Origin of the sequence: Candidatus Amarolinea aalborgensis, from assembly GCF_900491745.1 — a bacterium.
GTDB lineage: Bacteria > Chloroflexota > Anaerolineae > SSC4 > Amarolineaceae > Amarolinea > Amarolinea aalborgensis.
The window spans coordinates 56,904-172,246 of sequence record NZ_UETR01000002.1 but is presented as its reverse complement, the minus strand read 5'-3'; the positions used below and the strand labels follow the sequence as shown (position 1 = coordinate 172,246).

The following is a 115,343-nucleotide window of genomic DNA, read 5'->3' as shown; positions in this document are numbered from 1 at the left end:
ACTATGGTCACGGTGCGCAGCGGGGACGAAACCCTGGAGGCGCGCGTGGTTGACCTGCCGTTCACACGCCCATGACCAACCGCTGGCGCTTGCTGATCACCGCGCCGCTGGACGGCGCTGCGAATATGGCGATAGATGAGGCGCTGGCCGAATCGGCTGGCGCAGGCGAGGGTCTGCCCACGCTGCGTTTCTACCAATGGGCGCCGCCCTGCCTGTCGTTGGGGCGCAATCAGCCCCTGGCCGAAGTGGATAGCGCGGCCTGCCAACGCCTGGGATACGACATCGTGCGCCGGCCCACTGGCGGCCGCAGCATCCTGCACACGGACGAACTGACCTACAGCGTGGCCGGGCCTGCGTCTGAACCGCGCTTGAGTGGCGGCGTGTTAGACGCGTACCTGCGCCTGGCCCAGGCCCTGGAGCTAGGCCTGGAGCGCATGGGATTGGCCGTCAAGAAGGCGCCTGGCGACACACGCGCCGCGCCTGACGTGAGCGCGGCTTGTTTCGAAGTCCCATCCGCCTATGAGATCACCGTCAACGGTCGCAAATTGATCGGCAGCGCGCAGAGCCGGCGCCAGGGCTGGGTTCTGCAGCATGGCTCTTTGCCGCTGACCGGGGACATCACCCGCGTCGTAGACGGCCTGGCCTTTGCCTCGGAAAGTGAACGAGAATCCCTGCGCGTGGCGCTGGCGCAGCGCGCCACTACCGTGGCCGCGGAGCTAAGCCGGTCGGTTGACATCAACGACGCCATCGCCGCGCTCACCAGCGCGTTTGCCGAGCACCTGGATCTGACCTTCGAGCCGGGCGAACTCAGCGCACGCGAACAGCAGCGCTGCGACCGTTTGCTCGACGAGCGCTACCGCCATCCCGCGTGGACGGGCAAGCATTAAGCCGACAAAACCACCGCGGTGGATGGCGCGGCTCATCATCCCCACAAAACATACGTTCAACAACTTGCATTTTGCATTCTGCACCACCCATGCCACCATCAGTTGCTTATCTCAATCTTGAGCTGCGTCTGCCAGGTAACAATTCCCTCAAAGGCAAGCGCGGCATTCTGAAATCCCTTCTCGCGCGCGTACGTCACGAGTTCAACGTCTCGGTGGCCGAAGTGGAGGCGCACGACAACTGGCAGCGTGCGGTGCTCGGCGTAGCCTGCGTCTCCGCCAGCAGCGACTATGCACATGGGCTGCTGCAGGCTGTCGCGAACGCCGTCGAGCACTGGCGCCTTGATTGCGAAGTGGTGGATTACGACATTGAATTACTGACATGAGATCTCTGCCGGCGTCTCGCCCACGCCCGCGCACCGTGACGCTCTCCTCATCCACATTGCGAAACAGCACAAAAACTGCTATAATAGGCCGCTCGAGGAATAACAAACCGCCTCGGTCATGTTACCGGGTGCGGTTTTTGCGTGTAAGATGGGAGCAATACCTTGACGGACGAACTGGGGGGGCTTCAACCCGGCGCCAACGGGATTGATCAACAAGCCGGCATAAACGGGGCTGATCTGCAAGCCAGCGCGAACGGGGTTGATCTGCCAACTGGCGCCAACGGGGTTGATTTGCGAATCGGAAAAATCCAACCCATTGACATAGACGTCGAGATGCGCAGCGCGTATCTGGACTATGCGATGAGTGTGATTGTCGCGCGCGCCCTGCCCGACGCACGCGACGGCCTCAAGCCGGTGCACCGACGCATTCTGTACGCAATGCACGATATGGGCATTCGTCCCGGCACCCCGTACAAGAAGAGCGCCCGCATCGTCGGTGAAGTGCTGGGCAAATATCATCCGCATGGCGACGCGGCGGTCTATGATTCGATGGTGCGCCTGGCGCAGGATTTCTCCATGCGCTATCTGTTGATTGACGGCCAGGGTAACTTCGGATCCATTGACGGCGACAGCCCGGCCGCCATGCGTTACACCGAAGCCCGCCTGGCGCGCATCTCCGACCTCATGCTGGGTGACATTGACAAGGACACCGTAGATTGGGGGCCAAACTTCGACGACTCGCTGGAGGAGCCGATTGTACTGCCCGCGCAGCTGCCCAATCTGCTGCTCAACGGCTCGTCTGGTATTGCCGTGGGCATGGCAACCAACATCCCGCCGCACAACCTGCGTGAATTGGCTGATGGCATCGCTTATCTGATTGACCACTGGGACCACCTGGACGAGGTGACGGTGGAAGATTTGATGGAGCTTATCAGCGGGCCAGACTTCCCGACCGGCGGTCTGATTATGGGGGCAGAGGGCATCCGCAGCGCCTATGCCACCGGCAAAGGCCGCATCATCATGCGCGGCGTGGCTTCGATCGAAGACACGAAGGGCGGGCGTTTCCGCATCATCGTCACTGAGATTCCCTTCCAGTTGAACAAGACCACCCTGCTCGAGCGGATTGCCCAACTGGTGCGCGATGAGCGGCTGGATCAAATCAGCGACCTGCGTGATGAGTCCGACCGCGAGGGCATGCGGATCGTCATCGAGTTGAAACGCAGCGCCTCGCCGCGCAAAGTGCTCAACCAACTCTACAAGCTCACGCCTCTACAAAGCACGTTTGGGGTCAACCTGCTGGCCCTGGTGGAAGGCGAGCCGCGCCTGCTCTCGCTGCGCCGCGCACTCCAGATTTATGTTGAGCACCGCCAGGAGGTGCTGACCCGGCGCACGCGCTTCGAGCTGCGCAAGGCGGAAGAGCGTGCTCACATCCTGGAAGGGCTGCGCATTGCCCTGGAATTCCTGGATGAGGTGATTGCACTCATTCGGGCCTCGAAAAGCGTGGACGAAGCGCGCACGGGGTTGATGACGCGCTTCAACCTGAGCGAGGTGCAGGCGCAGGCCATTCTCGATATGCAGCTGCGCCGCCTGGCGGCCCTCGAACGCGCCAAGATCGAGGCCGAATACCAGGAGCTGGCCGCACGCATCAGTTTCTTGCGTGATCTGCTCGATCATCCCGAAAAAATCTTGCAGATCATCAAGACTGACCTCTTGGAGTTGAAAGAAAAATTCGGCGATGGGCGCCGAACGCAAATCCTGCCGGACGGCAGCGGTATAGAAGACGAAGATGTCATTCCGCAGGAGCACGTGCTGGTGACGCTGACGCAGGACAATTTCGTCAAGCGCACGCTGGCTCGTGTCTACCGCGCCCAGGGACGCGGCGGCCGCGGCGTCGTCGGCATGAATACACGCGACGAAGACCAGGTGGTGCAGGCGCTCAGCGCGCGCACGCTCGATTACGTGCTCTTTTTTACCAACAAAGGCCGGATTTATTCCGAGCGCGCCTTCAATTTGCCTGACGCCAGCCGCACCGGCAAGGGCCTGCCCATCGTCAACTTCATCAGCCTGCCGCCGGATGAACGGGTCACGGCCATGGTGGCTGTGCCAGATTTCGAACACGCCACTTATGTCACCATGGCGACGGTCGGCGGTCGCATCAAACGCGTGCAGTTGAGCGAATTCAATGCGGTGCGGCCGATTGGCATCATCGCCATGCCGTTGGAGGAAGGCGACGAACTAGGCTGGGCCAGGGTGACCAGCGGTGAGCAAGAGCTGATCCTGGTGACGGAAAGAGGCCAGGCGCTGCGCTTCGATGAAAACGAGGTGCGCGCGATGGGACGCACGGCCAGCGGCGTGTGGGGCATCCGTTTGGCTGCGGGCGACCGCGTAACGTCGCTTGATGTGGTGGAACCGGGCGCTGACCTGCTCGTGGTGACGCCGCGCGGCTTTGGCAAACGTTCTTCGCTGGATGAATACGCCGCGAAGGGGCGCTACACCGGCGGTGTTGTCACCCTCGCACAGTCACGGCTCGATAAGGATGGCCGCATCGTATCGTCACGCGTGGTGCAGGAAGATGAAGAAGTGGCCTTCTTCTCCGCCGGCGGCATTGCTCTGCGCCTGCGCGTGAAAGATATTCCGCGCCACGGTCGCGCTTCCAGTGGTGTACGCCTGGTGCAGTTGAAGAAGGACGACACCGTGGCGGTGATGGTGCGCTTGGGACCAGCGCCGGCGGTGGAGCCGGCTATACCAACCGTTGAACCCTCGCCGCTCGCATCGCCGTTGGAAGAGACGGCGTCAGCCCCGGCATAAGACGTTAGGAACATCATTATGTCTGTGACCAATCTCATCGGTCGGCGGTCCGGCCCTCAGCTTGAGTGTATGCCCACCGTGGATACAGAGCGGCTGACCGAAACACTGGTCGCGTTCGCCAATACCGATGGCGGTCACATCCTGCTTGGCGTCACGCCGGCCGGTCATGTCCTGGGCAATCTGCAGGAAGAAGAAGTCGAAGGCGCGTTACGCCATGCGCTGGTCAACTGCCGGCCTCCGGTCAGAACCGAATGGCAGTTGGTGCCCACGGTACAAGGCAATGTCATCAGCATTTTTGTGCCGCGCAGCACCGAACTGCACAGCCTGGGCGACGGTCGGGTGATCGTGCGCAGCGGCGCGCAGAACGGTCCGCTGGGCGGCGAGCAGATTCGCCAGTTGGCGGCCACCAAGTCGAGCAGCGATTTCGAAGCCGAACCGATGGCCGGCGCCACCCTGAGCGACCTGGACGACGCCATTATCAGCGAGTACATCGAAAAACGCGAGGAGCGCCAGCGACGCAAGCTCACCCTGTCACGCTCCGAGCTGTTGACACAAATCGGCGCGCTGACGCCTGACCTGATCCCTACGACCGTCGGCATCCTCCTGTTCGGACGCGAGCCGCAGGTCTTTCTGCCGCACAGCGGGGCCGTATTCGTGCGCTTCACCGGCACCGAAGCCCGCGGTCCCCAGGGCTTGCCGGGCTATGGCCGGCGTGAAGAGATCAACGGTCCCCTGGCGCGTCTGATCGAGCGCCTGTGGCAGGTCATCTGGAGCGAAATGCGCGTGCAGGCTGTCGTGCGCGGTCTGCAGCGCGAGGAGAAGCCAGAGTATCCGCCGTTTGCTGTGCGTGAGGCGCTGGTCAATGCCGTCTGCCACCGGGACTACCGGCTGCGCGGGCGTCGTATCGAAGCGCGCATGTTCGATGACCGCCTGGAGATGAGCAGCCCAGGCGGCCTGCCCGGCTACATCACGCTGGATAATATCGTAGAGGAGCATTTCAGCCGCAATCCACGCCTGGTGAACGGCCTGTTCCAATGGGGCTACATCGAGGAGCTGGGGCTGGGCATTGACCGTATGATCGAGGACATGGTCAAGAACGGCCACCCCCAGCCGGAGTTCAAGCCGACGCCCTACGCGTTTTCTGTCGTGCTCAGGAACGTTCAGACTTCACGACCGATCCCGGCTTGGCAGCAGAACATGAACGAGCGCCAACTGCGCGCCATTCAGTTCATCCAAACCAGCGGCCGCATCACCAACCGTGACTACCGCGACCTGTGCCCGGACGTGTCTGCCGAAACCCTACGCCTCGATTTCGCCGACATGGTGGACAAGGGCGTCCTGCTGAAGGTGGGCGACAAGAAGGGCACATACTACGTCCTCAAATAATGGGGAAATCATGACGCCAGAAGAACTACTGCAATACTGTAAAGACCACGGTGAACTGTACGAAATCAGGATCAGCCTACCCAACCAGCGCTATCACAGTCCAGTGCGCCGGCGGCTGTTCGGACACCTCGGTGGGCCTACAGGCTTTGTCGTTGCCCACGACAATGGACATGCGGTCGTCACCTTCAACCGCGACGACGTGATGATGGCGCTCCCGCGCGTTTTAGCCCCCTCTGCCCCCGGTCTCATGCCCCCTGGTGACACTCAGGGACAGGCTAACTTGGTGCACAGCGATGCGGGCGAGGTGAGTCGTGAAGCCGCGTAAGGTGCTGGAGCGCATCCTGGCCGGGTCGAGGAATATCCGCTTCGACGATTTTGCCGGCCTGGTCGTGGCCTTTGGCTTCCAGCTTGCGCGCGTCAGCGGCAGCCACCACATCTACACGCATCCCGATGTGCGCGAGTTGGTCAACGTGCAGGAGGTCAACGGCCAGGCTAAACCCTACCAGGTACGCCAGTTCCTGCAGTTGGTCGAACAGTACAACTTGAAACTGGAAGGCGACGAATGAAGGACTATCACATCAATATCTTCTACAGCGACGAGGATGAAGGTTACATCGCCGACATCCCTGATCTGCGCATGTGCTCTGCCTTCGGCTTGACTCCCGCCGATGCCCTGGCCCAGGCCGAGATCGCCAAGCGCGCCTGGCTCGACGCCGCCCGCGCCGAGGGCAAGCCCATCCCTCCACCCCGCTACCGGCCCGTCATCTACCAACTTGCGGCATAGGGCTTTTTGCACCTGCCTAAGCACGAATAGACTGGTAACTTGGTCTTACACTATTCCTCACGAACTATGTCATTACCTGGTCGCACGCGTGCCAGGTATGCCCGCCCGCCTGCATTTGATGCACGTCCACCTGATTCCAGATTCTGATACCGACTGGCGTTTGCTCCCTGTGATCCTGGCTCCAGCCATGGCTGGCATCGTGGTGTGGACCGTGCTGGTCTGGCGTGGCGTCACCCTGGAGAAGCCGGGCGCCTCTGTCCTTCTGGGCCTCTTGCTCAATGTGGTCTGGCAACTGACCTGCCTGGCCGACTGGGAGCGCTTCAGGTTTTTCGTTTGGCACGGCCGATGGCCGAGTGACCGGGAAGTGTCCCAAGAGCAGGATGCATAAGCGCAGAGCCTGTTGAATTGACTTATGCTATACCGATTGCATTCTCACGCATGTTATGCTATATTGTTCTCAATTACCGCCTGAGGTAGAGATAAGCTGCCAACTACGGCCGGATCGAGCCGCAAGGCTTAAGGCCATGTGGGGGAGGGCAGTCCCACCAGGCGGCGATTCTTTACCCCAATTCGATGTTCTCTATTCTGCGCCGCTTTCTCAACGTAGGCCAACCGATATGACGCCATAGAGCATTGCCTTTCTCCTGCCCCAGCCTACATGACAATAGCCGGTCAACCTCTAACTCACGCTGCTGGCAATATCCCAAATTCATTTGGGATAAAATTTGGGATAAAAGTGGGGAGATCATCCTTATTCACGCAAGACTCACCGCGTGCACATCTGCCTCGCCAGCAACTTCTTTGCCCAGCAACTGCCGGAGCTGCTGGCGCAGCCGAACCATGTCGCCGGTTGTAAAAAAGCGCGGCGATTGCCTTATGCCCAGCGTTGTCCTGTCGAGCCGTTCCCACAGTCGCCGCACCTGGCGGGCCACGGCCGGCGCCGGGTCAATGACCTGGACGTCGGGGCCAACCACGGCTTCGATGGCCGGACGCAAAAACGGGTAGTGGGTGCAGCCCAGCACCAGTTCGTCCACCCCCTGTGCGGGCAAGCCATCCAGGTAACGATGCAGCAGGCCGAGCGTGGCGGGGCCGTCCAGATCGCCCTGCTCCACCTGCTCAACCAGGCCCGGGCAAGGCTGCACAAACACCTGCACGCCAGATGCAAAGCGCGCCATCAAGCGCCCAAATGGTTCGCCCTGGAAGGTGGCCGGCGTAGCCATCACCGCAACCTTGCCGCTGTTCGTCTTCTCCACGGCCGGCTTCAGCGCCGGCTCCATGCCCACGATCGGGAGACTAAACAACCCACGCAGGTGCGCCAGCGCCGCGGCCGAGGCCGTGTTGCACGCCACCACGAGCATGTCAATTTCCTGGGCCAGTAAGAAGCGGGTCACTTTTTCGACGCGTTGGCGGATGTCAGCCAGGGTGCGCGGACCATAGGGGCAGTAGTCTTGGTCCGCGAAGTAAAGCAGATCAATCTCAGGAAGCAAAAGGGCGACCTCTCGCCAAACCGAGAGACCGCCCACGCCAGAATCGAAGATGCCGATCATGGTCACTGTTGGCTCAATGTCCGTTACTGCGCAACCCAGCGGCTGTTTGCACAAACGTCTGGAAAAGGCGCAGCATGGCCGCATCGTTGCGCGGGGCCAGTTCCTCTGGATGCCATTGCAGGCCGATGGCAAACGGATGGTTGACTGCCTCAACTGCCTCGATCACGCCATCGGGCGCCCACGCCGCGGCGCGCAGATTGCGGCCAACGGTCTTGACCGACTGATGGTGCATGCTGTTGACGGAGTGCTCGCCGCCAATAATCTCGTGCAAACGACTGCCTGTGTCCACCTCGATCTCATGGCTGATGCGAAAACGCTCGAATTGGGGCGGAAAATAGTCGTGCTTCTCTGAGTTGGGTCGCAGCGCCGTGATGTCCTGAAAGAGCGTACCGCCAGCCACGACATTGAGCATTTGTGCGCCACGACAGATCGCCATGATGGGCTTGCTCTCTTCCAGCGCCCAGCGCGCAAGCAGCGATTCCGTGCGGTCACGCTCTTTGTCCACCGCGCCCAGCAGTTCATGCGGTTCTTCCTCATACAGCGTGGGATCAATGTCCTCTCCGCCGGGCAGAAAAACGCCATCCAGGCTGTCATAAATCGTGCGCAGCGTCATCTCGTCCAATTCCAGCGGAATCGTAATGGGCGCTCCGCCCACTAACGTGACCCCTTGGACGTACATGCGATTCTGAATATAGATGGACAGTCCGAAGTAGCGCTGCGAGCGGTCACGCGCGCTCGGTATTCCGATCAATGGCTGTCGCGGCCGCAAGCCGTTTCCGTTCACTCCCATAACGCTCTACCTTTTTTCTATCCTGCTGCCAGCGGCGCCGCCCACGTGCGCCTTATTCAACCTAAGCCCGACACGAAGCGCGCGTCTCAACGCGGCTCGCGACGCGCCGATACTCAATTCTGTCCGTTCGTGCCGCTCCTGGCCGCCAGGAGTGCGCGCAACCGAGCGACCTCTGCTTCCGCCGTCTCAGCTCGTTGGATGGCCTCCTGGGCGCGCTGCGCTTCGGTTGCGGCGCGCTGCGCTTCGGTTGCGGCGCGCTGCGCTTCGGTCGCGGCGCGCTGCGCTTCCGCTTCGGCGTAAGTAGGGATCAATGCCCCATCAGGCCCGTAGAAACGCAGCCATGTTTGCCTCACGCGCAGAACCTCGCCCTGCCAGGCGCCTACCCAAGCGCCAATTTCATGGCTCCACAGCCAGCCCTGTGCATTGGGTTCAAGCGCACGGTATTTGCCGGCCTCCAGGCGCCATCCAAGCAATTCTAGTCCGTCCGGATTGTAGCAAAAATACTCTGTGGTGCGAAACACCTGCTCATACAAGTCTTTCTTGAAGCCCAGGTCCGTGTCTACCGTGGACGGTGACGCCAGTTCAATGATGACATTGGGATAGCGACCGTTCTCCTCCCAGACGATCCAAGCATCGCGTTCACGGCTGCCATCCACGTCGGTGACCACGAAAACATCGGGTCCGCGATAGTCTCGATTACGCACTTGTTCCGCGCTGAAGTAGATGAACATGTTGCCGCCAGCAAAATAGTCGCTGCGCTGGCGCCAATGATAGTGAATCGAGTCAATCAGCAGGTTCATCTCAATGCGGTGCCAATTCGATTCCAAGGGGATACCATCCTCTGTCGGTAACTCAAGCATCATCAAGTCAAAGCCGGCCGGCGGCGCTTTTGTCTGCAAGTCGAACATCGCCCATTCCTCCGCGGCGCCATCACACGAGGCGCGCCCATCCAAGTATATCATAGACCGGCGCATTGTGGTAATGTACTGTACACTGCAAGCAGGCGCGAATTGCGCTTGTTTCCTTGAGCGGAAAAACGAAATCTATTGCCGCTCGCTGTATGACAGGCAACACCGTAACCCAAATCACCGTGGCGTCTACAATGTAACGTCGGCTGATTGACAAAGCCTGTGAGCAATGCTACAGTCCTATGCATGACATGGCGGACTCGTTTCTCCTTCTTAAATCCAAGCTCACGTCTGGCGGCTCGCATTGGCTTGATTGTGCTGCTGATCAGTGTGTGGCGTTTCCTCTACCTGCCCACGCTCGACAATGGACTGCGGCCTGGCGAATTGTCCGGTGGGGATTTGATTACGCACCAGTATGCCCAGGTCGAGGCGCGACCAAGCAATGCGCCAGGCTATCCACTCTACACCCTGGGCGGCTGGTTGTGGTTTCATGCCGGGCGCCTGGTCGCGCCGGAGTCCAATCCGATCAGTCTGCTGGCTGGCTATTCGACCTGGTGGGCGCTGCTGGCGTTGGCCGTTTTGTACCAACTGCTCCTGCGCCTGACGCAGCGCAACTGGCCGCTGGCCTGGCTGGTGACCGCGATCTACGCCGCGACCTACTTCTTCTGGTTCTATGCCGTGACAACCGAGCAGTACACTTCCGCAGTCCTGCTCACGCTGCTCTTCGTCTGGGCAGCCTGCCGCTGGGAAGAAGCTGCGGCGAAACAACAAGATAGAGCCAGCAGGGAGCAGGCTGATCGCTGGTTGGCGGCGCTGGCTCTGTTCACGGGCGTGGCGCTGGCGCACATGGTGACGGTCTTAGCCATTACGCCGCCGATCGCGACCCTGGTGCTCAGCCGCCAACCAGGCGTGCTGCGTCGCCCCCGCCTGCTTGCGGGACTGCTCGTTGCCATGCTGATTCCGCTCTTGAGCTACGGATTCATCTACCTCCGCGGCGGGCAGCACCCAGAATGGCGCGGATCAGGCGATGCGCAAACGGCGTGGGCCTGGTTCTGGAGCTTCGTCAGCACCAGCCAGGGTCGCAGTGAACTGACCTGGTCTCTCCGCCCCCTGTGGACGGTGGAATGGCCCGCCCTCTTTTGGCGCGAACTCACGCCGTTCGGCGCCCTGGCCGGCATCGCCGGTTGGATCCTGCTGGGACGTCGCCTGGGCGGTATCTTGGCGGGCGCCGCCCTGATCTATGCCGCCTTCAGTTTCATTGATCGGTTGGGCAACTGGTACCAGGTGGTGATGCCGGTCTATGCGCTGCTGGCCGTGGGCATGGGCGTGGCCGGGGATCGGTTGGCGCGCTGGGTAGCGCGGCGGCTGCCGCACGCCGGTCGCTGGCAGCGCGGGGCGTCGGCTATGCTTCTCATAGGACTGGCGCTCTTCCTGACCAATCGCGTAGCCCTGAACTGGGCGCGCGTCGATCAGTCTGACCGCGCTGACGATACCGGGCTGGCGCCGGGCTGGGCTATCCTGGGGGATGCGCCGGCTGGCGCGGCCGTCCTGGGCACGGCCGCCGAAGCTGACGCCCTGCGCTATCTGACCATCATCGGCGACGTGCGGCCGGATGTCCATGCGGTGACAAGCGCGGAGGCGGGCAATCGGCTGGCCGCGGGCGACCGGCTTTTTACCTCAGCCGCCGCTGCGCCCCTGATCGTGCAAGAAGTGACCGCGCGGCCGCATTGGCGGGCAGTCAGTCCCACGCTGCTAGAGGTAATGATTGCGCCTGTGATCGGCGCCCCTGCGCCGGATGGACGCCTCATCGGCGATGGCCTGGTCATCATCGGCGCGGCTGCGCGCCTGGTGGAGCCGCAGCGGCCGCCAGGCTGGCCGGCCTGGGCGCCGACCATCCCCCTCACACCGAGCCTGGCGGTCAGCCTGACCTGGCTGGCGCAGGCGCAGCCCACCGTGGATTGGGCGGTATCGGTGCGCGCCCTGCGCCAGGGGCAACCGCTGGCCGCAGGAGATCGGATTGTTCAGTTCGATGTCCGCTCTCCGGTGGCCGGTCTCTATCCCACTACCGCGTGGATGGTCGGCGAAAGCGTGGACGATCGCTATCGGCTGCCCCTACCGACCGACCTGCGGCCAGACGCGGCGCAGATGATCCTCTACCGTCAACTCGATAACGACCGCTTCGAGAACCTGGGCAGTGTGACGATCCCGGTCATGCCTTGAGGCAGCCCATGCGTTTGAGCGGGGCCGCGAAAAGAGCCTTCGAAACGGACTTTCGAAGGCTCTTTGACTCTATCTGGTGTTTCCGGGAGGCGAACAGCGGCTTACTGCTCTTCGTGGTTGACGACAACCTTTACATCCGGGCGAATGTCGCCCGTGAGCTTGACCGCAACCGTGTGTACACCAACCTCGCGGATCGGGTGTTCCAGCACGATGGTGCGCTTGTCCACCGGCTGGCCCAACGATTGCTCCAGCGCCGTGGCAATGTCCGCGCTGGTGATTGAACCATAGAGGCGGCCAGACTCGCCAGCCTTCGCCGTAAACGTCAGTGTAATGGCGCTGATCCGATCAGCCAGGGACTGCGCCTGCTGGCGTTCGCGCGCCTGGCGCCGAGTCGTCGCATCCTTGATATCCTTGACCTGCTGGCGCACACCGCCGGTGGCAGGCGTGGCCAATCCACGCGGGATCAGATAGTTGGCCGCGTAGCCGCCCATCACCTTCTTGATATCACCGGCATGACCCAGGGCCGGCACATCTTTCAATAACAGCACTTCCATAACCAGATTTTTAGCTCCTCTGCGTTGGTTTTGTCATGGCGTAGTCCCATCTTACTCGAAATTGGCGCAGCATCCAAATTTACCTGCATTTGCCTGCGGCGGCATAATGACGGCGGCGTCTTGGCCCACGTTTCCGCCACTCACACACGCTGGAGGTCTCCGGATGGCTGACACTCTACCCAACACCGCAGACGACCGCCGCCAGATCCATGAGGCGGCGGATACAGCCGCCGGTCTTACAGGCGGTGATTGCCTTCGTGCAAGCCGAAAGTGATGACGCCGCTGAGACGCTTTTTGCCCAGGAGAGGCTTCTGCTTCAGCCCTACGAGGCGCAGCGCTTGCTGGATGAAGCAGTGACCAGCGACGACCTGGCCACCTTGCAGCGCATCACGGAGTGTCGTGCGCTGCTACGCCGCCTGCGCGGGGCCGAGCCGAGAGTTCCGCAGCCCATGGGAACGTCGGACGAGGACGGGACGGCGCCGACCTTCGCCAGTCGGGACGCGCAAGTGACCGGCGACCTCTACCTGGAAGGCGCGACCCTGGTCGTCAGCGAGTTTGGTCTGGTGGTCAATCCGCTGCCGGTTGCGCTGTTTGCTAACCGCCCAACTTTCAATAACAGCCAGTGGTCTGCCTTGACCGCAGGCCTCGAAGAGTTGGGCAGGATTGCCAATGACAGCGGTCTGCGCCTGTGCTATCATCCCCACGCGGGCACTGGCGTCATGATCCAGTCCGACTCTGAAGGATATCCGCTTCGATGTCGTCAGGCGCGCCCGTGAGGAAAACCTCTTCTTCAAGGAGTCAGTCGAGGCCGGCGTCTTCACCGTTCCCGGCGACGGCGCCCTTGACTTCGCGCCAATCTTCGACGCTCTGGCCGACGCGCGCTTCGAAGGCTGGATGGTGGTCGAAGCAGACCAAAACCCGGCCTCTACCAATCCGCTCAAATACGCCAAAACGGCGCGACAATTTCTGCGTGATGGATTGGGTTGGTAGCAGGGCACGCGCCCTTCGGGCCGAGCGCTGGTTCAGATGGTCATCTGAACGCCCATCTCCTGACAAATTTGGAAGTGCAGCCCTTCCTGTGCTATACTTGGCTTCACAACAAATGCGTTGAAATTTCTCGCCCCAGGCCCCGTTGTAACGCTCTTGAGATACGGACAACACAAATTAGTTAACCAGGTTCCCAACCCATCCGATGGTCATGACCCGTTGGCGGCATCCGTGCGTACGGTCGCGCCCTGGAGCCTGGTCATTGTCGTTGTGGCGCTGGCGTTGAGCAGCCTCGGCTGCTCGATGGGCGGCGCGCTGTCGCTGCTGCCTCGCAGCGCGGTCACCCCAACCTCAACCCCCACGGCCCCGTCAGGGCCGACGCGCGTACTGGTTGCCACCTTCACACCAACGCCGTACATACCCCCTACCCCAACGCTCACCGCCACCATGCCGACGCCGACCGTCACCCCTACGGCAACGGAGACGCCAACGGAGACGCCGCTGCCGCCAACGCTGACCCCAACGCCGGTCGCGCTGGCGCAACCGTTAGCAAGAGACACCAACGCCCGTGAAGGCCCCAGCATTGATTACCCCATCATTGGCAAGATCCAGCCCGGCAGCACCTTTGAGATCGTCGCGCGCAGCGACAATCCTGATCCAAGCCAGGGCTGGTGGTACATCTGCTGCATCAAGGGACGCCGCGCCTGGGTCAAGGCAGACGCCGTCAAGGTAACAGGAGAGGCCAGCGGCGCGCCCATCAGGCAGGAAGGTCCCGCGCCCACGCCCACGTGGACCTGGACGCCGACGCTGACGCCAACGACAACGCCAACGCCCTCGCCACTGTTCTACCGCGCGATCGGGCCGCAGTTCTATCTGACCAACAACGCCTTCCTCAAAATTTGGGTCAAGGTCTATTTCAACAACGGCGACCCTATGCCCGGCTATCAGCTCAAAGTCTTCCGGCGCGAAGGCATGGACGTACCCGTCGGAACGCCCACGCCAGTTTGGACATCAACCTGGACGCCCACCCCCACCGGCGTTTGGACGCCAGCGCCGACGCCAACGCCGACCGGCACCCCCGATGTGACGAAAGCGCCGTGGAAAGACATCAGTTCCGGCGAACTTTCCACCGATGTCTTCCTCTGGTCACAGCCGCCAGGTTTTGGCGATCGCCAGGCGTTCAACCTGGAGTTTACGCTCTTTTCGCCCGGCACAGGCACGTATGTAGCCTACCTGGCTGACGCGGCCGGCCACGCGGTCTCCGAACCGATTCCGTTCACGACGGAGCCAACGAACCCTTATCGGGAGGTGTATATTGGCTTCCGCCACATCCGTTAACCGCGACGCCCCGGCGCCAACGCAGGCGCCGCTCGGCCATCCCCCCTCATGCGCGGCCATCAAACCGCGCACGGCCGGCTTGGCGGCCAAACCCCGGCGCATCGCCGGCGTCCTGGCCCTGGCGCTCGTGGCGCTCTTGGGTACGATGGGCTGCTCATTGACCAGCTTCATCCGACTTTTCCCACCGCTGACGCCTTCGCCAACGCCGATCGTCTTTTTGACCCCTGTTCTGCAGCCAACTTTCACGCCGACCGTGCTGCCGCCGACCGATACGCCGTTCCCGCCAACGCCCACGATAACGCCGACCGCCACGGATACACCCACGCCCGGCCCAACGCCAACCGCAACTTCGACTGGAGAACCAACGGCCACAGCTACCCCAGGGCCAATGATCCTGGTGCCGGTGGCAGAATTGAATGTGCGCAAAGGGCCAGGCATCGAGTACCCACTGGCCGGTACGATTCGCCAGGGTGAGACGTACGACATTGTGGGCCGCACAGCCGACTACGCCTGGTGGCGCATCTGTTGTCTGCCTGATGCCAGCCTGGCATGGGTCACGGCCAGCCTCGTACAGGTGAGCGGCGATGCGACGGACATTCAAGTCGTGACAGAAGAGCCGCCGCCCACGCCGACTTTCACCCCGGCGCCGCCAACCCCCACGCCCACCATTACCCCCACAGCCACAGAGGCCGTTGCCTTCGATGTCGAGGGCATCGAAGAATTCCCCAACTGGGGCAATAACTGGCTGAAGGTCGGCGCCCAGATCAAAGCCAGCAATGGCGCGCCGCTCTGGGGCTATCGCCTGATGTTTGTCCTCGAAGGCAAGGCGCGGTCTTGGGTCAGCCCGCTGGTTTCTGACAGCAGTTGGGGCTACTCCGCGCCGAATCAGTTGACGCCGCTGCCGGATGCGCGGCTGGTCAATCTGCAGTTTGACACCAACGGCTTTGCTGAGCTGGGCGACAATGTCTGGCAGGTCTATGTGGTGGACGGCAGCGGAAACCAACGTGAATCGAGCATCGTGCGCCTGTACACCAGCGCCAGCCAACCAAAATGGTACCACATCCGCTTCAAGCGCCGATTTTGATGCTCTGGCGCCCGGCCAACATGTGGGCTAATCTGATTTTGATGAAGAGGAGTTAACCAGTCATGCACCTGCCGCGAACACGCGTTCTGATCCCCATCGCCCTTGCGCTTCTATTGATGGTTGGCTGTGCGGCGCCCGGCAACCAGGCGCCGCAAACGCCCGCGCCGCAGCGCACCCTGGTGCCAACCTTTACACCCAAACCGGCGGCCACACCCCTTCCCCCCACGCCAACGGCGGTGCCGCCCACGGCCACGCCCGCGGAACCGCCCACAGCGACGCCGCCGCCAGCGACGCCCACGCCGCCGCCCAAGCCGATGGCGATCGTCACCCTCAACAATCTCAACATCCGCAGCGGACCATCTACCAGCTATGCCAGCATTGCCCGCGGGGCCGTGGGCCAGCGCCTTGAGATCACCGGGCGTAATACGGACAGCAGTTGGTGGCAGGTGTGCTGCGTCAACAGCAAGAACGGCTGGGTCGCTGCGCAGTACGTACGTGTGGAAGGCAAGGTGGATGGGGTTGAAGTAGTCAAGGACGTGGCTCCGCCGCCAACACAGCCACCCCAGCCCACCGCGCGCCCGCGGCCCACCACGCCCCCAGCGCAGCCAACCGCGCCGCCGGCCGCGGCCGCCATTTTTGGACAGGCCGGCACGGAGATCCGCAACGCGGACGACGCCAACTTCGGTATCGTGACGTTCTGGGGCCGCCTGGGCAAAACGGGCGATGCGCTGCCCATCAGCGGCGGCTACAAACTGCGGGTCAGCGCGCCGACAGGCACGCTTGATGTGGTCTTTGGCGAGCGCTGGCAAAATGCCTATCCTGGGCAGCCTAGCGAGTTCCGCTACAACGCCAAGCTCGAGCTGCCCCGCACCGCCGGCGCGTTCCGGGCCGTCGTCGTGGATGGCAGCGGCAAAGAAGTCTCTGATGCCATCACCGGCGAACTGCGGGATAAGACGCACGACGTTCTGCTCACGTGGTTCAGACGCTAGATCGTAATGAAACGCCGCGTGCGGACGGCGGCCGTTCACGATCCATGCTGAATGGAGGTGAGCGCCGTCCGTTCGTGCGCGGCCTGCCAGGTCAGCGCACGCGGTTGACCGCATGGGCGCTGATTGGCCTACTGCTGTTGGGCCTCGCACTGCGCGTGCAACGCCTTGATTTCCAGCCCCTGTGGTGGGATGAAGGGTACAGCGTTTGGTTTGCCACGCACCCCATTGGCGACATGATCGCGCTCACTGCGCAGGATATTCATCCGCCGCTCTACTATGCCCTGCTGCATGCGTGGATCGCGCTGCTCGGCCCAACGCCCATCGCCTTGCGCCTCTGTTCCGTTGTCGTCAGCCTGCCTGGCATTGCCCTGGCTTACGTTGCGGCGCGCCGGCTCCTGCCCCGCGGCCGGCCGATCACCGTCGCGCCGGCGCTCGTCGCTGCGCTGCTGGTGGCCTTCAACCCATTTCATCTCTACTACAGCCAGGAAATTCGCATGTACGGGCTGGTCGGTACACTGGCGCTGGCCTACCTGGTCAGCGCCGCGCCATGGCTGCGGGCGCCAACCGCCGCTTCGGCCGCGGTTTCCCGAACAGGCGTCGGCATGGGGCGACTGTTGACCCTGGTTCTAACGACCCTTGCCCTGGCTTACACTCAATACTACGCGCTGCTGCTGCCGCTGGGCGCGACGCTCCTTGTGCTGGCGCGGCGCGTTATGCATCGCGGCGCAGCCAGCCGCAGCGCGACGCCAGGCTCTGCGCCGTTCATCGCCGCGCACCTGGCCGCGGCACTGCTCTACGCGCCTTGGGTGATCTACGCCGCGCCCAAACTGGCAACGTACGTGGCCTACAAAGTAACCAAAGATGCCGACACCCCGCTCACGCTGCTTGATTACGCGGCGCGGCACCTGTCCGCGTTCATCATTGGCCATGCCGCGCCAACCCAACTCGATGCACTCTCTCTCGGCGCGCTGGCGGTCTTGGCCGGATTGTTCGTCCAGCATAGATGGCAGATTCGCGCGGCTGCCATGCCCTCCGCGAACCACAAGACCTCACCCGCCGTGCCGCAGCCAAACCTTGCCCTGGCGGGCCTGCTCGCATTTGCCCTCGCGGTTGGATTTATCATCAACCTGCGCTTTCCGTTCACGCCCGTGCGCGGCGAGCGCTTGCTGGCGTCAGTGGCGCCGATCCTTTGGCTGAGCATGGCCGCGCTCGTTACGCCGATTGGTCGCAATTTCTCACGGCGCGCCCGTTTGATCCAGGCTGCATTGGTTCTCGGCCTCGTCATGGTGACTGGCGTGGCCTTCTTGCGCTTTTTCACTACCCCTCGCTATACGAATGACGACTATCGCCCGCTCATCGCCGAGATGGCTACGCGCGGCACGGCGGATGATGTAGCCTTCTGCGTTTATCCGTGGCAGGTTGGCTACTTGCGCAGCTATCTGCCCAACGGGCCGCAGCCGCTGCTCAGCATTTCAGAAACCTGGACAGACCAGATAGCTTATTCGCTATACGAAATAACGCAGCAGGGGCGACGCATCTGGTTTCCCGCGCACCTGAGCCTGGGCGGTATTCTGGAGACGCAGATTGAGGCCAACCTTATGCAGCAGGGTTTCCCTGTGCTCAACCAATGGATCAACCCAAGCACCCGCCTGACCTTCTTTGCCCCTCCGCCCAACGCCTGGCGGCTGGCGCCCGGTGCTCGCTTCGGCGCGTGGCTGGCCCTGGATGATGTTCAAGTGGCCTCAGGCGCCGTACCCGCGGGCGATGGCGCCGCGCCGGTGCGCTTGACATGGCGTTTGACTGCGCTGCCCACGGCTGGCGCATGGCAGGTCCGCCTACGGTTGACAGACAGTCAGGGCGAAACCTGGGCGCAGCGCGACAGCGCGCCAGCCAATGGGCAGCGTCCCTTCGATCAATGGCCGGTCAACCAGGCAGAGGAAGATCGCCACGCGCTGTGGATTCCGGCCGGGACGCCGCCCGGTCATTATGATTTGCGCATCCAGGTTTACCAGCAGTCTGCGGACGTGGTCGAACGCCCGCTCGACGTACACGACGGCGCGGGGCAGACGGCTGGCGTCGAATGGCGCGTGGGGCCAATTGAGGTCGTCCGACCCAACCCTCCGCTCAGCCCAACACGTTTGGTCCTGGGGCAGCCGCGAGCGAGGCGTTTGGGGTCGGAGCTGCGCTGGTTAGGCTTTGACCTGGCCGCGGGGCCCTGGGCGCCTGGCGACGATCTACGCGTGAGCCTGGGCTGGCAGGTGATCCAAGCGCCAGCTCGCGACTGGCGCGCCTTTGTCCAACTCCTCGATGCCGACGGCGCCGTTGACGCCGGTTGGGAAGGCCCACCGCTGGTTGATCTCCCCAGCCGGCAATGGCGGCCAGGCGACCTGCTGCGCACGCCGTGGAGCCTGCGCTTGCCGGCCGCCCTACCCGACGGCTCCTACCGACTGATCGCGGGCTTTTTCGACCCGATCAGCGGTCAACGCCTGGCGCCAGCCGGTCAACGCGCCGATTTCCTATCTCTGGCGACGGTGCAGGTCAAGGGCCGCCCCCACCAGTGGGAAGCGCCCGCGCCGACCACGACCCAGGTTGCGCAGTTTGGCAGCCAGGCGCGCCTGTTGGGTTATGATCTCAGCCCATCGTCGGTGCGCAGCGGGGACGCCGTGACGCTGACGCTTCATTGGCAGGCGGCCGAGCCGTGGACGCAGCGCGCCAGCGTGTTTGTGCACCTGCTAGGGCCGGCTGGGCAGACCGTGGCGCAAGCTGACGGTGAGCCAGGCGCAGGGCGGCTGCCCACCTCCAGTTGGCTGACCGGCGAATACCTGGCCGACAGCCATGTGCTGCAGCTGCCGGCGTCGCTGCCACGCGGCGTGTATCAGATCGAGATCGGTTTCTATTTCAGTGATGGCGCTCGGCTGCCCGTGATCGGCGGCGAAGGGCAGGTGGTGGATGATCGGCTTGTGCTGACAACACCTCTTGTGGTAAACTGATAGCAGCGGCGCAACCTAGCACCGGGTTATACGTACTGTAAACGACTGCGCAACCGGGTGCAGTTCACGTGCGATCACAAAACCGACGATGGCGATGGGTCTTCAAGACGAAGCCACATGTGCGCAAGAACAAAGGAGTATCAAGATGACTGAGGAAAGCAAGGCAACCGACCAGACGCCCCAGGGCAGCGTGCCGCCCAAAGGCGACCTTTTTGCCGAATTGAACCAGATGGGACAAAAGCTGGGCGCGGCCATGCAGGCCGCATGGGAAAGTCCAAAACGCAAAGAGCTCTCCGACGAGGTGCAGGAAGGACTGCTCGAATTCGGCAAGCAGGTTGATGCCGCGATCAAGTCCGCGCGCGAGAGCAAGTTAGGCGAAGAAGTGCGTGAGACCGCAGAGAAGGTGGTGGAAGAAGTCCGTCAGAGCAAAGTGCTCGACGAGATTCGGGACGGCATGCTGGCCGGGCTGAAGCAGATCAACGCGCAGTTGGACAAGCTGATGACCCGCGTCACGACCAAGCCAGCCGAAACCCCAGCCGCAGCGGCCGAAGAGACAGCCAAGGCCGAGGCGGCGGAAGTTGTGGAAACGCCAGCCGCATGGCCCCATGAGGGGCTGGACGCAGAAGCGGCTGGAGAACCGACGACAGACGCCTAGCCGTTCTCGCGGCCGACAGTGATGAGCGGCAAGCGGGGATAGAGTCCTCTTTTCACCGAAGGATAAGAGTCGCCATGGACGCCCGCTTGCAGGTTCGATGCCTGGACGCCGTACAGATATGAACGCCAATAGACGCTGGGTTGCTACGACCCAGCGTTTGTTGTTGTGTTTTCAGCCAGTTGTGAGACAATTTGCCAAAATACCCGTCAGTGTTAGACTTGCAAGCACCTCCGTCCAGGATGTGAACAGAATCGAATCGAAAGGATATTCCATGACTTTGCATGCACCACGTTTTATGCTGATCGGCCTTATCCTGCTGATCAGCCTGCTGACCGGCGCCGCGGCCGCCCAGCCCAGCGTCTCCTCTGCGCGCGTGGCTTCGGTGTCAACAAGCCGCAACGACCCTGCTCCACAGCTGCCGTTGACCATTGACGTGATGGGACAGATTGGCGGCCCAGGTTACGCCGTGGATGTGGTTGGCAGCTACGCTTATCTCGGTGTTGGCCCACGGCTGGTCATTCTCAATATCAGCAACCCGTCTAACCCGATCTTAGTGGGACAAAGCGGGCTGCTGCCAGATTTGGTGCGCGACGTGCAGGTGGTCAACGGCGTGGCTTATGTGGCGGCTGATGACCAGGGCGGACTGCAGATCATTAATGTGAGCAACCCGGCCGCCCCCGTGGTCATTAGCTCGTACAACACGCCGGGCGCAGCCAACAGCCTTGCCGTGGTTGGCGCCAACGTGTACGTGGCGGATGGATTCCCGGCCAAGGCGCTGCGCATTTTTGAGGTCAGCAATCCAGCGCATCCCATCCTGCGCGGCAGTTTCGATCTCACTGGCGATCCCCACCATATCGTGGTGGCAGGCGACATGGCCTACGTAGCGGCGGGTTACAGCGGCGGCTTGCAGATCATTGATGTCTCGAACCCCCTCGCGCCTGTTCTGCGCGGCCTGTTGGATACGCCTGGCGCGGCGCTGCAGGTGCGCCTGGTAGGAGATCGCGCGTATGTCGCAGACGGAGAACGCGGGATACAGATCGTGAACGTGGCCAATCCGGCTGCGCCTGTTATCCTGGGCAGCTATGATACCTACGGCGCAGCTGCATCCGTGAGCGTGGTTGGCACGCTTGCCTACATCGCTACGGGGCTGCCCAATAACGGATTGGAGATTGCCAATGTTAGCAATCCCGCGGCTGCGGGCCGGGTTAGCGTCTTGAACGGCGCCAGTGCAGGCAATGATATGGCCCTCGTTGGCTCGGTCGCGTTCCTGGCCCTGCAAGATGGCGGCGTCGCCACCATCAATGTCGCCAGCGCAGCGAACCCTACCGCGCTCGGTGCGTTTCAGACACCGGGCGCCATCGCGCGTGTGGCTGTTGCCGGCAATCGAGCCTATGTGGCCGCCAATTTTGGCGGTCTGCATATCATTGATGTCAGTAATCCGGCGGCGCCGCAGCGGTTGGGAAGCCTGGACACGCCTGGCACGGCGCTGGGTGTGGCGGTCAGCGGCAGCCTGGTTTATGTAGCCGACGGCTACGCCGGGCTGCAGATCATCAACGCGGCTAACCCCGCAAGCCCCGTGCTGGTTGGCGCGTATGACTCCCCCGGCTATGCCAACAGTGTCCAGGTCGTCGGCAGTCTGGCTTACCTGGCCGATGGCTACAACGACGGCCTCCTCATCATTGATGTCAGCAACCCGGCTCATCCGGTGCTGCGCGGTAGTTACAACACGCCTGGCTACGCGCTCGATGTCGCCGTCGCTGGGCAGCTGGCCTACGTCGCAGACGGCAGCACGGGAACGCTGCAAATCATTGACGTGTCCAATCCGGCGGCGCCAATCTTGCGCAGCCAGGTGTTGGGGTTCTTCTTCGCCTACGCCGTGGCCGTGGAAGGCGACATGGCCTACGTGGCGGAAGGCGGTAATTTACGTATCGTAGATGCCCACAACCCAGGCAATCCGGTCCTGCGCGGGGCATACAATACTGCGGTGTGGGCCGTAGGCGTGACCGTGAGTGACAACCTGGTCTATGTGGCAGACGGACGGCGGGGCGGCGTCCAGGTCATTGCGGCGACCAATCCCGACGAGCCGCAGCTCCACGATGGCCTGGCCATCCTGACAGGCTATGCCACGGGCGTTGCAGTCGCCGGCAACCAGGTCTACTTAGCTGACCAGGAGGGCGGTCTTTTCGTGCTGCGGCGCACAGAACCGCCCACGCCCACCCCCACCAACACACCCACGCTGACGCCGACAGCCAGCCGCACGCCCACGCCGACGCACACGTCAACGCCGACCAGCACGCCGAGGCCGACGCACACGTCAACGCCGACCAGCACAGCGACGCCAACGAGCACAGCCACGCCAACCCATACGGCAACCGCAACCAGCTCGCCCACGGCGACGCTGACGCCGACCGCAACTGTCACCCCCACAAGCACGCCAGTGGTGCGTACGCGCTACTTCCCCTATATCCCGCGACGGGGCCGTTGACCCACAAACCGCAGCGCGGCAGAGATTGTGACGTATGGGCTGGCGCCAACGTCAAAAAACGATAGAAATCGAAAAATGGCGCTCGCTGACCGTTTCGTTGTGCAGTGAAATCGTTCGCTTGACACAGCCAGTGGCGGCCAGCGCCCCACCCTGAAGCAACAAAAGGAGAGTCAATCGTATGGCAGTTCGAAGCGCAGAAGCAACTTGGAATGGCACCTTGCGTGCTGGCAACGGCACGATGCGGGTGAGCAGCGGTTTTTTTGAAGGGCCTTACACCTTCGCGTCCCGTTTTGAGGAAGAGAAGGGCACCAATCCAGAGGAACTGATTGGCGCGGCGCATGCCGGCTGCTACTCGATGTTCCTCTCGGCCCTGTTGAGCAACGCGGGCTTTACGCCCACCAGAATTCACACCACGGCGAAGGTGCACCTGGGCGCGGGGCCGACGATCACCAAGATCGAGTTGAACACTGAGGCCGAAGTCCCAGGCCTGGACGAAGCCACGTTTGCGGAAAAGGCCGCCGCCGCCAAAGCTGGCTGCCCGGTCTCGAAGGCCCTGGCCAGCGTGGACATCGAATTGACGGCCCGTTTGCTGGCGTAGCAGATCGCCACAAGCACACGTCTGAACAGAAATTAGCTGGATTGACAGGATAGATTCTTGTCAACCCAGCTTTTTTGTTTAGGGGAAACCGGTATCGCGACTGTACACGGCCACCCGCGATCATTGGCTGCGCCGAGCGCGGCGAGCCATCGGCAAACGGCGGAAGGGCATGAGGGACAGATGGGTCGGGCGCGCGCCGGACCAGGGTGACGGCGGCGCCATGGTCAGCCAGGTCAAAGCGCACAGCACCCGGTCGTAGTTCACACGCCAACCGGCAAAATCGCTCCACGCCTGATCGCGATCGGCCTTCAGCGGCACGCCCGCAGTCTCCAGGGTGACACACGCGGCATCAAATTCAGCGCGGGTGACGCTAATGGCGTCAACAGGAAAATGCGGATCCGGATTGTACTGAATATCGAAGAGGTCTGCGATGCGACGGAGCGCCAGGTAGCCAGCCCGCACACAGAGCGGGCCTTCGGCGGCGGTCGGAATGTCCAGTGTGGACAGGGTCAACGCGGCCGCATCGAGCACAGCGCCGGCCGCCGTCACCCAGGACTTGTCTGACCGGGGTGAGCGGAAGAACACCAGGGGGGCCAAAGACGTATGACTTTCTTCGATGTCGGCGAACCAGGCTTCCCAGGTCGCCCACTGTTCACGCAGCCGCTGCAAGCCGTGAATGCGATGGAAGCGCAGCAGCATATCAACGGCCGAGGGCGGACTGCCGGCCCGCACTTCAAGCATGGATACGTTTGTCTCTCGTCGGGAAAACGCAGAGTACATGGTGGGCAAGTAAGCAATCAAGAGAGCCACCAGGATCAAACCGGTGGCGGCCTCGGCGAAAGTCAAGATCATTTGGAGGGCGCCATCGCTCGTGGCAAATCCGAGGGTGAGGAGGGAAGACCCACTAATCTTGAAGGCTTGATACCAGGTAGGTACGCCGACCGCCCAGAACATGGCGGCAAAGCCGAACAGGAGAAAGGTGTACCAGACGGGTATGAGGGTCAAGACGGCAACCGGCGCAAAGAAAGCCAGCGCGCGGTCGCGTTCTTGGTACGCCAAAGTTCCACGCAAACGCAGTGCGAAAAGGCTGTAAACGCCGCGAAAAACAGCGGTGGTAAGTCGGTCTGGTGCACCGCGCGGCAAGACAAACGTCTGCACGGCAGAATAGACCGCGCTGACGGCCAGGGCAAATCCAAGCACGAAGGAGAATAGTCTGATCACCATGATGAGCTGACGCTGACCGAATGCAGCTTCACTACGTCATTGCGTCACTTCGACGACCGCAGCGACCATCTGGGTAGATTCCCAACGGCGTAGGGCAGGGCGCAGGCTGAGCAAAAGCAGGACGGCCGCCACCATGGCCACACCGTTGATGCGAATCGCCAATGCGGGGCCCAGGTGTTGGGCGCTGAATCCCAACACCAATGAAGCCAGGGGCTGAATGCCAAAGCTGACCATGGTGAAGACGCTGAGCAGCCGCGCGCGCATCGTAGGCGGGGCCATGGTCTGCAGGAGACCGCTGGCGGTGGTAATGACCGCGGGGACAGTCAAGGAAACGATGAAGAGGCAGAGCATAGACAGCGGCAGCCAGGTTGAAAACGAGAAGAAAACAAACCACGTGCCGGCCCAGGCGCAGCACAGCCCAAGGACGATGCCTGTACGCGTAAATCCCTGCACAATGGGCACCACCACGATGGCGCCCACCAGCGCGCCCGCGCCGGAGGCTGCCATAAGCAGCCCCAACGTGTCTGCCTGACCATGAAGGACGCGATCTGCCACAGCCGCCAGGATATTCATCACCGACAGGCCAAAGAAGGTCACAAAGACGGTGTACAGGATCACATCCTGCAGACGGGGCTGCGTGCGGATAAAGCGCAGCCCTTCTGTAAACTCTGTCCAGGAATTGCCTGTGGACGGGCGCCGGACCTGTTGTGAACGCACCACGATGAGGCTGATGATCACCGCGACGAAGCTCAGGCCGTTGATCCCAAACGCCACGGCAGCCCCCAATGAACCCACCACAAAGCCCGCCAAGGCTGGGCCGACCATGCGACTCACCTGCATGATCATAGCATTGACGACCACCGCCTTGCGCACCTCACCCATGCCGGTCAGATCGCCAATGAAGGCCTGCTGAGCGGGGAAATCAACCGCCGAAACGATGCCCAACAGGAAACTGAGCACGTAGATGTGCCACAACTGCACCAACCCGGTTTGCACCAGGAATGCCAGGGAAAATGCGAGCAGCATGGCGACCGTTTGCGAGCCGATCAGGAGCTTGCGGCGATCAAGGCGGTCCGCCCACACGCCTGTCATTGGACCGAAGAGTAGAATGGGCAGCGTGGACAGCATCGCCACTGCGCCGAGCGCAGCGGGAGAGTGGGTTAATTCCCATACGACCCATCCCTGCGCCGTGGCCTGCATCCAGGTGCCAATCAACGAGACAGACTGTCCAGCAAGATAGTGGCGGAAGTTCGCGAAGCGCAGTGGGGTGAAGCTGCTGCGCACGGAGTTCAGAAATTGCATGGTTGTCATCCTCGCTTGCGATCAACAGAACAGCGCAAGCGCAGGAGTCTGCGCTTGCGCATGAGCGGGCTGTTAGTTTATTCGCGCAGGGGCGAAAAGGCAAATGGGACTATGCCTGCTTGACGATTTCGGCCTCGATGTTGATGTTGATGTTATCGCTCACGAGGAAACCGCCTGTCTCCAGGGCCACATTCCAGTTCAGGCCCCAATCTTTGCGGCTGATCTTGGTGCTGGCGCTGAATCCGGCGCTGGTGGCGCCCCATGGGCTTTTCGCCATGCCGTTGAATTCCACATCCATCGTGACCGGGCGCGTGACGTTTCGGATCGTCAAGTCGCCGGTAATGCGGCCGCGCTCTGCGCTCAGCACTTCCATCTTGGTGCCCTTGAACGTCAAGTGCGGGAAGTTTGCCACGTCCAAGAAATCAGGCGATTTGAGATGGTCGTCTCGCCTGGAATCACGCGTGTTGATGCTGGCGGCATCAATTTGCACGTCGAGGGCCGACTGCGCCGGGTTCTGCTCATCAAACTCAACAACGCCGCCAACGTTCTCGAAAGATCCGTGCACGTTCGAGATCATCATATGCCGCGCTGAAAAAACGACACGCGTATGTGAGGGGTCAATTGTCCAAGCCATGGTGTAAATCTCCTTCAAGTTGAAATACTTTGATGTTTTTTAATTCATCACTTAATGGTTTGATATTAAACTATTTTCACTCATTCTGCTGTAGGTTCAATTACAATCTGGTGTTGATGCAGAGATGTGGTTCGGGGCGCGATCGAGTTCTTAGGCGTCGGCCGGCGCAGGCATATCCGCGGTGGACGCCCCGCGGCCCAGCTTGCGGCACAGCGCGCCCAGCGTGCGCTGCTCATCGGCCGTGAGCGCGCTCATCTCTTCAACGACGGCCGCGACGTGCACCGGGAAAATGCGCCGAATGGCTTCTTCGCCGGCCGGGGTCAATGACACGACGACCATCCGGCGGTCTTCGGCGTCGCGCTCGCGACGCACCAGTCCGTGCTTTTCCAGGTTGTCAATCACCATCGTGATGTTGCCCGAACTCTTGAGGATCTTGCTGGCAATGACATTCTGGCACATCGGGCCGAGATGCAGCAGGCTCTCCATGACGGCAAACTGCGTGGGCGTCAACTCCGCGTGCGTTCCATGCGCATGCAGCCGCGCCATGAATGAATCGGACGCGCGCTGCAGCTTGACAAAGGTATCGAGGGCCAAAACCTGCTCTGGCTCACCTTGAAAATGGGTTGGCATGACTATTTCACCTTGAATCGTTCAATGTCGAAATAGTAGCACGGGATAATTAAGTTGTCAAGTGGAGTATGCTTCGCTTCGCGCATACCGGCCGGCGAAGTGAGCGCAGCCAAACCGGAGTTGCCGTCACTCCTTTCAGCACCTCCACCTGAGGCCCTGAACCTGGTAGCCAGGTGCAAGGCCCTGGAGGCCTCTGGTTCAACCTCGAAGAGGCTTCCTTGTGTAGGCAGACGGCTTTAGCCTTTGGCGAGGCCGGCGAACGAGGCGAACCGGCTGGGGGAGTTGCTCTAAGGTGGCGCAACTGGCATCGGAAACCTCATCTAAAAAAGGCACCCCAAAACCATGTTTTTTGCGCAAATCCGTTACTTGGATTACAATACATACAACACATCCATTGCAGCCGCAATCCGCTGGGTGTTCATTCAGCCACCTTCACGACAACGGATCTTTCAGACTGAGCTGTCCGGAACAGCCGGCGCAGCCTTCTGCTTGATCCTGCGCAAATCATCGGTGAATCGACTCAAGTAAAATCGCAAGGAAGAGACGCAATGAAGCCAAGCTCAAGCGCGGATGTACAGACTCACCCTTATACGGAGCAAGCACATGGCGTCCCCCCGCAGAAACCGACTGCCGACCTCAAGCCGGGAATGTATGTCCGGATCCCCGTGGATACTGACGACACTCCCATCGCAGGTGAACACCGCGACTTCAGGTTAGCACAGGTGCTCTCTGTTGCCGCCAACGGCGGCAGTGCCCAAGTTGTCATTATTGAACCGTACGATGAGCACAGACTGCGTCGATTGCCGCCCCTTGATGTGCCTCTGGCGTTCGTCCATCGGTGTGCTATCGCCGAATACAGCAGGTTCATCCATCGTGATACCCGGAAGTGGGGACGCATTCTGGCTCCCTGCCAGTCTGATTTCACTCCAGGCGAGTACCACACCTACTATGTCGAGCTCGGAGAAGTCGTCTGCACGGTATCGGAAGCTGAGCTTTACGTTCCTTTCACCGAGGGATCGCCCGATCCTGTTCAGCAGATGCGCCAGTACGAACTTCACCCCCCACGATGGCGAGCCAGGCGGGATAGTCTTGTCGAGAGCTACGCCATGTTGCAGGCCGCTACCTTCGGCATGGAGGAGTTGGTGGGCACGCGTATCTCCCTTCTAGCCCATCAGGCGGAGGTAGTGGCACGGGTACTGGGCGATCGCACTTGTAGGTATATGCTCGCCGATGAAGTGGGTTTGGGCAAGACGATCGAGGCATGTGTCATCTTGAAGGGATTGCGGAGGCGACTTCCTCGGCTTAAAGCTCTGATAGTGGTTCCTGCCGCACTATTGCGCCAGTGGCACAACGAACTGAATGACAAATTCTGGCTTGATTTCCACGTCGACACATCCCAACCAGAGAAGGCGCTATCGGAGTCCGTGCCTGGATTACTTGTGAGTCATGAGACACTGGCGGCAGACGCTGGTCTCTGGGATTGGCTGGCACAACAACAATGGGGTCTTTTGATCGTTGACGAGGTTCACAATCTCCACCGCCAACGGCGCCTGTACAACCGGGTTGTGACATTGAGCAAGGACGCTGAACGTGCGTTAATGCTGTCGGCAACACCGGTTGAACGTCGGGCAAAAGAGTACCTAGTCCTGTTGAAACTAATGCATCCCGACCACTATGGAAAAATCAGTGCGGCGGACTTCGATCGCATGCTTGCGGCTCAGAGCCAGATTAGAAGCACAGTTGCCTATCTCACGCGCGCACTGAATCCGACCGACTTCAATGCAGAAGAATTCTATCAGGAGATGCAACCGATACAGAGCGCTCTCGATCACGATCGGACCTTGCACGGCCTCCTTGAGAACATGAGCCCCACTGCCCATGAAAGGGGACCTAATGCTGCTCGTGAAGTATTACAGTACATCAGCGAGAACTACCGCATCGAGAGCCGCGTTATCCGCAACCGCCGCGTCAATCTTCAGATACAATTGCCCGTTCGACAGGTGACTACCGAGTATGCCTATCGACCGGACATTGTGGAGAGCGAAACTATACTGGCTCTGACCGAATACGCAGCCGCCTGCCTGTCGGCAAGTCGCAAGGGAGCAGCCGAAATTGCGTATTGTCAATTGCTCTTCCATGCCGCTTTCAGCAGCCCGGATGCGCTCGTGAATCTCCTCGCGTTGCGTCAAGCAACTCTATCGGGGTCAAAACGCCCTAGCAGGCAAGCTTCGGTCGCAGATGAGATTTCCGAAATCAAACCATTCACTGAGGAACCAACACTCCTGGCCAGGCTTCTCTGGCGCAGCGAACGATGGCAAGAACAGACAAAGGCAACCCTTACCAGTCTGCCGCACGGCGTTGTGCCACCAAATCTGCCGCACAGGTTGGTACAAGTCCTGCGAGCTATTCACCAGGCCATCGGCCGACCGGGGGTTAAAGTATTGGTGTTCTCGGCTTGGAAAGCCTCTCTTGACGCCCTATACATGAAGCTGACGCGTACCTATGGCCGCCAGGTAATCGCACGTTTTCTGACTGGACTGGATGGCCAAGAACTGCAAAGCGAGGTAGATCGGTTCCAGGCAGATGACACGTGCCGCATTATGCTGACCGATGAATCTGGTGGCGAGGGTCGTAACTTTCAGATCGCTGATCAGGTGGTGCATGTTGACCTACCATGGACCCCAGCCAGGGTCGAGCAGCGCATCGGTCGCGTTGACCGTTTGGGGCGTACAGGTACGGTACTGTCAATCGTACCCTTCGCTCGCGGTACGTTGGAGGAAGACCTCTTCAGGCTCTGGCACGATGCTTTCAAACTGTTTGAGCAATCGATGAGTGGCCTTGAGATCGTGCTTGAAGATATCCAGGACAAAATTGGCAATGCGTTTGCTCAAAGCCCGACAGAGGGACTCGCTGATCTGTTGGCCGAGATGAAACGTTCTGCCAAGCGCTTGCGCGAGCAGGTGGAGGAAGAGCGTTACTTCGAAGAGGGAAGCATCGACTATCGTCGCCGTAGCGAGTTTGAGCAGATCGCCGAACGTTATCGCGATGGCGAGTTGTTGCGCGAATCCTTGCTGGAGTGGGCCAACATGGCCGGGCTCTACCACCATTACAATCCACATACCAGAATTGCGGTCTTCGATCCGAAGGAATTCAATATCAGAAGTATTGAGAACGCTAAGTTTGCGCAGCCGCCCAACATGCAAGAGGCACTGCGCCGTTCCAGGCGTGAACACAATCTCGTCCTCAAAGGTACGTTTGATCGCGATCTCGCTGTTCGTCGCGAGGACATCATTTTCTTCGCTCCCGGCGAGTTATGGACCGATGCTGTTCTTGCCAATGCTTTGCGCGCTGATCGCGGTCGCTGTACAGCAATCTTGCGTGCGGCGCCAGAGCTATCGGAGACCTGGCACGGGTTTGAGTTTCTCTTCCGCATCACAATCGATGCGCGGGCACTCTACGCGGAAGGGCATCATCCAGTGCACTTGCTTCGTGCCCAGGGTTATCTCGGTGTGTCAACTTATCGTACATACGTCTCTACCGCTGGGGAGATCGTGAAGCCGAGCAGCCCCATTGGACGAATCTTGCGTCGACCCTTTGATAACCGCGAAGACTATCATCTGGGAAAACGATCGGGCAGTCCTTCTCCTCTATTGCAGTTGAAACAGCTCTACACACCGCAGGGATGGCAAGATGCGATCACGACAAGTTTGCGAGCGGCTGACACACAGTTGAGACACGAGTTGACCCATACTGTCGAACTTTCGCAGGGGGCCAACGCTGCCTATCAACAGAGCGCGGCGGGTCAGCGAGCTGCACATCGCTGGTTATTCGGTGATAGTGTTCCTCTGCCGCACGAGATAAGCGAATACGAGTCCATCTCTCAGGCTCTCGTGCAGGGGCTTGCTTGCCCGAGGTGGCAATTGGAGTCTATTTGCTTCTGGGTAGTGAGGCCTCCTGTGAGCAATGATTGAAGATCCACTACACCCACTCTGCGACCTGCTAAATGCCGAAAGACCGAATTTCGACATGTTCCGCGCAGCGACCGATCGCTTGCTTCAAGCGACGCAAGGACGCGAACTGATCTTGGTCCAGACTGCCGCACGCCTTGCCGCCGCAATCGAAGCTCTGAATATGATTGCAGGCACGGCAGTCTCTCCGGCGGGTGCTCCTGACGTTGTGGCACTGCTACGCCAGTTGATTCGGGCGACCCATCCTCTAGCAATCTCGACACGGCTATGGGCGCGTATTCGAGCGGCTGCAGAGCTCGCCTGGCTTTACGGCGTGTCTCACGGGGATCAGGTCGAGGTCATGGCATCTCCCTGGACAAGCGACTGGCTTCCCCATTCAGAGCAGATCGATACCCTGCAACGCCGGCGCTTCGACGACCCGAGCCCCGGAGATGGTATGCTCTATGCCATGAGCGAGGCTGCAGGCCTAGGATGGACCACATACCAGTCGGATGCACAAAAGGCGGCTGTAGACGCCTGGGTCTTCGCGCCACCTGGCAGCACGACATTGGTCACCCTCCCGACAGGAGGTGGCAAAAGTCTTTGTGGATTGCTACCGCCGTGGTTTCAAACCCGCGGCGGCCGGCGCAGCCAGGGTGCGACATTAGTCGTTGTTCCAACTGTGGCGCTGGCTCTGGATCAAGAGCGCCAGGCCAGAAGATTCTTCAGGCACGCGGTGGGTGACCTTTCAAAGCCAATCAGTCGAACCGGGGATACCTCGCAGGCAGAGCGGCAAGCAATCGAGGCCGCCTTGCGAGATGGACGTCTGCCCATTATCTATACCTCTCCCGAATCCCTCTTGGGTTCCCGGCTTTATGATGTCTGTCTTCAAGCCGCGCAGGCTGGTTTGCTATCTCGCTTTGTAATTGACGAGGCACATCTCATTGCATCATGGGGCGCCGGTTTCCGGCCAGAGTTCCAGTTGCTGGCCGCTTATCGGCGGCGACTGCTGGAAGCCACGGGCGGCCAGTTGCGCACACTCCTTCTCTCCGCGACAGTGGCCGAGGACGGTCGGGCCACAATCGAGCAGCTTTTTTCTGAGCCGGGCAAGCTAATTGTCATACAGGCGAACCGCCTGCGACCTGAGATTGGATACTGGTTTCACTTCTCGGGAAGCGCCGCCGCGCGACGCAGCCGTGTTCTCGATGTGCTGACTTTTCTACCTCGCCCCCTTATTCTCTACGTAACTCGGCCTGATCAAGCCGAACAATGGGAGAGCGAGTTGCGCAGCCTGGGATACACGCGGATCGCCTCCTTCACAGGAGATACGGATGCTGATTCCCGGCGTCGGTTGATTCGACAATGGGAAAACAATGAGATCGATGTAATGTTAGCAACGTCTGCGTTCGGGCTTGGCGTGGATAAAGGCGACGTGCGGGCGGTTCTGCACGCTACAATGCCTGAGAATGTCGATCGCTTCTACCAGGAGGTGGGCCGCGGTGGACGCGACGGCTACAGCGCCATTAGCCTGGTTTGTGCTGCCAATGATCTCAACAAGGACCGTAGTGATGTCACCCTTGCCTACAGTCTTCAGCCGAAGCTGATTACTCAAGAGAAAGCCTTGCCGCGCTGGCAGGGGATGATCGCGACGTCATCCGTGGACGGTGAAGTGCGGTGGGTGGATCGGGATGCCAGGCCGATTGGTCGCCCCGAGATACAGCGATCAGAGCGGAACCGTGAGTGGAACGAACACCTGCTACTCATGATGCAGCGAGCACGGCTCATCGAGATCGCAGATGCACCGCCGCCGCGAACCGATGGCGATGGCACCAATCTAAGTCGTATACCTATTCGAATCCTCAGCGAAGATGTGTTCAACTCACCCGATCAGGCGCTGACCCGCATTGAACCCTATAGGCTAGAAGAAAGGCAAACTGCAGATCAAGCTCTGAGAGGCATCATCGATTTGGTATCTGATTACGCTAGCGAGCATGCACGAGAGAAGGGATGCATCGCGCAGCGTTTCGCGGCAGTGTATGAGAATGTACAATATGCCTGTGGAGGCTGCCCGGCATGTCGTCACGACGGGCAGATTCCATACAGCGATCCACTGCGCTTCTCCATTGACTACCCTATTCCGTTGAGACGGATGGTGGCGGCAGCAGAGGAGATCGATCCGAAGCTGTCCAGACGGCTAGGAGCCTGGCGCAGCCTAAACGTGACCTGGCAGGGACCCCGCACAACGGCCGGAATGCATATCATGGTCGGGCTGATTCCGCAGTTGGTCCGCGCAGGCTTCCAACAGGTAGTCTATCCATTTGGTTTACTTGACGACCCGGTGCTACGAGACCAACTAATCAGGGCGCTCGCGCAACCCGACCCGCAACGGCCGCCGCTCTTTCACCGCCTGCTGCCACATACCTGGATTACGGAAGAGGATTGTCCGCTCTTTCCACTGACTACCGTGGTACTATATCCACCGGATGACCGACGGGGAGACCGGCTGTTTCGAGCCATTCGGAAAACAAACCAGAATGGCATTCACTTTCCCGCTATTGTAAATATCGTGCACGAAGCGCTTCACCTGACTAGTGAAGGGAAGCAGTTCACGGAGCATGTAGATGGCCTAAGCGAGCCATTGAGGCATTTTCAAGCGCTGCTAGACAGCACCGAGGAACTGCCTGCTTTCTTCTGAGGAGCCAACAATGGGTTCTGAGATGATTAAGGACAAGTTAGTCGTCACACCTCAGCGCATCCACGCCCTAGTGAAGTGTGTCCATGTGCTGGGAGAAGTACCGCGTGAGACGCTATTGGACCTGCTGCAGCCCAACGCAATCACCGACAATCGGGAGACAACCATACTCGTCTACCGATATGCGCGCCGCTACGATCTGGTGAAGGAAAACGAGACAACGGACCGTCGCGTCAGTCTGGCGATTCCCGCTACGGTCGTAACCGACTATGAGACTTTTCGCCAGCACATGCAGCAGGTGCTGCTTGGGGTCACAGATGAAGCGCAGGATAATTTCCTACTCAGCCAGTTCGCGGCGTGGTATGCCTGTCAAGATGAACGGGTCATGGGGTACTCGAAAGCGAGTTTTGAGGCGAAGTTCCATGAAGATCTCTACCCATCCTCAAAACAACGCGTACTCGCCGAGCAACCTGGCATCAGTGCTTGGCGCACCTGGGCGGAGTTCCTCGGTTGGGGATGGCCACTCAAATTCGCACAGGGTGAAGAGGCCAAGATTGTGCCAGACGCCACCTTGCGCATCCGGCCATTGCTATTGAAGCTCCTGCCTGACCTACGCATCGACGTGCCGTTGGGAGCCTTTGTCGCCAGACTGGGCGCCATCTGCCCCGAGCTTGACGGTGGAGTCCTGTACGCGCGTTGCTGGGATGCCAGTCATGGCGGTGAGCCGCGCGGCAACCGGGTCAGCTTGATGGTTTCGACTGCACTCCGAGTGCTAAACCAGCAAGGTGCCATCGCCCTGATCGATCGACGCGATGTAGCCGATAACTGGACTTTGTTCCCTGCGCAGAGTTACATCAATCGTGTTACCCATGTGCAGCGAAAGGAGGTCCGATGAGACAGGCATTCTCTGGATACCAGTGCTGGCGCGCCGAACGCATCGGCGCAGTCATCAACAAAGAGGCGCTCTCCGTCAGTCGGGCGAGTTTCCTGGCAACTCACGTCCCGCTGCGGCACATCACCTACGAGAAGTCGCCGCAGCAGATCAGACAGACGGATGAGAGCAGCTTTCTCTTCGAATTAGACCGCGCCACCGAAGAGGATCGTCATGTGTTTGCGGCGGTAAAGGGAATTCCAGGCACGGGCAAGTCGCATCTGATCCGTTGGTTGAAGGAGCAGTATGCTTTGCGACATCCCACCGATGTCGTTTTGCTTGTGGCGCGTTCAAATAGCAGTCTGCGTGCGACCATCCAACAGATCATTGATTCCCACCTGTTCGACACGGAAAGCCTGCCGGAGCAATTGAGACGTCTGCAGAGTGCCGTTGAGGTACTGACACGCGCGGGGCTAGAAGAACGCTTGCTCAACACATTGCAGGAGGCGACGCGCGCCCTCGATTGGGAGAGTGTTCAGCGACGATTGGGCCGTTTGCATCGCCATGTGACTCCGTCTCGCGTCGAGGGTCTGTTGCTCGACGTCAACGTGCGCGAGCGGCTCAAAGAAGAAGACGCCCCTATCGCTCGCGTCGCATCCTTTCTCACGACGGGAAGTGGTGACAACCAGGGAGTCGACCGCGTGCCAGGGTTCGAGGAAGCGGACTTGGAGTTCGACGTTGATTTTTTGCGCCGATTAAGAAACGAAGGGGCCTACCGCGAAGTGCTCAATTTCTGCAACGATCTCCACCAGAAGACTGAGATCCGTGAGAGTACAGCGCGCTATCTGAGTTTCGCCCTTCACAATTATGCTATTAGCGCGGCTACCGAGCTTGCTGCCGGCGACCTGCGTACCATGTTCGGCGATTTGCGGCGCCATTTACGCGGGCAAGGTAAGAACCTGGCGCTGTTCATCGAAGATATCACCGCTTTTACTGGCATTGACGAGGGCCTTGTCGAGGTCTTGATTACGCAACATACCGGCGAAGCGAATGCCGAGTTCTGCCGCCTCATTTCGATTATTGGTGTGACCGATGGTTACTATGCCGACCGCTTCCCGGACAATATCCGGGAACGGATCACCCATGTGCTGACTCTGAACGCAAGCGGACGAGCTGAATCGGACCTGATGCAGGATTCAGAGGTGCGCGCAGAATTCGCGGCGCGCTACCTGAATGCTATGCGGTTGAGTCAGACAGACCTGACGGCATGGGCTGAGCATGGGGCACGGCCGGATGCTCTACCCAACGCCTGTGCAGACTGTCCTTTTGTTAGCGATTGCCACGCCGGGTTCGAGAACGTTCGTTTGCAGGCGGCAGGCGCTCCGAGTTCCTCTGTGGGGCTCTATCCGTTCAACCGCACAGCTTTGGATACGCTGTATGGTTTCCTTCGAGAGGGCGTCGGTCGCACGCCGCGCACCTTCTTGAACAGCATCCTGGCGTACGTAATGCAAAGCCACGGTGATAAAATTGGCGCAGGAGAGTTTCCACCGCCGGCCGCCGAGCTGGCCACCGATGTTGATATCCCCAGCTTCAATCCGCCGGCTCACGAACGCGTTGTTATCGCACAGGGACGGGATGCGGCTCGACGCCTGTCGACTCTCTTCCTGGTTTGGGGAGACCGCAATGTCCATCAGACATTGCAGGATGGGGTCCAACTGGTCGGCGGTGTGCCTCAAGAGGTATTCCGTGCGTTCCGCCTGCCCCTGATCACTGGGGTTTCAGGAACAACCGTACCGCCCCAAAAGAGCACAAAAGGAGATGAGGTTGACAAGGATACAGATGGGCAAAGGCCCCAGGTCAGCAAACTGACGGAGAATATCGAAGCGTGGGCCAACGGTGGCATGCTCCACGGGTATGATCGGTTCACCGACTGGCTGGCCGATCTGGCTCGCTCATTTATCGATTGGCAGAATCACGGGATTTCACCGACCCAGGTACGTGAGTATGTAGCCGGCGGCCGCTTTGCCATCGAAGGCCAGACGCGCGCGATGCAAGCAGGTCGCTTATACCTCGAGTTCAAGAAGTCGAATGATCTGCGGCATGTTTTGCAGGCACTGGCCGACCTCAATGACGGCAGTGTGGCGCTGTCGCCCGATCAGTTTGGTGAACACCTGGCTACATTAAGCGTGTGGATTCGCCACGAAGAGGCACGCATCGTGTCTTTCGTCCGTGAGCCAACGCAACTGGAGCCGTCGCCGCTCTACCTAACTCGCGTTTTGCTCGTTGACTGCGTGCTCCTCGCCTGCCTGACTGGCGATCTGACACCTGACGCTCTCAGTAGCATCGATCTCTATCAGCAAGTCGTGGCAAGCTGCGCCCGATCCTCACAGGAGCGTTGGAGAGATTCGCTTGACCATCAATCCAGCCAGTACTCTGCAGAGTGGACTGGGTTAATGCGGAAACTCAACGTGCAGCATGCAGTTCATGTTTGCCGCTCAGAATTGCTCCAACTACTTAACCGGCCGCAGGGTGCCAGCACGAACGTGCGTTTCCTCGACGCAGCCACGGCCCTCGACATCCTCGCTGATTTCAATGACCAGAATTGGGCTTTGGAGCCGCTCTCCGTCCATCCTGCAACCACCGATCAAACCTGGAGCAGTGCTGTCCGTATCTATGAGGCGCTTGTGGATAGTTTCTGGCCAGTCATGCAGGCGACACAAAATCAGTTGAAGCTGTTCCATAGTCGCCTGCGCGATTTCCTGGCTGATGGCACACCAGCCGAAATCTTCGAAATGATCCGAAGTCTACTCATTTCTTTGCGTCAGGTCAAGGCTTATCCTCCGGAACTCGACGAACCTTTTGGGGGAGCGCAAGGCGGAAGCGCCATTGGTCCCGGCAGGCTCGTCGACTTGGTCGAGGAATTGGAGACCCAGTTCGAAGTGCCCTCGGGGCGCTCCCAGGCTCTCCATCTGTGTGTCGGGTATGCCCGCTGGAACATCTCGCTGCGCCGACACTTGGAGTACTTCGAACGCTTCGAGAAAGCAATGAAAAACCAGCAAACCCAGTTGCAGCAAGATCTACAACGATTGCGCTCGCGATCAAATGCGCCTCAGGAATATGCGCGTACGCTGAGCAAATTCGATGAGGTGATAGCCCTACTGGAGCCACTCACAGCAGAGGTGCAGAGATGATCCGGCAACTTGTCACCGATCTCAGTCGCCAAATCGAGGAATTCGGGCATCTGCAGCGCGCGGCGAGTCAAGTCACATCCATCCAGTCGGTAGGCGACCTACTCATTCCTATCCAACGCGACCTATCTGCCTGGTTCTCCGCCTTTCCACTGGTAGCACCCTATCTGAACGTCGGCGATGCAGAGAGCGTTCGTCAGCAAGCTGCAGTCCTCAAACGCCAGTTCATCCAGGCGCGCGACCGGTTTGCAGCCGACTACGGGGCACCGGCTGGACTAAACCGCATGCAGTCGGCCGCAAAGGCCATGCTTGACGATACGCGGAAGTATTGGCAAGCGTATGCCGAGGAGCAGATTCGCCCTTTGCGAAGCCAGATCAACCTGGCTCACCGACTGCCGAAGATGCACCGAAACATCGAGGAAATCGATCGGACACACAAAGTACTCAGCGACCTAGGCGAGAAGCTGCCGCAGCGTGCGGAGGAAGTGGCTCTTTTCAGCTTCTTGCTGGCTCAGTTGAGGGCCAGGCTTGGCACAATAGATGGCCTGTCTGCGGATCAGAGGGCGTTCCTGGAGAAGGTGCAGCGCGGGAGTGCCACCCTTGATGACGTCAGCGGGTCACTGCTGGTGTGGTGCAGGGAAGAGGATCTGGCTGGGCTGCTAAAGGTCGTCTTTTAGCAGTTGGGGTGACATATGGCGAACTTGACACCTGAGGAAATGAACCGACTGAGCAATGAGGTGCTGTCGGCGCTCGAGATTCGCGAGGCACGGTTGCTCAATTGGGGTTTCATCAATGGCAGCCAGACTCTGGACGACCTAGATGCGCAGTTGCCGGAGCTACTGAGGCCCTTATCTGCGAACTCACCAGAACTGGCGGTACTCTGGGAGCAAGCTCGAGCCAACGGCGTAAGCGCAGGCGATATCCTTACCAACCTTCTGGAACGGAAGCTCCTGTTTCAGATCCGCAATCGATATCGCTCCCGCTTCGCCGAGACAGTACGAACACTATTCCTGTTGCGGCAACGGTTCTCGAATGATGATTGGCGTACAGGCGACCGATTGGTGAGCGACCTCAGGATATTGCCCCAACGACGACGTTACCCGCGCCGCGACGTATCCTCTCAAGAACTTCTTACCCAACTCGACGCGCTGCATGTCCCCGCAGAATACTGTAACGCAGTGCGCCATTTGCTCGAAGAACCGAATGGAGACCAACTCACACTGTCGCGCTTTCAGGCCCAGGCAGTGTACCGTATAGCCCGCAATCTAGCTGGCACGGATGACACGGCGTTGGTTATTGGCGCTGGTACGGGTGCGGGCAAGACGAAGGCGTTTTACATCCCGGCTCTTGCCCATCTAGTAGCCGCGCCGGCCAATGTTCCCGGTGTGCAAGTGCTGGCGCTCTATCCGCGCAAAGAGTTGTTGAAAGATCAGTTGCGCGAGACCTATGCCGAGGCGCGCAAGCTTGATGACCTCTTGCGGCGGCTGAACAGGCCGCTGATTCGGGTAGGCGCGTACTATGGAGATGTACCCACGGACGCTGACGATTTGCTGCGGGGCCGGCGTGAAAGCTGGCACCGCACGCGGGATCGAACCGGCTGGATTTGTCCCTACGTCAACTGCCCACGTTGCGGTCACCAAAGCATGATCTGGCTTGACGAAGATGTCCGACGGGAGGCAGACGAGAACCAACGCGGCAACTTCGGTCGCCATGCGCGACTAAGGTGTCAGGACTGCAACGAACAGGTCAGCAGTGAGCATGTATCGCTTACTCGTCGTCAGATGCTTGCCTTGCCGCCAGATATCCTCTTCACGACGACGGAAATGCTCAATCGCCGACTGAGCAATGCGCCAGAGCTTCCGCTCTTTGGCATTGGCGCCGCATTTCCGCCTCGTCTCGTGTTGATGGACGAGATCCATCTCAACGAAGGAATCCATGGAGCGCAGGTCGGTTACTTGCTTCGCCGCTGGCGAAATGCCAGAGGTTATCATCCCGACCACAGCCTCTGCATAGTTGGCCTGTCCGCAACACTCACACAGGCAGAGACCTTCTTCTCACGCCTCACCGGTATTCCTCCGCAGCGCGTCACCTACGTCACACCCGCCGATCAGGACTTGGTCAAGGAAGGAATAGAGTACAACGTCGTGCTGAAAGGCGATCCTCTTTCTGGGACCACCTTGCTCTCAACGTCAGTGCGCGCCGCCATGCTCCTCTGTCGTATTCTAGACCCGCTTGGGGACGACAAATCGGCCGGAGCATATGGACAGCGCGCATTTGCGTTCTCGGACAAACTGGATGTCATCAACCGCTGGTATCACATTGAAAAAGAAGTAGAAAACCCGGTAGAACCCTACAGTCGGTTCTTGTTCGTCCCGCGCGGCACTCGCGATGAGCGGGAGCGCTATGAGCAGGGCCAGAATTGGTGGTTCATTCCGCATATCCACGACGATCAGACCGTGCTTGTCAGCGGCTTGCGTCTCGACATCACATCTTCACAGTACGCGGGCGTGGACGAACTCGCCAATCTCGTGATTGCCAGCAGCACGTTGGAAGTGGGCTATAATGATCCGACGGTTGGCGCCGTGCTACAGCACAAAGCGCCCCATAGCCGGGCCGCATTTGTTCAGCGCAAAGGCCGCGCCGGCCGACCTCGAAACATGCGCCCATGGATGGTACTGGTGACCTCGGCTTACGGGCGCGATCGTTGGGCCTTCCAGCATGCAGAGAGCCTGTTTGATCCCATCTTGCCTCCGCTAGATTTGCCGCTGGAGAATTATTATGTCCGAAAGATACAGGCAGCCTTCGCGCTTCTCGACTGGCTAGCTTTCACACTGAAGGGCGCGGGATACGTTGAGGATGTCTGGCAAGCGCTGTGCAGCCACGAGTCGGCCCGAGATCCAAGGCTAAACCCCGTGCGGCGGCGCATCCTGGATTTGCTCGGACGACTCCTGCTCGATCCAGCGGCCCACGCGGCCTTCCGACGTCACCTACAAGAGGCACTGGATATTCCAACAGATCGAGGCTACGCGGTTGATACGCTACTTTGGGGTGAGCCCCGCCCGCTGCTGCTTGAGGTAGTCCCAACCTTGATGCGCCAACTTGAGACACAGTGGCAGCGTCTGTCGAGGGTGCACGGCGAGGAATGGCGCGTCGAGCCTTGGGCTGACGCAGTAGCCAATCGCCCACTGCCCGAATTTGTCCCTGCAGCCCTGTTCAGTGATCTTCGATCCCCTGAGCTTCTGGTGCGTATTCCCGAAAGCAGAACACAGCTTGGCAAAGAGCCGGTGATTCGTGCTGAAGAAACGTTGACCATCGCTCTCGCTCTGTCTGAATATGTGCCAGGCAAGGTCAATAAGCGATTCGCGCGCAAGGACAAAATCCGCGAATCGCACTGGCTAGAAATTCCCGACGTCGAAGCTGAGACGACCCCTACCATCGATCTTGAGAAGCTCGCTGTTGAATACGAACCAGTATCAAACATGATCGACGTCGAAGGCGGTCCGTACCAGGTGCTCTGCCCTCGTGAATTCACTCTCAACTGTGTTCCCAACCATGTCCGTCCTACGAGCAGTGCACGCTTTAGCTGGCAAAGTCATTTTAAGGTACGTAGTCGACCAGCAAATCAATCGGATGGTGGTAGCGGTGTGCCACTGCGCTTGCGAGAGGGGTCACCTTGGCAACCGTTCATTACGGGCATCACCGCCTATACCCAAAGCAACGGCTCTTGGGTGGAGGTGACGCGGTTGGCAACACGTGTGCAAGTTTCGACACGTTACGACCAGGGTTACGAGCGGCGGGCGACCTATGGCTTTAGGGCAAGCGGTGTACCGGCTGCCATGGGCTTCGCGGTGGACGCCGATGCCCTCTGCGTGACCTTCGCGCCGCTGGACGCTTCCGCTTTGCGACAGTCTGCGACCTGGCCTGAGATGTACCGACGGTTCGGTAGCCGATATCTGCTACACTTGCTGCTGCACGACCCGCGCAGTGAAGAATTGCAGTTGGATGAACTCCAAGTCGAATGGCTGTGGCAAATTGCCGTGACGATGATCGTTCAGGCCGCGGTAGCAAGTGGCTGCTCGCTCTCGGCGGCTGCGGAACGTGTTAGTGTGGATTATTCTAGCCACGCGCGACGCGTAATAGAGGTGATATTCCGGGATCGGCCACTCGACTTTGATGGGCAAGGCGCAGACGAGGAAGACGAGCCGTCTGCGACATCGTCGACAGGGCGTGTTCCCCCTGTCGGTGAACTGGATACCGAGGAGGTCCAGGATGCCGGCTTCCTGGCTGCAAAGCTCTTGAACCTCATCGGTGATCCACAGGTGGAAGCCATGCTCACCGAGCACATCCCCGCTTTATGGAATGATAATCTGCCTGGCTTAGACTCCTGGCTCGTCGAGACATACGGGTTCTCGCTGGCGAACACCATATTCACAGCGTTGTTGGAGATAACACCCGAGGTCCAGCCCGAAGACCTGCACGTCGATGTAAGCGAGAACAGCATCTGGATCACTGAAGCAGCAGCAGGAGGCGTTGGTCTGGTGGCAAAACTGGCAGATACGATTGCACAGCGACCTCGTCGGCTCGATCTCCAATTGCTGCGGGTAGCTCGCTCGTGTCAACGTGAGCGGCTTGCTGCGCAACTGGAAGGGGTAGCCAGGCTCGTGAGATCTGGCGACGCAGACCTAACCCGAGATTTCGCGGCAGTACGCATCGCCACGGATCTACCTCGCATCGAGGACACTCGGCTGGCTCTGACCGCAACCCTGGACCGTCACTCGATTTCTACGACGCGCCAACTCAGTGTCGCCCTCAACACGAAGTTCTTGCGCCCAAACTCTGGCCCGGACACGGATGCCCTGATTGCGTCTCTGGTCTCATTCTGGAACACCGAGCAGGATCGGCTTGGATGCGAAATCGACCTGAGCGTCATTGCTGTTGCGGCGGCGGAAAACCCAGAAGTTCAGATGCAGGTGCGTCAAGTGCTCAATCGCATTGGCGAAGGGCACCAGATTGGCAACGCTAACCTAGTGTACAACCTCCTCCAGTCTCTTCTGTGGATGAACTGCCACGACGCCTGTCCAGATTGCATCGAACGGTCGGCACGCTACCAGGAGGGTCCACGGCTGTCTCGTGCGCTCATTCTGGCACTGGTGCGATCTGAGGGTTCGGTCGTGCACTTCGGCGAGAATGGTTGGGTGGAAGAAGTGCGCAAGCGCCTGGGACAAACCTTTCAGGCAACTCTGATGTTCGACAATAGTGACCTGGAAGTCTGCCAAGCGGAACTGGTCAGACTCTTTGCCGAGCCGATCGAATCAGGATTCCAGGTGTTGTATCCGGCTGCAGAGTTCGTAGAGCGGCGCGGTCGCACTTGGGAAATCAGTCTTGTGCTGCCGGAATTGGCTGGAGGGTAACGTTATGTCTCGCATGATCCACTCCCAGTCCCGCTTGGGCGCCTCCCAGGCTGCTGCCTGTGTCGGTTCACTATTTGCCCTGGAGCTGCTGCGCCCTGCGAAGACGATGTACCTCAACACGGCCATGCCGGGCAACGCACCCATTCTTTGGAATGATCTGGGCCAATTCACCGCTCTCTTTCCAGACCTGGAGATTTCTCGTCTCACCCTAGCAACAGCCCTGTCACTGCTAGCCGAACGCGGCACAACGGTTCACTTCATTTACACGGTCGAGCACGGAGTTCAGGATGGATTCCTCGCCCTGCTCTCGCCACGGGTCTTGTGCCGAAGGGCGAGCTTTGTTCGCCATCACGGGCTATTCACGGAGCATTTCTGCTTGTATGGCAGCCTGAGTTTTGCCGACTTCGGAGTGGACATCATGAGTGACCGCATACAACTCATTACCGACCCGGACGAGGTCAACCGAGCTTTATTCGCCGCGCGGCAGTACTGGGAGGACCTTGGATGAGGATCGCATTTGACAACGATGCTGAGTATCAAATTGCTGCGGCGGTCGTATCTCAGTCACTCCTGAGTGGCGTGCATGAGTTGAATCCCGTTGAGCGTGTTGTCACCGTGCAAGAGCCGGTGGTTGGCGCACTACTGGAACGCCTTACCCGTCATGCTCCGACCGTTCTACCTGTATTGGGCACCGAAGAGGACATATGGTTGTTGGTGGGCCTCGAGCACAGAGAATTGGCGCACTCCTTTCAGCATGTCGCAAGGTTCTTAATTCCAAGCTATGCATCATTGCCAGACGGCGCGCGCATTGCCACGTATTCTCCATTCAAGGAAGAAGTCTCACTGGTACACAATACAGCCAGAATATGCTTCGATGGTTACTACGCATGGCATTCTCCCGTGGGCTACCGATCAACCATGATGAGCAAAATTGGGCGATGGGCAGATCTGGAGGGTGCACGGCCCGCGATTCGGATCGACCGTCCCCCGACCTACTCAGAGTTGCTGACACGCTTCGAATCGGCCCTGGCAGCGATGGACTGGCCAGGAGCAAGAGCTACGTTGGCCGAACTCAGACAACTGCACCTGGTCACCGCTGAAAATCTGGCGTTCCTGCGTATTCAGTTATTGGCTGAGCAAAGGAACTGGCGGGAGATATGGGAGGACCCGGACTATATCTTACTGGCCGGCATGCGTGTGCCGCGCAGGGTACGCAGTGCACTGATTTCCGCATTTCACTTCAGCGTACTGATGCCGCTTGAGACAAAGGGGGACACGCGAGGCGCCATCGAGAGATTCAAACAAACACGGGGCAGCCTTGGCACACTGCTCAACGGCCGTTTTGATATGACTGACTCGCCTGTTGTGCGCGTCTTTGGATACCAGGCGGTCGTTGCAGAGGACCGACCAGCTTTGGAGACGCTGCTTGCGCTGAAACCATCAGATGAGGCAACTCGCGCGTGCCTTGCAGCCCTGCTGTCACTACTTCCGGTCGTGGCGGCGCCCCCACTTTCCTCTGAAGAGCGTCTCCGGTTAGCCTTACGCCGCGGCGACTACGATGCAGCAGCGCAAGCGGCCACTGAGCAGGAGACGAGGGTTGATCGGGCGTTAGCATGGCTCAGGATTGCCGTCAGACATGCCGATGCCGCCCCAATGGCGCTCGAAGCCTATGAAACCCTCTCGCGCCTTGAGCAAGCCGAGTTGGAGGCGGCCGACCCTGCAGCAGATTACTACCTCGAGCGAATCCTTAGCTTTTTCCGCCGTACTGTCCCTGAAATCCGAACCTGGCATGCTTGGTTCGAGCACCTCGTGGACAATCCGAATGATCCCACTCTCGAAATTGCGCGGGAGGAGCTCGGCAACAACCTCGATGACCGGGACTGGAATCCTGGTGTTGCGCGAACCTTGACCAGGGACATTGAGAGCCTGATGAGCCAGCACGAAGTGCTTCTAAGACGGACGCCGGCGTCCCGCGCACTCGATTCTCTGGTCAACCAGGCATTGGTCGACAAGGGATTCCCTCGTCCAGATGAAGACTACACTGCGCTGTATGATGCGCTGTATACCTATCTGATCTACGCTGTCAGCCCGACGGCACAAAACTGTGCAAAACTTCTACGTCTGGCGGATGCAGTTCTGCAGACAAAACCTTTGCGACTGGGTGCTATTGCCCAAGACCTCCAGGAGTGGCTAGCGTCCCCGAAGCCGACGCTCGAAGGTTTCGTGCTCGAGGCATTTGAGTTGCTGGTCGAGCACGGTCTGGCGGGCGGAGCCTTCAGTAGTTGGTATCGCACCTGGGTGACTCACCTTCTTGACCTTCCCCTTTCGGTCTCTTGGGATCGGACCAGCCAGGAAACCTGGCTTGCGTTCGGAGAATGGCTTCAACCTGGTGACGATCTGTTGCTACCATTGCGCCGGCGACTGGCCACCGTGGAAAGGCCGCGCGAGCGAGATGCCCTCCTGCGACTGCCGGTCGGCTATCGGATCGGCGTGTTCTCCTTACAGCGGAGCAGTGCCGAGCGCGCCAAAGAACTACTGCTGGGTCGCAACCCATCTCTTGACATCCGGCTATGCCATGAGACAGACATGAATCCCCAGGTGGTGGCCCTGGCAGACCATGTGGATATCGCGGTGGTCGTATCCACATGCATTACTCACGCAATCACATACGGTATCGGGCCGCACCTACGCCGCAACCCAATCTACCCTGTTTCGCGAGGCTCCAGTAGCATCGTGCGGGTGCTCGAGGAACATGCCTCTGAGCTGTAGGGATGAACTCTAACCGGCTTTGAATGACGGCTCTCAAATTTGCTAGCGCGTTGTGGCATGGTTCAGAAGCCGACGCGGTTAGATTTACATTAGCCGACATTGAGGCAGGCCGAGCAGAGTCAGGGGGTCTGACGGCAGCTCGATGCCGACGAGTTGAGCGGGGGAGTGCCCGGCACGCTTACCGCGTGCGAAGGTACGGGTATTGTGCAGAAAGCGTCGCAAATCCAAGGCGTTCTGGCTGGTAGACCTTTGTGCGTTGAAATGCGGTCGCAGCAGGCTATTGACGCATTCGGCGGCATTGCTACCACGCCAATTGAGGCCGAGAAGAGCCTGCACATCCTCCCATGCCTCAAACAGGTCATCGCCCAAGAGGCGTGCGGTGGCCTCAAAGGCAGTCTGCCAAATGGCATTGAGTTGTTGACGGTCGGCGCTGCAGAGTTGGCGGCGGCGACATTGTTCTTCGACCTGCCAGATGCGACAGAGGCCAGCGACGGCTTCTTGTCCCCAGTGCGCCTGGATGGGGGCCAAGGCGCTGCGCAAGCGGGGGAGGTAGGCGAACAAGTAAGGGGCCTGCGCCTCTAATGTCGTCCCCAAGGTGGAGCAAGCTCGGCCTCCCAGGTCGTGAATTTGCTTGCCCAACACCTTCATGCGTTCCAACACCGTGGGGCCATCGAGAAGCGCACCGGTTGCCAGATCGATCATGCCAAACAGGCCATCCACGACCCGCGCCAAGGTGTGATATCGGTCATGAGCTTCCATGGCCTCGTTGGCTTGCTGGCTCAGTTTTTCCCAGCCCATCAGGTGCTGCGTCAGGCGTTTGGTGGTGTGAGCCTGATGGAACGACGTTTCGCGGACAAACAGTTCTGTTTTTGGTAATATAAAGTAAGGCCACCTGGCTGAGAAATGGCAGTCGAAATCTGGGCCACCAGAGAAATTCCGCTATCATAAGGGGGAGGCGAAAAGCCGACGAGACCATGGTAGCGGAGGGAAGGATGAAGACGGTGGAAGATTATGCCCAGATTCGGGATGCCTATTTCAATCAACACAAGAGCATTCGTGAGATTGCTCGCGAACTGAAACACGGGCGCGACACGATTGCGAAAGCGCTGGACCTGGCCGAGCCGGAGCCGTACCAGCGGGCAGTTCAACGAGCGGATCCGGTGCTGGGGCCTTACAAGGCAAAGATTGACGAACTTCTGGCCGAGAATGAAGGACTGCCGCGTAAGCAGCGGTACACGGGGCAGAAGATTTATGAAATGGTCCACGAGCAAGGCTACCGGGGGAGCGATTCGGGCGTGCGTCACTACGTAGCGCAATGCCGTGAGGCACAGCGGAAGCCGGCGGTTTACCTGCCGCTGGCGTTCGATCCGGGTCGCGAAGCTCAAGTGGACTGGGGAGATGCGACGGTCATCATGGCTGGCGTACGGATGGTCGTACAGTTGTTCCTGATGTGGCTCAACTTTTCCCACCGGCTGTTCGTGTGCGCTTATCCGACGCAAAAGCAAGAGAGTTTCTTGGACGGTCATGTGCAGGCTTTCCGATTCTTTGGCGGCGTACCGCACCGAGTCAGCTACGACAATCTCAAAACGGCCGTGTTTGAGATTCTGCAAGGGCATCGTCGCATCGAGCAGCGTACGTTTGTGGCGTTTCGCAGCCATTATCTCTTCGAGAGTCACTTCTGCACCCCTGCGCAGGGCCACGAAAAGGGAGGTGTCGAACATAACGTCGGGTTTAGTCGGCGCAACTTTCTGGTTCCCATCCCCCACGTGGCCTCGTTCAGCGAACTGAACGCCTATTTGCTGGACAAGTGCCGCACCAACGACCTGCGCCAGGTGAAAGGCGAGCCAACCACGATCGGCGAGGCATGGGAGCAGGAGCGAACCCATCTGCGCCCACTGCCCGTGCGAGACTATGCGTGCTGTGTGACGGCGCCGGTGACACTGACCCCGTACAGCCAGGTGATCTTCGAAACCAATCGCTACTCGGTGCCCGTGGACCAGGCACAGCGCAAACTGGTGGTCAGAGCGTATCCATTTCGGATCGAGATCATGCATCACGACAAAGTGATCGCCAACCATGCCCGCTCTTACGCACGCGAGCAGGACATTTTCGACCCCCTGCACTATCTGCCCCTGCTGGTGCAACGTCCCGGCGCCTTCGAGCACGCCAAACCCTTACGCCAGTGGCGGGCGACATGGCCGGCGGCGTACGAGCAACTGTTGAACAAGATGCAACAGCAGTGGCCCGAGGGTCGCGGGATACGCGAATTTGTTCAGATCCTGCAACTGCATCGGGATCATCCGGCCGACCTGATCGAACAGGCGGTAAGCCAGGCCTTGCTCCACAACTGTGTCCATGTCGAGGGAGTGAAGTTATGCCTGCACCAGATACTGCATCCAGATACGCCACCCCCCACGCTCGAATTGACCGAGCAGTCCGGCTTACGGGAGATCGGCACCCAACCCGTGAACTTGCAACATTACAACCAGTTGCTGTCCGGAGGGAAGTGATGGAATCGCTCTTGCTTTTGGAAAGCTACCTCAAACAGTTGCATCTCCCCACCTTCGTGCGCAATTATCGCCCATTTGCTGAGGATGGCGCCCGTAACAACCTCAGTTACGATCGCTTCCTCCTCGCCCTGGCCGAACAGGAAGTGAACGAACGCGAACGTAAACGTGAAATCATGCGCATCAAGGAAGCACGCTTTCCTGTGCTGAAAGAACTGGCCGATTTCGATTTCAGTTGCGTCCCCCAACTGAACAAGCAGCAGGTGCTCGCCTTAGCTCAGGGACACTACATCCGCCAGGCCGAACCCATTCTGCTCGTGGGCAATCCGGGCTTAGGGAAGACACACGTTGCCTCGGCACTTGCGCTCACCGCATGTCGCCAGGGATACAAGGTTCGCTTCTACAACGCCGCCGGCCTGGTTAATGAACTGATTGAAGCTCAGGATCAGCATCGCTTGGCCAAGTTCCTAACCGCAGCCAAGAAATGCCACCTGATCGTCCTGGACGAGTTAGGCTTCATTCCCTTTTCTGACATCGGCGCCCAGTTGATTTTCCAATTCTGTTCCGCCTTGCATGAAAAAGTGGCGCTCATTGTCACCACCAACCTGCACTTTGCCGACTGGACACAGGTCTTCGGCAATGAACGACTGACCAGCGCACTCCTCGATCGGCTCACCCATCGGGCCCACATCCTGGAATTTCTTGGTGAGTCATATCGCTTTCGTCAGCGCATGCAGCATGTCACCAGCTCTGTATCACCGTCCCAACCATGATTCTCTCGCCATACAGATCCATCAGGAGGTTTGACACAACAACTTCATTCACTTTTCACCCCCTTGTCGCTCTGGCTCAGGACTCAGAAAGCAGGGCTGCCTCCTGCTCGCCGTCGCCATCTAGCCCCCAGTCTAGCACCGTCCGCCACCCCGTCAATGGTCGAGATGAACCGGTTTGGGAATCCGGCCAACAGCAGGCCGGATTCCCAAACCGGCCATTGACGGGGTAGCCAGGAACGGCGCTAATCCTGAAGCTGCGATGGCGACGGACGAAGGAAGCAGGGCCAGCCCTACGCCTGTTGTCATCCCACCCTCCCCGCTTTTTGGGTTTCCAAAATCACGGGTGGCCCTGTTTTACATTGCCAAATGGCCTTGATTTTCATTGCCAAACGGCCCTGATTTTGATTGCCAAGCTGAAAACGGGGTGACCTTGCTGGCCCTGTTTTTCATTGCCAAGTGGCCCAGGTTTCATTTGCCAAAAACATAAGCCTAAATTTCGCACTTTGACAAACGAATAGAGGGGTGTTTCAGCCTTCGGTGGCACGGAGACAACGGTGCGGAACGGTTCAACTGGGGTTTTGAGCAGCCTGCACAACGGTGCAGACTGGCGCAAGGGCAAGTCGCTGCCACCTGGGCAAGGTTGGCCTGTCCCAGGGCGGCGCCGGGCGGTGCGGTAAGCGTTCAAGCCATGGCGGCCTCCGGTGGTAATAGTAACAGTACGGCGGTTGGCTCAGGCAACGCCGGCAAGGTTGGCACGAGGTCGGTGAGCGAGATATGCGCCAGGAGTGCGGCCAGGATGGTAAAGAGCGCATCCTGTTGCGCAGTGAGCGGGGTCAGGCGGCGTAGGACGCTGCCGTCGTGGCAGTGCGTTTCGATGACCGTCGCTCCTTCCAACTGTTCGACGATGCGCCGCGTGGTGACGTGCAACCCCGCCTGTTGCACCTGGCGTTCCAACAGGCTGTAGGCCAGCAGGGCCAGCATGTTGACCAGCAGCAGCGCCCGGATGCGTTCGTCGCTATGCACGTAGAGCGGCCTGATGCGCAAGTCCTGTTTGGCGACCTCAAAGCGCTTTTGCAAGGCATCCTTGCTGCGATACAGTTCCAGCATCCGGCGCGGCGCCAGGTTCCAGTCGTTGGTCACCAGCAGGTAGCGGCCATCGTGCTGCATGGCCTTGAACAACGCCAAGCCATCCATGGCCCAGCGCAAGGTGACCTGGCCCGCCTCAGTCTGCTCGACGGTGACGCACATCAAATGGCCGACCGGTGAGCGGCGCAGACAGGTGGCCGCCCGCGCTTGGACGTCTTTGACTGAACGACAGCGCTTCTGGCCGATCTTGGCCTGCACCGCGCACAGAGCCTGGCGCAGGTCATGCAGTTGCCGGGCGCGGCCGACACGGACGGCCCGCCGCATAGGCCCCGACAACACCACCAGCGCACGGTGCTGCACGCAGCGGCCGGCGTGCTGGAAGGTGATCACGGTGGGCATGCCGAAGTAGCCTGGCTCCCGTCCCGCCGGCTCAAGCAACGGGTGGGCGTAGAACTGACATTCCGGCACGGCGAGTAGAAGTTCACAGTGCGCCTGCTTACGGGGTTGCAGGCCCGCCAGGTACTTGAGGCGCTTGTCGGTGTAAGCGACGGCCAACTCATCGTTCAGATTGGCCCGGTCGCCGATCAACAGCACCTCCGACAGTGACTGCCCCTGACGCTCCAGCAAACGGCACAGCCGCGCCATGTTGTCTTGCACGGTGGTCATGTCGGCGGTGCGACCGGACAGGGCGGCATACTCGGTCGGCACCGCACCATCGGCGGCGGCTGTGACACCCAACTTGACCTTTTGCTTGCCAGAAGGCGTGTTGTGGGCAAAGCCGTAGTCCACCAACTGGCTGTCTGAATAGGCGCCGTGGGCCACTAGGGCGGTCAGATCATAGAACAGGAACCGCAAGTCAATCTCAAAGCGCCGCAGCGCCTGGTGGACAATGTCCAGCCAGATGTCGCGCTGGTGGACGGCAATGGCATCCAGGGTGCGACCCAGCCGATCATCGTTGAACTTGGCGGCGGGGATGCCCAGCACCGTCACCAGCACAGTCTGCCCTAACCAGTCCGCCACCTTGTAGAGCGGCCGTGGCGCCATGAGCCGGTTGAGCACCAACACGACGATCACTGCGCCATGATCAACCTGGGCGACGCTGGGACAGTGGCGGTTGATCGTCTGACGCACGTCCAGAATTTCCAACAGCCGGTAGAGGACGGGGAGGGCGCCTAACTGGCAGCGTAGTTGAGATCGCGTCAGCCAGTCCACGACCGCCGCCATGCTCAGGGCGCCACTGAGCAGGAGCTTGGCGCCGCGCGCCGCCCAGACCGCCCGCCGGTAGGCTCGCCGTCCGGCATGGTAATGGGCCACGGCCCACTTGCGCCAGCGGCCGCAGGCCTGCCAGGGAAACCTGGCTTCGGGTGCTGGAGATGGCACGACCAGTAATGCCACGCTGCTCTGCGTGGATGCAGCCGCCGCAGGACCAGCGGCGCCCGCAGGCAGTCCGCCCGGCCAAGCCATGGTCAGCAAGACCACAAACCAGAAACACCAAACGAAAGCATGCAGCCAACGACCGTTTGTGGTAGAGTACATCAGGAGCGCTCCTGTTCAGAGTCGGTTGTCAACCATACTCTATCACAAAGAGCGCTCCGCCCTCTATTCGAATTTTAACGTGCGAAATTCAGGCTAAGCGCATTGCGCGCTTTGCACTGTAAACTGAAACCGATGTAACATCAATATGGCAAAGGCCTCTAGCTGAGCCATACGAGCGACTCCGGCAGACCCTTGTGGTCATCGGCCAAGCGTCGAAGTGCACCAATTGAATGAAACTGCTCACTACGCTGCTGTCGTCGTTACCGATCCGTATTATGCGAAGTGCAATAGAACGCCCTTTGTTTCACCAAAACAAGCCCAATGCACCAGCTTCGGTTCGGCTCTCAGTTGATGGTGATCTTGCCCAAAGGTACGGGCGCCGCGGAGGTTGCGTTGCGCAGGCCGACTATCATCCTTAAGGTGTACGACCCGCGCGCCAGGTCCGCCGGCAGAGCCAGGTCGAGCTGGCTGCGCACGATCTCGCCGACCTGCCACTGTGGGGCGGTGTAGGAGAGGCTGGCCAACGGCGCCTGCCCTTCCACGCGGCGCCCGGCCGGCAGGTCGCCCAGGCTGACCGTGACCCACCAGTCTTGTGTGGGCGCCTTGTCAGCCTGCCAGAAAAGATCAAGGTGCAGAAGATCGCCCGCATGCAAGGGAGTTTCCGGCGCGTGACTGAAACCGCGCGGATAGCGGTTGAAGCCGAGGAGGCTGACCTCGCCAAACGACTGATTGGCGACGATATTCATGGTGAAGGCTGCGCGGGGCAGGAGCTCAGCCGGGCGAGTCACCTCCAGCGCGCCCAGATCCACAAAGTCGGCCACTGGCGTACGCAAACGGGCGCCGCTGGCGGCATCGTACAAGCCGGCGATCAGGCGATAACGGCCGGGCGGCGTGCCGGGTGGAATCAGCAGGCCGTGGCGATCAGTGATCGTCTCGCCGACCTGCCAGGAGGAGGTCGGGCGGCTCTCGCCCACCGGCTCGGCGTCGCGCTGCGCCCAAACCTGGTTCTGGTCATCCAGGAGCTGCAGGAATACCTTGTAGCGCAGCGGCGTCGCCGTCGTGACCTGCCAGCGCAGCGTGATTTCCAGCACATCGCCAGAGGCCACTGCGCCTGCGCTTTGCGCCAGGCCGGTCAGATCAGCCAGCGGGACGAAGGAGACGGCCAGCGGCTGCAGAGGCGTCTGGGCCTGGGGCAGGCTGTAGGTGACGAAACGCACGTTTCCCTGCCAGGCGTCTTGCACCTTGTACGCGTTTTGATCGAGCCAGGTTTCAACGAGGCGCTGCGGGTCGCTTTCGTCGGTGGCCCAAAAGAGTGCATAAACGCGCCGCTTGCCGGCCAGGCCCTGGGCCAGCGCGGCGGTGGTCTCGGCGGCCGCGGGCGGACGCTGCGCCGGCAGCGCCAATACCGGCAGGCTGCCCTGGTAGTAGTAGGAAAAAACATCATGCTGTCCCGGCGCATCGAGCAAAATGGCGTCTTGCCGCGTCGCCACAGCGTTGATGGTGCGCACCATGCCGCGGTAATCATCACGTGCAAAACGAGGGTCTGTGTAATACGCATTCAGCGCCAGCGCTGATCCCACCGTAATGCCAACCAGGCCAATGGTGAGCCAGGTCAACGCCAGCCACACTGGCCGCCTCGGAGCGGCAGTTCCTGCCGGCGTCGCGCGCAGAGCCGCAAGCGGCAGCAGCAGGCCGCGGGCCAGCAAGAGGACCCAGGCCGGGCTGGCGATCAGCAAGAACTTGAGATAGGCATCCTTGAAGAGGCCGAACGCCAGCATCAGGATGAGAGGCGCAAGCAGCCAGGCAACAGGCAAGGCCCAGGCCGTCCACGCGCCAGGCGCGGCGGCTGGCGCAGGCGGCGGGGGACGCGTCGGTGCGGCGGCCGCCCGCCGCTGCGATGCGGCGCGGCCTTTCGATCCCGACCCAGGCGGCGCCTGCGCAGGCGCGGGCGTCGTGCGGGACTTGGGGTTCATCGCGACGGGCAGTATGCCGAGCAGCAGCGCGGCCAGTACCGGCCAAAACCAAAGGGGAGGTACGGCGGCGGCGCTGGGACCGAAGGCGAGCCAACGCAGGGCGTCGAGAATCGCGCCGATGCCCTGCTGCGCGGCGGCGGGCGCCGGCCAGGCGCGCACACGCTCGATGGCGATGCCCGCCCACGCCCAAAAGCCAAACACGATCACCAGGTGCAGGAAGAGCCAACGCACCACGCGCAACCGGCGAAACGGGCTTGCCCAGGTGGTGATCAGCCACGCGATGTAGACCAGATTGATCACAAGCAACACGATGGGAAAGAGGTAGTGCGTGTAAAGGCCCAGGATGGCGGTGACCGCGAACACAAAGCCGGGCGTCGTGCCGATCAAAGGCGGGTCGCGGCGACCTGGCGATACCTCAACCATTTCCTGCTGCAAGAAGATGACGAAGCTGGCCGCCAGCGCCGTGGCCCAGAAGGTCAGCAGCGCATACATGCGAGCTTCCTGTGCATAGGCGATGGACAGCGGTGCCACCGCAAGCAGGAACGCGGCTAGCAGTCCGGCCACGCGGCCGAACAGGCGCCGCCCCAGGTCGAACGTCAATCCGACGGTGGCTGCGGCGACGACCGCAGAGAGGCTGCGCAAACCAACTTCCGACAGGCCAAAGATCTTGACCCACAGGCTGAGCAGCCAGTAGTAGAGCGGCGGATGAATGTCAGCCGCGGCGGCCTGACTGATATCGGCCCAACTGCGCAAGGCCAGCGCCGCGCTGTTCCCCTCGTCCGCCCACAGGCTTTGTCCGTCCAGACGCCAGAAGCGCAAACCAACGGCCAGAGCCACAATAAGCCAGGGCAACCAGGGCGCAAGCCAGCGGTCGAAGCGACGCAAGGAAAAGGCGGCAGAGGAGAGCACGGTCATGAAGTGGAGTCCCGTCTATTCGATGATGAAGCCATCCACGGCAAAAGCGCCGCGCAGCAGCACCTGGTGGTTTCCAGGCGTCAAGCGGAAGGAAAGCCGCGTAGGGTTGGCGGCATCTGCGGCCAGGGCGAGCGGCTGACCGTCTACGCTGGCCTGCGGCTGGCTGGTCTGACCCGGCGGCATGACCAGCGTCACCGCGCCGCCATGCACGTCGAAGCGCAGGCTGGCGTCGGCATCTACGCTGCGACGATAGTGGCCCAGCACGGCTCGCTCATCGCTCATGCTCTGCCAGTTTCCCTCGTAGGTCAGCGCCCAATGATCCTCCTGGTGAAAGCCAATGCCAAGCAGCGGCGGTTGGGCGGTGTACGCGGCCAGCGCCTGATAGGCCGGCAGCGGCCGAAAATCGGGCGCCAGCAGGCGAAAGTAAGCCTCTGGTTTGCGCTCCTGTTCCCATTGGTCGCTCGCGCGCTTGAGATACCACACATTCGCAACGCCCAGCCAGGGCCATTCGGCCTGAATGCGCTGATAGGCCGCGACGAGGTTCTGCGCCTGTTCTGCCTCGCTGACCTGGCCAAAGCGCTTGTCTGAGATGTCGTCCGGCACCGCGTTCCAGTTCATCTCGCTGATCCAAATGGGCTTGGCCGCGTCACCGTTGCGCACCATCAGGTCACGCACAAAGCGCGGCCGGCCAAAGTTCATTACGCGCGGGTGCATGCGGCGATCGGTGGGGCCAGACCAAAGACCGTAGCCCTGCATCGCCAGGATGTCAAAGTAAGGCGCGGCGCCGGCGTCGTACAAGCGTTGGAGATACACCAGGTCGTTGAGGCCGTAGGGCGGGGTTGGAGTCAGTTCGATCGTGGAGGCCAGCGCGCCCAGGATGATGACGACGTTGGGGTCCGCGGCGCGGGCGGCTGTAGCGCCGACTTTGAGCAAACTGGCGTACTCTTCCGGGTTGACCGGCCGCTCGCCCCATTCGGGGTAGATATTCGGCTCGTTCCAGAGCTGGTAAAAGCGCACGCGCCCCTGGTAGCGACTGACCACGGTCGCCACAAAATCGCCATAATCTTCGTAATTATCTGGCGGGGCATAGGCGCCGGCCGCGTTGCCCTCGCCACGCGTCCACGCGGGCGGGTTGCTGAGGCGCACGATCAGCTCAAGATGGTATTTCTCAGCCAGCGTGACGATGGCATCGTATTTGTTCCAGGCTGATTGGTTGAATTTGTGATCCCAGAAATCGCCTTTGGCGCTGATCTCGATGTCTTCCCAGGGAAATTCCTGGCGCAGCCAATGAAAACCGGCTTCAGCCGCCATCTTGACCGCCAGCTCGCGCTTGGCCGGTTCCACTTCCTGTTCCAGGAAGACATTCACCCCAAACGGATTGACGCCGGCATACTGCACCGGCGTCAGATCGGCTGTCTGCACCCGCGGGCGCATCAAATCTGCGCTCAGATCGCTGAGCGCCTTGAGCTGGGGAAACAGGTCTCTCTCGCCGCTGAGGTTGAAAAGCCAGGCGCGCGCCGGCTGGCGCCACACAAAAAGCCCCGCCAGCAGCAGGGCCAGCAGGGCCAGAACTGCGCAGAGCGCCCACCAGCCGGACAAGAATCGGCTGGCCGGCGCTCTGCGATCGTTCGCAGGAATTGTCAGTTTTGGACGAAGTCCACGTTCGCCTGCTGGCATTTACCATCCCCGGCAACGCCATCGGTCTTGACCGTGGCAATGGCCGAACTGCGCCGGCCGCCATCTACCGTCCACACAGACCAGGTGCCTTCGCGCGGGCCATCGAACTGAATAATGTGCGTGTAGCCGCCTACCTTGCCTGGATCAGTCCCGGTCACATAGGACGCCACGGGAGGCCCATCGGGCGCGTAGGAGAAGACCACGGTCACGCCGTTCTTGCCCGCGCCGCTCCGATCCAACACCTTGCCCTCGATGTACGTAATGCCCGAGTTCGGGAAGCAGCGCGTGTTGCCCACCCGATAGGCATAGGCAGGCGGCGCCGTGGGCTGCGCCGGCGGCACTGGCGTGGCCGTGGGCTGGGGCGGGCGCGTGGGTGGAACCGGCGGCGGCGCAACACCAGTGACCACGGGCACGCTGCTCAGGTTGCCCTCGGCGCGCACCAGGTCATTGATGATCCAGCCTTGCTTGCCAGCCACACAGCAGACCTGCCACCAGGAGCCATTGGCATTTTTGCCGGTAATCTCAAGGCGATCCCCGCGATTGACGCGACCGACCAGGGGATAGGCGGTCGTTGGCCCTGTGCGCACATTCGCCGAAGGCGAAGTGACGACCGCAGCGGGTTTGGCCTCAGAGGTGTTGGTCGGCACGGCCGTGGGCGGCTCGGCTGGGGTTGGCGTCGCAGTCGGCTCCGGCGTGGGCGTTTTGGTTGGGGCCAGGGCCGGCGTGGGCGTCCAATCCGGTGTTGGGGTGAAGGTCGGTTGGGGGGTGCGTGTGGGGATCAGCGCAGGGGTGGGCGCGGCCCCGCAGCCGCTGAGCACGAGGATGGCGAGCAGGGACAGCCAGGCAATTCTCGAGAGACGGTTCATCCAGATTACCTCATTCATGATTTGCAGATGTGTCATGGGCAGATTCTACCATTGTGCTTGGAAATCCCCAAGCATAGACAATCTGTCCTAACGAGCCTCCGACGTATGGCGGGCTGCGCGCGTGGGGCGCGGATCGGTCTGCGCCGGAGATTAGCATTTACGAGCAGAGTAGAAACGCTCGCCTATGCGCCGTGGTTCCATTGGCGTGCACGCGGCCGCCGCCAGCCTCAGCGCCGCGTGCGCGACGACCGCGGCGCGGCCGCTGGTGTACGTAGGGCCGGGCGATACGCAGGCGCCGTGATCTTGATCTCACGGCTGCGTCCGGGGTCAAACACGCGTGCGTGAAAACGAGTTTCCAAAGGCAAATTATCAAGCGCGATCGTGAACACGGTGGGCAGTCGCGCCACGTAGCGATAATTGATCAGTTGGAACAGTTTTTCCGACGCCCAGGTCGTGGCGCTTTGCGCGCCCAAATCGTCGAGCACCAGCAGTTCCGCCTTCTTGACCTGCTCGAAGCGCTCATCGAGCGAGACAGTGCTGGCGGGATTGAAGGCTGCGCGCAAGAAATCGAGCAGATCGGGCACGAACACGAACATGGGCGCGCCGCCATAGTGACTGTGGCGCTCGCGCGCAATCGCCGCGGCCAGGTGAGTCTTGCCGCAATGGTAGCTGCCGCTGAAAATCAGCCAGCCATCCTGCTCCTGTGCAAACTGCTGCGCGGCGGTCAGCGCCTCACGCAGGCTGGCGCGCTCTTCGCCGTTCAACTCATGCCCGCGCAGGTCGAAGTTATCGAAACGCTGATCTTCATGCAGCGCCAGGCTGTTCAGTTCCAGCGAATCATAGGTCTTGCCCGGTTGGCGAAAATCGGGCGCGACGATGTGAAAGACAGCGCTAATCTCCGGGTCCACCAGGCGAGAGCGCACACGTTCGTCCAAATCTTCGAGGCGAAAATTGGTGGTGATGACCGTGGGCAGATGGGCATTGTAGCGATAGTTGACGATCTGGTAAAGTTTTTCCTGCGCCCAGGGGGTGGTGCTGTGCGCGCCCAGGTCATCCAGGATCAGCAAAGGTGTACTGCGCACCTGCTCGAAGCGCTGATCGAATGTCGTATCCGACTGCGGCGTAAACGCTGCGCGCAGATAGTCCAGGAGATCGGGCGCGACGACGAACATCACCGATTCACCGCGCGCCAGGCGGACGTTGGCAATGGCAGCAGCCAGGTGAGTCTTGCCTGTGCCGCAGCCGCCTTGCAGCACCAGCCAGCCAACCGGCGCATCAGCAAATTTGCGCGCAAAGTCGTAGGCGCTGCGCAAGGAGCGGCGTTTGTCATCGGGCAGGCCCAGCCCATCGGGCAAGAAACGTTCGAACGTCAGGCGCTCTAGTTGACCTAAGTTGCTGACCTGGCGCAGCTGGCTCGCGCGCTCCCACGCCAAGGTGCGCAGGGTGCACACGCAAGGCGCGGCCTTGCCAAAATCGGGATCGCCGATGGGTAGATCGCGCTGAATGAACCCGGTTCCGTGGCAGATGGGGCACACCTCGCCACGGGTGGAACTACCGTTGCCCGACTTGGCAGCCGTCGGGTGATCCTGCGCGACGCGCGCGAGAACCTCAGCCAGGCTTTTCACACGTCACCTCGTTGCACTGTCGTTGCGAAACTGAGCCGCTTGGCGGCTCCCCGTCGAAAAACCGCAGATTGATCAGCCAGGGTGTCATCAGTAATCGAACGGATCGGACCGTTTTTCCAGCTTCTTTGTTTTTCTGGGGGCCTTGGCCGCGGCGGTTTTGGCGCCCTTCGGCTTGCCGCCTGGCTTGCGCTCCGGCATGGGCGCCTCGCGACCTTCGAGCGCCCAGCGCTGCAGGATCGCCTGCACGTAGCGCCAGGTGCGCTTGTTGCGCACAACCGCCTCGCGGAATGCAGCCTCTAGCCACTCCAGGGGATAATCACGCTCCGCATGGCGCAGCTCGTCGGCCAGCAGGGGCTGCAGGAGGCCGATGTTCTGCTCGTACAATACGAAGATGTTTGGGCGTTCGGCGCGCAGGGCGCGATTTTCGAGCAACGGATCATCGAACTCAGGCATCACGCCGCTGCGCACGCGCTCCTGCAGCGTCCGCCCCATCTCGTCATTGATGAAGTACCAATCCTCACGCTCGCCAAAGCGTTCGACCACCAGGTGCAGCAGGCTGCCGCGGGCCACTGCGCGCTCCAGGCCTTCTTGCACCGCGGCGCGGTCAGGCAACCCACTGCGCAGGCGCGCATCGGTCAACAGCTCATCTTGGGTCACGAAACGAACCGAGCCTGGCTTTTCACTGATGCGCCAAAGGCAGAAGAGCGTGACCTTCATCTCGCCCAGGTGGTCAATCGTCGGCAGCAGGTCTGTGAAGGCAAACTGCGGCAGCGCCACCAGGGGCAGCTCGCCGGCTGGAAATCCAGGAAATCCTTTCATGGCTGACCGATCAAGCCTCGGGTTCGAGCGGCTCGCGCACCATTTCCAGGTCGCGGAACTGCGTCAATTCTTTGTGGAAGTACAGCGAGACGGTGCCTACCGGCCCATTGCGGTGTTTTGCCACCATGATGTCGGCGATGTTCTTGCGCTCCGTGTTCTCGTCGTACATATCTTCGCGGTGCACAAAAAGCACGATGTCGGCGTCCTGCTCGATGGAGCCGCTCTCGCGCAGATCGCTCAAGATCGGTCTCTTGTCCGCGCGCTGTTCCACCGCGCGTGACAGTTGGGAAAGGGCCAGCACCGGCACTTTCATCTCGCGCGCCAATTCCTTGAGCGAGCGCGTGATGTAGGAGATTTCTTGCACCCGGTTCTCGTTGCGCGTGGACTGCCCCCGCATGAGCTGTAGATAGTCCACAATGATCACGTCCAGGCCGTGCTCCGCGTGCAGGCGTCGAGCCTTGGTCCGCATTTCCAGCGCGCTGACCGCCGGGGTGTCGTCAATGAACAGATGGGTGTTGGCCAGCACGCCGGCCGCTTCCATCAGAATGGGCCATTCGTCGTCGTGCACATCGCCCAAGCGCAGGCGCTGCTGATCAATGCCGGTTTCGGACGACAGCAGACGCTGCACTAACTGCTCGGCCGACATTTCCAGGCTGAAAAAGGCCACGCGCTGACCATAGCGCTTGGCCGCGTTAGACGCCATGTTGAGAGCCAGACTGGTCTTGCCGGCGCTGGGGCGGGCCGCCAGGACGATGAGATCTGATTTCTGCATGCCGCCGAGGATCTTGTCGAGCAGCTTGAAGCCGGTGGGCACGCCCAGAACCTCACCGCGGTGACGGGCCAGGTAGTCAATCCGATCCACCACATCGCCCATGATTTGCTGCACTGGCACCAGGTCGCGGCGGATGCGGCGCTCGGAGACGTTGAAGACGATCTGCTCAGCCTCGTCCACCACCTCATCCACATCGCGCGACTCGTCGTAGGCCATCTGAGCAATCTGTCCGGCGGCCGTGATCAAGCGGCGCAGCACCGCTTTGCGCTCGACAATGTGCGCGTAGTGTTCGATGTGAATGGCCGTCGGCACGGCGTTGATCAGGTCGGTGACGTACGCGTCGCCGCCCACCTCTTGCAGCTGATTGCGGCTTGCCAGTTCCTCGCAGACGGTGACAAAATCGGCCGGCTGACGCCGTTCGTGCAGATCTAGAATCGTCTGGTAGATCCAGCCATTTTTCTCGCTGTAGAAATCATCCGCGCGCAGAAATGACGCTACTTTGATGACAGCGTCAGTGTCAATCAGCAGCGATCCGAGGACCGCTTCTTCCGCTTCGCGGCTGGATGGAATCAATTTGTCCGGTGTGGTCATGCCGTCATCAAAATCCGTTAAAAGCAGACTTATCTGCGAAGGGCCTTAGGACAGCAGCGGCGAGGCCATGGCCTCGCCGCTGCTGCGTTTGCTCACAATCTGACGTTGAGAGAAAGTTTCAATCGCCAAAGCCGTCTATGTCAAGGCCTTCCACGAACTCGCGGAAGATGTCCAGGCCGCCTTCTTCCTCTTTTTCGCCCTTACCCTTGGCATATCCCGCGTCTTCGGCCTGCGGCGTCTGCACATCGGTCTCCGCCAGGATCGCGGCCCGGTCCATCACCGTTTCCGCGATGAAAATGGGCACGCGGGCGCGTACAGCCAGGGCAATGGCGTCGCTGGGGCGCGCATCAATGTCCACCAACTCACCCGCCGCATCCACCACAATCGCGGCATAAAATGTCTCGCTTTGCAGATCATTGATGACCACGCGCAGCACCTGGGCTTCCAGTGTGGTAATGATGCGCATCAGCAGATCGTGGGTCATCGGCCGGGCCACTTCCACGCCCTGCAATTGGATCGTAATGGCATCCGCTTCAAAAGGGCCAATCCAAATCGGCAGGTAACGCTCGCCGTCAACTTCCTTCAACACCACGACGCGATGCTGTGACATCAGACTGACCCGGACACTATCAATGGTGACCTCGATCATGCGGCCCTCCTCGAAAGCGGTTGGACATGTGCAAGCTCCAGCATAGCCTGCGGAGCGCGCTGGCGTCTGCCGCGCCATAGCGATTATACCACAAGCCCTAAGTCGCACCAAAGTTGGGCAGTTGGAGATGTGGGGGCGCAATGGTATAATCGCGGCTGTGATTCTGGCAACCAGCCAGCACAAATCGAACCCGCAAGGACAGGGATGAACCGGCAGAAATTAGACCCATTGCTGCAAGCGCAGATCGAGCAGGCCGAACCCGACCAGACCATACCAGTGATTGTGCGCCTGGACACGAGTCGTGGCCTGCAGCCCTCGTTCAGCGCTGGCGGGACTGTCGCCGCAGTTCGCTATCAGTATCGGCTTCTACCGATGGCCGCGCTCTTGACCACACCAGGTCAAATCTACTCCCTTCTCGACGATCCAGCCATTGAACAGATCTGGTATGACCTGCCGGTTCAGGTCTGCCTCGATTTTTCTGCGCCGCTGATTCAGGCGCCGCGGTTGTGGAGTATGGGCGCAGCGGGACGCGGCGTGCGCGTGGCGCTGCTCGACACCGGGCTTGATGTATCGCATCCCGATCTGCGCGGGCGGGTGGTTGGCTCGGCCGTCTTTGTGGGCGATAATCTGCTTGACCGCCTGGGACACGGAACCCATGTGGCGGGCATTGTCGCCGGAAACGGTCAGGCCAGTGCAGGCCGTTTTGTCGGCGTTGCGCCCGGCGCGGCGCTCCTCGTGGCCAAAGTCATGGACGACCGCGGCGCCGGTTGGTCAAGCGATGTGATGGCTGGCCTAGATTGGGCGGTGATGCAGGGAGCACGCGTCGTCAACCTATCGCTCAGCAGCGAGCATTTCGGCGATGGCAGCGACGCGCTGTCGCTCTTCTGTGATGCAGCCGTACAGCAAGGGGTGGTTGTGTGCGTGGCGGCGGGCAATGCCGGCCCGACGCCGCACACCGTCGGCGCCCCCGGCTGTGCACGTCAGGTCATTACCGTGGGCGCCAGCACGGACGCGGATGGCGTAGCCGAGTTTTCCGCGCGCGGGCCAACGGCGGACGGACGCATCAAGCCTGACATCCTCTTCCCCGGCACGCTCATCACCTCGGCCCGCGCGCGGGGGACGACCATGGGCGCCAGTCAGGGCGAGTCATACACGGAGGCATCTGGCAGCAGTATGGCGACCGCGCATGCCAGCGGCGTCGCGGCCCTGCTCCTCGAAGCAGACCCCAATCTAACCCCCGCCGAGGTCAAAGCGCATCTGCTGGCCGGGGCCAAGGACCTGGGGCGCAATGCGCAGATGCAGGGCGCGGGTCGCGGCGACGCCTACGCGGCCTTCCGCGTGGGACATTCGGCAAGCGATCTGACGGGCGCCGCGCAGCCCCGGACCCCCTGGGCGGCGGCGGCTGATGCGCCGTTCGCCCTGTATGCGGCTGATCGGCCGCCGCGGCGCACCCTGTCGCGGGGATTGGTGGGCGCGGGCCTGGCCCTGGCCGGCCTTCTGGTCTGCCTGTGTTCACTGCTGATTCTGCTTGGCGGCGTTGACGCGGCGCTGCGCGGCCTGGAAACACGGGGGGTGACGCCAACGCCGGCCTTGAACATGCTGCTGAGCGAGGATTTTGGCCGCAGCGATCCCGCATGGCCTACCAGCGAAGACAGCCAGGCGCAGCGCGGTCTAGCTGAAGGGCGCTATTACCTGATCGCACGTCAGCCGCAAAGTCTGATCAGCCAGGTCATTCCAGGGCGTTACGACAATGTGGTGATTGAAGTGGAAGCAGGTCAGACGGACGGGCCAAGCGGCGGCGCGTATGGCCTGATCTTGCGCCAGCGCGATGACAGCAATTTTTACTACGTGGGGCTGACCTCGCAAGGATCGTACAGTTTTGCCCGCCTGGTCAGCGGTCAGTGGCAGCAGATCATTCCCTGGACGCCGTCAGACAGCATTCTCAAACTTGGCTATTTGAATCGGCTGCGGGTCGAGGCGCGTGGTAAGGAGTTCAAGGTCATCGTCAACGGCCGCGTGCTGGCAACCGTCGAAGACGCCACGTTCGATGCGGGCAGCGCGGCCCTCTTCGCGGCCAGCTTCGACCAGGGCCAGGTGCGCATGGATTTCGACAACCTCACGGTATGGGCGATCGCGCCCTGAGCACCCGAAAGCTGCCGCCGCCGAAAGAAAAATCCTGTTCACCCCATCCAAATGGGACAGGATTCACAGGATTTTCAGGATTCACAGGTTTGCGAGGGTCGGCCGACCCACCGGATTCACCGGATCAGCAGACTGACCGGATTCACCGAATCAGCAGCCAACAGGCCCATTCCGATCTCCGATCTCCGATCTCCAATCTCCGGTATCCTTCCTAGAACGGTTCCTCTGTGGCAGGCTCTTCCATCGGCGGGGGCGGCGGCTCATCCTGGCGTCGCGGTTCCAGGAATTGCAGTCCGTTCATGTGAATCTTCATGCGTGAACGTTTTTCGCCCTTGTCGTCCACCCACTGATCATTGCGAAGTTCGCCTTCCACATACGCCAGGTGCCCTTTTTTCAGGTATTGCTGGCTAATTTCGGCCAGGTGCCCCCAGGCCTCTATGTTGAACCACTCCGTGGCCTGTTTGCGCTCGCCCTCCTGGCCTTTCCAGATGCGATCAACGGCCAGCGAAAACGATACGACCTGCGTCCCGTTCGGGGTGTAACGCACCTCCGGATCGCGGCCCAGGCGGCCGATCAACTGCACACGATTCAAGTTCGCCATACCAATCCTCCCATTTCTACATTCCACCATGGCGGCCAGGCAGGATACAGCGATGCTGCTGTTCGTAGATGGCCGGTTGGGAGGGTCTAACGAAAGCGCCGCGGCAAAACTCGCGCTCAGGCGCCAAAAAGATCGTCCAAATCTTGCGTGAAGCTGCGCACGGGCGCGTGGTCAGCCTCGCGCGGAGAATCCATCGTGACGGCGCGGTAGAACGCCTCGTCATAGCGCCGGGTGCGCAGCACAATGGGCATCGGCACGGCATGACCGACCATGAGAATCTGCTGCTTGGTGTCCAGAGCTTCGAGCATCGCGCGCACCGCGGCGCGGTTGGCAACGCCGGTCAACACCGCTTCGATATCGCGCTCTTCGGTCAGTTTACCGGTGACGCGCGTGCCCAACTGTGAAAGAACTTCCGGATCAATGCCGCTCGGCCGCTGGTCTACGACCATCAGCGTGACGCGGTACTTGCGCAGTTCGCGCGCAATGGTCCCGAAGATGGTCTGGCGGGCCGCGCGGGGATTGAGGAACTTGTGCGCCTCTTCCAGAGTGATCATCAGGGGTTTCGGCGCATCCGATTCCTGCCGTGATTCCATATACTTCTCGATCTTCTGCACGTACAGCTCGCGCACGCGGCGGGTGACGATATTGGCGACAAGCATGTGGTCGAGGCTGCGCGCATCACTGCCGAAGTGCAGGATGACGTGCGTGCCGCGATCAAGGAGGGCCACGATTTCGTCAATGGCCTTGAATTCCGCCTGCGGCACAACGAATGGGCGACGCTCCACCAGGTGCAGCTTGCGCTGCAGCGCGCCCAGGGCCGCCGAACTGGCGTTGGCGTGCTCGGCCCACTCCTTCATCTCCCCAGGCTCCATGGCGAGCAGGCGCGTAAGCCAGTCGCCGTGAAATTCCCGTTCCAGCAGGGCAATCGTGGTCTCAGCCGTCTCGTTGAGGTCCAATTCCTCGCGCAGGAGCAGGATATCGTCGGCCTCGATCTGGTTGAGACCAATACGCAGGGTGGCGTCAACGCGACGGCCGGCGCGGCGCGAGGCCGCTTCACTCAATGACCAGACCTGTACGCGGGTGCCAAACAGTTCCTTGAGGCCTTTGACGATCACCTTATCTTCGGACTGCTTGCCAAACGCGTACTCATCGTGCATGTCGAAAATCAGATTGACGCCTACCTTGCGGTGCACGACGCCGCAGAGCAGCAGGCGGGTGAGGAAGGACTTGCCGGTGCCTGACTGGCCGAAGACGCCATTGGAGCGTTCGAGCAGGCGCTCTAGATCCAGGCTGATTGGCAAATCCGCGCCGACCAGCGGCGTGCCCATGGCAAAGAACTTGCCGCCCTCGCGGCCAAAGACCAGCTCGAAATCGCTCTCGTCCGCGTGGCGCAGAATCGCGAAGTGCATCGGAATCGTGCGCACGGGCTCCGGCCGGGCCAGCTGATCTACAAAGGCCAGCGGATCGGCTGAGGGCTTCTTGATCATCAGCATCGGCTTGACTTGCACCACGGCGTAGGTGCTGGTGCCGGTGAGCGCTTCACGCACGAAGGTGGAGGCCGCGCTGGGCGGCGCGCTGAGCAGGCCCGGATCGGTCACGCGCAGCTGTAGATCGCTGATTGTGCTGAAGTAGAGATGATCCTCGCCCTCCACGATCACAAAGCTGCCGATGCTCAAGCCCTCGGTGGAGACGCCAGCCTCCAGCCGCGCCGTCAGCGTCGCATTGAAAGCCCCGTCGGTGATAATTCCCAATCGTTGGCGTGGTGTCATGTCGCTCCAAGGGGAAAACTGCTAAGAGGGAAATTAAAAATTAAGGACCAGAGATCGGAGATCGGAGATTGGAGATCACGAATGTTCTCGCCTTCAGCCGGTCTCTGGTCTCGGGTCTCCGATCTTCGCTCTCAAGTCTACGTTCAGCCTTTCCTGAACAAATGCCAAGAGGCCGCGGCAGCCCGCCTCTACCAGCTTATAGGTGTAGTCGAAGTTATTGTCATAGTACGGATCGGGTACGTCACGGGGAAAGTTAGGGGGAGCAAACTCCAACAGGCGGTGCACCTTACCGGCGAGATCGCCGCGCGTATCCAGGCGCTGCAGGTCAAAGATATTGTCCTGATCCATGGCAATGACGTAATCGGCCACGCGCAGATCGGTGGTCGTGACCTGGCGGGCGCGGCCGTGGTGCTCAATGCCCGCACGGCGCAGGACAGCCAGCGTACCGCGGTGCGCTTCCTCGCCCACGTGCCACTGGCTCGTGCCCGCCGACAGGATGTCAATTTTGTTTTCCAGTCCGGCCTGCGTCACCAGGCGGCGGAAGACCGCTTCGGCCATGGGCGAGCGGCAGATATTGCCCAGGCAGATGAAGAGAACTTGGATCATTATCGAGGACTCAAGCTGGCTGGGCCACCCGGTTCAGGTTAACCGTGACGCTAGTCAAATCTTGTCCGGCCAGAACTCGTCCTGCAAACAGGATTTCCAGCCCCAGGGGCACACCGTCCTCGTCCACGTCAACGTAGATGTACTTTCCGACGGTCAACGTGTCATCAACTTCGCCCGCGCGCAGCCGGACATAGATCGCGTCTGCCTGCGGATCATAGTCAATTTGCATTTCTCACCTCTCACCCCTTGTCTTATGTATCCGAGGCTTCATCACAGTATAGATAACGAAACCTGCGGTCGTTTCTTGATAGACGACGCGCACTTTCCAGATTCCAAACCGCTTGATGGCAATTTCCTCACCGCTCTCGCCAAAGAGGAGTTCATCTGGCGACTCCAGTGTCTCAGCAACCTGTTCATCACTGACTTTACGCTGGAGCATCCGTTGTTTGGCGTGGTGGGTGTAGACAATGTGCACCGATCCTCCTCGCTATCACAGTCCGTCAATAGCCGTATTGTTTACGCCAGCACTACTTTACCGCAAATCCCACGCCCTGGCAAGGCCGCAACGGCTACTGTTCTGCGCCCACCACCACGTTGATCTCCTCCGCCGTCAGCCCATAGAGCTCACAAACCAGCGTATCAATCTGCCGATCCGTCGCCTCGATCTGGCGCTGCAGCACCGTCTTGACATGCTCGGCGCTTTGACTGCGGCCAAAGTCACCACGCGTCTGCTCAGCCGCCAGCTTCTTGTGCAGTTCCAACATGCGCTCCAACCAGGCTGACCATGCGGTCGTAGCAGCTGATTTTGGGAATGAAATTGCTACCAAATGGTCGCGACCGCGGCGGCTCGGATTCGCAAGTCGCGCGTTACCAGCGGCAATCCCAAGTAGAATGCCGTTGCTGCAATCACCCGATCGGGCATTTCTGGGACATCGCTGCGCGGAATGTTCTCGAGCGCCAGAGCGATAGATAGATCCAGTGGCACTACCATCAACCCGCTGTCCGGTCGAAGTAACTCGCCCACGAGGCGCTCAAAAACCTCACGTGGTAGCCGACCCTTCTCTGCCAGGTAGGCGACTTCTACCAACGAGATCGAGGCTACATAGATGGATTCGCCCGCGTCGATAGCGCCGCGCAGCGCAGCCAGAGCATCTGGTGACAGCCTTTGCGGGCTGAACAGAAGCCAGACAACTGCGTGGGTGTCAACAACCACAGCGCTCATAATTCAATGTCTCGAGGGAAATGCTTCCACAATTCCAACCGTGTGTCTTCGATGTCCTGGGTGCTGATGTCAACGCCAAGTCCGGCGAACAAGCCAATGGGGTTGCGTCGGGTCCTGCTGGCAGTTGACTTTCGACTGAGGAAGTCCGCGAAGTCAAGGACCTCGACCTGTCGAGCAACAGGCAAGGTGCGCATTCGTTGCATTAGAGTCTCCTCGATGTTCATGATCTCACGTCCGTTTTCTCGTATCTTCTCAATAATCCGGGGGGACCAGTTATGTCGGTTCCCAGGAAGCGCCGAGTGACAGTTCGATGGCGCGCTGCGTGATGAGGTCGGCGAGATCAGGCATCTGGCAGGCGCCAGACACGCGATCATGGATGTAGCGATAGATGCTGACGCCCAGCTTCTTGGCTGTGGCCGTCAGAGTCATAAAGGTATCCCAAGCGTTGGCGCCATCGTGCGTACGCGGGCCAAAGCTGACATCACGTTTGCGCACGCGCTGGCGGGCACCCAGTTCGGCCGGGTTGTTGTGCAGCGGGATTTCGGGATGGTCGAGGACCAGCAAGAGGTTGGTCTTCTTGAACTTGGTCTTTTCAATGCGCTCATCCAAGGCTCGGTAGCCAGTCACCGTGGCGAACAAGGTATCGAACTTGGTCTCGAGTCGCGCTTTCTCGTCTGTGCTGGGCTGCTGACGGTAGGTCAGCAGTTCGTCGTAGTATTTCCAGAACTGCTTGGTAAACTCGGTCAAGAGGTTGCGGAACGGCGGACTGCTCGGGTCAAGTTTCTTGTAGTGGCGGCCTTCGTGAATCCAACACAGCGCCAGTTGCTCAGTCACCCAGTTGAATTGGGGAGCGTCATCGCACAGCAGGAGTTTGACGACCGGGAACTCCAATTGGGCATGGTAGGAGGCAACGGTCGCCGCTTCCAAGATGTGCGACCGCTGCTGCGGCCCCAGGGCCGGCAGACGTTCGTCCAACAGAGCTTTGAACTCGGCTTCACTCAAGTCCTGGTCTTGCGGCAGACCTTGTACGATGCGTACGGTGCGCTGCGCCAAGCCGAACACGTACAGAAAACTGATGGCTTCGGCATTGACCCGGAAGGTACGGACGTGCAGATTACGCAGTACGTCCACAATGGTCAGCCGGTCTTTGTGGGCCGTCGTGAAGTACGCCGTATACAGCGGATTACATACCACATGACAATGCTCATTCTGGCCATTGACCCGCGTTGCCGTATCGTCCAGGTGTTGCCACGGGCTGCTGCGCAGTCCCGCTTCGTAGATGGCAGCCTTCTCGGCGTGCAGGTCCGGCCAGTCTTTGATCAGCCAGTTCGACAACTCACCCGCCGACAGTTGGATACCAACATTGGCGAAGAACTCCAGGATCTTCGGCTCGGCCACGTTGCAGGCGAAATACTGCACCAACGCCAGCGCTTTGATCCCCGGCCCAAACTGTCCTGTGTAGCCCGGCGGCAGTGCCGCCAGATACACCCGGCGCTCGCTCGGTGAGTAGTACTTCTCTTTGTGGTACAGCACGTTGTCGGTGTGGATGACCACATCCTGCACAACGCTGTCTTCGTAACCCTTGAACTCCGCATCGGCAGGCAGTTGCGTCTTATCAACCGTCAGCACTTCTTCGCGATCAATCGTGATCTTGGCCAGCTTGCTGCCCTTCTGCCATGCCTGTGGCTTGCGCCGCTCGGCCTCTGACGAGTGGTTCTTATCTGCCCCAGGCGTCTTGCCACGCCGATTGGGCTTGATATCCGGCTTGCCTTGTTCACCCTTCAGGTGGTTGTTCTCGTCGCGCAGTCGCTGCACCTCGGCTTGCAACTGGCGCACCGTCGCCTGCAGATCCTCAACCAAGTTCAGCAACCCAACGATGGCACGCTTGGCCTGCGCTATATCCTGGAGCTGATCTAGATCAAGCTGTTCGAACAACATAATCCCTCACCACCTGCACGGGTCAGACTATTCAGCTTCACGGCACCCAGCACAACGACTCGCAGTATAGCACGACTGACAGCCGCTTGTCTATGATCATTGTCCTTGACACCGGGCTCAGTTCACTCCCCCCGGTTTATTGAGAAGATACGTTTTCTCCTTGTCTGCAAATAAAGGCGGTATCCGGGAAATACTTGGGCTATGCGCTCATCTTGAGTTTAGAGTTCACGAGCCAAAGCGAAACCAGCGTTTCGCAGTGAAACGCACCTTAACAAGCTATTCAGTTAGTCCAGTATCTGCTCAAAGGCTTGAGTAAGCGGTTACTAAAGCCTTTTTTGGGTTGTTTGACCCTTGCGAACCACTTCATGGCGTTTTTTGAGGGCTGGACGATACCCTTTGATACGTCCAAGGCCTTTTCCTGCGGGTCTGGGTGCACAGGCCGGTGTGCCCAACTTCGCCAAAAATCGTCCGGCGCCCCGTTGCACCTGTCCTGGGGTCATCCAGACCTGCTGGTCTTGGCTCTTGCGAGGATACCAAGCCGAGCACAGGTCTTCGACTTGACGGCCCATCAGCAGGAGTTGCCAGTAAGCCAGAGCACATAGCCACATCCAGCGTTGGATTGCGTCGTTATCGGTCAGGCGATGGGCGTTCAGTCCCAGGTGTTGTTTCATGAACCGAAAGGCGTGCTCAATGGCAAAGCGCCAAAGATACATCCGGCACACGTCCTGCAAAGCCACGGTCTCTGGCCCTATCCAAAACAGCCACATCGGGCGTTTGTAGCGCAACGAGCCATCCGGTTTGAGAAATTCGACCCGCAATACCAGGCCAATCAACGTAGGCAGCTTGATAAGGTGAAGCTTATGCCACGCGTCCAAACGAATCTGCTGCGAGCCCAGAGAAAATGTCTCGCTGCGGTCTGGCTTACGTAAAGACTTGCCCATCCTGAATGCAGCGCCATGTTTCTGGGGTGCTCCCCGCTTCCCGGCCAGCCTTGGCTTGGGCTGCTCGTACAAGATGACATTCTGACGCAACCTCACCAACGCAACCACGGTTTGAAGCACCAAGAACACAGCCAAGAAGACCTGATTGGCGTAGAGGCTGTCGGCGACGACAACTTTTGGCCGTTTGCTTTGTCCGTCAAGCGCCTTGATCTGTGCCACAGCGGTTTGGTTGTCGTTGCTGTCCACCTTTACCCGGCGCACATCCCACGGTGCAATCCAGGAAGTCCTCTGTTTGACCAGACGTACCAGCCAGGAAAACTTCTGCCCCACCCGCACCGGTGCGTTCTTCTGCGCTTTCAGTAAGCCTCGTTCGGCAAGCGTTTCTGCTTCAGGACGCTCGTCCGGCGTGCAATCCAGCGCATACACCTCATACCCAGCTATTTGCTCGCAATCGGCTGGTTGCTGTCTTTCCAGAATGGGATGCACTTGTTCGGCTTCGATACGCCCCTCGCCGAGCGTATCGTAAATCGAACTGAACTTCCGCCGATAAGGTGCCTCCTCGCTCAACGCTACCGGCGAGTCTACGTGCCCGGCAACGGTCAGAGCGTCCACCAAATCCACCATCGCATCTGCCCGTTTGGGCAGAATCTGGTATACTGACTGACGAAACTGTTGGAGAACGGATGTTGTATTCATACCACCCTTATACCAGCAGTTTCTTACTTGTTAAAGTTCAGCAAGGTCAAACCGCAACATCCGCATCAGCACTTGACGCATCGCGGCTCTAAAGTCAAGCTCATCGGGACCTCAATAATGGCTGCTATCACCAATGCCATTTTCGCCTCGGTCTACGCCCAACTACGGCACAATCACGCTATCCATCATGCTTACTTTACCGCAAATCCCACGGCCTGGCAAGGTCATAGATGCTACTGTCCTGCACGCTCCACCACGTTGATCTCCTCCTCTGTCAACCCGTAGAGCTCATACACCAGCGCATCAATCTGCCGATCCGTGGCTTCGATCTGACGCTGCAGCACGGTCCTGACATGAGGCGTCTGCGCGGCCGCCAGCTTCTTGTGCAGGTCCAACATGCGCTCCACCAGGCTGACCATGCGGTCGTGTTGTCAGAATCGCCCAGGGCGGGTATAATTCCGAAGCAATCATGGTCTGGGGAGCAAATAACTATGGTGACGGTGCAACGCGTGACATTCGATGAGCTAAACGAGCACTTACGCGCCTACGAGCAACGTTATGGATACTCGACCCTAGAGTTTTTTCGGCGCTATCACAGCGGTGAATTGGGTGATGACGATGATTTCATGATGTGGGCCGGTTTGTACCATCTATATCTGACCTCATTGCCCGTTCGCCAGTTTATGCAGAGCGAGTTGATCGCAGCATGAGGATTGACGACTATTTTGCATCACTCGAACGGGGTCTGCGCCAGGATCCACTAGTAAGTCACCTACAAGAGCCGTTCACGTGCTTGGCCTCGGACGACTTCAATGGTCTCATCCGCACCCGCGTTTTCTTTTGGGATGGCTCTTTTCTTGATCTCTATGAGGTGGTCAGCACCGAACTGGGTTATCCGGTGCGCATCAGCTATGCCTATACATACCTGCGCGGAGGACAACGCGTGTTTCGTTATGACAACGCGCCGCATCACCCGAAAATCATCACCTATCCTCATCATAAACATATCGGCGCGCAAGACCGCGTGGCTCCATCTGACCAGCCCAGCCTGGGCCAGGTGCTCACTGAAATCGCGGCTTGGTTACAGAGACATTCCTCCTAACTCCGCTCCACCACGTTGATCTCCTCCTCTGTCAGCCCGTAGAGCTCATACACCAACTGGTCAATCTGCCGATCCATGGCTTCGATTTGGCGCTGCAGCACCGTCTTGACATGCTCGGCGCTTTGGCTGCGGCCAAAGTCGCCATGCGTCTGCTCAGCCGCCAGCTTCTTGTGCAGTTCCAACATGCGCTCCAACCAGGCTGACCATGCGGTCGTGGCAGCTGATTTTGGGAATGAAATTGCTACCAAATGGTCGCGACCGCGGCGGCTCGGATTCGCAAGTCGCGCGTTACCAGCGGCAATCCCAAGTAGAATGCCGTTGCTGCAATCACCCGATCGGGCATTTCTGGGACATCGCTGCGCGGAATGTTCTCGAGCGCCAGAGCGATAGATAGATCCAGTGGCACTACCATCAACCCGCTGTCCGGTCGAAGTAACTCGCCCACGAGGCGCTCAAAAACCTCACGTGATAGCCGACCCTTCTCTGCCAGATAGGCGACTTCTACCAGCGAGATCGAGGCCACATAGATGGATTCGCCCGCGTCGATCGCGCCGCGCAGCGCAGCCAGAGCATCTGGTGACAGCCTTTGCGGGCTGAACAGAAGCCAGACAACTGCGTGGGTGTCAGCAACCACAGCGCTCATAATTCAATGTCTCGAGGGAAATGCTTCCACAATTCCAACCGTGCGTCTTCGATGTCCTGGGTGCTGATGTCAACGCCAAGGCCGGCGAACAAGCCAATGGGATTGCGTCGGGTCCTGCTGGCAGTTGACTTTCGACTGAGGAAGTCCGCGAAGTCAAGGACCTCGACCTGTCGAGCAACAGGCAAGGTGCGCATTCGTTGCATTAGAGTCTCCTCGATGTTCATGATCTCACGTCCGTTTTCTCCTTGTCTGCAAATAAAGGCGGTATCCGGGAAATACTTGGGCTATGCGCTCATCGGGACCTCAATAATGGCTGCTATCACCAATGCCATTTTCGCCTCGGTCTACGCCCAACTACGGCACAATCACGCTATCCATCATGCTTACTTTACCGCAAATCCCACGGCCTGGCAAGGTCATAGATGCTACTGTCCTGCACGCTCCACCACGTTGATCTCCTCCTCTGTCAACCCGTAGAGCTCATACACCAGCGCATCAATCTGCCGGTCCGTCGCTTCGATTTGGCGCTGGAGCACGGTCTTGACATGCTCGGCGCTTTGGCTGCGGCCAAAGTCGCCATGCGTCTGCTCAGCCGCCAGCTTCTTGTGCAGTTCCAACATGCGCTCCAACCCGGCTGACGATGCGGTCGTGCCGCGCCACGTCAGCCGGGTGTTTATTTCATCCCCCAAGAACACGACAGCGCGAGAGAGCCAGCTTGAGTACCGCGCTTTTAGCTTGCCGAAATCGTTTCCCCACTCGCTTGGTCAACACGCTGCCGCAGCCACACGTTCACAAGGGTTTGCGTGCTGACATGGCGTTTTCTGGCAATGCGACGCAGATCCCGCATTAACTCAGGCTCGATGCCAACCAGCGAACGACGAGCCGATGGGGCGAAGGTCATCTCAACTTCGTATGTCTGGTCTTCGAAATCCGCCAGGCTGTGCGTGTCCCAAAACTCCGCCATCTCTTCCAGCGTGTGCGACTGGGAGATGCTGCTCACATTACCTTCTGCCATAGGTTTTTCGTTCCTTGCTATCCATGTCGCGAGCGCTTATCACCAGCGCTTGCCTTCCCTGCTTTAAGACGAAGAACACAATCACGTGTCGCCCTGATTTCGTTTGTCCGTAAGCGGCATACAGATTCTCGTCAGGACGATGGCCTTTCTCCACAAACCGGATATGAAGTTCGCCAAAGAGCAATTCCTCGGCCTCCGCTACCGTAAGGTGATGCTTCTCCCAGAGCTTGTCCTCAATCTCGGGCAACCAGATGACTTCTCTGACTCTCATGGCATTCCTCGCTTCACGGAGTCGGTGTTTGCTATTCCAGCGCCTTGTTGATGCGATTGTATCATCTTCCTTGGAATCCCGCTAGCGCCGCGAATTGTATCACTCTGCTGCGCTTCCCTCCACGACCGCAATCTCCTCCGCCGTCAACCCGTAGAGCTCATACACCAGCGCATCAATCTGCCGATCCGTGGCTTCGATCTGGCGCTGCAGCACGGTCTTGACATGGGGCGTCTGCTCAGCCGCCAGCTTCTTGTGCAGTTCCAACATACGCTCCACCAGGCTGACCATGCGGTCGTGCCGCGCCACGTCAGCCGAGGAGGTGACGTCAATCGTGCGGATGGGGAGTTGTTTGATGTCCTGGGGATTTAGTTTCGGAAAGATGTTTTTGCCAAAATTAGGGAGGACCAACCCACCGTACCAGCTGACCAAAGTCGAGTTGCATATGCCCAAGAAATACTTCGGAGAATAAGGCCCTCCGTCAGAAGCAAGGAATGGCGTGATACTATGCCCAAAGTACAGGAGTTCCTCGGAGAAGGTTGCCTGTATTCTCTTGCGGGGGCCCGGGATTTCTCGGAATAGCAAGCGTGGGCTTGAGAAGTAATGCGGCTCACGCGGTGCGGCGAGCCATGGACCATAGCTTATCCATTCTCCACTCCATGTCAGTCGGTAGCGACTCACATCCTTCCCTGCCAACCACATTCCGCAAGTGTCGTCCTGCTTGTGGTTGAAATGATACGCTCGATTCTTGATTAGGTCAGGGGCCTGTCCACGATACCGGTCGTAGGGAGTAATTCCCTGGGCAATCGTTCCAAAGTCAGCGAGAGGCCTTGAAAGCTTCCGGATTTTCTCAATCAGACTCGCATTTTTGACATCGAGGCGATACTCAAAACCATATGTTGGATCAGCATACCACTTTTCTGCTGGAATCTGCCACGATCTGTCGCGAAACTCAACATCCACAGGCCCATGTTGAACAGCCCTGCCAAACACAAACACGATGGTATTGACAACAGCTTGGCGAAACACGCCTTCTCCAAAAAACTGAACTGTCGCGATGTGCCCCCGCTGTGCCAAGATTTGGCGCAGGCGACCACAACCTTCCAAGCGAAGCCATAGTTCAGGCGTAATGAAGCTTACCCAGCCTCCTGGTCTGACAAGATCTGTTGCCTTCTCAATAAAGTACAAGTAACTGTCGTATTTGTACTGGTAGGACTTGAAAGAAGCCTTAACGTAAGCCTTCTCTTCGATACTCAAATAAGCTCCATACGGCGGGTTGCCGATGATGGCGTCGAAGCCGCCGTCGCTGTGGCTCTCGCCCTGCGCGGCAGGAAAAATGGACGGGAACTCGGCCGGCCAGCCGAAGGCGTTGACGCGCAAGGCTTCGTCGTCGCTCAGCAGCGCCATCTGCTGGCCGGCGTAGAAGTCCGGGCCAACGAGCGAGTTGCCGCACTTGATGTTGCGCCCCAGGTCGGGCAGGGCGCGTTCGGGGAAAAGCCGCAGCTGCTGACCGATGCTCTGCGCGTCCTCGCCTTCCAGCACCTTGAGCAGCAGCGACAGCTTGGTCACTTCCACGGCCTGCGGGTCAATGTCCACGCCGTAGAGGTGATCGAGCACGATGCGCTTGCGCTCCGCGATGGTCAAACGCCAGTCGCCGCGCTCAGCCTGGTACAGACGCGGCGCGCGGCCCGCGGCCCATTTCTGCGGCCCATCGGCCAGGTACGCAGCCAGGTGCCAATCCAGCAGAAACTGGTACGCGCCCAGCAAGAAAGAGCCAGAGCCGCACGCGATATCGGCGATGCGCAAGGGCGGCGCCTTGCGTTCGCCCGTCACCTGACGCACGCTCTTGCCTTCCAGCAGGCGGCCCACGGTCTGTTTGACGATGGCGTCCACGATGAAGGTGGGCGTGTAGAAGACGCCGCCGGCTTTGCGCACGGCCGGCTTTTCTTCGACCACCGCGCGGTGGCCGGACGTCAGGCGGATCACCTTGCCCAGGAACTGTTCGTAGACCTGGCCCAGGATGTCGGCTGGCAGCACAGAGAACTCGTAGGGACTGTCGGGGTAGTAAAGATTCTTGAGGATGTCGCGTAGGACCCGGTCGTCAATCGTCAGCCGCGGCGTCACCTGGTCGGCTGCGTCGCCGCGGCCCTTTTCGGTCTCGAAATAAAAGAGTCCAGAGTTGTAGCGCGCATCCGCGTGGCGAAAGCGCAGCAGCAGCCGCGCGTAGACCTCGCTGCCGTTGACCAGCCCCAGCAGCGTGCCGTACGGTTCGATGCCGCGGTCCTCGCAGATGCGCAGGAAGATGAGGCGGTCAATCGTCTGCTGCAGCGCGAAGTTTAGCTCGCGCGGGCCGAGATCGGGGTTGCGCAGCGCCAGGTTGTGCGCCAGCAGGTCGCGCCAGCGCTCGATCTCCGCCAGGAAAGCTGCGTCCACCTCGGCCGTGCCGCGCTTGCCGCCCGTGGCCGCGGCGTATTGGTCGAACGCGCCGCGCAGAATCGCGTCGCGCGCGAAGATGGCCTCGATCTCGTCCCATCGTTCGACATACTGATCGAAAGTCAGGTAAAGGATGCGGGCAGCAGACGGCTTGTCGCTCTTGTCCGGCTTGACCCGGCAGTCGTAGACCGCGAACTCCTCGAAGTCGGTGAGGATGCTGAGCGGCAGCTTGGCGCTCCATGCGTAACGCCGCAGCTGGTAGGCTGGATTCACATCGTTCTTGATGTCCACCGACGGCTTTTTGGCTTCGACGAAGAACTTGCGCGCGCCGCCGATGCGAAAGCCGTAGTCTGGCGCTTTGGTGCCGCCGCCCACCTTGATCGCGTCCTCATGCACCACGTCCTTATAGGCCTCGGCGTAGCCCCGCTCGTTCTCCACGTCCCAGCCCAGGGCTTTGAAAAACGGATTGATGAACTCGATGCGGGTCAAGGTCTCGTTATACGCGTCGCGCTTGTAGCTGTCCGCATGGGAGCGAAAGCGTGCGACGAGATCAACGATCGCGGCAGGTGCAGGCATGATTGGACCTTTCCACGGTAATGAGGACAAGCCGTCCCAGGCTGAGGCCGCGGCCTGGCGCGATTATAGCCTCGAACGGGCGCGAGAGCAAACCGGTGAACATTTCCTAAGGCGGCTTTGCACTTTGCACTCTGCCCTCTCAACTTCCGCTTGACGCCCATCGCAAAATCGTGTATCCTTGACCGTAGGTTATTCAACAACCGGGCCTGGTTGATATGTCACCCTTGCACAGCCGCCGTCACATGACACGTTGTCCTTGCCCACCGGAAGAGTTCAGCGCATGACGAATGTCAAACTCTCCTGGCGTCAGGAGATGCCCGCCTTTCTTCACTTCCTGGACGACGCCCTCGATTACCCGGTGCGCCTGCACGAGGAACTCCTCGGCTTTCACATCTACCTGGTTGACTTCTCCGCCTGGAAGCTGCGTTTCTCCGACCGCTCGCCGGTGATCTGGGTGCGCAGTCACGACCTCTCTGCCCTGCCTGAACGCGAACTGGCGCAAAGCCTGGCTGAGCTGATCCGCCTGCGCAACCTGGCTGAACGCAATCCCATTCTGCTGGTGGATGGCGCCGGCGCCGGCCTGCGCGCGGCGCTGCAGCGCACCCTGCTCCCGGCGTTGGTGCTCGATCAAGCCGACCAGGACGCGGTGCGCGAGTCACGGCGCCCCACTGGCGAGCTGCTCGACCGCCTCAGCCAGCAAATGGCGCTCAGCCTCTTGACGCCCTACGAAACAAGCAAACCGGTCAGCGGCTCGCGCTTCTTCGGTCGCGACCTGGAGCTGCGCCGCATCCTGCAGGGCAGCACGAGCAACTTTGCCATCATGGGCATCCGCCGCATCGGTAAGACCTCGCTCCTGCGCGAGATTGAGCGCCGGCTGCGCGCCGCAGCGCAGGAAAGCGGCGATGAACGGGCGCAGGACCGCATCATCGTCATGGATTGCAGCGCGATCGCATCGCCGAATGATTTTGTGCGCGAGATCGTGCGCAAACTGCACCCGCCGGAGCTGGCGCGCTTGGACAATCGGCAGTTTCCGATCTTCTTTCCCAATTTCCTGGAACGCATGGCGCGGCGTTTTGGCGGCCGGCTGATCTTCCTGCTCGACGAGTTCGATTCACTGCTGGCCTGGCACTACACCGATGGCGCCCTGCTCCACGGCTTGCGCGCCTCCAGCAACCTGGGGCACTGTCGCTACATCATCGCCGGTTTTCGTGATCTCATGCGCGCCGGCAACAACCTCGATTCGCCCCTCTACAACTTCGCCAAGGACATCCGGCTGAGAGAACTGAGCCGCGAGCAGGCGAGCGACATGATCATTGGCCCCCTGGAAAAACTGCGCGTCCACTTCGAACAGCGCAGCGAGATTGTCAACCGTATTTATGACGAGACCGCCGGGCAACCCAACCTGATTCAGTTCTACTGTCAGGCGCTGGTTGAGCGCCTGGATCAGGAGGACAGCCGGGTGTTGACGCCGGCCTATCTGACCGATGTGTATACAAACGAGGATTTTCGCACCTTCGTGCTTGGCACCTTCATGGACAACACCACGCACCTGGAAAAGGTGATCGTGTTTGCCGTGATGGCCGAGTATGGCGGTGAACGCGCCTTTGACCTGGAAGCCATCGACGCGGCGTTGGCGCGACGCGCCGTGAATACGCGCGTGCTCGACATTGAGCAAGCCTGCCGCAACCTGGAGATGGCCGGCACCTTTGCTGCCAGCGGTCGCGAGTACCGTTTTGCCACCCCCGTGTTCCCGCATGTGCTGACGGAGAAATATGATCCCGATTTCTTGCTACGCAAACTCCGGCGCGAGGGGCTGTAACGATGCCGGTTGACCCCGCTTTCTCGCTGGCGACCTATGACGGCCACACGACGTTCAAGCGGGTGCGCATCCGCCATAACCACCTGATCCAGGCCATCCTCGCGCGCATACGCCGACTGGATTATGTAGTCCTGCTTGGTCCGCCGCGGCACGAGAAGACTGCCTTGCTGCACGACGTCCTGCGTGAAATTCCCACGGGAGATCTGGCCGAGGGGATTTATGTGGACTTGTGGCAGGCGCGCTCGGACGATGAACGGACATTTTTCACCAGCCTGGCTGAGTTGATGAGCGAAGCGCCCGGCGTCTCTGTGCCTGCGCCGTCCGCGCCTGACCTTTCGAGCCGCGACTTCCAGAATTATCTGCTGGCCTGCCTGCAGCAGCGCACCCGGCACCTGGTGCTCTTGATTGATCATCTGCAATCTATCCCGCAGGACCTGGTCTACAGTCTGCTCGTCTCGCTGCGTTCAGCGTACAACGAACAGATGGTACAGTTCGGCCCGCGCCTGGTGGTGGTGGTCACAGGCGGCATGAACCTGGCGGGACTGTCGAGCGGCCCCACGTCTCCTTTCAACATCGCAAAACCGATCCTGGTGCCATCCCTGACCGACGCTGAGAGCCGAGAGCTGGCGTCTGCCACCCTGGCCGCGTACGGGGCGCATGCCTCTGATCACGCCCTGGACAACCTGCTGGAATGGGCGACTGGCGACTGCTACTTGCTGCCGCAGTTGTGCGCCTGGTGCGCCGAGGCGGTGCGCGGCTATCAGCGGCCGCAGGTCACGGCCTCCGTCGTGGCCCGCGCAGTCGAACGCCTGTGGCGCACGGACGAGGCCCAGGCGCCCATCCGTGAGGCGATTCAACTGATCGAAGAAGACCCCGACACCGTGTTGGACCTGCTCGACATCATCGAGCGCGGCGAGCTGCCGCAGCGACGCGCCCGCCAGCCGATCACGCGCACGGGGGCCGACCGTCTGCAGTTGTGCGGCGCGCTGAAGATTCACCAGGGAGCCTACCGATTCAAGAATGAGATCTATCGCAAGGGATTGAAGAGCCGCTTGCGGCCGGCGCAGGTGGGCCATGTGCTGCGCATGACCGGGCGTTGGCGCGAGGCGATCGAATACCTGGCGTGGCATCTGCGGGCTGATCCGCAGCCGCAGGCGCGCGCCGATCTGCTGGAAGCCATCATTCAATCCATCTATGCGGTGGACGATCTAAAGGAAGCGTACGCAGCGCTCGTCCAGGGCATGGAGTTGGGCTTCGGACTCTCCAGGGTGCATGCCTACCGCGCCGATCCAGGGCAAAACGAGCTGCGCCTGATGCACCACTCGTACGATGCATCGCTGGTCGCGGACACCATCAACCTGAACGATCCAGACGTCGCCTCGGTTGAGGCGCGCACATTTCACTTTGGCGACTACGCCCTACGCCGCAGCGCCGGCAATCAGGTTCGCCTGGTGGCGGCGTTGGTGCCAGAGATGCATCCGATCGGCGTGGTGAGCATCGAGGACTATCAGGCCGGCTCTCATCAGCACGGGCTGCCCGCTGATCTACCGGACCTCCTGCGCTTCTTGCGCCATGCCGCGGGGGCCATCGAAAGTGTGACGGTGCGCACGGCCTATCAAGAGATCGGCCAGGCCGTGCTGTCCACGGAGAGCCTGCGTCCCACGTACGAGCGGGTTTTGCGGGCGATTTGCAGCGCCCTGGGCTGTGATTTTGCCAACCTGTATCTGTTCGACAGCAGCAATACCCTGCTCGTCATGGAGGCGGGCGTGGGGCGACCCTGGTCGGTGGATTGGCAAGCTCTGGCGCGTTTTGACCGCTACGGTCAGCACCCGGCGGCCCGCTGCTTGCAGGAGACGCAGCCGATCATCGTTCACCCAAACGATCGTGGATTGAATCCAACCATTACCGAGCGCTTTGGCTTGCATGCCTACCTGCGCGCGTTTATGCGCTTGACCGCAGCCGGCAGCCAATTGGGCGCGCTGGAAGTGGGTTATCACAGCAAACAGAAGGAACTCATCAGTGAAGAAGATCGGCGCAATCTGGTAGGATTTGCCGACCAGGTTGCCATTGCAGTCTACAACGGTCAACTCCTGCAGCGCACCGACCAGGCGCTGGTTCGTCAGGTGGAAGAACTGCGCCAACTGCGCCATGTCAGCCTGGTGGTCAGCTCCACGCTGGATCTAGACCACGTGTTAAGCCAGGTCATCGCGCAGGTGCAGACGGTGTTCGGCGCGCAGGACGCCACGATCTGGAAGTACCTGCCGCACGAGCAGGCGTTAGTCATCCTGCAATCAACCATTACCGACGCAGCCTACCGCAGCCAACGCCTGGGCCTGAACAGCGTCACGGGTCGGGCGGTGATCTCTCGCCAGGTGCAACATGAACCCAACATTCAAACGGCCCCGCACGCGCGGCCGCACGGTCAAGTGATGCAGCGCGGGCTGCACGGTATGATGAGTATGCCCTTGGTGAGCCGTGACGTGGTGCTCGGCGCCATCAATCTGTACACGACCGCGGCTGCACGTTTCGAGCGCGAGGCCGAGAATCTATTGCAAGCCTTTGCGGCGCAGGCCGCGCTGGCGATTGACCATGCGCAGCAATACCAGGACTTGCAGGAAGCCAAACGGCAAATCCAGGCCGTGCGTGAGCGCGATTACTACGATCTGATCCATGCGGTGGCGCATCGGTTGGGCAACGCCATGGGGGATATTCCGCATCATCTCAAACAGATACGCCAGCGGGTTGCCGATTCGACGCCGGTGGTCGAATCGGTGAAAAACATCGAGTACCGGGTGCAAACCCTGCAAGGGCTCCTGGAACCACTGAACATGGTGGTGCAGATGGAACACGCGACGAGCGAGCTGCTAGACCTGTGCAAAATCGTCGAGGAAGTCTGCTGTCACGTCAAGGGCGCCAACATCGAGCTGGACTTGGATCTGCCGGGAACGCCTGTTTGGGTCAACGGCAGCGGGCCGCTGCTGTCGGACGCCATCCAGTCGGTGATTGACAACGCCTGCGATGCCATGGAAGGCCATGGCCGCCTGCACGTGCAACTGCAATGGACCGGCGAGGCCGCCGTGGAACTCCGCATTACGGACAACGGCCCCGGCATACCGACTGAAGTGCTTGGCCGCGCGTTCGAGCTGTTCTACAGCACCAAAGTCGAAACAGGCCAGATCCGGGGCCGCGGCCTGTTTACCTGTCGTCAGTTCATCCAACGGTGCGGAGGCGCCGTCGAGCTGGAATCACAGGAGGGAGTCGGCGCGACCTGTATCATCCGGCTGCCGGCGCTTCGATAAGGCAGGCTGCCTGCGTCACGACACGGACCAGCAGACGCAGCCTCCGCAGGGACGCTGCACAGAGTTGCAGATCAAAGATTCAATCGCTCCGCATGTTCGTTCTTGGAGGCATAGCATATGGCCGATGCGCATGTTTTAGTCCTGGAAGATGACCCTATGTGGCAACGGGATGTCAGCGAGGTTTTGCAGCCGATCGCCGCTTCGATTCATACCGCCGGCGCGTTGGTCGAGGCCGAGAGCCTGCTCCAAACCTGCTATTTCAATGTCGCGATTGTGGACTGGAGCCTGGTGCTGGGGAATGCCAGGGACGACCAGGGTGCGCAGTTCATGCAGATGCTGCGCACGTATGACCTCACCGACACCGTGCGGCTGATCGTGCTCAGCGCGTACCCAAGCAACGAACGCATGCGCGCCAGCTTCCGCGAGTTCAAGGTGGTGGATTTTCTGGAAAAACGCTCGTTCGACGCCGACGTGCTGCTGCAAACGGCGCTGGATGCCCTGGCGCAAAATCATTTGGACCACGATCTCGAAATTGAAATCGAAGGGGACAATGGCGACCTGCGCCGTTTGTGGGAAGACTTCACATGGGCGCGCCGCGAGCCGTCCGAGCCTCTGGCGGCCGAACTGTACGACTTGCTGCGCCGCGTGCTGCCAGACGCGACGCGGCTTTTCATTCAGAAAATGCAGGCAGGGCAAAGCGGCGCGGGCGTGCTGCGCGTGCAGCCCTATTTCGATGCGCAGGCTGGCGTCCCCGTGGTGGTCAAGTTCGGCAAAAAGGACAAGATTCGCCAGGAACATACGAATTTTCACCAGCATATTGAGAACTTTCTGGGGCCTTATGCCGGCGTTCAGCTCACGTGCGAGCTGGGTCGGGTGCTTGGGGTGATTCGCTATCAGTTCATCGGCGCCGAACTGCCAGACGTCAGCGATTTCGCCCGTTTCTACCGGCGTCATGCGGCTGAACCGATTCGGCATGCCTTGGACAACCTGTTCAGTGTGACTTGCGCGCGGTGGTATGGCAATCAAGAAATGCCGCGCCAGCGCCGCGATCTGGTGGAGATGTATACGGAAGGGCTGCGCATTGACTGGGCTGAAGTTTGGCGGGGCGTACAGCAGTTGGGCATTGACCCCGAAAGCGCGCAGTTGACCTTTGCCGGCGTCGCGGGAGCATTGCCCAACCCCAAGCGGTGGCTGGCGCAGCGTGATAACCGCCTCTATTTCACCGTGGTGCGCACCGTCACCCACGGCGACTTGAATGAGCACAACATTCTGGTCACGGAGGATGAGCGCACCTGGCTGATTGATTTCTACCGCACCGGCTGGAGTCACATCCTGCGCGACGCCGTCGTCCTGGAAACGGCCATCAAGTTCAATCTGGCCGAAAACAAGGACATCAATGTCTTTCACGACCTGGATGCAGTCTTGCTCAGGCAAACGCGGCTGGATCATCTGAGAATCCCGACGGGTCATGCACAGAGCAAAGTCCTGACCGTACTCGCTCATCTACGTCATCTGGCCGCCAACCTCAACGGCGTGAACCACAACATGGCCGAGTACAACGCCAGCCTGCTCCTGGCGACTCTCAACCTGCTGCGCTTCGATTTCATGCGCGAACATCACCCGCTGGCCCTGCTCTCCGCCGCGCACCTGTGCCAGTGGCTGGAGAACGGGACGCAGCCGTAGCAATCTCCAATTTTCCCGTCAAGCAGCTCTGCGCTGCGCAGGCGCGGCGCGCGGCACGCGCTTCAGCACCGTCAAGTCGCCAGGCGTCAGCTCATCTGCCTCTGGTGAAGGTGAAGACGCCGGCGCGGGTTGTGACGCCGGGGCGGTTGCACTGACCGGAGGCTGCGCCGAAGCGGCAGCCGCAGCGCCAGCGGCGGGCGTCTGCACACTGACGCGGGTCTGTCCGCCCTGCGCGTTGTCCGTCCGCTGTTCGATGCGCGTGCTCAGATTGCCCTCATTCTGGACAACGAAGCGCTGAAGGGTCGGCAAGTCGAGCTTCTCAATGGACGTGTACAGCTGCGCCAGCACATCATCGGGCAGATTGGGGAACTGTGGGCGCAAGAACGACATGACCCGTTCGCGATCGAAGCCCTTGCTAACCGATTCTGGCGGCTGGATACTGGTAATGAGGATTGGCTGCGTCAGGTTGAGAATAAAACCAATCGTGCGCATGTCATCGCGTAGACGCTCTCGAACACGCGCCAACATGCCGTTGCAAATAGGCAAACCTGGAATGATGGGCAAAATCTTGTCGCCCATTGTGGCCTGCGCCGGTAGAGGATGCGCTTGTTCCATGGCGCCAAGTTCCTGAACGAGGATATGGCGCAGCGCAAGAATTACTTGGGCGTTGCGTTCGAACTCATTGAAAACAATCAGGCGTGTCTGATTGGCGTGATCGTTGCCCACGGCTTGCACGGGATCATAAGCCGCCCAAATCGAGAGAGTCAACGCAACAGGTACGCCGTAGATGAATAGATTGTCCACCCTGTACGACGCTGGCTGTTCGCGCACGCTGAACGTGCGCCAGACCTCGTCAATGCGGCGCAGGAGGAAAACCGGGCCTGGCCCGGCGATGTTATAAAAATGGCCCAGGCGGTAGATCACGAGGCGCTCTTCCTGGGGCACGGTTCGCAGTCCAGGCTGCAGATAGATGATCCCCGCAATCAACACAAACCCTACGCCCAGCGCGCTGATGAGTGCCGTATTCATACATCACCTCCCTATCAGCTCTTCTCGCTTGCTCTGTTATGCCGCAGGTAGTACGCCATCACCGGGCTGAACAAGGTTGGCGGATTGAGGTTGACAATCAGGCCGCGGCGCACCAGGTGGTCCACGGTGTCAGCGCTGGCGGCCCGCTCTTGAGCCGCCAGCAAAACCGCCTGGCGCTCTGTTTCGTGCAGTCCAGCCAGAATTCGTTCACATTCCTGCTGCACATCCGCCTTGCCCGCAAAATAGGCCGCGCGCTCGACGGCCGGACATCCCTCCTGGCTCCACAAATCGAACAGCAGCTTGAGCAAGCGGCTGTGGCCGCCGGCCAGGGCCAGAATGACCGCGAGATCCTTGTGCGCCAACGGACGACCCGCGCCATCGTTGAGATAGGTCAGCATCTGCTGCGCATCGCTGCGCGTATAGGGTTCCAACGCGTAGAGCTGATGCCGGAAAAGATCGTAGAATTTGGAGGATGCGTCCAATTGATGGCGGCGTCCCAACACGTGCGGCAGCCGTTTCGTGAAGACGAGGTAGCTCAGACGGCCGCGGTTGCCGTCGCTGCGCAGGGTATTGAGCTGCTCCAGCATCGCCAGGGGGCCATTCTTGAACGCCAGGTCAAAATCATCCAGCACAAAGACCACCTGGTGCTGCTGTTCCTGGCACACGACCCGCAAGCGGTTACGCAGACGCTGCAGCGCGCGCTCTTCCTCGGCAAAGGGAATGGCCGCTCCGTCCACGGCCGGCGCTGACCACTGCACAGTCAATGCTTCCAGGCTGGCCGCCATCAAGTTCCACAGACTCAGCGGCGTCCCTTGCCAGGTGTTCGCGTCTACGGCGGCAAAATGAATCCGGCTGGCTGCCTGGCCCAAATAGGTTGCCATGCGCGCTTCATCGCGCAGCGAATTGACCAGGTTGGACTTGCCTGCGCCGGCAATGCCGACAAAGCCGAGCGACTCTCCGCGCTGGGCCAGGCCAGCGATCAGGCGCAGTTCATCCGTACGATAGGTGGGACGATAACGGGGTGTGGTTGTGGTTGATGATGAGACAGACATCGTTGTGACTCCCACGTCAACGCTTGGAACCGGGTTTGCGCTGCCACGGCAGCCTGGGCAGGCGCTGCCGGATGGCGCGCCAGGAAGGCAGCGGCCGCCCCGGCCGCACCACATGGCTGCGCGGGTGATAGGCCCTGTGGCAGTCAGGGCAATGATAGGCATGACGCGGCGCCGGCGCGCCGCGGTTCGCGAAATCTTCGTCCAAAATCAAGACGCGGTGCTCCTGGCACAACGGCTTGCCGCAGTGATGGCAAACTGCATCCAGCATCTGGCCGTCTTTGTTATCCGGCGCACCACACACAGCACATTGCAGCGACATCCGCAGGCCTCGTATTGTTACTCGCTCTCAGGTTCGTCGGCATCCGCGTCAACCGTCGGCGCCGCAGCCAGCAATTGTGGGCTTGAGAGATCGCCTTCCAGGAGATCACCGTCAGCGTGACGACGTAACCGGAGCAGCACCACCTCTGGGCGCGATCTCAGGGACAAGCGTTCCGGCTGCGCGTCAGGAATCATCAACACTTTTTGGACGCGCGTGTTTAGCGTCGTCTTCACCAGGCTGCGCAGCTGTCTCCAGGTGCGCTCGATGGCCCGCTCGCCGGCTGATTGTGTGGCCAACCCCCGTGCCGTCAGCCTGAGTTCGACCTGGGGCGCTTTGCTGCCGCTCTCGCCGCGCACCCCCAAATGAAAATCAACCGCGCAGACGCCATGATACGTCCGCCCCTTGACATCCCACTGGCGAAACACGACACCGCGGCGGTTGTCAACCTGGGGAGGCGATTCAACAACCTGATACACCAGGCGCCCGGCTTCGAGGAGGGCCGTCGTCAAGGTGTCTATCAGGACCGAGTTCGGCATGATTTCAAGCGATCGAATCGGTTCGCCGCGATCCCGGTCCTGCGGGTTCTGCGCGTCTGGCACAATGCGCACCTCCTGATAACGCAGCCCCGCCAGGCTCAACTCAAAATCAACCACAACGCTGCTCTTGATGCTCAGCGTACCACGCGCATCGGGGCGCCCCAACGGGAAAAACAGGGAAATGCCCTCCAAGCGCGAGATCGCGCCCTTCCAGGTCAGAGTCGCCTGACCGCGCAAGGCCCTGGTCTGGTCCAGGTTGCGCTCGCAATGGACATCGAATGAACGGCGTCGCACCTGGCGCTGATGGCTGTCAAGTGGGGGTGCATGCCACACAAGCCCAGCGCCAGCATCCGCGCCGCCCCCTGCCGTCAGATTGGTCAGCGCTCCGTCACTGGCCTGCACCACAGCGCCCCACGGCGTTGGGATCTCCACGCGCAACTCCGTGATCTCCAGCTCGGTCAGGCCATCAAGGTCATCCCACTGCAGCTCCAGTTCCAACGTGCGTTCGTTACGCGCCTCTACCAGGTGCGGAATCAGACGTACAGGAAGCGTTGACGGCGCCGGGATAGAATAGCTGGCGCTGACATTCCACTGAGACGCCGAGCGCGTGTTATCGCCGCGCAGAAAGGCCTGCTCATGAACCCGCCCCTCCAGGCGCAGAACATGGCCGTGACGTTCAGCATTGACAGGCTGACCACTCAGCGCGCCGCTAAAACGTCCTTTGAGCAGCACGAAGCCCGCGCGAAAGTCAAGATTAGCGCTTTCGGCTATACGAAAACGGCGGCGGTACGCTTTCACACGCGCGCGTTCAGCACTATCAAGCTCTCCCGCCCAGGCCAGTTGACCTGTACAGGATGTGATCCCGGTCTGCAGCCGCGCCTGCGCATCGAACGTGATGCTCCCACTCAAGGTCTCGACCACGCGGCCGATCGTGGGACGCCAGAGAATGGGCAAAAAGGGGCGCCGCCCGCGATAAAGCAGGCCGACCAACAACAAGATCAGGCCAATGAGCGCCGCGACCACCAACCAACCGCGCTGCGCCGCTAACAGGGTGTTGACCTTGAACAGCTGCGCCAGCAGAAATCCAAATCCGAGGCCAGTCAGCGTCAGGAGGGTCATGCTGCTGCCCGCCAGGATCAACCACGCGCCGGGCGTCCACAGTGCGCCCAGGCAGGATGTACAGGTCAGCGGGTCAGGACCGCAGGGCGTGCCTTCGAGGCCCAAACCCACAAAACGGCGAAACAGCCATTGCCCGAGACGGCGCGGCATCGTGTAGCTGTGGGGCAAGCAGATCGGTTGTCGGCAGTGATGGCAAATGCCAATCACCTCTGGGTTGCCACAGTGGCAGCATCGCGCCAGAGGCGCTCGGTTTTCCACGACGCTATCGGCCACGTTCGCTTCTCCCTCAGTGTCGTGCGCCCATCCGCTCGAAATGCGTCGTCAATGCCGTTTGCAGGCGATTGAGAGCGAGCGCGGTGTCCAGGTGTTCGCCGCGACTCAAGCAGTGCAGTTGGATGGAAACATCGCTGCGCGTCGCGGCCGCCCGCCCCAGGCGACTTTCATCTGCCATGAGGCTGCGACGACTGCCATCAATCACAACCCAAGCCTGGAGCGACTGCGGTTTGGCGATCGGCTCCGCGCCAAACGCAGCCAGCCAACCATTTTGCCCAGGACCCGTTTGCAGGACGCGAGTCACATGAAAGCCGCTGTTGGTCAGGTGTGCTTCCAGCTCAGATAATCGCCAACCGCGCAAAGAGACATGCGGCACAACCACCTGGCGGAAATGCGGCACCTCTCGCTGCGCAAGGAGATCGGATAGCGCCAGCTTGAAGCTCACGTGGAGGCGGCTCAGTTTTTCGAGTTTGACCTGGTCCAGGCGCCGGCCAATGCCATCGAAGTAGACGGCCTGCACGCCGGAGAGGAGCAGCCCGGGCAGCTCAAGCTCAACCTGACCGGTCAGGACATCCGAGAAGTAGAGGTCGGCTGGGCGCCTGATGACCAGGTGCATCGGTTCCGTGACCCACGTAATCAAGTCTGGCCTGGCTGAGGTACTGGCCGCACGCAGCGTCACGCCGCTCCATTCCAGACGATTTTCCTGCAAGTTGAACCTGAGGGAAGCTGCCCAAGCCGGCGTCCCTGATGCTGCCTGCCCCTCATCGGTCATCAACGTTGCGACTTGATGATCTACCGAGAGCGGCAGCGGCCATTGCAACCACATTTTCTTCACGGTTACGTCAAGCTCTGTGGGCAGCGCGCTGCGGGCAAGATAGGCTTCCACGCGGAACGAAAAGCGGAGATCATTCTGTGTCTCGCTGGCTTCCGCGGCCTGTTTGAGCGCGGCCAGAATGTCGGTTGGGCTGGCAGCCGCGTCCGGCCAGACGCCTTCGTGCATGTCGCTGACCTGCACCCCCACCTGCAGCGGGTTGACAGCCAGATCCCGTGGCGCATAATCAAAGACGATGCTGGCGCGATGCCGGTCCGCGCGCAATTGATCCAAATCATCCAGGCCGGCGCCGCGAATGGGTGCATACAGCGGCAGTGCGGCGTAGTGATTGAAGAGATCGAAGCGGTCGCCCAGGTCGGTGCGGCTGTAATCATCCAGGAGCAGGTGCCCGATGAGGGCATCGGTCGGCGGTTGAGGCAGCGCCACCGGCGTAATTCTTTGTGTTTGCCCGGTTTGGATCGCGGCGGATGACGGCGCCGGGACAGCCGCGTGCCGTGACAAATCGCGGACCAAGCGCGCCACGCGATGCCTGAGGTCGGTCATGGATCGTCGCACCGACACCAAACGTCGGCGTCCAGACGTGCGCATGGTCGCTGCGCCAGACGCCAACAACCACCGCCCATACTGGCGGCGCACATCGGCGTACGCCTGCCGCGTGAATGATTGATAACCATCGTAGCTGATCGCCACTTTGATCTCGCCGACGGGCGCTTGCGCGGCCGAGACGCGGGATGCAAGACCGAGCGTCTGTTCATAGCGATAGGTTTCGACGATGCGCACCCCGTCTGGCTGCACGCGGGCAAAGATGACGTTGCTCATGTCTGAAATTGTAGCGTAGATGGATGGAAAGTCAAGCCGCAGCCAGCGCGGGAAGTCGCGCCGGCTCGGTACCCCTGATCGGGCGCGGGAACGTAAAACAGCACAGGCTCATGTTCAGCATCACATGAGCCTGTGGCGCATCATTTGAAAATAGGCCGCGGATGAACACGAATCGCCACGAATTGCCTGTTTTCATCCACGGTTGCGCCCCCGGGCATGATTGACCGATTTTGCAGCCAAACCGCTGCCGGGCACCGCCCGCCGTTGCCAGGCTGCTTCAGCAGACTGGCGATTGCAGCCTGAACTTCAGTTCAAGGCGTGCCGTTGATTTACTTCCCCGCCGCCATCGGCTTCGCCGTCGTCTGCGGCGTTTGCATCTGCTTGGGCCGTAGATAGACGAACCAATAGACCAGGCCCACCATCAGCGCGCCGCCAACGATGTTGCCCAATGTTACCGGAATCAGGTTGTTGATGAAGAAGTTGCCCCACGTCAGGTTGGCAATCTTTGGCGCTTTGTCGCCCAGGGAGGTCAGCCAGGCGCTGTCGGTCTTGATGAACAGGCCAACCGGGATGAAGTACATGTTGGCGATGCTGTGCTCAAACCCGGCCGCCACAAAGGCCGCAATCGGCGGGATAATGCTCAAGATCTTGTCGGTCGTGCTGCGCGCGCTGAAGCATAACCAGACGGCCAGGCAGACCAGGGCATTGCAGAAGATGCCAAGGACAAAGGCTTGCACGAAGTCATAGCCAGACTTGGTGTTGGCCGTGTTCAACGCGGCGATGCCAATCGCGCCGCTGCCAAAGGTGTACTGCTTGCCCAAGAACATCAGGTAGGCCGTCGCAATGGAGCCAACAAAGTTACCGGCATAAACGATAACCCAGTTGCGCAACAACGAGGCCGTGCTGACCTTGCCGCCCGCCCAGGCCATCGCGATCAGGTTGTTGCCGGTGAACAGCTCAGCGCCGGCCACCACCACCAAGATCAGGCCGAGGGTAAACGTCAGCCCAGCGACCAGGCGAATGATTCCGTAGGGAGCTACGCCGGCCATGCCGGCCACGGTCGTGGTTGAGAAGATGGCCCCCATGGCGATGAAGGCTCCGGCCAAAATGGCGAGCGCAAACATCGTTAGCGAATCCATCCCGGCCTTCTTGATACCAATCGTTTCGGCTTTCGTAGCCATTTCCGCAGGAACTAGTGCATCGAACTCGGCTGCCATAGTCTGTCACTCCTCCTTGAGTTACTGCGACAGGCAGATGAGCGCCCACCGCGCCCTCTGCCTGTCTTCCTTCTGCTTAGTGCGCGCCGTTTCCGTTACTATGCCCATTCATCAGCGGCTTGATCGCCACCGCGCACACCTTGAATTCTGGAATCTTGGCGATCGGATCGAGCACGGAGATGGTCAGGGCATTGGCGGGGGCTTCTGCAAAGTGAAAAGTCATGAAGACAACGCCAGGGGGCACATCCTCTGTGATGCGCGCCTTTGTCTTCACCTCGCCGCGACGGGAGACTACCTGCACCCAGTCGCCATCGTGAATCGCGCCGGGTTGTGCATCTTCGGGGTTGATCTCCACAAAGCCTTCGGGAGACTGCGCGTTGAGCCCTTTGCTGCGCCGCGTCATGCTGCCGGTGTGGTAATGCCACAGCTCGCGCCCCGTCGTCAAGGTCAGCGGGTACTCAGCGTCCGGCAGTTCCGCGGGCGGCACATGCTCGACCCCGCTGAAGCGCCCCAGGCCGCGCGTGAACTTACCCACGTGCAGGATCGGGGTGCCTGCATGATTGTCGTTGGGGCAAGGCCACTGCAAACCCGCCTTCTGCAGGCGCCAGTGATGAATGCCGCCGTAGCTCGGCGTCAACGCGGCGATTTCATCCATGATGTCGGCCGGCGAGAGATAGTCCCAGCCTGCGTACGAGCCTTCAGGGCGGCCGTCGCTGTCGCCGCTGGTGCGCAGGGCCAGCAGACGCTGCGCCAATGCCATGATCACTTCCCAATCGGCCAACGCCTGCCCAGGCGTCGGGATGGCCCGGCGCACGAGCTGTACGCGGCGCTCGGTGTTGGTGAAGGTGCCATCCTTCTCCACGAAGCTGGCAACTGGCAGCACCACATCGGCCAGCGCCGCGGTTTCGCTGAGGAAGATATCCTGCACCACCAGCAGATCGAGCGAAGTCAGGCAGCGGCGCACATGATTGCTGTCAGGGTCGGTCAGCACCGGATTCTCGCCCATGCAGTAGATCGCGCGCACCTGGCCGTGCTCGGCTCCGTTCAACATCTCCACCACGGTCAGCCCGGGCTTGGGCGATAACGGCACGCCCCAGGCTGCCTCGAACTTCTTGCGCACATCTTCCACGGCCACCTGTTGGTAGCCGGAGTAGACATTGGGCAGGCCGCCCATGTCGCATGCGCCTTGCACGTTGTTTTGCCCACGCAGCGGGTTGACGCCGCCGCCAGGCACCCCCATGTTGCCCAACAGCATCTGCAGATTGCCACATGACATCACATTGTGCGTTCCGGTGCGGTGCTGTGTAATGCCCATCGCATAGAGCAGCGCGCCCGGCTTGTTCTCGGCCAGGATGTGCGCCGCCTGGATGATGTCGGCCGCGGGTACGCCCGTGATCTGACTGACGACTGCCGGCGGGTACTTCATCACCACCGCCTTCAGTTCCTCGAAATTCTCCGTGCGCTGGCTGACAAACTCCTTGTCGTACAAGTCCTCATTGATCAGCACGTTCATGATGCCATTGAGGAGCGCAATGTCCGTGCCTGGATTCTGACGCAGATGCAGCACGGCAAAATCAGTCAACGGAATGTCGCGCGGATCAGCCACGATCAGCTTGGCGCCGCGCTGTTTGACCGCCTGCCGGATGCGCATCCCAATCACGGGGTGCTGCTCGGTTGTGTTGGAGCCAATGACGAAGTAAGCCTTCGCCTGGGTCGTGACGTCCTCGATCGAGTTCGTCATAGCGCCTGACCCGAATGAAGTGGCCAGACCGGCCACAGTGGCGCTGTGTCAGAGACGGGCGCAGTGGTCAATGTTGTTGGTGCCAATGACCTGCCGCGCCATCTTTTGGAGCAAATAGTTTTCTTCGTTGGTTGCTTTGGCCGAAGCCAGGACCGCGATGCTGTCTGGTCCACTCTCCTGCCGGATTTGGTGCAGCCGGCCAGCGATCAGGTCGAGCGCCTCATCCCAGGTGGCTGGCTGCAGCTGCCCCTCGCGCCGGATCAGCGGGGTGGTCAGTCGGTCAGGATGATTGACGTAGTCGAATCCGAACTGGCCTTTGACGCACGTCCAGCCCTTGTTGACGACCGCATCCCAGGACGGCGTCACCTTGACAATCTGGCCGTTCTTGACGTTCACCTCGAACTGACAGCCGACACCGCAGTACGAACAGGTGGTCGTCGTCCGTTCGAACTCCCAGGTGCGCCCCTTGCCGATCGCCTCCCTGGGCATCAGCGCCGCTGTCGGGCAGACGGAAACGCAACTGCCGCAGAACTCGCACGGGCTGTCCTGCATCCCGGCGTCAGCGCCAAAGGCAATGTGCGCATCGAAGCCGCGATAGACGACGCTGATCGCCTCCACGCCGTTGATCACGTTGCAAGCGCGCACGCAGCGCCGGCACAGAATGCACTTGTTGCGGTCCACCTGGATGAACGGGTTCGAGCGGTCAATGGCGTAGCTGTGCTGGCGCCCTTTGAAGTCCGTCTCCTTGACGCCGTACTGATAGGCCAGGTCTTGTAGCAGACAATCGCCGGCCGCGTCGCACGTCATGCAGTCGAGCGGATGGTCAGACAAGAGTAAATTGAGCGCAAAGCGGCGGGACTCAACCACAGCCGGGGTTTCGGTTTGTATCACCATGCCAGGCGCGGCTGGGAAGGTGCAGGCCGGCTGTAAGCCACGCTGCCCTTCCACCTGCACCATGCACAGGCGACACGCGCCCTCCGGGGGCAGGGCCGGATGGTGGCACAGCACGGGAATATCAATCCCCGCGCTGTGCGCCGCATCGAGGACCGAAATGCCTTGCGGCACTCGCACCTCGCGGCCATCAATCGTCAGCGTAATAGTTGCCATGGAACCTCCAGTGAGAGTCAGTCCCCACTTCAAGCAAACTCGCTCTTGGGCACTGGCAGCTTCATGCGCTGCAGCCATTCCAAATCGCAGCGCAGGCAGCGGGCCGCTTCGGCCTGCGCTGTCGCCAGGTCAAAACCAGTCTCCACCTCCTGGAAGGGATTGCCATCCAGGCGGCGTGCAACCGGAATCAAGGGGATCACGGGACGGCTGGCGTCGGTGTAGTCGTCCAGATTGACGGTCTGCGCAAAGTCGTGGCGCGCCGGCTTGATGATCGGCCGGATCGTCTTGCCGGTATTCAGCCAGTTATCCACGACTTGCGCCACTTGATTGCCCTGCGCCACCGCGCCCACAACCGTCGCCGGGCCGCTGACCGCGTCGCCGCAGGCAAAGACGCCCGGCCGCGTGGTTTGGAACGCGTCGTCGGTCTTGACCACGCTGTTCCAGTTTGTTTGAACGCTGCTGTCGCCCGCGGGCATCCAATCGAAATCGGTGGTCTGCCCAATGGCCGGCACCAGCATATCCAGCGCCAGGTCGAAGTCCGCGCCTTCGATGGCCTTGGGCCGCCGGCGCCCCCCCTCATCGAATTCCGCCAGGCGCTGCGGCCGCAGGCGCACGCCCGTCACCTCAGCGTCGCCCAGCACAGCCACCGGATTGACCAGGAAGTGGAACTGAATACCCTCGGCGTGCGCCGCATGGATCTCTTCCTTGTGTGCGGGCATGTCGTCCTCGGTGCGCCGGTAGATGACATGCACCTCGGCTGCGCCCAGGCGCCAGGCCGAACGCGCCACGTCAATCGCCACGTCGCCGCCGCCGACGATGCCGATGCGCTTGCCGGCTACCTCTGGCGCCTGTCCCAGCGCAATTTCGCGCAAGAACTTGACGCCGTGGTAGACGCCCGTTTTGTCTTCACCCGGAACTTGCAGCTTGCGGCTCTTGTGCGCGCCCAGGGCCAGGATCACGGCGTCGAAGGGCGGCAAGGCGCGTGCGCCGCTGCCATTGCCATGCCCGTTGTTCTCCGCCGCGCCGCTGTGCACTTGGATCCCGTTGCGCTGCAGATCGTCCAGGCTGAAATCGCGGCCCAGGGCCATGTTGGTATAGATTTCCACGCCCGCGCGCTTGATATTCTCGACTTCAGAGAAGAGCGGCTCGCGCGGCAGGCGGTACGCGGGGATGCCGTAGGTCATCATGCCGCCCGGCTGCGGCAGCGCCTCGAACACGCTAACGCGGTAGCCCTGCTGGGCCAGGCGCAGCGCAGCGGTCAGGCCGCCTGGCCCCGCGCCCACCACCGCGATGCGCTTGCGCTGCGGCGGCTTGTAAATGGGCGGCGTCCAGGGTTTCTCATATTCCTGGTCGGCCATGAAGCGCTTGACCATACGGATGGCAATGGGGGTGTCAATCTGGCCGCGGCGGCACTTGTGCTCGCAGAAGGCCGGGCAGACGCGGCCGCAGATCAGCGCGAAGGGGTTGGCCTCGCGGTGAATCTCCAGCCCTTCGGCGTAACGTCCCTGCGCCACCAGGGCCAGGTAGGCCGGGGTGTCCACCTGCGCGGGGCAGGCATTGACGCACCCCGCGCGCACCAGCGGCTGGCAGGCGCCGGCCGGGCAGCGCTTCTCTTCGATGTGCGCGATGTACTCATCCAGGAAGTAGCGCATGGTGCTCAGCACCGGCGACGGCGTGAGCTGCCCCAGTCCGCACAGCGAACCGGTGCGCATCCCGGTCGCCAGTTCCTTGATGAGATCGAGGTCTGCCATCGTACCGTTGCCCTCGGTGATGCGGGTCAGCACTTCCAACATGCGCGTACCGCCTACGCGGCAGGGGATGCACTTGCCGCAGCTTTCGGCCGCCGAGAAGGTGAGGAAGAACTTCGAGAACTCGACCATGCAGGTGTCTTCATCCACCACGATCATGCCGCCGGAGCCCATCGTCGCGCCGGCCGCGGTCAGGCTGTCGTAGTCCACCGGCGTATTGAGGTGCGTGGCCGGCAGACAGCCGCCCAGCGGGCCGCCCGTTTGCACGGCCTTGAATTTCTTACCGCCAGGAATGCCGCCGCCCACGTCGTAGACGATCTCACCCAGGGTGATGCCCATCGGCACCTCGACCAGGCCCGTGTTGTTGACCTTGCCGGTGAGCGCAAAGACCTTCGTGCCTTTGCTGCGCTCGGTGCCGATGCTGGCAAACCATTTGGCGCCGTTGGTGATGATGGGCGGTACGTTGGCCCAGGTTTCCACATTGTTGATGTTGGTGGGCTTGCCCCACAGGCCGGCGACGGCCGGGAAAGGCGGCCGCGGCCGCGGCTCGCCGCGGCGCCCCTCGATGGAGGCCATCAGCGCGGTCTCTTCGCCGCAGACGAACGCGCCCGCGCCCTCTTTCACGGTCATGTCGAAAGTGAAGTCGCTGTCCAGGATGCGCTCGCCCAGCAGTCCCAGCTCATGCGCCTGGGCAATGGCTTGCCTGAGGCGCTTGACCGCCAGCGGATATTCGGCGCGGCAGTAGATGTAGCCGTGCGTGGCGCCAATGGCGTAGGCGCCGATGATCATCCCTTCGATCACGCTGTGCGGATCGCCTTCCAGGATCGAACGATCCATGAACGCGCCGGGGTCGCCCTCGTCTGCGTTGCAGATGATGTACTTGACGTTGCCGGGCGCCTTATAGCAGAACTCCCATTTGAGGCCGGCCAGGAAACCGGCGCCGCCGCGCCCGCGCAGACCGCTGTCCTTCATCTCGCGCAGCACATCTTCCTGGCTCATGCTGGTGATGGCTTTGCCCAGCGCCTCGTAGCCGCCGCGCGCGATGTACTCTTCGATGCTGTCGGGATCAATCATGCCGCAGTTGCGCAGGGCAATGCGCAGCTGTTTGCCGTAGAACGGGATGTCCTTGTAGAAGGGCAGCGCGGCCTGGTCTTTCGGCTCGTGAAAGGTCAGGCGCTTGACCACGCGCCCCTTGAGCAGGGTTTCTTCCACCAGTTCCGGCACGTCCGCGGCCTGCACCTGCGTGTAAAAAATGCCTTCGGGGTAGATCATCATCACCGGGCCCATGGCGCAGAAGCCGCGGCAGCCCGTGGGCACCACCTCGATCTCACGCGCCAGACCCTGGCGGTTGATCTCGGCCTGCAAGTTGTCTACCAATTCGTGCGCACCGGAGGCGGTGCAGCCGGTGCCTCCGCACACAAGGATGTTGGCTCGATAGTTGTTTGTTGCCATCGGTTTCAGGTGCTCCTGGTTGTCATCAAAAGGCTTTGTAGACAGCCTTTTCATACGTGCTTTCCACGTTGTACTTGTGCTGCAACTCTTCGCTGGCGAGCATTTCGAACAGGCCGCGCGCCAGGGGATCGTCCACCAGTTTCGACATGGCGAAGTAGAACTCAGCCGCGGCTTTCTCGCGCTGCATGGCCACCACCATGACATCCTGCGCATCGGCATCAGGGCCTAGTTCACGCGGCGCCAGGGTTTCAGCCAGCTTGAGGTCAGGGATGTTGCCGCGTTCCGTGCGGCTGCGGCGGATGGCCCAGCGGATGTTGGTGGTGCGCAGGCCCTCCAGCTTTTCCACGTGGCTGCGTTCTTCGGCCGCCAGTTCCTCCAGCCGCGCCTTGACGTGACCGTTGCGCGCCACGAGCGCCGCGTTGGCGTAGAGCTGCACCGACTCCTGTTCGAAGCGAATCGCCCGCTCAACAATCTCCTGGATTGGTGGTAAGTCTGTCATTTTGTTTTTCTCCTCCATGCAGTCTCAAACGCGAGCTTTCACCGCGAAATTGGATTCATGCCCGCTCTCTCGTGGAATCACCCCAGCTTCGCATCATACCAGTATTTCTAGTCGCCGCCGCATCGGCCATGGTCTGGATGTTGCCATCGTCGTCGCAGGTGTAGGCAGCCAGAAAACCGCTCGTTTCATAGGTCATCGGCTTGCTCCCCGGACAGTTCTGGTCGTTGCGATGATGCTTGCCCGCCAATCGGTTGTGCCCGTCGTAGTCAATGCAGATCTGCTGTCCCCAGCCGCTGCCGCCTCCGGACTGACGGTGGCTGCCAGGCTCAAGAACGGCTGTGACTGGTTCATGTCTGCTGCCGATGGCCCCGTGCGCGCCGACGTCCGTTGCGGAGCGTCAGCCGCGCGCGCCAAGCGCACTCACTGGCGCCGCCGCCGCTGCCGTCGAAAACAGCAGACTGGCGATGACCAGCAGATGCATGGCGACCAGTAGTCGCGCGCCGCCGCGCCTCTGCGCTGAACGCCAGCCACGCTGACAAACGAACGGGGAAGGTAACGGTCTCAAGACAACGGACTCCTTCTCGACTTTCACCATGATTTCATGGCATTATGTCCAGTTTTTCTCATTCATTCTTATTGATTGCATCATCTAGATCAAGTCCTCCCCTATCGAATAGTTCTTTGAAGTTATTTGGTCCTTTTTTCCCTTGAATCCAATTTATGTTGGTTGCGTCGCAGTCCAGACCTCCATCTCTCTTCGCTGTAGCTCCTTCCCACACCTCCGGCCGAGTTCGAATATCCGCCAGAATCACAGCCATGATATCCTCCAATGACGTATCCAGCGGAAACGTGCGCGCTTTCGCTGGGTCATTCTGCCAGCGGCCCTATTTATCTCGATACGACATATCCACCCAAATGTGCTGCTCTGTCCAGCTAATACCATATGAAGCGCCCATGTGTCCTAGTCTTCTCCAACTACGAGCCTTGGTGGCTTTGAGTATCGGACCTGGCCGCTTACGCCATTCCTCTGCCGTGACTTCCGGCAAATGCGAGATACCCAGTGCTATGATCTTCTCGGCTGCAATCATCAATTCATCAGGCTTAAGCTCCGCCACATACACTGGTTCGATGGCAGTGTAGATTCCTGATGGAAACCGCCCCACAGCCGACAAGTACCCTTTACCGGGCCAAGCGACGATATCTACGATTTTGTCGAGCATACTGTTTCCACCATTTCTCACGAAATCACAGTGACATTTATCGTAACTCCGACAGTTGAGGCCCATTGCTGCAATTGCTGCAATGCCGCAAGTTGCGCCTGAGTTGCGCCTTGCGGAATAGCCAGCAAGAGATCTCGAGCAATGATCTTACTATTCTCGATGCTGATACCTCCCCATTGACGAACTCCTTGCCAGTCGGCCAGTGCGTTGACATAGCCCTTGACCGTGCCCGTCAACTGGCCGATATTCTGGTAGCTTTTGACGCCCAGGTCAATACTCTTGATGCTAGTCGCCACGCCATTCTCAAAGCGATCAATCACCGGGAAGTTCTGCGTCAGTTGCGGGCTTCGGCCCAGCGGCATTGTCTCTCCTCGCCATCATAATCCCTCAGTAATGAATCCACACCCCACGCAGATCAGTACCGAGAGTATGTCCAACTGCCTCCATTACCGACTTTTCAAGTTCAAAGGGCGGGTTAGAGATCGTTATGCAGAATCTAGCGAAACCAGCGGGCCAGCGGTATTGAAGATCATTGAGACTCGTCTCACATCCGCAGCAAGGGGCGACCACTGACAGATCTACGAACTGATCTCGCGCCGACTGGTCCATCGCCTTTCCCCACCAAGCCAAATCAAGTTGTGCTCCACAACAAGGGCAATAAACGTCCTCCAAATTGCCTCCCGGGTCCCAGAATCGCACTTCTGGATAGACAGTGGCCTCGATAGTAAGGTCTGGAAAGACAGACGACAGAACACCAACCGCTTTAGTGATTTTGTCTGCAGGCGGCACATAATTCGGTATGAACGGCATCAAACGAATGAAGTTATCAGACATGTTTTTTCACATACATACGCAGAATGCCTGACTTGCAAGCCAAGCTGTCATGACGTTTCCATTGGGACATCGAGCAATTGATTGATCCATGCAAGCCAACATTATGGCATCTGATCAAGGACCAACCGAATTGCTTCCCCGATCCCACGTTCCATAAACAATCGTCGGACGGCTTCCAATGTTTCTGCTTCGTTGAAGTGCCACTCAATTTGCGCACCTTGCGCTGCTTCAAGTTGACGTTGAGCCTGTTCGACAAAATCGTCAGCACCCTGCCACCATGTACGGAAAGCTCGCGTCGACGGGTCAACGAATTGGTTATAGTAACCTTTTGCGTCTAATAAAACTTGCCCACGAATTCCATCGAAGTTGACGCCGTTAACCTGGAACACCCGGGTAGCATCCTGCCCAGTGACATAGTTCTGGTAAGCCCGCGCCCGGTCACTCATAGATTCAGTTCTCTGTATCCATTGTCCCCACTTGTTCGGGTCTAGTCCGCCCGGTCCCGCCGTATTGCCGCCCTGACCGGCGTTCTGCACAGCCTGGCTGATCTGGTCCCCAACCGCAATAGTCTGATTCCCGTACAACCAGGTGATCTCGGCTGCAGCCGGGCCGTACTGGTAAACGGCCCCTTGCACCTGGCTCATGGTCTGTTGGGCGCCTTGCATGAGGGCCACAACCAACCCAATGCCTGCGCCGCCACCACCGCCCCAGAAATCTACCCCAGCGTGCCCGCTGGGGTCGACAAAACGCAGTGGGTTACTGCCGCAATAGCTGTAACGATTCAGATTCTGCGGATCTTGCGGCTGGGGAACAATCGTATCCGCGGCCAGAAATCGCCCGATGAGCGGATCGTACCAGCGGGACTGATAGAAATACAACGCCGTGCCGCTGTCCCAGCGCTGTCCGGTGAAACGGTAGGTCGTTACCTGGTTGCCCGGATTGTAGCGCGCCGTGCCAAAGGGATAGTAGCGCAGCTCGGTCGTACGGGCGCCGCTGCTGTCCAGCGTCAGTGCGGTGGAGTCGAGGTGATCGCCGAGCAAGTAGTAGAGCACCCCGCCGCTGTTCTCTGCCACGCGCGTCGCGCCGGCATAGTAATACTTCTTGACCGTCCCGTTGTCTACTTCGTAATAGTTGGAGATGAAGACACGCGTGACGCCGGCGATGGTCTCCTGAACTCGACTGCCCTCCGCATCATAGACGTAGTTGGCCGTGACGCTGCCCGACATCGCAGTCAGCCGATTCTCGGCATCGTAGGTCAATGTGGCATCCTGGCTGCCATTGATGCGCCGCGTCGCGTTCCCGTTCGCGTCGTACCAGTATTTCTGCGCGCCGCCGATGTGCGTCACGGCGTGCTTGTGTGCCGCGTCTTGGTAGGTCAAGGCCGCACCCTCGAAGCTTGTGATATTGCCCGCACTGCTGTAGGCATAGCTGCGTTGAGCGTAGCCGCCGTAGGTGGTCGAGCCGCTGGCCTGGGCTGTGCTCAGACGATCCAGGGTGTCGTAGGCGAAGCTCTGCGTCTGGCTCCCGCCATTGGCCGCCGCATCGGCAATAGCCTGGATGTTGCCATCGTCGTCGTAGGTGTAGTTTATCTTCTGCCGGTTGTCATAGGTCGGACCCGTTCCTGCCTTCAGGCTGACCAGGCGAAAGTTCTCGGCCGCTGTGTAGGCGTACAGTTGCTTTACCACCCCCGTCGTGCTGACCAGCCGGCGTTCCGTCACCTGCCCGCGCACGTTGTAGAACGTGTCGCCCACGTAGGTGTTCCAGCCGCTGACACTCTTCAGCAAGCCCTGCGCCGTGTACGCGTAGCTGACCTGCTCGCCGATCTGCCCGCCGTTGCCGCCCGGGTATTTCTGCCACATCGGCCGATCCGCCGAGTCATACCCCCACTGCGTGACGAACGTGCCGCCGCCCGTGCCGTTGATGACCCGGCTTTCCTGCGTCACCCGCCCGCGGGCGTCATAGGTCCAGGCCACGCGGTTGTTGAGCGCACCGCTCGCATTGTAGACATCAGACTGCGTCCGCCGCCCCAGCCCATTCGTGCCCCCGTCGTAGAGATATGCGACCAGCAAGCCGTTCGTTCCATAGGTCGCTGGCTTTGTTGCAGGGCAACTCTGATCGTTGCGGTAGTGCTTGCCCACGAGCCGGTTGTGCCCGTCGTAGTAGAAGCAGATGCGCTGGTTTTTGGCGTCCGTTTGGCGGATCAGGTTGCCAGCCGCATCGTAGGCATACGTCCACGCGCCCATGTCCGGGTCGCTCATGCCCGCCTTGCGGCCTAACAGATCGTACGTGATCGTGGTCGCCGCCCCATCCGGCCCGGTCATCTGCACCAGGCGGTCGGCCACATCATAGCTGTAGGTCGCCTGCCCGTAGACGGCCGCATTCCAATTCGGCGCTGCACCGGCTGCCAGCGTCAGATCGTACTGCTTGACGCTCGCCAGCCGCCCAAAAGCATCGCTCTCCGAGATCGCCTGGTGGTTCGCCGCATCAACCACCGCGGTCTGTCGGCTATGGTAGTAAGTGCGCACCGTCGTGCCATCCGCCTGCGTCACCTGGGTCACCCGTCCCAACCCGTCATAGGCCGTTTGCGTGCTGACCAGGCTGCCCCAGTTGCTCACCGGCGCGTAAGTCCCCAGCGCAATGGTCAGGGTGTAGGGCACGCTCTGCTGCACCACCAGCCCCAGCGCGTTGTAGCGCGAGCTCACCACGCTCGACCTCTCGCCTTCTGCCTGCGCCTGCAGCGTCTGCCCCAGGCCGTCGTAGAAGTTGTAGTCGTATCGCAAACCGTCACCCGGCCCGTCATCCCGCAGCCAATGCTCGATCTTGAACGGTTGGTTAGCGCCGGCCACATCGGTGTAAGTGTAGCGTTCGCTCGCGCCCTCGCTGAACGTCACGTTGGGCCGACGCAGGCTGGCCGCGCGCCCGAACGCATCATAGGTGTAGCGCATCATCGCCCCATTGGCATCGGTCTCCTTCTGCAACTGACCCTTCAGCCCCACGCCGCCTGCTTCAGCGTTGATGCCGTAGTAGGCGTAGCTGGTCGTCAACGTCGCACCGCCCAGGCTCGCAGTCGGCATCACGCTGACGCTCGTCACATAGGCGGCAAAGGTGGCATCGTAACTGGTGCTGGCAACCGTGCCGTTGGCTGCGGTTTCGCTGACCAGGTTGCCCGTCGCCGCATCATAGTCGTAGAGCACCAGCCGCACCCAATCACCCTCATTGGCGCTGGCGCACAGCTTGGCCTGCCAAACCTCCCGCAGAAGACCCTGCGTGGGCGACACCTGGTGTTGGTCGAAACCCGTGGTATCGTAGATACGCCGCGTCTGGTCCTGGCACACGTTGCCCGCGTCCCACAGCTTCTCCTGGCCCAGCCGGTTCACGATGTACTTGCCCGCGCCGATATCCACCTTAGGATAGTACCAGCGCTCCGTACTGCGATACAGCGTCGTACTGTCGCTGTATTCCCTGATCCGCGTCAGGTTGCCTATCTGTATACCGTCCTGGTGGTCCGGCTCGTAGAGGTACTCGGTTTTGCGCGTCGCGGGGTTAGCGCCATCCTTGTCGTAGGTCGTTTGCAGTTCATGGCCCAGGTAAACGAACTGCGCGCCGCCATAGACGCCCACCGTGGTTCCGCTCCACATGCGCACCCGCTCCGTCTGTTTCTGGTTCCCGCTTGCGGCTGTCTGCCGAATCTCCTTGCCGCGGAACCCCTCGCCGGCACTCGCATCCTGATACTGATAACTGATCCAATGGCCGGTTCCCAGGCTGGAGGGCAGCGTCTCCGTGACATAGCGATAACCCGCGGCGTCAATCTTGCCGACGTAGCTGTAGCTCCAGGTGTTCGCCTGCCCTGTCACGGTGTCGGTGACGGTGCGGGTGGCAATGACGTTGTCTGCTCCATACCCCAGGCGCACGCTGCCCCCGTAGCCGTTGTTCATCTGCTGCACCTGGCTGCGTGTGTTGCTGAAAGTCGTCGCCGGCAGACAATTGCTCAGGGCATCGTCGCTGCAGCGCTGAATGCTGCGCAGGGTGTACAAGCGCCGGTCGGCCAATCCATCGTCGAAGAAATCATACCCCAGTTTATAGGCTGCGATCAGGCTGCCCCCCTGCTTCACCTTCACGGCGGTTAGCAAGCGCGTGGTGTAGTGCGCCCACGCGCCGGTGTCGGCCGGGTCACTCAGCGCGGCATCAGTGCGTGTGATGGCATACGTGAAGTCAATCACACTCTGGTCGCTCCCGTTGTTGGGATTGTAACTGATGCGCACCAGATTCAACTGCGACAGGTAAGTGACGATCTCCTCGCCGCCCGCGCCGCCGTTGGCGCATAGCGAGCTGATGCGCACCGTGCGTACGCGATCGCCATAGTTGCCTGCGTGGCTATCGACGTCCACCGGGTCTACTGGCAGGGCCGTATCGTAGGCGTAGTTGATGCGGCTGCCCACCGGGTCCAGCACATACTGCAGCGCCCACTTGTCGCCGCGCTGCTGCCAGGTTGTGCCGCTGCAAAACCAGTCACTCAGCGCACGCTCGAAGTGATAGCGCGTGCCATCCGGCGCATAGGCATCCGCCCCTGTGCCAGCGTACAGGATGCGCCACGTCGGCGCTTCCTTCAGGTACACCGCGTCGCCGGAGCCTGCTTCGCTAAACGCCGCGCCCGCCACACGCCAGGTGTTCGGCGCACTGCCCATCAACCACGGTGTACCGTAGATGAAGCTGTCCGCGCTCAGCTTCCAGCCCGCACCCACGACCGAACTGTGTCCGCCATCTTCCGACCGGCTGCGGCTGTTGAACTGCAGCGCCACGTCCGGCGTCAGCCCACCCCGTCCCGGTGGCAGGCTGAGCGGGTAATCGTAGCTGGCTGAGCCGCTGAACAGGTCGCTCTGCCAGCCACGCAAACTGGGCATGATCTCAGGGGCGAAGTTGTTGCCTTCCGCCGTTTGCGATAGGTGCGGCACCACGGCCACCAACGCCCCGCTCTCCGCATCCCACGTCGTCGGCAACATCTCCCACGCGCCCGTGTCTGCCGCGGCCACGAACAGGCGACCACCAACCGGTTCGCCCGCCGGATAGCGCACGGTCAAGGTCACTGGCTGGCTGAAGGTGTGGATCTCGTCGCCGTTCCGCCCGCGCACCACGAACTCATGGCTGCGCCACACGTTCGCTGGCGCATTGGCTGGTCGCCCCAGCGGCCGCGCCCAAACGACGACCGCTTCTGCCACTGCGCCGGGCGCAAAGGTCAGCGTAACCCGCCCCTCCTCCAGTATCACACGGCCGCCCTCTGGCCCGATACGGGTGACTTGCGCGGCTGGCGGCAGCACCTGTACACCCGCCTCCGCAGTGGCAACCACACGTCCGTCGGCAAGGTGTAATTCGGCCCCAACGGTCACTACATCCCCCACCTGCCGACCGCTGAGCCGCACCGGAAGCGTAACCGCGTCAGCGCCCCCCGCAGGCAGCGAGGCCATGACCCAGGTCAGACGGCGGGTGGCTGCATCGTACACCAGGGGAGGCCGGACATCAGCCGGCGTCACCAGCAGCCCGTCAGGCAAATCCGCCTGAAACGTGATACCCTCCACCACCTGGCGGTCGAGATTCGTCACCTCCCAACGCACCAACACCCGCTCCCCAGTCGCAGCCGCCTCCGGACTGACCGTGGCCGCCAGGCTCAAGAACGGCTGTGGCTGGTCCATGTCTGTTGCCGATGGCTGCGTGCGCACAGAAGCCGATTGTGTTGCGTCAGCCGCGCGCGGGTCTGGCTCGCTCACTGGCATCGCCGCAGCTGCCGTCGAAAACAGCAGACTGGCGATGACCAACAGGTGCATGGCGACCAGTAGTCTCGCGCCACCACGCCTCTGCGCTGAACGCCAGCCAGGCTGAGAAACGAACGGGGAAGGTAACGATCTCAAGGCAACGGACTCCTTCTCAACTTTCACCATGATGCCATGACGCACACCTGAGAGCTATTTGGGCCTCTGGTTACGCCAGAAATAGGCCAAAAACGACTCCTAACCTTGTGTGACCGGCTCAATGCGGCCCACGACCCACTCTTCGACGACCGCGCCCTTGATCAGATGCTCTTCGATCAACCGAGGCACCATCGCCGGCAGCACGTTGCCGTAGGTGACGCGCGGCTGGTTGGCTTGCTGAATGTCCACCAACGGCTCGCGGGCACACATGCCGATGCAGCCCACTGTCGCGATGTGCGCATCAATGCCGCGGCCAGCCAGCTCGTCCATGATGGCGCGCATCGTGTCGCGCGCGCCCGCGGCAATGCCGCAGGTGCCCATCCCCACCGTAATCGTCGTGCCGGTGTCCAGGCGTATCTTCAACGACTGCTGCGCCTCCTCACGGATGCGCTTCAGGTCTTCCAATGTCTTCAGCCTTGCCATATAGATTACTCTCCCCTTCGGCCAAATACTCGGCCAGCCATTGTTGCACCGCCGGATGCGTCAAGGGAACCTCTCCCAGTTCCCCGCGCAGCTCGGCGCTGTCTACGCTAAATCGGTTGGCGTCCACGACGTGCGTGTACTGCACGTCGAACGCCTCGCTCCCCAACAGGATCGCCAGCAGCGTGGCCGGCATGTCGCCCAGCGGCGCCCGATCCCAATGACTCAACTGAAAGGTCAGCGTGATGGCCGTTCCCTGCCCCGGCTGCGAAGCAATCGTCAGACCGCCGCCGGCCTGCTGCGCAGCCGCAGCCGCCAGCGGAATGCCCAACCCCACATGACGCGTACGCCGCGTGGTAAAGAACGGATCGCTCACGCGCTGGATGGTCGCCGCATCCATGCCGCGGCCGTTATCGGCGATGCAAATCGTCATGCGATCGGTCGCGTGCGCCTCTTCGATCGTCACGCTGACCCGGCTGGCGCCCGCTTCACGTGCGTTTTGCACCAGGTCCAGGATGTGCAAGGACAGTTCGCGCACGCTGCTGATCCCTCCAGCCGCCGCAGGGCGGCTTCGCAGACGTTGCCGTCGCCGGGCAAACCCCTATGCCAACACCTGCACTTGCTTGACCATCTGCGCTGATCCCTCCAGCCGCCGCAGGGCGACTTCGCAGACGTTGCCGCGACTTCAGTCGCCGGGCAAACCCCTATGCCAACACCTGCACTTGCTTGACCATCTGCGCAGGGGTCAAGCGGCCGACCACGCGCTCATCCACCACGGCCACCGGCGCCAGGCCGCAGGAGCCAAGGCAGTAGACGACCTCGAAGGTGACCCGAAAGTCGTCGGTGGTCTGGCTGGGAATGATCTTGAGGGTGTTGCCCAGCTCATCAATGATCTTGGCCGCGCCTTTGACGTGACACGCGGTGCCGTCGCACACGCGCACGATGTGGCGCCCGCGCGGGTGCAGATAAAACTGCGCGTAGAACGTGGCAACGCCGTAGATTTTGCTCAACGGCGTCCCGGTGCGTTTGGAAATAGTCGTCAACACCTCGACCGGCAAGTAGCCGTATTCATCCTGGGCGTGCTGCAAAATGGGGATCAGCGCGCCTTTCTGATCGGCATACTCAGCCAGAATCGGCTCTAACAAGCTCAAATCAACGGATGGCTGCGCCATGTAGGCATTTCCCTCCACATAGAATCGGTGCTCATGCCCCGGACGATGGCCCAGGGCGCCCGTAGAAAAAAACCGCCGCTTGCCGCAAATCACGCCAGCCGGCGCTCCTTTGCGGCAGTCGGCGTTGATCTGCATGGGCATGAATATGGAGCGATTGTAGCACGCGGGTCAGATTCGCCCTATGACAAAGGTCATGTCACCGGCCCGATTTGTGCAATCTAACACAAACTTCAACTAATGCTAATTGTACATCGTCCTGCGCCGCACAGCGCCAGGCGCAGTTCCTGGATCGTGGGCGCGGCCAGGCTCAAGCGGGTGCGCGCGACCATCTCGCTCAGGCGGTGCGCATCGCCGTTTTGCACCAACGGCCAGCGGCCGAGCTGAGGAAACTGCGCCCGCGCCTGCGTTACGGTCAGGCGCGCGGAGATTTCGAGGGCAGGGACATCGAGCTGCGGAGGCACAAAACCGAGGTTGGCGAGGAGGCTGAAGCTGGGGCGATCCACGTGGCAGGGGATGGCCAGGCCGCCACACGCGTTGACCTGGGTCACTACTTCTTCGATGCTAAAAGCGGTGGATGTGAGCAAAAGCGGGGTATGTTCACGGATGAACTCGCCCGTTTCATCCACCACGAATTGGCCGCCGAAGTGTTCAGCATCGTTCAGCCGCGGCGGCAGCGCGGCGTCCACGCGCTGCTGCCAGGCGAAGGCAGCCGCATTGTCGTCAAACAGGCAGAGCAAATGCACCTCTTCCCGCGTCTGCACCTCCATGCCCGGCCAAACGATCAGCGGCGTGCCCGCGGCGGCGCGCTGCACCGCTTCGATGTTGTGCGTGGCGTTGTGATCGGTGATCGCGATCAGGTCCAACCCCAGTTCCAACGCGCGCCGCACGATCAGGGGCGGGATCATCTCCACTTCCGCACACGGCGACAGGACGGTGTGCAGGTGCAAATCACAACGAAACCAGCGCCGCGCAGCGTCACCAGGCATCTGATCTCCGGTCTCTACTCGGCAATCACCTCTGCCCCCACAATCCCCAACGCGGCCAGTTTGCCAGCCATGGTATAGGTGCCAGACGTCGTGCTGAACAAGGGGATGTTTTCCTGCGTCGCGCGCGCCAGGGTTTCTGCGCTGATCGCAGCCCCCTCCGTGATGATGACGCCGGCCAGGTTGAGCAGGCTGGCCACCGCGACGACATTGGGGTGCGCCTGCAGCGTTATCCACAACGTGCCCGCTTTTGCGGCCGCCATGGCGCAGCTCAACAAGTCAGCCGCATACCCACTGACGACCGGCCGGTCGAGTGATATCGAAGGGGTCATGAGGGAAAGATCGAGCGCATCAGCAATTTGTTGTAACAGCATCAGGTTCTCCACAAGCTACGCCTGGTTGCCAACCAGAAAAACAGCCCACAGCTTGGTGCCGCGTCCCTGGGCTGATTCAACGTCCACGCTGTCGCTGTAGCGTTTGATATTGGTCAGTCCCATGCCGGCGCCGAAGCCCAGCTCACGCACCCAATCCAACGCCGTGGTAAAGCCGGGCGCAAAGGCCTGGTCAATATCGCCGATTCCAGGTCCGTCATCTTCGGTGATCAGGGTGATGCGATTGGGGCTGACCTCGACGCGCAGCTCGCCGCCGTTGGTGGCATGGATGACCAGGTTCATTTCGGCTTCGTACGCGGTGATTGCCAGGCGTCGCACCAGGGACGGATTGGCGCCCAGGCGCTCCAGCGCGCGCTTGACTTTGCTGGAAGCTTCGCCGCCGTGCGTAAAATCACGCGGCGCCACGTGATAGCGCAAGAGCAGGCTTGTTTCGTCAGAAGCAATATCATCGAAGATATGACTGGCGCGGTAGCGGCGCATTTCCTCTGCCTGGAAGCGGCGGTTCAAGGTGCGCAGTAGCCCGCGCGTGATATCGCTGGCGGTGACGATGCCCACGAGCGCGCCGGCTTGATCCACGACGGGCAAGCGGCCATAGCCGTACTGGGCAAAGAGGTTGATCGCCTTGACCGCGCGATCATCGGTGCGCACGGTGACGACCGTCGGCGTCATATGCTCCGCCACCAGGTCGGCCGCGCCGTGGTTTGCCAGGGCGTTGATCAAATCCTGGATACTGATGATCCCCAGCAGGCGGCCTTGCAGCTGCTCCACGACCGGCGCGCCGGAGATGCGGCGCGTGCGCAGGATCTCCATCAGCTCCGTCAGCGGCGTGCTGGGCAGGACGGTGATCGGGCGCGGCGTCATCACCTCCTGCACGCGCAGTTCGTAGACCAGCTCCTGGACACGGATCAGCTCGTCAGGTTCTGTGGCCGTGATAGACGACGCGGCGGGTGTGCTTGACATCAGGTTTGCTCAGGTTGAAAGATCAGCCAGGCGGTTGTTGGGCAGCCCGGCCTGATACATGAGACCGCAAGCCTCATACATGCTGTAGCCGCATGAGATCAGCGGGATGCCCAGTTCATCGGCCAATTCGGTGGTGGACAGCGGCGGCTGCTTGCCCCGTACAAACACGATCGCGCCGATGCTGGCCATTTCAGCCGTGCGCACAACTTGCTGATTGGTCAACCCGGTGAAAAGCAGGCTGTTACCATCGGTAGTGAATGCCAGTACATCGCTCATCAAATCAGCGGCCCCGCCGGAAGAAAGTTCCAATGTGGGGGTGTAGGTCATGGTGATGACCTGTCCATTGAGAATACGGACAATCTCGCGTAATTGCATACGTTCCATTCGCTCGCTTATGCGTTGGGCGCGCCGACCATCTCACGCGCCCGGATCAGGAGAATCGGCACCGTGGACATGCGCAGCAGCTTATAGGCCTCGCTGCCAAACACAACCCGGTTGATGCCAGATCGGCCATGGGTAGACATGACAATCAGATCGGCCTGGATCGTTTCAGCAAAGGCAAGAATCTCCTCGGCTGGGCTGCCAAAACGGACTTCGGTATGGCAGGCGGCGCCCCATTCGCTGACGGTCGTGGCTACCTGGGCCAAATAGGTGCGCAGGTCATGTTCCAACTGCTCCAGCTCACGCCGCGCCATTTCCAGGTGATCCTGGGCAATGTAGAACGGGTAAAGGCTCACCATCGTGACCGAACGATCTTGCAGCATGGGGGCCACCGAAACCAGGTAGACATCAACCGGATCGGGGCTGACCATCACCAGGGAACGGACATGCGGCAGCGCTTGTTCGGCAAAAGCTGAGCCATCAAGCGGCACTAGAATATGGCGATACACAATCACCTCCATCCTCTCACAACCGATGCCAGGCTGGCTGCGGCCGGTTTCCAAATCGAAGCACAGCGGTGGGTAAGCCCGATCCAGATTCTTATCACCTGGCTGTTAGTATAGTGACGGGCCGTGCGCGATGTTATGATAGGGGTCATAGCCAAAAAAAACGGGTTTCACTGTCAGACCAAAAATGGCCGACGGTGAAACCCGCTGATGAGCAGGAGGCGCTGCTAAAAAACGAGAATTACTTGACGCCTGCTTTGGTCAAGATTTCCAACGTTTCTTTGCCCAGAACCAATCGAATGTCCAGATTGGCTTGGTCGGGCGGTGGATTGCGCACTTCCGAGGCCGTGACGTTGAAGAGCGCTGCCAGTTGGCTTAGGGTGTAGCGCTTGTCGGTATAGGCGATCAGGGTGCCGCGCTCGTAGGTGGAGGCGTCCGCATCGCCCAGTTGCTCAACCACGAAGCCGAGCGATTGCAGCCAGGCGGCCGTGCGGCGCGCCAGGCCCGGCGTTTCGGTGCCGTTCAACAGGATGATTTTTGCATTTTCGGCCGCCAGGCGTTGGCGATCGAGCGTCATCGTGGCAGTTGGCGTCACGGTGTTGGTAATCGCCGGGCTGCTGTCCACGGGCGTTGGCGTTCCGTCCACGGGGGTGATCGGCGCTGCAAAAAGGCGATCCACCACCGCACGAATCTTGTTGCGGTCGGGAATTAGAATCCACGCGCCAGCTTCTGAATAGGTGCACTCGCCCATCGAGCAGTCAATCACCGCTTGTTCGATCTGATTGAAGTCCACCTGGCGCCCCAGCTCGGCCAACGCAATCAGACGATCGAGGGGGATATCGGTCTGCACCGATTGAGCCAGCGAACGCGCCAGGCCCGGCAAGTTGCGGATCAACGTGGGCAGCATACCCTGGCTCAGAATCTTGTTCTTGAGCGCCAGGAGCACCTGCTGCTGACGTCTGGCGCGCCCAAAATCATTATCCACGTGCCGCGTACGGGCGTACTTCAAGGCCAGGGTGCCATCCATGTGCTGCAGGCCTTTGGGGATGAAGAGCGGGTCGAATCCATAATCGTCGCTCGGATAGGTGGGGTCATTGAGATCGCGCGGCACATCAATGTCGAGTCCGCCGACATAATCAATGATCTCGCGAAAACCCTCGAAATTGAGGCGCACATAGTAGTGAACCGGGTAGCCGATCAGTTCGCTCACGGTCTGTTTGGCGAGGGCCGGCCCGCCCCCAGGATAATTCTTGATGTCGCCGATGCGGTGCGCGGTGTTGATCTTGTTGTAGATCTCATAGCCCGGAATCTTGACCCAGGTATCGCGAGGAATGGACAACATCCCGACCTGGCCGTGCGCCGGGTCAATCGTGATCAGCATCATGCTGTCGGTAAGTCCGGGAATGCTCTGCGACGGGCGTTGGTCCACGCCCAACACCAGGATATTCACGCGCTCAAGGCGCGAGAGATCCCAGGTGGGGACAGCCTGCACGACAGGCGCCGGGTTTTCGGGATTTGGCGTTTGGATTGGGTCTACGCCAGCCGCGGCGTTGTTTTGTGTCGGCAGAGACAAGTCGCTCAGGGAAATCGCCGGCAGCTGCGAAGCATGGGCTACGACCTCGCGCGCCCAGTGGTAGAGTAGAAAGCCGGCGTAGGCAAAGGTAAACAAGAACGCTGTCAGCAGAACAAACAACAGGAGACTGGCCCAGCGCGAGCTGCGTGGGGTGAGCAGCGGCCGAGGTTGGATCGTACTCAAGGGGTTGATCGTTTCAGATGTCGAACTCATAGTCTGCCGATTATAGCATAGGCGTTCACGCCGCCCAAATGCCGATATTGGCAGCGTCACAACCTAGGGGGTGTGGGCGTCTCGCCCGTTGCCGCGCCAACCGAACGCTCCCCCAACGCGCAACGGCAATGGTTAGGACACGAGCATCGCCGGACGCATGCCAGCGCGCAAGGCCGAATGAGCTGCGTCAGCGCGGGATATTGGTCCGATAGAGAGCAGTGCTGGTCAGCAAAAAGAAGCGCGCGCCTGGTTCATCTACGAAGATGCTGCGCAGGCCGCGCAGCTGCTGGCCGTCCGTCTCTCGGAACTGGCGGGTGAAGACGCCGTTCTTGTCGAATTGGAAAATCACCCCTTGGCCAGCATCGCCCACATACAGATTGCTGACCTCAACGCCGCCGTCAATCCCCACGAACAGGCCAACCGGCTGTTTCAGCGGCGTGGGCAGCCCTTGCAGCGAAAACTGCTCAGGCTGGCCGCTCAGGTACTTCTGCACGCTGCCGTTGGCAAAGAGAACCCACACATTGCCGTCAATGCCCATGTCCACCGCGCCGCTCAGATCCACCGGGGTTTGCGGGGGAAAATACTGATCGGGCGCCGTGTCGTAGGCCAGGTCAGCGCTAGGCCGGTACTTCAGAATCTGCTGCAAGGTGCTGTCCAGCACGTAGAAATTGCCCGCATAGCTGGCTGTCAAGCGCGGCCCCTTCCACATCTCCCGCATCGCCACCGGTCGGCCTTTCAGTTCCCACGGTGCACGAAATTCGTACAACATGCCGGTAGAATCCAGTACGAGCAACGTCGAATCGGTGCGCGGGCCTACGGGCGGCGCCCATACCATATCTACCAATTCACCCACCACGAGTGAACCAACTGGCTGTCCCTTCGTCACCAACGGGCCGCCATCGTTGGGCACCAGGCCATCGCCGAGCTGGTTCAAGCGATAGCGTTCCACGGTGTCGCGGCCGCGATCGAGAACGAAGACATCGGCGCCATCCACGAGCACGCGCGCCAGGTCGCGGCCCGCGCCTTCAAATTCCTTCAACGGCGTCACCAGGTAGAGCGGCGCCACGTGATTCACGCGGTCGAGTTCGGCCTGGACGCTGCTCTGCACCTCTTGTGCATCGGCATTGCCCGGCTTGAGCGCCAGCGCCTCGCTGATCTGCGCTTGCGCCGTGGTCAACTGCGCGCGCGCCTGTGTTTCATCCAACGACGCCACAGCCGTGATGGTGGCCTGCGCCTGGTCCAGCAACGACTGAAAACGTTGTTCACGATCACGTGCACGCAGCATATACATCGCGGCCACAATCAGCAGAATGATGAGCGGAATGGCAATCGCCAGAATCAGCGGCCAGCGCGAGCGCCTGGCGCTCTGCGCCGCCGGCCGTGGTCGCGGCGGCCGCGGCGGAGCCGTCTTGGTTGTGAGGGGCGCCGGCGCATCGGAGGCGGGCGAAGGCGGCGCGCTGCGGGCGCCAGGGCTGTCAGGCAAAATCCGTTTGATCAACGTGCGGCCGGCTTCGATGATGTTGCCGGCCGAGCGCGTAGGGGCGCCGGTCGTTGGTTGGCGGGTCGGGGCCGCGGGCGAAACAGCCGGCGCGTCGGCATTGAGGTCGGCGTCTTCCCACCAGGCCTCTTCAGCTGGCCACTCGGCATCGGCCTCTTCCATATCATCGGCCACCAGCGGAACCATGGGAGGATGCGCAGCCGCGCCAGGCCTGCCCGGCGCCAGCGCAGGCGCTTGCGCGGCATCGCCGGCACGGTGAAGCGCCGGTGCGCTGTCGAAACCTTGTTGCAGCGTTATAATCAGGGCTGTGAGATGCGCGTCTTCGGCCAGCTGCGCCAGATAATCGCTGATCGTGACCTGATCAGGCGCGGTCGCGGCGCTGGCCAACGCTTCCAAATCGGCCTGGGCGCCCCACCCGCTCTCCAACAAGAGGATGGCATTGCCCGGCTCGACGCGTGTGTGATAGAGGTCAATCATCGGCGCTTCTTCGTCGCCCAACGCGCCCTGCGGCGGTTCGGCATAGACCGGAAACATCTCCACCGTGGCTGGATGCGTCACCATCACCATCGCGGGGCCGGCCTGGGCCAGGTAGATGTGATCCTGCCACAGGGCGAGACAGCTCATGCCGCCTCGCCAACGTTGATCGCCGCTGCGACCGCTGTTGGTCTGGCTGAGGAGGCGATGCCCCTGCGAAACAGCGGTGTGCAGCACATCAGCCACGTTGCCCGCCGAGTTGTAGTAGGCAGACTGCACCTCACCGAGCAGTTGGCGATACAAACGACTGCGACCCTCCTGCGGGCCGGTCAACTCCAACAGCAGGTATAGGTTACCTTTGGCTTCGCCGGGCTCCACGGCGCGCACATTCGGCGCATGGTCACGGCG

The 115,343-nt window shown here is 60.6% G+C and carries 90 protein-coding genes and 3 pseudogenes (2 of these 93 cut by a window edge); 34 read left to right on the top strand and 59 right to left on the bottom strand.

Annotated elements, in window-relative coordinates; genetic code table 11:
* The 9 genes from ygfZ to ACPQ6D_RS03460 all read left to right on the top strand — a co-directional run.
* A protein-coding gene (ygfZ, locus tag ACPQ6D_RS03500) for a CAF17-like 4Fe-4S cluster assembly/insertion protein YgfZ (RefSeq protein ID WP_423222906.1) crosses the window boundary here: on the top strand, window positions 1-75 show its 3' portion. The gene continues 1,023 nt to the left of window position 1, outside the view; 75 of the gene's 1,098 nt are visible here — the last part of the coding sequence; its start codon lies beyond the left edge, outside the window; it ends in the stop codon at window positions 73-75.
* Window positions 72-887, top strand: coding sequence for a lipoate--protein ligase family protein (locus ACPQ6D_RS03495; protein WP_423222905.1), 816 nt, complete (start codon window positions 72-74; stop codon window positions 885-887). Before ygfZ ends, ACPQ6D_RS03495 begins: the two co-directional genes overlap by 4 nt.
* An 89-nt stretch (window positions 888-976) precedes the next feature.
* On the top strand, window positions 977-1,270 hold the full coding sequence (locus ACPQ6D_RS03490; RefSeq protein ID WP_423222904.1) for a DUF503 domain-containing protein: 294 nt from the start codon (window positions 977-979) through the stop codon (window positions 1,268-1,270).
* A gap of 291 nt (window positions 1,271-1,561) precedes the next feature.
* Window positions 1,562-4,078 carry a DNA gyrase subunit A gene (gyrA, locus tag ACPQ6D_RS03485; protein WP_423223155.1) on the top strand — a complete coding sequence of 839 codons (2,517 nt, stop codon included), beginning with the start codon at window positions 1,562-1,564 and terminating at the stop codon, window positions 4,076-4,078.
* Window positions 4,079-4,096: 18 nt separating this feature from the next.
* Window positions 4,097-5,464: an ATP-binding protein gene (locus ACPQ6D_RS03480; RefSeq protein ID WP_423222903.1), complete on the top strand. Its 1,368-nt coding sequence runs from the start codon at window positions 4,097-4,099 to the stop codon at window positions 5,462-5,464.
* Between the two features lie 10 nt (window positions 5,465-5,474).
* Complete coding sequence (locus tag ACPQ6D_RS03475) at window positions 5,475-5,789, top strand: hypothetical protein (RefSeq protein WP_423222902.1); 315 nt, start codon at window positions 5,475-5,477, stop codon at window positions 5,787-5,789.
* On the top strand, window positions 5,776-6,030 hold the full coding sequence (locus tag ACPQ6D_RS03470; RefSeq protein ID WP_423222901.1) for a type II toxin-antitoxin system HicA family toxin: 255 nt from the start codon (window positions 5,776-5,778) through the stop codon (window positions 6,028-6,030). Before ACPQ6D_RS03475 ends, ACPQ6D_RS03470 begins: the two co-directional genes overlap by 14 nt.
* Window positions 6,027-6,248, top strand: a complete 222-nt coding sequence (locus ACPQ6D_RS03465) for a type II toxin-antitoxin system HicB family antitoxin (RefSeq protein ID WP_423222900.1) — start codon at window positions 6,027-6,029, stop codon at window positions 6,246-6,248. The genes ACPQ6D_RS03470 and ACPQ6D_RS03465 overlap by 4 nt, the downstream gene beginning before the upstream one ends.
* A 97-nt stretch (window positions 6,249-6,345) precedes the next feature.
* A complete protein-coding gene (locus ACPQ6D_RS03460) occupies window positions 6,346-6,636 on the top strand; it encodes a hypothetical protein (RefSeq protein ID WP_423222899.1) in 291 nt (96 codons plus the stop codon).
* Between the two features lie 367 nt (window positions 6,637-7,003).
* Here ACPQ6D_RS03460 and murI read toward each other — a convergent pair whose 3' ends face one another.
* The 3 genes from murI to ACPQ6D_RS03445 all read right to left on the bottom strand — a co-directional run bounded on the left by murI (window position 7,004) and on the right by ACPQ6D_RS03445 (window position 9,547).
* Complete coding sequence (gene murI, locus ACPQ6D_RS03455) at window positions 7,004-7,795, bottom strand: glutamate racemase (protein ID WP_423223154.1); 792 nt, start codon at window positions 7,793-7,795, stop codon at window positions 7,004-7,006.
* A gap of 13 nt (window positions 7,796-7,808) precedes the next feature.
* A complete protein-coding gene (locus ACPQ6D_RS03450) occupies window positions 7,809-8,585 on the bottom strand; it encodes a gamma-glutamyl-gamma-aminobutyrate hydrolase family protein (RefSeq protein WP_423222898.1) in 777 nt (258 codons plus the stop codon).
* A 113-nt stretch (window positions 8,586-8,698) separates the two neighbouring features.
* Window positions 8,699-9,547: a Uma2 family endonuclease gene (locus ACPQ6D_RS03445; protein WP_423222897.1), complete on the bottom strand. Its 849-nt coding sequence runs from the start codon at window positions 9,545-9,547 to the stop codon at window positions 8,699-8,701.
* Window positions 9,548-9,739: 192 nt separating this feature from the next.
* Between ACPQ6D_RS03445 and ACPQ6D_RS03440 the strand changes: the two genes are divergently transcribed.
* Window positions 9,740-11,713, top strand: coding sequence for a protein O-mannosyl-transferase family (locus tag ACPQ6D_RS03440; protein ID WP_423222896.1), 1,974 nt, complete (start codon window positions 9,740-9,742; stop codon window positions 11,711-11,713).
* 101 nt (window positions 11,714-11,814) lie between these two features.
* On the opposite strand, the gene rplI is transcribed toward ACPQ6D_RS03440, so the two are convergent.
* A complete protein-coding gene (rplI, locus tag ACPQ6D_RS03435; RefSeq protein ID WP_423222895.1) occupies window positions 11,815-12,267 on the bottom strand; it encodes a 50S ribosomal protein L9 in 453 nt (150 codons plus the stop codon).
* Window positions 12,268-12,476: 209 nt separating this feature from the next.
* On the opposite strand from rplI, the gene ACPQ6D_RS03430 reads away from it, so the two are divergent.
* The 8 genes from ACPQ6D_RS03430 (at window position 12,477) to ACPQ6D_RS03395 (ending at window position 23,393) form a co-directional block, all read left to right on the top strand.
* On the top strand, window positions 12,477-13,043 hold the full coding sequence (locus ACPQ6D_RS03430; RefSeq protein ID WP_423222894.1) for a hypothetical protein: 567 nt from the start codon (window positions 12,477-12,479) through the stop codon (window positions 13,041-13,043).
* Window positions 13,044-13,410: 367 nt separating this feature from the next.
* Window positions 13,411-14,592: an SH3 domain-containing protein gene (locus ACPQ6D_RS03425; protein ID WP_423222893.1), complete on the top strand. Its 1,182-nt coding sequence runs from the start codon at window positions 13,411-13,413 to the stop codon at window positions 14,590-14,592.
* The gene (locus ACPQ6D_RS03420; RefSeq protein WP_423222892.1) at window positions 14,570-15,676 is read left to right on the top strand and encodes an SH3 domain-containing protein; all 1,107 of its coding nucleotides are present in this window, start codon (window positions 14,570-14,572) and stop codon (window positions 15,674-15,676) included. The genes ACPQ6D_RS03425 and ACPQ6D_RS03420 overlap by 23 nt, the downstream gene beginning before the upstream one ends.
* A gap of 62 nt (window positions 15,677-15,738) precedes the next feature.
* Window positions 15,739-16,665 (top strand): SH3 domain-containing protein, encoded by a 927-nt coding sequence (locus tag ACPQ6D_RS03415; RefSeq protein WP_423222891.1) that lies wholly within the window; start codon window positions 15,739-15,741, stop codon window positions 16,663-16,665.
* On the top strand, window positions 16,650-19,655 hold the full coding sequence (locus ACPQ6D_RS03410; RefSeq protein WP_423222890.1) for a glycosyltransferase family 39 protein: 3,006 nt from the start codon (window positions 16,650-16,652) through the stop codon (window positions 19,653-19,655). Before ACPQ6D_RS03415 ends, ACPQ6D_RS03410 begins: the two co-directional genes overlap by 16 nt.
* Before the next feature lie 145 nt (window positions 19,656-19,800).
* Complete coding sequence (locus ACPQ6D_RS03405; protein WP_423222889.1) at window positions 19,801-20,310, top strand: hypothetical protein; 510 nt, start codon at window positions 19,801-19,803, stop codon at window positions 20,308-20,310.
* A gap of 271 nt (window positions 20,311-20,581) precedes the next feature.
* On the top strand, window positions 20,582-22,795 hold the full coding sequence (locus ACPQ6D_RS03400; RefSeq protein ID WP_423222888.1) for a hypothetical protein: 2,214 nt from the start codon (window positions 20,582-20,584) through the stop codon (window positions 22,793-22,795).
* 178 nt (window positions 22,796-22,973) lie between these two features.
* The gene (locus ACPQ6D_RS03395) at window positions 22,974-23,393 is read left to right on the top strand and encodes an OsmC family peroxiredoxin (RefSeq protein ID WP_423222887.1); all 420 of its coding nucleotides are present in this window, start codon (window positions 22,974-22,976) and stop codon (window positions 23,391-23,393) included.
* Between the two features lie 120 nt (window positions 23,394-23,513).
* Here ACPQ6D_RS03395 and ACPQ6D_RS03390 read toward each other — a convergent pair whose 3' ends face one another.
* From ACPQ6D_RS03390 to ACPQ6D_RS03375, 4 genes are all read right to left on the bottom strand, one after another.
* Window positions 23,514-24,617, bottom strand: a complete 1,104-nt coding sequence (locus tag ACPQ6D_RS03390) for a hypothetical protein (protein WP_423222886.1) — start codon at window positions 24,615-24,617, stop codon at window positions 23,514-23,516.
* A 36-nt stretch (window positions 24,618-24,653) separates the two neighbouring features.
* Complete coding sequence (locus tag ACPQ6D_RS03385) at window positions 24,654-25,919, bottom strand: MFS transporter (protein WP_423222885.1); 1,266 nt, start codon at window positions 25,917-25,919, stop codon at window positions 24,654-24,656.
* Between the two features lie 109 nt (window positions 25,920-26,028).
* Window positions 26,029-26,553 carry a YceI family protein gene (locus ACPQ6D_RS03380; RefSeq protein WP_423222884.1) on the bottom strand — a complete coding sequence of 175 codons (525 nt, stop codon included), beginning with the start codon at window positions 26,551-26,553 and terminating at the stop codon, window positions 26,029-26,031.
* A 150-nt stretch (window positions 26,554-26,703) separates the two neighbouring features.
* On the bottom strand, window positions 26,704-27,183 hold the full coding sequence (locus ACPQ6D_RS03375) for a MarR family winged helix-turn-helix transcriptional regulator (protein WP_423222883.1): 480 nt from the start codon (window positions 27,181-27,183) through the stop codon (window positions 26,704-26,706).
* Window positions 27,184-27,731: 548 nt separating this feature from the next.
* On the opposite strand from ACPQ6D_RS03375, the gene ACPQ6D_RS03370 reads away from it, so the two are divergent.
* From ACPQ6D_RS03370 to dpdD, 8 genes are read left to right on the top strand one after another with little or no spacing between them, the layout of a single operon-like run.
* Window positions 27,732-31,154, top strand: coding sequence for an SNF2-related protein (locus ACPQ6D_RS03370; protein WP_423222882.1), 3,423 nt, complete (start codon window positions 27,732-27,734; stop codon window positions 31,152-31,154).
* Entirely contained in the window at window positions 31,147-33,825 is a 2,679-nt protein-coding gene (gene dpdF, locus ACPQ6D_RS03365) for a protein DpdF (protein ID WP_423222881.1), read from the top strand. The genes ACPQ6D_RS03370 and dpdF overlap by 8 nt, the downstream gene beginning before the upstream one ends.
* A gap of 10 nt (window positions 33,826-33,835) precedes the next feature.
* A complete protein-coding gene (locus tag ACPQ6D_RS03360) occupies window positions 33,836-34,717 on the top strand; it encodes a hypothetical protein (RefSeq protein WP_423222880.1) in 882 nt (293 codons plus the stop codon).
* Entirely contained in the window at window positions 34,714-37,884 is a 3,171-nt protein-coding gene (locus tag ACPQ6D_RS03355) for a hypothetical protein (protein WP_423222879.1), read from the top strand. Before ACPQ6D_RS03360 ends, ACPQ6D_RS03355 begins: the two co-directional genes overlap by 4 nt.
* Window positions 37,881-38,558 (top strand): hypothetical protein, encoded by a 678-nt coding sequence (locus ACPQ6D_RS03350; RefSeq protein WP_423222878.1) that lies wholly within the window; start codon window positions 37,881-37,883, stop codon window positions 38,556-38,558. Before ACPQ6D_RS03355 ends, ACPQ6D_RS03350 begins: the two co-directional genes overlap by 4 nt.
* A gap of 15 nt (window positions 38,559-38,573) precedes the next feature.
* Window positions 38,574-43,292 (top strand): protein DpdJ, encoded by a 4,719-nt coding sequence (dpdJ, locus tag ACPQ6D_RS03345; protein WP_423222877.1) that lies wholly within the window; start codon window positions 38,574-38,576, stop codon window positions 43,290-43,292.
* Between the two features lie 4 nt (window positions 43,293-43,296).
* Window positions 43,297-43,800 carry a hypothetical protein gene (locus ACPQ6D_RS03340; protein WP_423222876.1) on the top strand — a complete coding sequence of 168 codons (504 nt, stop codon included), beginning with the start codon at window positions 43,297-43,299 and terminating at the stop codon, window positions 43,798-43,800.
* Window positions 43,797-46,061, top strand: coding sequence for a protein DpdD (gene dpdD / locus ACPQ6D_RS03335; RefSeq protein ID WP_423222875.1), 2,265 nt, complete (start codon window positions 43,797-43,799; stop codon window positions 46,059-46,061). The genes ACPQ6D_RS03340 and dpdD overlap by 4 nt, the downstream gene beginning before the upstream one ends.
* Window positions 46,062-46,145: 84 nt before the next feature.
* Here the strand turns inward: dpdD and ACPQ6D_RS03330 are convergent, their stop codons facing one another.
* Window positions 46,146-46,859, bottom strand: a complete 714-nt coding sequence (locus ACPQ6D_RS03330) for a hypothetical protein (protein ID WP_423222874.1) — start codon at window positions 46,857-46,859, stop codon at window positions 46,146-46,148.
* A 194-nt stretch (window positions 46,860-47,053) separates the two neighbouring features.
* Here ACPQ6D_RS03330 and istA point away from each other — a divergent pair, with 194 nt between their 5' ends.
* Window positions 47,054-48,571, top strand: coding sequence for an IS21 family transposase (istA, locus tag ACPQ6D_RS03325; protein ID WP_423222873.1), 1,518 nt, complete (start codon window positions 47,054-47,056; stop codon window positions 48,569-48,571).
* On the top strand, window positions 48,571-49,341 hold the full coding sequence (istB, locus tag ACPQ6D_RS03320) for an IS21-like element helper ATPase IstB (RefSeq protein WP_423222872.1): 771 nt from the start codon (window positions 48,571-48,573) through the stop codon (window positions 49,339-49,341). Before istA ends, istB begins: the two co-directional genes overlap by 1 nt.
* Before the next feature lie 681 nt (window positions 49,342-50,022).
* Here the strand turns inward: istB and ACPQ6D_RS03315 are convergent.
* The 8 genes from ACPQ6D_RS03315 to ACPQ6D_RS03280 form a co-directional block, all read right to left on the bottom strand.
* On the bottom strand, window positions 50,023-51,963 hold the full coding sequence (locus ACPQ6D_RS03315; RefSeq protein ID WP_423222871.1) for an IS1634 family transposase: 1,941 nt from the start codon (window positions 51,961-51,963) through the stop codon (window positions 50,023-50,025).
* Window positions 51,964-52,307: 344 nt separating this feature from the next.
* Window positions 52,308-54,851: a glycosyltransferase family 39 protein gene (locus ACPQ6D_RS03310; RefSeq protein WP_423222870.1), complete on the bottom strand. Its 2,544-nt coding sequence runs from the start codon at window positions 54,849-54,851 to the stop codon at window positions 52,308-52,310.
* Window positions 54,852-54,866: 15 nt separating this feature from the next.
* On the bottom strand, window positions 54,867-56,528 hold the full coding sequence (locus tag ACPQ6D_RS03305; RefSeq protein WP_423222869.1) for a cellulase family glycosylhydrolase: 1,662 nt from the start codon (window positions 56,526-56,528) through the stop codon (window positions 54,867-54,869).
* Entirely contained in the window at window positions 56,492-57,394 is a 903-nt protein-coding gene (locus ACPQ6D_RS03300) for an SH3 domain-containing protein (protein WP_423222868.1), read from the bottom strand. Before ACPQ6D_RS03300 ends, ACPQ6D_RS03305 begins: the two co-directional genes overlap by 37 nt.
* A gap of 227 nt (window positions 57,395-57,621) precedes the next feature.
* Window positions 57,622-59,019 (bottom strand): ATP-binding protein, encoded by a 1,398-nt coding sequence (locus ACPQ6D_RS03295; protein WP_423222867.1) that lies wholly within the window; start codon window positions 59,017-59,019, stop codon window positions 57,622-57,624.
* Window positions 59,020-59,106: 87 nt separating this feature from the next.
* On the bottom strand, window positions 59,107-59,838 hold the full coding sequence (locus ACPQ6D_RS03290) for a DnaD domain-containing protein (protein ID WP_423222866.1): 732 nt from the start codon (window positions 59,836-59,838) through the stop codon (window positions 59,107-59,109).
* Between the two features lie 10 nt (window positions 59,839-59,848).
* On the bottom strand, window positions 59,849-61,201 hold the full coding sequence (gene dnaB / locus ACPQ6D_RS03285; protein ID WP_423222865.1) for a replicative DNA helicase: 1,353 nt from the start codon (window positions 61,199-61,201) through the stop codon (window positions 59,849-59,851).
* Window positions 61,202-61,319: 118 nt separating this feature from the next.
* A complete protein-coding gene (locus ACPQ6D_RS03280; protein ID WP_423222864.1) occupies window positions 61,320-61,850 on the bottom strand; it encodes a bifunctional nuclease family protein in 531 nt (176 codons plus the stop codon).
* Window positions 61,851-62,054: 204 nt separating this feature from the next.
* Here ACPQ6D_RS03280 and ACPQ6D_RS03275 point away from each other — a divergent pair, with 204 nt between their 5' ends.
* Window positions 62,055-63,992, top strand: a complete 1,938-nt coding sequence (locus tag ACPQ6D_RS03275) for a S8 family peptidase (protein WP_423222863.1) — start codon at window positions 62,055-62,057, stop codon at window positions 63,990-63,992.
* A gap of 211 nt (window positions 63,993-64,203) precedes the next feature.
* Here the strand turns inward: ACPQ6D_RS03275 and ACPQ6D_RS03270 are convergent, their stop codons facing one another.
* From ACPQ6D_RS03270 to ACPQ6D_RS03225, 10 genes and pseudogenes are all read right to left on the bottom strand, one after another.
* Window positions 64,204-64,593: a single-stranded DNA-binding protein gene (locus ACPQ6D_RS03270; RefSeq protein ID WP_423222862.1), complete on the bottom strand. Its 390-nt coding sequence runs from the start codon at window positions 64,591-64,593 to the stop codon at window positions 64,204-64,206.
* Window positions 64,594-64,709: 116 nt separating this feature from the next.
* Window positions 64,710-66,362 (bottom strand): ATP-binding protein, encoded by a 1,653-nt coding sequence (locus tag ACPQ6D_RS03265; RefSeq protein WP_423222861.1) that lies wholly within the window; start codon window positions 66,360-66,362, stop codon window positions 64,710-64,712.
* Between the two features lie 93 nt (window positions 66,363-66,455).
* Complete coding sequence (locus ACPQ6D_RS03260; RefSeq protein WP_423222860.1) at window positions 66,456-66,968, bottom strand: low molecular weight protein-tyrosine-phosphatase; 513 nt, start codon at window positions 66,966-66,968, stop codon at window positions 66,456-66,458.
* 10 nt (window positions 66,969-66,978) lie between these two features.
* A complete protein-coding gene (locus tag ACPQ6D_RS03255; protein WP_423222859.1) occupies window positions 66,979-67,197 on the bottom strand; it encodes a DUF2283 domain-containing protein in 219 nt (72 codons plus the stop codon).
* A gap of 3 nt (window positions 67,198-67,200) precedes the next feature.
* Complete coding sequence (locus ACPQ6D_RS03250) at window positions 67,201-67,443, bottom strand: DUF4258 domain-containing protein (RefSeq protein ID WP_423222858.1); 243 nt, start codon at window positions 67,441-67,443, stop codon at window positions 67,201-67,203.
* 94 nt (window positions 67,444-67,537) lie between these two features.
* Window positions 67,538-67,732, bottom strand: a complete 195-nt coding sequence (locus ACPQ6D_RS03245; RefSeq protein WP_423222857.1) for a hypothetical protein — start codon at window positions 67,730-67,732, stop codon at window positions 67,538-67,540.
* 56 nt (window positions 67,733-67,788) lie between these two features.
* Complete coding sequence (locus ACPQ6D_RS03240) at window positions 67,789-68,190, bottom strand: type II toxin-antitoxin system VapC family toxin (protein ID WP_423222856.1); 402 nt, start codon at window positions 68,188-68,190, stop codon at window positions 67,789-67,791.
* Between the two features lie 273 nt (window positions 68,191-68,463).
* Window positions 68,464-70,128, bottom strand: a complete 1,665-nt coding sequence (locus ACPQ6D_RS03235) for an IS66 family transposase (protein WP_423222855.1) — start codon at window positions 70,126-70,128, stop codon at window positions 68,464-68,466.
* Between the two features lie 323 nt (window positions 70,129-70,451).
* The gene (locus ACPQ6D_RS03230) at window positions 70,452-71,765 is read right to left on the bottom strand and encodes a transposase (RefSeq protein WP_423222854.1); all 1,314 of its coding nucleotides are present in this window, start codon (window positions 71,763-71,765) and stop codon (window positions 70,452-70,454) included.
* A 233-nt stretch (window positions 71,766-71,998) separates the two neighbouring features.
* Window positions 71,999-72,196: pseudogene (locus ACPQ6D_RS03225) on the bottom strand (hypothetical protein); the annotation flags it as partial.
* 60 nt (window positions 72,197-72,256) lie between these two features.
* Here ACPQ6D_RS03225 and ACPQ6D_RS03220 point away from each other — a divergent pair.
* Together ACPQ6D_RS03220 and ACPQ6D_RS03215 are read left to right on the top strand one after the other, a co-directional pair.
* Complete coding sequence (locus tag ACPQ6D_RS03220) at window positions 72,257-72,475, top strand: hypothetical protein (protein WP_423222853.1); 219 nt, start codon at window positions 72,257-72,259, stop codon at window positions 72,473-72,475.
* On the top strand, window positions 72,472-72,867 hold the full coding sequence (locus ACPQ6D_RS03215) for a toxin-antitoxin system TumE family protein (protein WP_423222852.1): 396 nt from the start codon (window positions 72,472-72,474) through the stop codon (window positions 72,865-72,867). Before ACPQ6D_RS03220 ends, ACPQ6D_RS03215 begins: the two co-directional genes overlap by 4 nt.
* Here ACPQ6D_RS03215 and ACPQ6D_RS03210 read toward each other — a convergent pair.
* The 7 genes and pseudogenes from ACPQ6D_RS03210 to ACPQ6D_RS03180 form a co-directional block, all read right to left on the bottom strand.
* A pseudogene (locus tag ACPQ6D_RS03210) lies at window positions 72,864-73,083 on the bottom strand (hypothetical protein); the annotation flags it as partial. The gene ACPQ6D_RS03215 and the pseudogene ACPQ6D_RS03210 overlap by 4 nt on opposite strands.
* Before the next feature lie 25 nt (window positions 73,084-73,108).
* Entirely contained in the window at window positions 73,109-73,510 is a 402-nt protein-coding gene (locus ACPQ6D_RS03205) for a type II toxin-antitoxin system VapC family toxin (protein ID WP_423222851.1), read from the bottom strand.
* A complete protein-coding gene (locus ACPQ6D_RS03200) occupies window positions 73,507-73,734 on the bottom strand; it encodes a DUF2281 domain-containing protein (RefSeq protein WP_423222850.1) in 228 nt (75 codons plus the stop codon). Before ACPQ6D_RS03200 ends, ACPQ6D_RS03205 begins: the two co-directional genes overlap by 4 nt.
* A gap of 201 nt (window positions 73,735-73,935) precedes the next feature.
* A pseudogene (locus tag ACPQ6D_RS03195) lies at window positions 73,936-74,179 on the bottom strand (hypothetical protein); the annotation flags it as partial.
* A gap of 61 nt (window positions 74,180-74,240) precedes the next feature.
* Window positions 74,241-74,525 (bottom strand): CopG family antitoxin, encoded by a 285-nt coding sequence (locus tag ACPQ6D_RS03190; protein ID WP_423222849.1) that lies wholly within the window; start codon window positions 74,523-74,525, stop codon window positions 74,241-74,243.
* Complete coding sequence (locus ACPQ6D_RS03185) at window positions 74,512-74,796, bottom strand: BrnT family toxin (RefSeq protein ID WP_423222848.1); 285 nt, start codon at window positions 74,794-74,796, stop codon at window positions 74,512-74,514. The genes ACPQ6D_RS03190 and ACPQ6D_RS03185 overlap by 14 nt, the downstream gene beginning before the upstream one ends.
* A gap of 99 nt (window positions 74,797-74,895) precedes the next feature.
* Window positions 74,896-77,802, bottom strand: coding sequence for an Eco57I restriction-modification methylase domain-containing protein (locus ACPQ6D_RS03180; protein WP_423222847.1), 2,907 nt, complete (start codon window positions 77,800-77,802; stop codon window positions 74,896-74,898).
* A 280-nt stretch (window positions 77,803-78,082) separates the two neighbouring features.
* Between ACPQ6D_RS03180 and ACPQ6D_RS03175 the strand changes: the two genes are divergently transcribed.
* The 3 genes from ACPQ6D_RS03175 (at window position 78,083) to ACPQ6D_RS03165 (ending at window position 84,603) form a co-directional block, all read left to right on the top strand.
* Window positions 78,083-79,621 (top strand): AAA family ATPase, encoded by a 1,539-nt coding sequence (locus tag ACPQ6D_RS03175; protein ID WP_423222846.1) that lies wholly within the window; start codon window positions 78,083-78,085, stop codon window positions 79,619-79,621.
* A gap of 2 nt (window positions 79,622-79,623) precedes the next feature.
* Window positions 79,624-82,920, top strand: a complete 3,297-nt coding sequence (locus ACPQ6D_RS03170; protein ID WP_423222845.1) for a GAF domain-containing sensor histidine kinase — start codon at window positions 79,624-79,626, stop codon at window positions 82,918-82,920.
* Window positions 82,921-83,037: 117 nt separating this feature from the next.
* Entirely contained in the window at window positions 83,038-84,603 is a 1,566-nt protein-coding gene (locus ACPQ6D_RS03165) for a phosphotransferase (protein ID WP_423222844.1), read from the top strand.
* An 18-nt stretch (window positions 84,604-84,621) separates the two neighbouring features.
* Here ACPQ6D_RS03165 and ACPQ6D_RS03160 read toward each other — a convergent pair whose 3' ends face one another.
* From ACPQ6D_RS03160 to ACPQ6D_RS03040, 25 genes are all read right to left on the bottom strand, one after another.
* Entirely contained in the window at window positions 84,622-85,632 is a 1,011-nt protein-coding gene (locus ACPQ6D_RS03160; RefSeq protein WP_423222843.1) for an SPFH domain-containing protein, read from the bottom strand.
* Between the two features lie 14 nt (window positions 85,633-85,646).
* A complete protein-coding gene (locus ACPQ6D_RS03155; RefSeq protein ID WP_423222842.1) occupies window positions 85,647-86,684 on the bottom strand; it encodes an AAA family ATPase in 1,038 nt (345 codons plus the stop codon).
* A 16-nt stretch (window positions 86,685-86,700) separates the two neighbouring features.
* Window positions 86,701-87,003, bottom strand: a complete 303-nt coding sequence (locus tag ACPQ6D_RS03150; RefSeq protein WP_423222841.1) for a hypothetical protein — start codon at window positions 87,001-87,003, stop codon at window positions 86,701-86,703.
* 17 nt (window positions 87,004-87,020) lie between these two features.
* Complete coding sequence (locus tag ACPQ6D_RS03145) at window positions 87,021-88,808, bottom strand: hypothetical protein (RefSeq protein WP_423222840.1); 1,788 nt, start codon at window positions 88,806-88,808, stop codon at window positions 87,021-87,023.
* A 136-nt stretch (window positions 88,809-88,944) separates the two neighbouring features.
* Window positions 88,945-90,582 carry a hypothetical protein gene (locus ACPQ6D_RS03140; RefSeq protein ID WP_423222839.1) on the bottom strand — a complete coding sequence of 546 codons (1,638 nt, stop codon included), beginning with the start codon at window positions 90,580-90,582 and terminating at the stop codon, window positions 88,945-88,947.
* 329 nt (window positions 90,583-90,911) lie between these two features.
* Window positions 90,912-91,763: a formate/nitrite transporter family protein gene (locus tag ACPQ6D_RS03135; protein ID WP_423223153.1), complete on the bottom strand. Its 852-nt coding sequence runs from the start codon at window positions 91,761-91,763 to the stop codon at window positions 90,912-90,914.
* A gap of 112 nt (window positions 91,764-91,875) precedes the next feature.
* A complete protein-coding gene (fdhF, locus tag ACPQ6D_RS03130; protein ID WP_423222838.1) occupies window positions 91,876-94,647 on the bottom strand; it encodes a formate dehydrogenase subunit alpha in 2,772 nt (923 codons plus the stop codon).
* Between the two features lie 29 nt (window positions 94,648-94,676).
* Window positions 94,677-97,847, bottom strand: coding sequence for an FAD-dependent oxidoreductase (locus tag ACPQ6D_RS03125; protein ID WP_423222837.1), 3,171 nt, complete (start codon window positions 97,845-97,847; stop codon window positions 94,677-94,679).
* Between the two features lie 25 nt (window positions 97,848-97,872).
* A complete protein-coding gene (locus ACPQ6D_RS03120) occupies window positions 97,873-98,346 on the bottom strand; it encodes a hypothetical protein (RefSeq protein ID WP_423222836.1) in 474 nt (157 codons plus the stop codon).
* A gap of 55 nt (window positions 98,347-98,401) precedes the next feature.
* Window positions 98,402-98,542 (bottom strand): hypothetical protein, encoded by a 141-nt coding sequence (locus ACPQ6D_RS03115; RefSeq protein WP_423222835.1) that lies wholly within the window; start codon window positions 98,540-98,542, stop codon window positions 98,402-98,404.
* A 427-nt stretch (window positions 98,543-98,969) separates the two neighbouring features.
* Entirely contained in the window at window positions 98,970-99,164 is a 195-nt protein-coding gene (locus tag ACPQ6D_RS03110; protein ID WP_423222834.1) for a hypothetical protein, read from the bottom strand.
* A gap of 66 nt (window positions 99,165-99,230) precedes the next feature.
* On the bottom strand, window positions 99,231-99,566 hold the full coding sequence (locus tag ACPQ6D_RS03105; protein ID WP_423222833.1) for a hypothetical protein: 336 nt from the start codon (window positions 99,564-99,566) through the stop codon (window positions 99,231-99,233).
* A 17-nt stretch (window positions 99,567-99,583) separates the two neighbouring features.
* Window positions 99,584-99,928, bottom strand: a complete 345-nt coding sequence (locus tag ACPQ6D_RS03100; protein WP_423222832.1) for an endonuclease toxin domain-containing protein — start codon at window positions 99,926-99,928, stop codon at window positions 99,584-99,586.
* A 25-nt stretch (window positions 99,929-99,953) separates the two neighbouring features.
* Window positions 99,954-100,400, bottom strand: a complete 447-nt coding sequence (locus tag ACPQ6D_RS03095) for a hypothetical protein (protein ID WP_423222831.1) — start codon at window positions 100,398-100,400, stop codon at window positions 99,954-99,956.
* A 101-nt stretch (window positions 100,401-100,501) separates the two neighbouring features.
* A complete protein-coding gene (locus ACPQ6D_RS03090) occupies window positions 100,502-106,087 on the bottom strand; it encodes an RHS repeat-associated core domain-containing protein (protein ID WP_423222830.1) in 5,586 nt (1,861 codons plus the stop codon).
* Window positions 106,088-106,402: 315 nt separating this feature from the next.
* Entirely contained in the window at window positions 106,403-106,786 is a 384-nt protein-coding gene (locus ACPQ6D_RS03085) for a (2Fe-2S) ferredoxin domain-containing protein (protein WP_423222829.1), read from the bottom strand.
* A complete protein-coding gene (locus ACPQ6D_RS03080; protein WP_423222828.1) occupies window positions 106,743-107,321 on the bottom strand; it encodes an ATP-binding protein in 579 nt (192 codons plus the stop codon). Before ACPQ6D_RS03080 ends, ACPQ6D_RS03085 begins: the two co-directional genes overlap by 44 nt.
* Before the next feature lie 166 nt (window positions 107,322-107,487).
* Window positions 107,488-107,955 carry an NADH-quinone oxidoreductase subunit NuoE gene (gene nuoE / locus ACPQ6D_RS03075; RefSeq protein ID WP_423222827.1) on the bottom strand — a complete coding sequence of 156 codons (468 nt, stop codon included), beginning with the start codon at window positions 107,953-107,955 and terminating at the stop codon, window positions 107,488-107,490.
* A gap of 230 nt (window positions 107,956-108,185) precedes the next feature.
* Entirely contained in the window at window positions 108,186-108,941 is a 756-nt protein-coding gene (locus tag ACPQ6D_RS03070; protein ID WP_423222826.1) for a PHP domain-containing protein, read from the bottom strand.
* Between the two features lie 14 nt (window positions 108,942-108,955).
* The gene (locus tag ACPQ6D_RS03065; protein WP_423222825.1) at window positions 108,956-109,312 is read right to left on the bottom strand and encodes a DRTGG domain-containing protein; all 357 of its coding nucleotides are present in this window, start codon (window positions 109,310-109,312) and stop codon (window positions 108,956-108,958) included.
* Between the two features lie 15 nt (window positions 109,313-109,327).
* Complete coding sequence (locus tag ACPQ6D_RS03060; protein ID WP_423222824.1) at window positions 109,328-110,290, bottom strand: CBS domain-containing protein; 963 nt, start codon at window positions 110,288-110,290, stop codon at window positions 109,328-109,330.
* A 9-nt stretch (window positions 110,291-110,299) separates the two neighbouring features.
* Complete coding sequence (locus ACPQ6D_RS03055; RefSeq protein ID WP_423222823.1) at window positions 110,300-110,665, bottom strand: hypothetical protein; 366 nt, start codon at window positions 110,663-110,665, stop codon at window positions 110,300-110,302.
* 17 nt (window positions 110,666-110,682) lie between these two features.
* On the bottom strand, window positions 110,683-111,180 hold the full coding sequence (locus ACPQ6D_RS03050; RefSeq protein WP_423222822.1) for a universal stress protein: 498 nt from the start codon (window positions 111,178-111,180) through the stop codon (window positions 110,683-110,685).
* A gap of 238 nt (window positions 111,181-111,418) precedes the next feature.
* Window positions 111,419-112,963 carry an LCP family protein gene (locus tag ACPQ6D_RS03045; RefSeq protein WP_423222821.1) on the bottom strand — a complete coding sequence of 515 codons (1,545 nt, stop codon included), beginning with the start codon at window positions 112,961-112,963 and terminating at the stop codon, window positions 111,419-111,421.
* A 187-nt stretch (window positions 112,964-113,150) separates the two neighbouring features.
* On the bottom strand, window positions 113,151-115,343 hold the 3' portion of the coding sequence (locus ACPQ6D_RS03040) for an NHL repeat-containing protein (RefSeq protein WP_423222820.1). It continues 54 nt past the right edge of the window; only the last 2,193 of its 2,247 coding nucleotides appear in the window; its start codon lies off the right edge, out of view; the stop codon is at window positions 113,151-113,153.

Coding starts and splice junctions, on each gene's coding strand:
- ACPQ6D_RS03495 (WP_423222905.1), top strand. CDS start 72: ATGACCAACCGCTGGCGCTTGCTGATCACCGCGCCGCTGGACGGCGCT.
- ACPQ6D_RS03490 (WP_423222904.1), top strand. CDS start 977: ATGCCACCATCAGTTGCTTATCTCAATCTTGAGCTGCGTCTGCCAGGT.
- ACPQ6D_RS03480 (WP_423222903.1), top strand. CDS start 4,097: ATGTCTGTGACCAATCTCATCGGTCGGCGGTCCGGCCCTCAGCTTGAG.
- ACPQ6D_RS03475 (WP_423222902.1), top strand. CDS start 5,475: ATGACGCCAGAAGAACTACTGCAATACTGTAAAGACCACGGTGAACTG.
- ACPQ6D_RS03465 (WP_423222900.1), top strand. CDS start 6,027: ATGAAGGACTATCACATCAATATCTTCTACAGCGACGAGGATGAAGGT.
- ACPQ6D_RS03460 (WP_423222899.1), top strand. CDS start 6,346: ATGCCCGCCCGCCTGCATTTGATGCACGTCCACCTGATTCCAGATTCT.
- murI (WP_423223154.1), bottom strand. CDS start 7,795: ATGATCGGCATCTTCGATTCTGGCGTGGGCGGTCTCTCGGTTTGGCGA.
- ACPQ6D_RS03450 (WP_423222898.1), bottom strand. CDS start 8,585: ATGGGAGTGAACGGAAACGGCTTGCGGCCGCGACAGCCATTGATCGGA.
- ACPQ6D_RS03445 (WP_423222897.1), bottom strand. CDS start 9,547: ATGATATACTTGGATGGGCGCGCCTCGTGTGATGGCGCCGCGGAGGAA.
- ACPQ6D_RS03440 (WP_423222896.1), top strand. CDS start 9,740: ATGACATGGCGGACTCGTTTCTCCTTCTTAAATCCAAGCTCACGTCTG.
- rplI (WP_423222895.1), bottom strand. CDS start 12,267: ATGGAAGTGCTGTTATTGAAAGATGTGCCGGCCCTGGGTCATGCCGGT.
- ACPQ6D_RS03430 (WP_423222894.1), top strand. CDS start 12,477: ATGAGGCGGCGGATACAGCCGCCGGTCTTACAGGCGGTGATTGCCTTC.
- ACPQ6D_RS03415 (WP_423222891.1), top strand. CDS start 15,739: ATGCACCTGCCGCGAACACGCGTTCTGATCCCCATCGCCCTTGCGCTT.
- ACPQ6D_RS03405 (WP_423222889.1), top strand. CDS start 19,801: ATGACTGAGGAAAGCAAGGCAACCGACCAGACGCCCCAGGGCAGCGTG.
- ACPQ6D_RS03400 (WP_423222888.1), top strand. CDS start 20,582: ATGACTTTGCATGCACCACGTTTTATGCTGATCGGCCTTATCCTGCTG.
- ACPQ6D_RS03395 (WP_423222887.1), top strand. CDS start 22,974: ATGGCAGTTCGAAGCGCAGAAGCAACTTGGAATGGCACCTTGCGTGCT.
- ACPQ6D_RS03390 (WP_423222886.1), bottom strand. CDS start 24,617: ATGGTGATCAGACTATTCTCCTTCGTGCTTGGATTTGCCCTGGCCGTC.
- ACPQ6D_RS03385 (WP_423222885.1), bottom strand. CDS start 25,919: ATGCAATTTCTGAACTCCGTGCGCAGCAGCTTCACCCCACTGCGCTTC.
- ACPQ6D_RS03380 (WP_423222884.1), bottom strand. CDS start 26,553: ATGGCTTGGACAATTGACCCCTCACATACGCGTGTCGTTTTTTCAGCG.
- ACPQ6D_RS03375 (WP_423222883.1), bottom strand. CDS start 27,183: ATGCCAACCCATTTTCAAGGTGAGCCAGAGCAGGTTTTGGCCCTCGAT.
- ACPQ6D_RS03370 (WP_423222882.1), top strand. CDS start 27,732: ATGAAGCCAAGCTCAAGCGCGGATGTACAGACTCACCCTTATACGGAG.
- dpdF (WP_423222881.1), top strand. CDS start 31,147: ATGATTGAAGATCCACTACACCCACTCTGCGACCTGCTAAATGCCGAA.
- ACPQ6D_RS03360 (WP_423222880.1), top strand. CDS start 33,836: ATGGGTTCTGAGATGATTAAGGACAAGTTAGTCGTCACACCTCAGCGC.
- ACPQ6D_RS03355 (WP_423222879.1), top strand. CDS start 34,714: ATGAGACAGGCATTCTCTGGATACCAGTGCTGGCGCGCCGAACGCATC.
- ACPQ6D_RS03350 (WP_423222878.1), top strand. CDS start 37,881: ATGATCCGGCAACTTGTCACCGATCTCAGTCGCCAAATCGAGGAATTC.
- dpdJ (WP_423222877.1), top strand. CDS start 38,574: ATGGCGAACTTGACACCTGAGGAAATGAACCGACTGAGCAATGAGGTG.
- ACPQ6D_RS03340 (WP_423222876.1), top strand. CDS start 43,297: ATGTCTCGCATGATCCACTCCCAGTCCCGCTTGGGCGCCTCCCAGGCT.
- dpdD (WP_423222875.1), top strand. CDS start 43,797: ATGAGGATCGCATTTGACAACGATGCTGAGTATCAAATTGCTGCGGCG.
- ACPQ6D_RS03330 (WP_423222874.1), bottom strand. CDS start 46,859: ATGGGCTGGGAAAAACTGAGCCAGCAAGCCAACGAGGCCATGGAAGCT.
- istA (WP_423222873.1), top strand. CDS start 47,054: ATGAAGACGGTGGAAGATTATGCCCAGATTCGGGATGCCTATTTCAAT.
- istB (WP_423222872.1), top strand. CDS start 48,571: ATGGAATCGCTCTTGCTTTTGGAAAGCTACCTCAAACAGTTGCATCTC.
- ACPQ6D_RS03315 (WP_423222871.1), bottom strand. CDS start 51,963: ATGTACTCTACCACAAACGGTCGTTGGCTGCATGCTTTCGTTTGGTGT.
- ACPQ6D_RS03310 (WP_423222870.1), bottom strand. CDS start 54,851: ATGACCGTGCTCTCCTCTGCCGCCTTTTCCTTGCGTCGCTTCGACCGC.
- ACPQ6D_RS03305 (WP_423222869.1), bottom strand. CDS start 56,528: ATGCCAGCAGGCGAACGTGGACTTCGTCCAAAACTGACAATTCCTGCG.
- ACPQ6D_RS03300 (WP_423222868.1), bottom strand. CDS start 57,394: ATGAACCGTCTCTCGAGAATTGCCTGGCTGTCCCTGCTCGCCATCCTC.
- ACPQ6D_RS03290 (WP_423222866.1), bottom strand. CDS start 59,838: ATGAAAGGATTTCCTGGATTTCCAGCCGGCGAGCTGCCCCTGGTGGCG.
- dnaB (WP_423222865.1), bottom strand. CDS start 61,201: ATGACCACACCGGACAAATTGATTCCATCCAGCCGCGAAGCGGAAGAA.
- ACPQ6D_RS03280 (WP_423222864.1), bottom strand. CDS start 61,850: ATGATCGAGGTCACCATTGATAGTGTCCGGGTCAGTCTGATGTCACAG.
- ACPQ6D_RS03275 (WP_423222863.1), top strand. CDS start 62,055: ATGAACCGGCAGAAATTAGACCCATTGCTGCAAGCGCAGATCGAGCAG.
- ACPQ6D_RS03270 (WP_423222862.1), bottom strand. CDS start 64,593: ATGGCGAACTTGAATCGTGTGCAGTTGATCGGCCGCCTGGGCCGCGAT.
- ACPQ6D_RS03265 (WP_423222861.1), bottom strand. CDS start 66,362: ATGACACCACGCCAACGATTGGGAATTATCACCGACGGGGCTTTCAAT.
- ACPQ6D_RS03260 (WP_423222860.1), bottom strand. CDS start 66,968: ATGATCCAAGTTCTCTTCATCTGCCTGGGCAATATCTGCCGCTCGCCC.
- ACPQ6D_RS03255 (WP_423222859.1), bottom strand. CDS start 67,197: ATGCAAATTGACTATGATCCGCAGGCAGACGCGATCTATGTCCGGCTG.
- ACPQ6D_RS03245 (WP_423222857.1), bottom strand. CDS start 67,732: ATGTTGGAACTGCACAAGAAGCTGGCGGCTGAGCAGACGCGTGGTGAC.
- ACPQ6D_RS03240 (WP_423222856.1), bottom strand. CDS start 68,190: ATGAGCGCTGTGGTTGTTGACACCCACGCAGTTGTCTGGCTTCTGTTC.
- ACPQ6D_RS03235 (WP_423222855.1), bottom strand. CDS start 70,128: ATGTTGTTCGAACAGCTTGATCTAGATCAGCTCCAGGATATAGCGCAG.
- ACPQ6D_RS03230 (WP_423222854.1), bottom strand. CDS start 71,765: ATGAATACAACATCCGTTCTCCAACAGTTTCGTCAGTCAGTATACCAG.
- ACPQ6D_RS03220 (WP_423222853.1), top strand. CDS start 72,257: ATGGTGACGGTGCAACGCGTGACATTCGATGAGCTAAACGAGCACTTA.
- ACPQ6D_RS03215 (WP_423222852.1), top strand. CDS start 72,472: ATGAGGATTGACGACTATTTTGCATCACTCGAACGGGGTCTGCGCCAG.
- ACPQ6D_RS03205 (WP_423222851.1), bottom strand. CDS start 73,510: ATGAGCGCTGTGGTTGCTGACACCCACGCAGTTGTCTGGCTTCTGTTC.
- ACPQ6D_RS03200 (WP_423222850.1), bottom strand. CDS start 73,734: ATGAACATCGAGGAGACTCTAATGCAACGAATGCGCACCTTGCCTGTT.
- ACPQ6D_RS03190 (WP_423222849.1), bottom strand. CDS start 74,525: ATGGCAGAAGGTAATGTGAGCAGCATCTCCCAGTCGCACACGCTGGAA.
- ACPQ6D_RS03185 (WP_423222848.1), bottom strand. CDS start 74,796: ATGAGAGTCAGAGAAGTCATCTGGTTGCCCGAGATTGAGGACAAGCTC.
- ACPQ6D_RS03180 (WP_423222847.1), bottom strand. CDS start 77,802: ATGCCTGCACCTGCCGCGATCGTTGATCTCGTCGCACGCTTTCGCTCC.
- ACPQ6D_RS03175 (WP_423222846.1), top strand. CDS start 78,083: ATGACGAATGTCAAACTCTCCTGGCGTCAGGAGATGCCCGCCTTTCTT.
- ACPQ6D_RS03170 (WP_423222845.1), top strand. CDS start 79,624: ATGCCGGTTGACCCCGCTTTCTCGCTGGCGACCTATGACGGCCACACG.
- ACPQ6D_RS03165 (WP_423222844.1), top strand. CDS start 83,038: ATGGCCGATGCGCATGTTTTAGTCCTGGAAGATGACCCTATGTGGCAA.
- ACPQ6D_RS03160 (WP_423222843.1), bottom strand. CDS start 85,632: ATGAATACGGCACTCATCAGCGCGCTGGGCGTAGGGTTTGTGTTGATT.
- ACPQ6D_RS03155 (WP_423222842.1), bottom strand. CDS start 86,684: ATGTCTGTCTCATCATCAACCACAACCACACCCCGTTATCGTCCCACC.
- ACPQ6D_RS03150 (WP_423222841.1), bottom strand. CDS start 87,003: ATGTCGCTGCAATGTGCTGTGTGTGGTGCGCCGGATAACAAAGACGGC.
- ACPQ6D_RS03145 (WP_423222840.1), bottom strand. CDS start 88,808: ATGCCGCGCCGTCTCGGGCAATGGCTGTTTCGCCGTTTTGTGGGTTTG.
- ACPQ6D_RS03140 (WP_423222839.1), bottom strand. CDS start 90,582: ATGAGCAACGTCATCTTTGCCCGCGTGCAGCCAGACGGGGTGCGCATC.
- ACPQ6D_RS03135 (WP_423223153.1), bottom strand. CDS start 91,763: ATGGCTACGAAAGCCGAAACGATTGGTATCAAGAAGGCCGGGATGGAT.
- ACPQ6D_RS03125 (WP_423222837.1), bottom strand. CDS start 97,847: ATGGCAACAAACAACTATCGAGCCAACATCCTTGTGTGCGGAGGCACC.
- ACPQ6D_RS03120 (WP_423222836.1), bottom strand. CDS start 98,346: ATGACAGACTTACCACCAATCCAGGAGATTGTTGAGCGGGCGATTCGC.
- ACPQ6D_RS03115 (WP_423222835.1), bottom strand. CDS start 98,542: ATGACCTATGAAACGAGCGGTTTTCTGGCTGCCTACACCTGCGACGAC.
- ACPQ6D_RS03110 (WP_423222834.1), bottom strand. CDS start 99,164: ATGGCTGTGATTCTGGCGGATATTCGAACTCGGCCGGAGGTGTGGGAA.
- ACPQ6D_RS03105 (WP_423222833.1), bottom strand. CDS start 99,566: ATGCTCGACAAAATCGTAGATATCGTCGCTTGGCCCGGTAAAGGGTAC.
- ACPQ6D_RS03100 (WP_423222832.1), bottom strand. CDS start 99,928: ATGCCGCTGGGCCGAAGCCCGCAACTGACGCAGAACTTCCCGGTGATT.
- ACPQ6D_RS03095 (WP_423222831.1), bottom strand. CDS start 100,400: ATGTCTGATAACTTCATTCGTTTGATGCCGTTCATACCGAATTATGTG.
- ACPQ6D_RS03090 (WP_423222830.1), bottom strand. CDS start 106,087: ATGGACCAGCCACAGCCGTTCTTGAGCCTGGCGGCCACGGTCAGTCCG.
- ACPQ6D_RS03085 (WP_423222829.1), bottom strand. CDS start 106,786: ATGGCAAGGCTGAAGACATTGGAAGACCTGAAGCGCATCCGTGAGGAG.
- nuoE (WP_423222827.1), bottom strand. CDS start 107,955: ATGGCGCAGCCATCCGTTGATTTGAGCTTGTTAGAGCCGATTCTGGCT.
- ACPQ6D_RS03070 (WP_423222826.1), bottom strand. CDS start 108,941: ATGCCTGGTGACGCTGCGCGGCGCTGGTTTCGTTGTGATTTGCACCTG.
- ACPQ6D_RS03065 (WP_423222825.1), bottom strand. CDS start 109,312: ATGCTGTTACAACAAATTGCTGATGCGCTCGATCTTTCCCTCATGACC.
- ACPQ6D_RS03060 (WP_423222824.1), bottom strand. CDS start 110,290: ATGTCAAGCACACCCGCCGCGTCGTCTATCACGGCCACAGAACCTGAC.
- ACPQ6D_RS03055 (WP_423222823.1), bottom strand. CDS start 110,665: ATGCAATTACGCGAGATTGTCCGTATTCTCAATGGACAGGTCATCACC.
- ACPQ6D_RS03045 (WP_423222821.1), bottom strand. CDS start 112,963: ATGAGTTCGACATCTGAAACGATCAACCCCTTGAGTACGATCCAACCT.